116 protein-coding genes, 2 pseudogenes and 5 riboswitches (2 of these 123 cut by a window edge) are annotated in these 115343 nt (G+C 47.6%); of the genes and pseudogenes, 97 read left to right on the top strand and 21 right to left on the bottom strand.

The features are described from left to right. The 3 genes from M3202_RS06690 to M3202_RS06680 form a co-directional block, all read left to right on the top strand. Window positions 1-220 carry the 3' portion of a (2Fe-2S) ferredoxin domain-containing protein gene (locus M3202_RS06690; RefSeq protein WP_251222559.1) on the top strand. It extends 179 nt beyond the left edge of the window, so 220 of the gene's 399 nt are visible here — the last part of the coding sequence; its start codon lies off the left edge, out of view; it ends in the stop codon at window positions 218-220. Further along, window positions 217-783 (top strand): nitroreductase family protein, encoded by a 567-nt coding sequence (locus tag M3202_RS06685; protein WP_251222558.1) that lies wholly within the window; start codon window positions 217-219, stop codon window positions 781-783. Before M3202_RS06690 ends, M3202_RS06685 begins: the two co-directional genes overlap by 4 nt. A gap of 325 nt (window positions 784-1108) precedes the next feature. Continuing rightward, a riboswitch (cyclic di-GMP riboswitch) is annotated at window positions 1109-1193 on the top strand. A 10-nt stretch (window positions 1194-1203) separates the two neighbouring features. Further along, window positions 1204-2505, top strand: a complete 1302-nt coding sequence (locus M3202_RS06680; RefSeq protein WP_251222557.1) for a protoglobin domain-containing protein — start codon at window positions 1204-1206, stop codon at window positions 2503-2505. 101 nt (window positions 2506-2606) lie between these two features. Here the strand turns inward: M3202_RS06680 and M3202_RS06675 are convergent, their stop codons facing one another. Beyond that, on the bottom strand, window positions 2607-4742 hold the full coding sequence (locus M3202_RS06675; protein ID WP_251222556.1) for an ATP-dependent Clp protease ATP-binding subunit: 2136 nt from the start codon (window positions 4740-4742) through the stop codon (window positions 2607-2609). 249 nt (window positions 4743-4991) lie between these two features. On the opposite strand from M3202_RS06675, the gene M3202_RS06670 reads away from it, so the two are divergent. The 9 genes and pseudogenes from M3202_RS06670 to M3202_RS06630 all read left to right on the top strand — a co-directional run bounded on the left by M3202_RS06670 (window position 4992) and on the right by M3202_RS06630 (window position 13474). Continuing rightward, window positions 4992-5744: a sulfite exporter TauE/SafE family protein gene (locus tag M3202_RS06670; RefSeq protein ID WP_251222555.1), complete on the top strand. Its 753-nt coding sequence runs from the start codon at window positions 4992-4994 to the stop codon at window positions 5742-5744. A 234-nt stretch (window positions 5745-5978) separates the two neighbouring features. After that, a pseudogene (locus M3202_RS06665) lies at window positions 5979-6200 on the top strand (transposase); the annotation flags it as partial. Window positions 6201-6289: 89 nt separating this feature from the next. Beyond that, window positions 6290-6868, top strand: a complete 579-nt coding sequence (locus M3202_RS06660; RefSeq protein WP_251222554.1) for a hypothetical protein — start codon at window positions 6290-6292, stop codon at window positions 6866-6868. Between the two features lie 545 nt (window positions 6869-7413). Beyond that, a complete protein-coding gene (locus M3202_RS06655) occupies window positions 7414-8247 on the top strand; it encodes a helix-turn-helix domain-containing protein (RefSeq protein ID WP_251222553.1) in 834 nt (277 codons plus the stop codon). A gap of 141 nt (window positions 8248-8388) precedes the next feature. After that, window positions 8389-9429 (top strand): NAD(P)/FAD-dependent oxidoreductase, encoded by a 1041-nt coding sequence (locus M3202_RS06650; RefSeq protein ID WP_251222552.1) that lies wholly within the window; start codon window positions 8389-8391, stop codon window positions 9427-9429. A gap of 30 nt (window positions 9430-9459) precedes the next feature. After that, window positions 9460-10413, top strand: a complete 954-nt coding sequence (locus tag M3202_RS06645; RefSeq protein ID WP_251222551.1) for an ABC transporter substrate-binding protein — start codon at window positions 9460-9462, stop codon at window positions 10411-10413. Window positions 10414-10578: 165 nt separating this feature from the next. Then, window positions 10579-11580, top strand: coding sequence for a FecCD family ABC transporter permease (locus M3202_RS06640; RefSeq protein WP_251222550.1), 1002 nt, complete (start codon window positions 10579-10581; stop codon window positions 11578-11580). Next, the gene (locus M3202_RS06635; protein ID WP_251222549.1) at window positions 11577-12593 is read left to right on the top strand and encodes a FecCD family ABC transporter permease; all 1017 of its coding nucleotides are present in this window, start codon (window positions 11577-11579) and stop codon (window positions 12591-12593) included. Before M3202_RS06640 ends, M3202_RS06635 begins: the two co-directional genes overlap by 4 nt. 296 nt (window positions 12594-12889) lie before the next feature. Continuing rightward, window positions 12890-13474 carry a hypothetical protein gene (locus M3202_RS06630; protein WP_251222548.1) on the top strand — a complete coding sequence of 195 codons (585 nt, stop codon included), beginning with the start codon at window positions 12890-12892 and terminating at the stop codon, window positions 13472-13474. Window positions 13475-13605: 131 nt separating this feature from the next. Here the strand turns inward: M3202_RS06630 and M3202_RS06625 are convergent, their stop codons facing one another. Beyond that, complete coding sequence (locus tag M3202_RS06625) at window positions 13606-14364, bottom strand: SIMPL domain-containing protein (protein WP_251222547.1); 759 nt, start codon at window positions 14362-14364, stop codon at window positions 13606-13608. 349 nt (window positions 14365-14713) lie between these two features. Here M3202_RS06625 and M3202_RS06620 point away from each other — a divergent pair, with 349 nt between their 5' ends. The 4 genes from M3202_RS06620 (at window position 14714) to M3202_RS06605 (ending at window position 20344) form a co-directional block, all read left to right on the top strand. Further along, the gene (locus tag M3202_RS06620) at window positions 14714-16408 is read left to right on the top strand and encodes a putative sodium/potassium/calcium exchanger (protein WP_251222546.1); all 1695 of its coding nucleotides are present in this window, start codon (window positions 14714-14716) and stop codon (window positions 16406-16408) included. 378 nt (window positions 16409-16786) lie between these two features. Beyond that, window positions 16787-17488 carry a response regulator transcription factor gene (locus M3202_RS06615; RefSeq protein WP_349775604.1) on the top strand — a complete coding sequence of 234 codons (702 nt, stop codon included), beginning with the start codon at window positions 16787-16789 and terminating at the stop codon, window positions 17486-17488. 210 nt (window positions 17489-17698) lie between these two features. After that, window positions 17699-18655, top strand: coding sequence for a glycerophosphodiester phosphodiesterase family protein (locus M3202_RS06610; RefSeq protein WP_251222544.1), 957 nt, complete (start codon window positions 17699-17701; stop codon window positions 18653-18655). A 336-nt stretch (window positions 18656-18991) separates the two neighbouring features. Beyond that, window positions 18992-20344 (top strand): MFS transporter, encoded by a 1353-nt coding sequence (locus tag M3202_RS06605; protein WP_251222543.1) that lies wholly within the window; start codon window positions 18992-18994, stop codon window positions 20342-20344. A 105-nt stretch (window positions 20345-20449) separates the two neighbouring features. Here M3202_RS06605 and nfsA read toward each other — a convergent pair whose 3' ends face one another. After that, the gene (nfsA, locus tag M3202_RS06600) at window positions 20450-21187 is read right to left on the bottom strand and encodes an oxygen-insensitive NADPH nitroreductase (RefSeq protein ID WP_251222542.1); all 738 of its coding nucleotides are present in this window, start codon (window positions 21185-21187) and stop codon (window positions 20450-20452) included. A gap of 195 nt (window positions 21188-21382) precedes the next feature. Here nfsA and M3202_RS06595 point away from each other — a divergent pair, with 195 nt between their 5' ends. The 6 genes from M3202_RS06595 (at window position 21383) to M3202_RS06570 (ending at window position 30634) form a co-directional block, all read left to right on the top strand. Continuing rightward, window positions 21383-23080 (top strand): sigma-54 interaction domain-containing protein, encoded by a 1698-nt coding sequence (locus tag M3202_RS06595; protein ID WP_251222541.1) that lies wholly within the window; start codon window positions 21383-21385, stop codon window positions 23078-23080. Between the two features lie 209 nt (window positions 23081-23289). Continuing rightward, window positions 23290-25371, top strand: a complete 2082-nt coding sequence (locus tag M3202_RS06590) for a hydantoinase/oxoprolinase family protein (protein WP_251222540.1) — start codon at window positions 23290-23292, stop codon at window positions 25369-25371. Next, entirely contained in the window at window positions 25368-27134 is a 1767-nt protein-coding gene (locus M3202_RS06585) for a hydantoinase B/oxoprolinase family protein (RefSeq protein ID WP_251222539.1), read from the top strand. The genes M3202_RS06590 and M3202_RS06585 overlap by 4 nt, the downstream gene beginning before the upstream one ends. A 51-nt stretch (window positions 27135-27185) precedes the next feature. Then, the gene (locus M3202_RS06580) at window positions 27186-28436 is read left to right on the top strand and encodes a M20 family metallo-hydrolase (protein WP_251222538.1); all 1251 of its coding nucleotides are present in this window, start codon (window positions 27186-27188) and stop codon (window positions 28434-28436) included. A gap of 28 nt (window positions 28437-28464) precedes the next feature. Then, a complete protein-coding gene (locus tag M3202_RS06575; RefSeq protein ID WP_251222537.1) occupies window positions 28465-29895 on the top strand; it encodes a cytosine permease in 1431 nt (476 codons plus the stop codon). A 1-nt stretch (window position 29896) separates the two neighbouring features. Beyond that, entirely contained in the window at window positions 29897-30634 is a 738-nt protein-coding gene (locus M3202_RS06570; RefSeq protein WP_251222536.1) for an aspartate/glutamate racemase family protein, read from the top strand. Between the two features lie 55 nt (window positions 30635-30689). On the opposite strand, the gene M3202_RS06565 is transcribed toward M3202_RS06570, so the two are convergent. After that, complete coding sequence (locus tag M3202_RS06565) at window positions 30690-31793, bottom strand: response regulator (RefSeq protein WP_251222535.1); 1104 nt, start codon at window positions 31791-31793, stop codon at window positions 30690-30692. Window positions 31794-32188: 395 nt separating this feature from the next. Here M3202_RS06565 and minD point away from each other — a divergent pair, with 395 nt between their 5' ends. The 3 genes from minD (at window position 32189) to ybaK (ending at window position 34943) form a co-directional block, all read left to right on the top strand. Further along, window positions 32189-33031, top strand: a complete 843-nt coding sequence (gene minD / locus M3202_RS06560; RefSeq protein WP_251222534.1) for a septum site-determining protein MinD — start codon at window positions 32189-32191, stop codon at window positions 33029-33031. A gap of 204 nt (window positions 33032-33235) precedes the next feature. Continuing rightward, complete coding sequence (locus tag M3202_RS06555) at window positions 33236-34465, top strand: multidrug effflux MFS transporter (protein WP_251222533.1); 1230 nt, start codon at window positions 33236-33238, stop codon at window positions 34463-34465. A gap of 7 nt (window positions 34466-34472) precedes the next feature. Continuing rightward, on the top strand, window positions 34473-34943 hold the full coding sequence (gene ybaK, locus M3202_RS06550) for a Cys-tRNA(Pro) deacylase (RefSeq protein WP_251222532.1): 471 nt from the start codon (window positions 34473-34475) through the stop codon (window positions 34941-34943). Window positions 34944-35015: 72 nt separating this feature from the next. On the opposite strand, the gene M3202_RS06545 is transcribed toward ybaK, so the two are convergent. Then, window positions 35016-35897 (bottom strand): AraC family transcriptional regulator, encoded by an 882-nt coding sequence (locus M3202_RS06545; protein ID WP_251222531.1) that lies wholly within the window; start codon window positions 35895-35897, stop codon window positions 35016-35018. A gap of 234 nt (window positions 35898-36131) precedes the next feature. Here M3202_RS06545 and M3202_RS06540 point away from each other — a divergent pair, with 234 nt between their 5' ends. The 7 genes from M3202_RS06540 (at window position 36132) to M3202_RS06510 (ending at window position 43237) form a co-directional block, all read left to right on the top strand. After that, a complete protein-coding gene (locus M3202_RS06540) occupies window positions 36132-37136 on the top strand; it encodes a substrate-binding domain-containing protein (protein ID WP_251222530.1) in 1005 nt (334 codons plus the stop codon). A 69-nt stretch (window positions 37137-37205) separates the two neighbouring features. Then, complete coding sequence (locus tag M3202_RS06535; RefSeq protein ID WP_251222529.1) at window positions 37206-38735, top strand: sugar ABC transporter ATP-binding protein; 1530 nt, start codon at window positions 37206-37208, stop codon at window positions 38733-38735. 5 nt (window positions 38736-38740) lie between these two features. Beyond that, entirely contained in the window at window positions 38741-39772 is a 1032-nt protein-coding gene (locus tag M3202_RS06530; protein WP_251222528.1) for an ABC transporter permease, read from the top strand. Window positions 39773-39788: 16 nt separating this feature from the next. Then, window positions 39789-40784: a Gfo/Idh/MocA family protein gene (locus M3202_RS06525; protein WP_251222527.1), complete on the top strand. Its 996-nt coding sequence runs from the start codon at window positions 39789-39791 to the stop codon at window positions 40782-40784. Continuing rightward, window positions 40781-41830, top strand: a complete 1050-nt coding sequence (locus tag M3202_RS06520; protein ID WP_251222526.1) for a zinc-dependent alcohol dehydrogenase — start codon at window positions 40781-40783, stop codon at window positions 41828-41830. The genes M3202_RS06525 and M3202_RS06520 overlap by 4 nt, the downstream gene beginning before the upstream one ends. Window positions 41831-41856: 26 nt before the next feature. Next, window positions 41857-42729 (top strand): SMP-30/gluconolactonase/LRE family protein, encoded by an 873-nt coding sequence (locus M3202_RS06515; protein WP_251222525.1) that lies wholly within the window; start codon window positions 41857-41859, stop codon window positions 42727-42729. Window positions 42730-42826: 97 nt separating this feature from the next. Continuing rightward, the gene (locus M3202_RS06510; protein ID WP_251222524.1) at window positions 42827-43237 is read left to right on the top strand and encodes a gamma-glutamylcyclotransferase family protein; all 411 of its coding nucleotides are present in this window, start codon (window positions 42827-42829) and stop codon (window positions 43235-43237) included. Window positions 43238-43269: 32 nt separating this feature from the next. Here M3202_RS06510 and M3202_RS06505 read toward each other — a convergent pair whose 3' ends face one another. Continuing rightward, complete coding sequence (locus tag M3202_RS06505) at window positions 43270-44358, bottom strand: NAD(P)-dependent alcohol dehydrogenase (protein WP_251222523.1); 1089 nt, start codon at window positions 44356-44358, stop codon at window positions 43270-43272. 230 nt (window positions 44359-44588) lie between these two features. Here M3202_RS06505 and M3202_RS06500 point away from each other — a divergent pair, with 230 nt between their 5' ends. After that, window positions 44589-45530: an acetamidase/formamidase family protein gene (locus M3202_RS06500; protein WP_251222522.1), complete on the top strand. Its 942-nt coding sequence runs from the start codon at window positions 44589-44591 to the stop codon at window positions 45528-45530. A 122-nt stretch (window positions 45531-45652) separates the two neighbouring features. Here M3202_RS06500 and M3202_RS06495 read toward each other — a convergent pair whose 3' ends face one another. From M3202_RS06495 to M3202_RS06470, 6 genes and pseudogenes are all read right to left on the bottom strand, one after another. Further along, window positions 45653-46759 carry a metallophosphoesterase gene (locus tag M3202_RS06495; protein WP_251222521.1) on the bottom strand — a complete coding sequence of 369 codons (1107 nt, stop codon included), beginning with the start codon at window positions 46757-46759 and terminating at the stop codon, window positions 45653-45655. A 257-nt stretch (window positions 46760-47016) separates the two neighbouring features. Next, window positions 47017-47256, bottom strand: a complete 240-nt coding sequence (locus M3202_RS06490) for a hypothetical protein (protein ID WP_251222520.1) — start codon at window positions 47254-47256, stop codon at window positions 47017-47019. A gap of 217 nt (window positions 47257-47473) precedes the next feature. Next, window positions 47474-49003, bottom strand: a complete 1530-nt coding sequence (locus M3202_RS06485) for a flotillin family protein (protein ID WP_251222519.1) — start codon at window positions 49001-49003, stop codon at window positions 47474-47476. Window positions 49004-49187: 184 nt separating this feature from the next. Continuing rightward, window positions 49188-49736: a sulfate/molybdate ABC transporter ATP-binding protein gene (locus tag M3202_RS06480; protein WP_251222518.1), complete on the bottom strand. Its 549-nt coding sequence runs from the start codon at window positions 49734-49736 to the stop codon at window positions 49188-49190. Window positions 49737-49762: 26 nt separating this feature from the next. After that, window positions 49763-50173 (bottom strand): annotated as a pseudogene (locus M3202_RS06475) (substrate-binding domain-containing protein); the annotation flags it as partial. Between the two features lie 87 nt (window positions 50174-50260). Then, entirely contained in the window at window positions 50261-50428 is a 168-nt protein-coding gene (locus M3202_RS06470) for a YezD family protein (protein ID WP_251222517.1), read from the bottom strand. Between the two features lie 372 nt (window positions 50429-50800). Between M3202_RS06470 and M3202_RS06465 the strand changes: the two genes are divergently transcribed. The 4 genes from M3202_RS06465 (at window position 50801) to M3202_RS06450 (ending at window position 52521) form a co-directional block, all read left to right on the top strand. Further along, complete coding sequence (locus M3202_RS06465; protein WP_251222516.1) at window positions 50801-51076, top strand: DUF2325 domain-containing protein; 276 nt, start codon at window positions 50801-50803, stop codon at window positions 51074-51076. Between the two features lie 295 nt (window positions 51077-51371). Beyond that, a complete protein-coding gene (gene ssuE / locus M3202_RS06460) occupies window positions 51372-51932 on the top strand; it encodes an NADPH-dependent FMN reductase (protein WP_251222515.1) in 561 nt (186 codons plus the stop codon). Beyond that, window positions 51933-52148: a hypothetical protein gene (locus M3202_RS06455; protein WP_251222514.1), complete on the top strand. Its 216-nt coding sequence runs from the start codon at window positions 51933-51935 to the stop codon at window positions 52146-52148. A gap of 169 nt (window positions 52149-52317) precedes the next feature. Then, window positions 52318-52521 (top strand): hypothetical protein, encoded by a 204-nt coding sequence (locus M3202_RS06450; protein ID WP_251222513.1) that lies wholly within the window; start codon window positions 52318-52320, stop codon window positions 52519-52521. Window positions 52522-52608: 87 nt separating this feature from the next. Here M3202_RS06450 and M3202_RS06445 read toward each other — a convergent pair whose 3' ends face one another. Continuing rightward, window positions 52609-52749 (bottom strand): hypothetical protein, encoded by a 141-nt coding sequence (locus tag M3202_RS06445; protein WP_251222512.1) that lies wholly within the window; start codon window positions 52747-52749, stop codon window positions 52609-52611. A 134-nt stretch (window positions 52750-52883) separates the two neighbouring features. Here M3202_RS06445 and M3202_RS06440 point away from each other — a divergent pair, with 134 nt between their 5' ends. From M3202_RS06440 to M3202_RS06375, 14 genes are all read left to right on the top strand, one after another. Further along, a complete protein-coding gene (locus tag M3202_RS06440; protein ID WP_251222511.1) occupies window positions 52884-53879 on the top strand; it encodes an LLM class flavin-dependent oxidoreductase in 996 nt (331 codons plus the stop codon). 193 nt (window positions 53880-54072) lie between these two features. Further along, the gene (locus M3202_RS06435) at window positions 54073-54837 is read left to right on the top strand and encodes an SDR family NAD(P)-dependent oxidoreductase (protein ID WP_285890236.1); all 765 of its coding nucleotides are present in this window, start codon (window positions 54073-54075) and stop codon (window positions 54835-54837) included. Between the two features lie 298 nt (window positions 54838-55135). Continuing rightward, window positions 55136-56239: a mandelate racemase/muconate lactonizing enzyme family protein gene (locus tag M3202_RS06430; RefSeq protein WP_251222510.1), complete on the top strand. Its 1104-nt coding sequence runs from the start codon at window positions 55136-55138 to the stop codon at window positions 56237-56239. 177 nt (window positions 56240-56416) lie between these two features. Beyond that, a complete protein-coding gene (locus M3202_RS06425) occupies window positions 56417-57502 on the top strand; it encodes an FUSC family protein (protein WP_251222509.1) in 1086 nt (361 codons plus the stop codon). 79 nt (window positions 57503-57581) lie between these two features. Continuing rightward, window positions 57582-57687, top strand: a riboswitch (TPP riboswitch). Window positions 57688-57784: 97 nt separating this feature from the next. After that, window positions 57785-59056 carry an acetylornithine deacetylase gene (locus M3202_RS06420; protein WP_251222508.1) on the top strand — a complete coding sequence of 424 codons (1272 nt, stop codon included), beginning with the start codon at window positions 57785-57787 and terminating at the stop codon, window positions 59054-59056. Window positions 59057-59077: 21 nt separating this feature from the next. After that, on the top strand, window positions 59078-60118 hold the full coding sequence (locus tag M3202_RS06415; RefSeq protein ID WP_251222507.1) for an ABC transporter substrate-binding protein: 1041 nt from the start codon (window positions 59078-59080) through the stop codon (window positions 60116-60118). A gap of 214 nt (window positions 60119-60332) precedes the next feature. Continuing rightward, entirely contained in the window at window positions 60333-61436 is a 1104-nt protein-coding gene (locus M3202_RS06410; protein WP_251222506.1) for a PQQ-dependent sugar dehydrogenase, read from the top strand. Window positions 61437-61484: 48 nt separating this feature from the next. After that, on the top strand, window positions 61485-61673 hold the full coding sequence (locus M3202_RS06405; RefSeq protein WP_251222505.1) for an aldo/keto reductase: 189 nt from the start codon (window positions 61485-61487) through the stop codon (window positions 61671-61673). 177 nt (window positions 61674-61850) lie between these two features. Continuing rightward, entirely contained in the window at window positions 61851-62621 is a 771-nt protein-coding gene (locus M3202_RS06400; RefSeq protein WP_251222504.1) for a class I SAM-dependent methyltransferase, read from the top strand. 150 nt (window positions 62622-62771) lie between these two features. Continuing rightward, a complete protein-coding gene (locus M3202_RS06395; protein ID WP_251222503.1) occupies window positions 62772-63464 on the top strand; it encodes a DUF1538 domain-containing protein in 693 nt (230 codons plus the stop codon). Next, window positions 63461-64207, top strand: coding sequence for a DUF1538 domain-containing protein (locus M3202_RS06390; protein ID WP_251222502.1), 747 nt, complete (start codon window positions 63461-63463; stop codon window positions 64205-64207). Before M3202_RS06395 ends, M3202_RS06390 begins: the two co-directional genes overlap by 4 nt. After that, window positions 64161-64916, top strand: a complete 756-nt coding sequence (locus tag M3202_RS06385) for a P-II family nitrogen regulator (RefSeq protein ID WP_251222501.1) — start codon at window positions 64161-64163, stop codon at window positions 64914-64916. Before M3202_RS06390 ends, M3202_RS06385 begins: the two co-directional genes overlap by 47 nt. Before the next feature lie 55 nt (window positions 64917-64971). Beyond that, on the top strand, window positions 64972-65478 hold the full coding sequence (locus tag M3202_RS06380; protein WP_251222500.1) for an SMI1/KNR4 family protein: 507 nt from the start codon (window positions 64972-64974) through the stop codon (window positions 65476-65478). Next, the gene (locus tag M3202_RS06375) at window positions 65475-65627 is read left to right on the top strand and encodes a YycC family protein (RefSeq protein WP_251222499.1); all 153 of its coding nucleotides are present in this window, start codon (window positions 65475-65477) and stop codon (window positions 65625-65627) included. The genes M3202_RS06380 and M3202_RS06375 overlap by 4 nt, the downstream gene beginning before the upstream one ends. A 310-nt stretch (window positions 65628-65937) precedes the next feature. On the opposite strand, the gene M3202_RS06370 is transcribed toward M3202_RS06375, so the two are convergent. Together M3202_RS06370 and M3202_RS06365 are read right to left on the bottom strand one after the other, a co-directional pair. Continuing rightward, window positions 65938-66057, bottom strand: a complete 120-nt coding sequence (locus M3202_RS06370; protein WP_251222498.1) for a YjcZ family sporulation protein — start codon at window positions 66055-66057, stop codon at window positions 65938-65940. Between the two features lie 193 nt (window positions 66058-66250). Then, complete coding sequence (locus M3202_RS06365) at window positions 66251-66667, bottom strand: VOC family protein (protein WP_251222497.1); 417 nt, start codon at window positions 66665-66667, stop codon at window positions 66251-66253. Window positions 66668-67253: 586 nt separating this feature from the next. Beyond that, a riboswitch (FMN riboswitch) is annotated at window positions 67254-67409 on the top strand. Between the two features lie 228 nt (window positions 67410-67637). Here M3202_RS06365 and ribD point away from each other — a divergent pair. The 9 genes from ribD (at window position 67638) to M3202_RS06320 (ending at window position 75914) form a co-directional block, all read left to right on the top strand. Then, the gene (gene ribD, locus M3202_RS06360) at window positions 67638-68720 is read left to right on the top strand and encodes a bifunctional diaminohydroxyphosphoribosylaminopyrimidine deaminase/5-amino-6-(5-phosphoribosylamino)uracil reductase RibD (protein WP_251222496.1); all 1083 of its coding nucleotides are present in this window, start codon (window positions 67638-67640) and stop codon (window positions 68718-68720) included. After that, complete coding sequence (gene ribE, locus M3202_RS06355; RefSeq protein ID WP_251195949.1) at window positions 68721-69380, top strand: riboflavin synthase; 660 nt, start codon at window positions 68721-68723, stop codon at window positions 69378-69380. It abuts the gene before it with no gap. Between the two features lie 75 nt (window positions 69381-69455). Continuing rightward, a complete protein-coding gene (locus M3202_RS06350) occupies window positions 69456-70676 on the top strand; it encodes a bifunctional 3,4-dihydroxy-2-butanone-4-phosphate synthase/GTP cyclohydrolase II (protein ID WP_285874965.1) in 1221 nt (406 codons plus the stop codon). A gap of 57 nt (window positions 70677-70733) precedes the next feature. Next, on the top strand, window positions 70734-71204 hold the full coding sequence (gene ribH, locus M3202_RS06345; RefSeq protein ID WP_251222495.1) for a 6,7-dimethyl-8-ribityllumazine synthase: 471 nt from the start codon (window positions 70734-70736) through the stop codon (window positions 71202-71204). A 154-nt stretch (window positions 71205-71358) separates the two neighbouring features. Next, window positions 71359-71547 carry a hypothetical protein gene (locus tag M3202_RS06340; RefSeq protein WP_251222494.1) on the top strand — a complete coding sequence of 63 codons (189 nt, stop codon included), beginning with the start codon at window positions 71359-71361 and terminating at the stop codon, window positions 71545-71547. A gap of 22 nt (window positions 71548-71569) precedes the next feature. Further along, window positions 71570-72682, top strand: coding sequence for a GerAB/ArcD/ProY family transporter (locus M3202_RS06335; protein WP_251222493.1), 1113 nt, complete (start codon window positions 71570-71572; stop codon window positions 72680-72682). Further along, entirely contained in the window at window positions 72679-73875 is a 1197-nt protein-coding gene (locus M3202_RS06330) for a Ger(x)C family spore germination protein (RefSeq protein ID WP_251222492.1), read from the top strand. The genes M3202_RS06335 and M3202_RS06330 overlap by 4 nt, the downstream gene beginning before the upstream one ends. A 12-nt stretch (window positions 73876-73887) precedes the next feature. Further along, the gene (locus M3202_RS06325) at window positions 73888-75426 is read left to right on the top strand and encodes a spore germination protein (protein ID WP_251222491.1); all 1539 of its coding nucleotides are present in this window, start codon (window positions 73888-73890) and stop codon (window positions 75424-75426) included. Between the two features lie 125 nt (window positions 75427-75551). Beyond that, on the top strand, window positions 75552-75914 hold the full coding sequence (locus tag M3202_RS06320) for a GNAT family N-acetyltransferase (protein WP_251222490.1): 363 nt from the start codon (window positions 75552-75554) through the stop codon (window positions 75912-75914). 70 nt (window positions 75915-75984) lie between these two features. Here M3202_RS06320 and M3202_RS06315 read toward each other — a convergent pair whose 3' ends face one another. Further along, on the bottom strand, window positions 75985-76515 hold the full coding sequence (locus M3202_RS06315) for a DUF309 domain-containing protein (RefSeq protein ID WP_251222489.1): 531 nt from the start codon (window positions 76513-76515) through the stop codon (window positions 75985-75987). A gap of 190 nt (window positions 76516-76705) precedes the next feature. On the opposite strand from M3202_RS06315, the gene M3202_RS06310 reads away from it, so the two are divergent. The 3 genes from M3202_RS06310 to M3202_RS06300 all read left to right on the top strand — a co-directional run bounded on the left by M3202_RS06310 (window position 76706) and on the right by M3202_RS06300 (window position 79164). Beyond that, window positions 76706-77467, top strand: coding sequence for a segregation/condensation protein A (locus tag M3202_RS06310; RefSeq protein WP_251222488.1), 762 nt, complete (start codon window positions 76706-76708; stop codon window positions 77465-77467). After that, window positions 77464-78054 carry an SMC-Scp complex subunit ScpB gene (gene scpB, locus M3202_RS06305; protein ID WP_251222487.1) on the top strand — a complete coding sequence of 197 codons (591 nt, stop codon included), beginning with the start codon at window positions 77464-77466 and terminating at the stop codon, window positions 78052-78054. The genes M3202_RS06310 and scpB overlap by 4 nt, the downstream gene beginning before the upstream one ends. 216 nt (window positions 78055-78270) lie before the next feature. Further along, window positions 78271-79164 (top strand): superoxide dismutase, encoded by an 894-nt coding sequence (locus tag M3202_RS06300; protein WP_251222486.1) that lies wholly within the window; start codon window positions 78271-78273, stop codon window positions 79162-79164. 307 nt (window positions 79165-79471) lie between these two features. Here M3202_RS06300 and M3202_RS06295 read toward each other — a convergent pair whose 3' ends face one another. Together M3202_RS06295 and M3202_RS06290 are read right to left on the bottom strand one after the other, a co-directional pair. Then, window positions 79472-80152: a DUF421 domain-containing protein gene (locus M3202_RS06295; RefSeq protein ID WP_251195623.1), complete on the bottom strand. Its 681-nt coding sequence runs from the start codon at window positions 80150-80152 to the stop codon at window positions 79472-79474. A gap of 61 nt (window positions 80153-80213) precedes the next feature. Beyond that, the gene (locus M3202_RS06290; protein WP_251195624.1) at window positions 80214-80738 is read right to left on the bottom strand and encodes a hypothetical protein; all 525 of its coding nucleotides are present in this window, start codon (window positions 80736-80738) and stop codon (window positions 80214-80216) included. Window positions 80739-80881: 143 nt separating this feature from the next. Between M3202_RS06290 and M3202_RS06285 the strand changes: the two genes are divergently transcribed. The 7 genes from M3202_RS06285 to M3202_RS06255 all read left to right on the top strand — a co-directional run bounded on the left by M3202_RS06285 (window position 80882) and on the right by M3202_RS06255 (window position 84588). Next, window positions 80882-81085: a DUF1657 domain-containing protein gene (locus M3202_RS06285; RefSeq protein ID WP_251195625.1), complete on the top strand. Its 204-nt coding sequence runs from the start codon at window positions 80882-80884 to the stop codon at window positions 81083-81085. A 116-nt stretch (window positions 81086-81201) separates the two neighbouring features. After that, window positions 81202-81636: a hypothetical protein gene (locus M3202_RS06280; RefSeq protein ID WP_251195626.1), complete on the top strand. Its 435-nt coding sequence runs from the start codon at window positions 81202-81204 to the stop codon at window positions 81634-81636. 15 nt (window positions 81637-81651) lie between these two features. Beyond that, window positions 81652-82131: a stage V sporulation protein AC gene (gene spoVAC / locus M3202_RS06275; RefSeq protein ID WP_251195627.1), complete on the top strand. Its 480-nt coding sequence runs from the start codon at window positions 81652-81654 to the stop codon at window positions 82129-82131. 1 nt (window position 82132) lies between these two features. Continuing rightward, a complete protein-coding gene (gene spoVAD, locus M3202_RS06270; RefSeq protein ID WP_251222485.1) occupies window positions 82133-83149 on the top strand; it encodes a stage V sporulation protein AD in 1017 nt (338 codons plus the stop codon). Continuing rightward, a complete protein-coding gene (spoVAE, locus tag M3202_RS06265; RefSeq protein ID WP_251222484.1) occupies window positions 83146-83496 on the top strand; it encodes a stage V sporulation protein AE in 351 nt (116 codons plus the stop codon). The genes spoVAD and spoVAE overlap by 4 nt, the downstream gene beginning before the upstream one ends. Before the next feature lie 12 nt (window positions 83497-83508). Next, entirely contained in the window at window positions 83509-83715 is a 207-nt protein-coding gene (locus M3202_RS06260; RefSeq protein WP_251222483.1) for a DUF1657 domain-containing protein, read from the top strand. Window positions 83716-83730: 15 nt separating this feature from the next. Continuing rightward, complete coding sequence (locus M3202_RS06255; RefSeq protein ID WP_251222482.1) at window positions 83731-84588, top strand: DUF421 domain-containing protein; 858 nt, start codon at window positions 83731-83733, stop codon at window positions 84586-84588. Here the strand turns inward: M3202_RS06255 and M3202_RS06250 are convergent, their stop codons facing one another. Then, entirely contained in the window at window positions 84589-85308 is a 720-nt protein-coding gene (locus M3202_RS06250) for a DUF421 domain-containing protein (protein ID WP_251222481.1), read from the bottom strand. A gap of 308 nt (window positions 85309-85616) precedes the next feature. Between M3202_RS06250 and M3202_RS06245 the strand changes: the two genes are divergently transcribed. The 9 genes from M3202_RS06245 to M3202_RS06205 all read left to right on the top strand — a co-directional run bounded on the left by M3202_RS06245 (window position 85617) and on the right by M3202_RS06205 (window position 95124). Beyond that, window positions 85617-86765: a D-alanyl-D-alanine carboxypeptidase family protein gene (locus M3202_RS06245; RefSeq protein WP_285890270.1), complete on the top strand. Its 1149-nt coding sequence runs from the start codon at window positions 85617-85619 to the stop codon at window positions 86763-86765. After that, entirely contained in the window at window positions 86758-87351 is a 594-nt protein-coding gene (locus M3202_RS06240; protein ID WP_251222480.1) for a nucleoside recognition domain-containing protein, read from the top strand. Before M3202_RS06245 ends, M3202_RS06240 begins: the two co-directional genes overlap by 8 nt. Beyond that, the gene (locus M3202_RS06235) at window positions 87348-87884 is read left to right on the top strand and encodes a spore maturation protein (protein WP_251222479.1); all 537 of its coding nucleotides are present in this window, start codon (window positions 87348-87350) and stop codon (window positions 87882-87884) included. The genes M3202_RS06240 and M3202_RS06235 overlap by 4 nt, the downstream gene beginning before the upstream one ends. 289 nt (window positions 87885-88173) lie before the next feature. After that, the gene (locus tag M3202_RS06230; RefSeq protein ID WP_251222478.1) at window positions 88174-88902 is read left to right on the top strand and encodes a pseudouridine synthase; all 729 of its coding nucleotides are present in this window, start codon (window positions 88174-88176) and stop codon (window positions 88900-88902) included. Window positions 88903-89034: 132 nt separating this feature from the next. Beyond that, a complete protein-coding gene (gene resA / locus M3202_RS06225; protein WP_285890228.1) occupies window positions 89035-89562 on the top strand; it encodes a thiol-disulfide oxidoreductase ResA in 528 nt (175 codons plus the stop codon). A 14-nt stretch (window positions 89563-89576) separates the two neighbouring features. Then, window positions 89577-91217 (top strand): cytochrome c biogenesis protein ResB, encoded by a 1641-nt coding sequence (resB, locus tag M3202_RS06220; protein ID WP_251222477.1) that lies wholly within the window; start codon window positions 89577-89579, stop codon window positions 91215-91217. A 60-nt stretch (window positions 91218-91277) separates the two neighbouring features. After that, window positions 91278-92465 (top strand): c-type cytochrome biogenesis protein CcsB, encoded by a 1188-nt coding sequence (ccsB, locus tag M3202_RS06215; protein ID WP_251222476.1) that lies wholly within the window; start codon window positions 91278-91280, stop codon window positions 92463-92465. Between the two features lie 164 nt (window positions 92466-92629). Further along, window positions 92630-93346, top strand: a complete 717-nt coding sequence (locus M3202_RS06210) for a response regulator transcription factor (protein WP_251222475.1) — start codon at window positions 92630-92632, stop codon at window positions 93344-93346. Next, a complete protein-coding gene (locus M3202_RS06205; protein WP_251222474.1) occupies window positions 93346-95124 on the top strand; it encodes an ATP-binding protein in 1779 nt (592 codons plus the stop codon). The genes M3202_RS06210 and M3202_RS06205 overlap by 1 nt, the downstream gene beginning before the upstream one ends. Before the next feature lie 309 nt (window positions 95125-95433). On the opposite strand, the gene M3202_RS06200 is transcribed toward M3202_RS06205, so the two are convergent. Continuing rightward, window positions 95434-95607 (bottom strand): hypothetical protein, encoded by a 174-nt coding sequence (locus tag M3202_RS06200; protein ID WP_251222473.1) that lies wholly within the window; start codon window positions 95605-95607, stop codon window positions 95434-95436. Between the two features lie 16 nt (window positions 95608-95623). Beyond that, window positions 95624-97882 (bottom strand): 5-methyltetrahydropteroyltriglutamate--homocysteine S-methyltransferase, encoded by a 2259-nt coding sequence (gene metE / locus M3202_RS06195; RefSeq protein ID WP_251222472.1) that lies wholly within the window; start codon window positions 97880-97882, stop codon window positions 95624-95626. 125 nt (window positions 97883-98007) lie between these two features. Next, window positions 98008-98193: riboswitch (cobalamin riboswitch) on the bottom strand. Window positions 98194-98316: 123 nt separating this feature from the next. After that, window positions 98317-98505, top strand: a riboswitch (cobalamin riboswitch). Window positions 98506-98684: 179 nt separating this feature from the next. Here metE and M3202_RS06190 point away from each other — a divergent pair. The 18 genes from M3202_RS06190 to M3202_RS06105 all read left to right on the top strand — a co-directional run. Then, a complete protein-coding gene (locus M3202_RS06190; protein WP_251222635.1) occupies window positions 98685-99647 on the top strand; it encodes an ABC transporter substrate-binding protein in 963 nt (320 codons plus the stop codon). Continuing rightward, window positions 99610-100668, top strand: a complete 1059-nt coding sequence (locus tag M3202_RS06185; RefSeq protein WP_251222471.1) for a FecCD family ABC transporter permease — start codon at window positions 99610-99612, stop codon at window positions 100666-100668. The genes M3202_RS06190 and M3202_RS06185 overlap by 38 nt, the downstream gene beginning before the upstream one ends. An 18-nt stretch (window positions 100669-100686) precedes the next feature. Continuing rightward, window positions 100687-102162 carry a heme ABC transporter ATP-binding protein gene (locus tag M3202_RS06180; RefSeq protein ID WP_251222470.1) on the top strand — a complete coding sequence of 492 codons (1476 nt, stop codon included), beginning with the start codon at window positions 100687-100689 and terminating at the stop codon, window positions 102160-102162. Next, complete coding sequence (gene cbiB / locus M3202_RS06175) at window positions 102159-103115, top strand: adenosylcobinamide-phosphate synthase CbiB (protein WP_251222469.1); 957 nt, start codon at window positions 102159-102161, stop codon at window positions 103113-103115. Before M3202_RS06180 ends, cbiB begins: the two co-directional genes overlap by 4 nt. Further along, on the top strand, window positions 103102-104175 hold the full coding sequence (cobD, locus tag M3202_RS06170) for a threonine-phosphate decarboxylase CobD (protein ID WP_251222468.1): 1074 nt from the start codon (window positions 103102-103104) through the stop codon (window positions 104173-104175). The genes cbiB and cobD overlap by 14 nt, the downstream gene beginning before the upstream one ends. Continuing rightward, a complete protein-coding gene (locus tag M3202_RS06165; RefSeq protein WP_251222467.1) occupies window positions 104172-104747 on the top strand; it encodes a bifunctional adenosylcobinamide kinase/adenosylcobinamide-phosphate guanylyltransferase in 576 nt (191 codons plus the stop codon). Before cobD ends, M3202_RS06165 begins: the two co-directional genes overlap by 4 nt. After that, entirely contained in the window at window positions 104741-106261 is a 1521-nt protein-coding gene (locus M3202_RS06160; protein ID WP_251222466.1) for a cobyric acid synthase, read from the top strand. Before M3202_RS06165 ends, M3202_RS06160 begins: the two co-directional genes overlap by 7 nt. Further along, entirely contained in the window at window positions 106248-107039 is a 792-nt protein-coding gene (gene cobS / locus M3202_RS06155; protein WP_251222465.1) for an adenosylcobinamide-GDP ribazoletransferase, read from the top strand. Before M3202_RS06160 ends, cobS begins: the two co-directional genes overlap by 14 nt. Then, entirely contained in the window at window positions 106997-107629 is a 633-nt protein-coding gene (locus M3202_RS06150; RefSeq protein WP_251222464.1) for a histidine phosphatase family protein, read from the top strand. Before cobS ends, M3202_RS06150 begins: the two co-directional genes overlap by 43 nt. Further along, window positions 107626-108000, top strand: coding sequence for a bifunctional adenosylcobinamide kinase/adenosylcobinamide-phosphate guanylyltransferase (locus tag M3202_RS06145; protein ID WP_251222463.1), 375 nt, complete (start codon window positions 107626-107628; stop codon window positions 107998-108000). Before M3202_RS06150 ends, M3202_RS06145 begins: the two co-directional genes overlap by 4 nt. Before the next feature lie 10 nt (window positions 108001-108010). Beyond that, window positions 108011-108595: a cob(I)yrinic acid a,c-diamide adenosyltransferase gene (locus M3202_RS06140; protein WP_251222462.1), complete on the top strand. Its 585-nt coding sequence runs from the start codon at window positions 108011-108013 to the stop codon at window positions 108593-108595. 174 nt (window positions 108596-108769) lie between these two features. Further along, complete coding sequence (locus tag M3202_RS06135) at window positions 108770-109693, top strand: DMT family transporter (protein WP_251222461.1); 924 nt, start codon at window positions 108770-108772, stop codon at window positions 109691-109693. Between the two features lie 28 nt (window positions 109694-109721). After that, window positions 109722-110747 carry a LacI family DNA-binding transcriptional regulator gene (locus tag M3202_RS06130; protein WP_251222460.1) on the top strand — a complete coding sequence of 342 codons (1026 nt, stop codon included), beginning with the start codon at window positions 109722-109724 and terminating at the stop codon, window positions 110745-110747. 214 nt (window positions 110748-110961) lie between these two features. Beyond that, entirely contained in the window at window positions 110962-111633 is a 672-nt protein-coding gene (locus tag M3202_RS06125; protein ID WP_251222459.1) for a GntR family transcriptional regulator, read from the top strand. Between the two features lie 18 nt (window positions 111634-111651). Next, window positions 111652-112536 (top strand): acetaldehyde dehydrogenase (acetylating), encoded by an 885-nt coding sequence (locus tag M3202_RS06120; RefSeq protein WP_251222458.1) that lies wholly within the window; start codon window positions 111652-111654, stop codon window positions 112534-112536. Window positions 112537-112548: 12 nt separating this feature from the next. Further along, window positions 112549-113556: a 4-hydroxy-2-oxovalerate aldolase gene (gene dmpG, locus M3202_RS06115; RefSeq protein ID WP_251222457.1), complete on the top strand. Its 1008-nt coding sequence runs from the start codon at window positions 112549-112551 to the stop codon at window positions 113554-113556. Window positions 113557-113577: 21 nt separating this feature from the next. Further along, window positions 113578-114561 carry a C-terminal binding protein gene (locus M3202_RS06110; RefSeq protein WP_251222456.1) on the top strand — a complete coding sequence of 328 codons (984 nt, stop codon included), beginning with the start codon at window positions 113578-113580 and terminating at the stop codon, window positions 114559-114561. 253 nt (window positions 114562-114814) lie between these two features. Continuing rightward, window positions 114815-115343, top strand: partial view of a class I SAM-dependent methyltransferase gene (locus M3202_RS06105; RefSeq protein WP_251222455.1) — the 5' portion only. Its footprint extends 242 nt past the window's final position; only the first 529 of its 771 coding nucleotides appear in the window; the start codon lies at window positions 114815-114817; its stop codon lies off the right edge, out of view.

The following is a 115343-nucleotide window of genomic DNA, read 5'->3' as shown; positions in this document are numbered from 1 at the left end:
GTGTGTGCTGATCGTCTATCCGGAAGGAAGCTGGTACGCCGCATCTTCGGCGGAAGTCGGGCGCGCAATCATTCAGCGCCATCTTGACCCGTCGATTCGCCTGGAGGGTTCATTAATCTATCGTTTTGAAGAAGAAAAAATGACGCCCGCTTTTACGACGGAGCGCTTTAGAGGGATTGCCAAAGGGAAGGATAAAGAAAAAGGAGAGAAGCAAGCATGAATGGGTTTGAGCTGTTAAAAGCGCGCAAGGCGATTCGCAATTACGCGAACAGAGAAGTGGAACGAGAGAAAATCGAACAGCTGCTTGAAGCCGCGACCTGGGCGCCGAATGACCGGCTGCGCGAGCCATGGAGCTTTTACGTCATCCAGGGTGAAGCAAAGAAAAAATACGAACAGCTCGCTGACGGCTATTTGCAGGAGCGTTTTCCAACTAAGCTGACGCTAATTGAAAGCTCACTTAAAGTCGTCAAAACAACCCCGGTGATCATCATTGCCACTGCCGACATCACAGAAAACGAAGCGGATACGAAGGACAACGAATACGCGGTTTGCTGCGCGATTTTTTCGATGTGGCTCGCCGCCCGGGAGCTCGGCCTCGGCTTTGTCTGGCGCACACGCGGCGTCGGCCTCGTCCATGATCAGCGGATTCATGACTTCATCGGCGCGCCGGCGAACAAAAAGGTCGTTGGAACGATTTTCTTAGGCTACCCGGCAGAAGGCGAAACCGAAGCGGCGACGGAGAAGAAACGAACGCCGTATCAGGAAAAGACGGTGTGGCTGTAGGGAAAATGAAAAAGGGTGACAATCGGTCAACGAGCAGGTACTTCCTTAACTAAATTTATCTGGTTTATAAAAAAACAGGCATCATAAAGCTTCAAAACCTCCTCTGTAATCTGCTCTTCACGTAAGCCACCGAAGCCGAGTTGAAGAATTGGCGTTTTTTGCCCTCAACTCAAGCGACTTAAATTACGAAATGATCTAAACAGACAAGCAGAGCATTTTGTTTCCTTTCATCGCTATTTCAACCGTTTTCACAGTGCTAATCAGGATAAATCTGAATTTTACAAAATGAGTTATCTTCTTTTTTCTTTTCGTTTATACTTGAGACAAATAACTTGGGAGCAATGAAGATTCTTCTGGAAATGGGCGCTTTGGGAGAGTTGGAGTGAGTAGCGCAACCGGCCAAACGAAGGAGAGAGAAAAGTGAATTTGTTTGGAAGCAGGAAAAGAAACAACAAGCCAAAAAGGTGGCTCAATAATCATCAAGTTGATGTCCTTATTGAGATCGAAGATGAAAGCATGCAGGACAAGCTGGCGATGATTCAATTAACAGAGGAGGATTTAAAAGCGATAAAACAAGTAAAGCCGTTAATCGAGCAGCATAGCGGGAGGTTAGTAAAGACGTTTTACGAAAAAATGCTGCAAACAAATGAATTAAGAGAGATGATTGAGCAGCATACAGAGGTTGCCAAACTGGAAAAAACGTTGCAACTGCATTTGATAGAATTGTTTCATTGCCGAATCGATCAAGCCTTTCTTGAAAAGAGAGTACGAGTCGCTCAAATCCACTATCGGATCGGGTTACAGCCGGCCTGGTACATGGGCGCGTTCCAAAATTTACAGCAGGCGCTATTTTCTCTCATTAGCAAAGAAGTGGAGATCGAAACGGAGCGTTATACGATCATCTCAGCTATGAACAAGCTGCTAAGCTTTGAACAGCAAATCGTATTGGAAGCGTATGAGAAGGAGACGGTGGCCAAAATTCACGGGCGCTACGACGAAGGGAAAAAAGACTTGCGCAACAAAATTTTAATCGTCAGTGAAGGCCTGGTCGCTCTAGCTGAAGAAACACAGGCCGCAACCAAAGTGCTAACTACGAACCTGGCGGCGATTAATGACAAAACCGGTGAAAGCAATGCAACATTTATGACAGCTACATCAAAGAGCGTGGAGGGAGAGAATACACTCCGGGCGATGTTTGAAAAGATTCGTTCAATTGAAAAATACACGGAGGATATGAATAAAGCGATCGGCCAGCTTAGTTCCTCGACGACAGAAATTACGAATGTCATTACACTCGTGAAAGGAATTGCCGACCAAACCAATTTGCTGGCGCTAAATTCGGCAATCGAAGCGGCCCGTGCCGGCGAACATGGTAAAGGCTTCGCCGTTGTGGCCGACGAAGTGAGAAAACTGGCCGAGCAGACGAAAAATTCCATCGGACAAATTCAAACATTAATCGAGAACTCCAACCAATTGACTGGACTAGTAATTGATTCCTTGCAGCAAGTGGAAGGAGCTGTCTCGACAGGATTGAACGCATCCGAAAATATGCAGGAAATGTATCAGGACATCGTGCGCTCGATCGATCAAAGCGGCCGGACTCTTGGCAATGTGAAGGAGAAGATGGAAGAGCTGATGATGGCCGTCATGGAAATTGAAAAAGCAAGCTTTGAGGTCGCGACCTCAGCCGAGGATCTTAACGGGGCCGTGGCGGAGGCGTAAAGCGCTCCCCGGCAGCAAAAAAGGCAGACGCAATCGGAAAAATTCCTTTTGAGTCTGCCTCTACTTGTTTTGCCAAAAAGGAGAGAAACAGCTGCTACAGCTTACGTAGCAGCGGCTACATAAATCTCTCCATCTTTCACGGTTACATCAATAGCGTGAATCGTCTCTTCTTCGAGCACGAGGTCGGTGATTCTGTCTTCGAGCTGGTCCTGAATCGCGCGTCTCAGTGGACGTGCGCCGAACGCCTGGTGGTAGCCGAGCTCGACCAGCTTTTCCTTCGCTTCGGTTGAAACGGATAAGGAAATCTGCTGTTCAGCAAGGCTTTGCTGAAGTTCATTCAGCATCAGATCAACAATCTGGACAAGCTCTTCTTTGTTCAGATGATTGAATTCAATGATCGCGTCAAAGCGATTTAAGAATTCCGGCTTGAAGTAAGCGGAGAGCGAATCAAGCACGGAAGTTTGCTTGACGGCATCGGTCGCGCCGAAGCCGACGGTGATTTTTTTGTCCGTGATCCCGGCATTGCTTGTCATAATAATGACGGTATCCTTGAAGCTGACCGTGCGTCCCTGGCTGTCTGTCAGGCGGCCATCCTCCAAAATTTGCAAAAACATATGCTGGACATCGGGATGCGCCTTTTCAATTTCGTCGAGAAGAATGATGGAATACGGATTGCGGCGCACTTTCTCGGTTAATTGCCCGGCTTCTTCATGGCCGACATAGCCAGGAGGGGAGCCGATTAATTTCGAGACGGCGTGCTTTTCCATATACTCACTCATATCAAGCCGGACAAGCGCCTCCTTCGAGCCGAACAATTCTTCCGCCAATGACTTTGTCAGCTCTGTTTTCCCGACGCCGGTAGGTCCGACAAAAAGGAAGGAACCGATCGGCCGGTGCTTTGCTTTCAGCCCTGCCCGGGAACGGCGGATCGCCTTGGCGACTTTTTCGACAGCTTCCTTTTGCCCAATGACCTTTTTGCTGAGGTTTTCCGCTAAATGCTTAAGCTTTGCCGAGTCATCGGCCTGCAATTTTCCGACCGGAATACCGGTTTTCTTGGCGATGATCGCTTCAATATCCGCAACCTCAATCGTTGCTTTCACATCTTCTTTTGACTGAAGACGGGCTTCAAGCGCGGCCTCCTCGTCACGCAGCTTGGCGGCTGCTTCATAATTTTCGTCCTGAAGCGCTTTTTTCTTTTCATGCTCCAGTTCGGCCAACCGCTTTTCAATTTCATCGCTGCTTGTCACACCAGCTTCTAAATTTTTCTTTGAGCCTGCTTCATCCAGCAGGTCAATTGCTTTATCTGGCAAAAAGCGATCCTGAATGTAGCGGTCTGACAGATTGACGCAGGCTGCCAAGGCGTCATCCGTATACTGAACGTTATGATAAGCTTCGTATTTTTCCTTTAATCCTTGTAAAATCTCAATGGCTTGCTCTGTTGTCGGTTCGTCAACCTTAACGGGCTGGAAGCGGCGTTCCAGCGCGGCATCTTTTTCGATTGCGCGGTATTCTTTTAACGTTGTCGCTCCGACGACTTGCAGCTCACCGCGGGCGAGAGCCGGCTTGAGAATGTTTCCGGCATCCATTGAACCTTCCGCTGAGCCGGCGCCGACAAGTAAATGAATTTCATCGATAAATAAAATAATGTTTTTGCGGCTTTGCAGCTCAGCAATCAGCTGCTGCATCCGCTCTTCAAATTGACCGCGAATGCCCGTGTTGGCGACGAGCGAAGCGACATCAAGCAAATAAACCTCTTTGTTCTTAAGCTTGGATGGGACGGTCCCTTCATGAATGTTTAACGCCAAGCCTTCGATAATCGCTGTTTTTCCGACGCCTGGTTCGCCGATTAACACCGGGTTATTTTTGTTGCGGCGATTTAAAATTTCAATCACGCGCGCGACCTCATCATCGCGGCCGACTACCGGATCGAGCAGGCCGGCTTTTGCCGCTTGTGTCAGATTACGGCCATATTGATCCAAAAAGCCGCCACCGCCGCGTCCTCCTTGCTGAACAGCCGCAACTCCTTCATTTCCGGTTGGGTGCGCTCCGCCGAATTGCTTAAACAATTCATCAAACGACATTGGCGAAAACCCGCTTCCAAATCCGGAAGGAATCTTTGAGCCGGCTTGTAACGATTGATAGCATGTATGGCATAAAAGGAGCTGGTGAACATCTTGATTCAATTGAAATCTCACATTTACGGTTGCCTCATGTTGGTTGCAATGTTGACATTTCATCTGATAGACCCTCCTTGAATTAGTTTGACTTTGACTATCTTTGACTATATTATACTTTGACCTTTTTTGACTTTCAAGTGGGTTGCTCAAATTTTTACGAAATAAAGAGAAAACGAAAAAGAAAAGAGCAAATTCAGGCGAAAATCGACTGCTAGAGTCATGTTTTCGACATGTTTAGCGAGTCTCATGAATAATGTAGTGGTATACTGGTAGAGGTTGTGAAGAGGAGAGAAGGAGAGGGAGAGTTGTATGTTAGAGTTGAGCTGGTTTCAGATTGTCCTTGTCGGCATCTGTGCCATCTTTATTGGGATTGCCAAAACGGGCCTGCCGGCGTTAACGATTCTCGTTGTCGCGACAATGGCTTCGATTTTTCCGGCGCGCGATTCAATTGGAATCAGTCTGCCGATGTTGATTACCGCTGATTTGATTGCGGTCGCCTATTATCGTCATACGGTCCACTGGAAAACGTTGCTGCGAATGCTGCCTTGGGTTCTCGGAGGTCTGGCCGCCGGCTACGTGCTATTATTTTTTGTCACCGTAAGCAGACCGATTGAAATTATTTTAGGACTTATTATCATTAGTATGGTTAGTTTGCAAATATACCGGGCAAAAGCTGGGGCGAAATGGCTAACGAATATACCGCAGTCGAAGCTGTTTATCGGCGTAATGGGAACTTTGGCCGGTTTTACAACAATGATAGGAAACGCAGCCGGGCCCGTGATGGCTATTTTTTTATTGGCGCTCGCTTTGCCGAAGAACGTCTTTATCGGCACTGGCGCGTGGTTCTTTTTAGCGGTTAATTTGATTAAAGTGCCGCTGTACGTGAATCTCGATTTAATTACTGGAGAAACGTTTCTCTTTTATTTATGGTTTATTCCGATCATTCTGCTCGGTGCGTTGATCGGCATCAAAGTACTGCCCTATATCCCGCAGAAAAATTTCAACCTGATCATCATGGTTCTGGCAGGCATCGGCGGCATCCGGCTTTTGCTGCCGTGGTGACATTTAATACACTGAGAAAAATCCTGTTACAGCAGGATTTTTTGGTAGAAGGATTTGTCACGATCCAGAGCTTCGAACCCGCTCCCGGGATGGGGGCACGCTTTCCGCAGGAGGGCGTTGAACTAACCGGCCCAGCCGGTGGATTTCAACCTGCCCTCTCCTCCTGCAGGAGTCGGCCCTCCCATCCCGTCCGCTTTGCCTAAGGGGAAAAAAGGGGGTTGCTTGACCGTAAAGAGAGAGATCTATGTAAGACGGAAAGCAACGATTGCACGTGTCTTTGCAGAAACAAAAGCATGGGGTGCGTTTGACAAACCTGAAAGGGTTGGAAAAAAATTCGATGCAGGCGATGCTTGTTTTTGCTGCCATGGACCTAAAAAAATTATCGACTGGCACTGGAGAAACACATATCCTCCAGTGTCACTAACCCAAAAGAGACAAGTTTTGTCTACGGTCTGAAAAATCCTGTTCCAGCAGGATTTTTTTCTTTGAGAAAGAAGTAGAATTAACTCTATTTGCAGCAATAATTTAAGGAGAGGGGAGCTTATATGGAAAATACGTTGCTAATGAAAATAGAAGCCAGTTATACGTTGAATTTTTTAGTGTATATCCAAAATATCTTTCTAAATCGCCAACAAAATAAGGATGAATGGAAATTTCCCTACCTGCCATCAAGAGGTGAATTTCAAGAAGACTTTGAAATGCGGTATCGAGAGGTGTGGAGTGAAGTAGCAAGGCGGATTTCTGAAAATCCAATAAATGACCTGGAAATTTTCAGAGAGAAAAGCTTATTTTATCAGCGCTTGTTCGCTCAATGCGAGAGGACGTTAAAAGAATATGAGGATATTTATCACTCCTTTAACGTCTGGTGGCAAAGCCTGGCCGGGCAATTTGCTGTGGAAAGTTCAATTTCTGAACAGGGACAGACGATTTACACGCAGGTAGCAGAATGGCTACTGGAAAAAGGCATCACGCCGCAGAAGGAATTGACGATCAGTTTGCTTTATGACGATTGTTTACTGGCTGATTTCGATTTCTCCTCGTATTTCGCAGCAATTTCTATCCGCGATTTTCTTGTGGAAAAAGAATTAATCGATAAGCTGACGGGAACGTTTTTCACTAAATAGAGCAGGGGATTGGAGAGAAGGGAAACACCCAAACATCTCTGGGCGGGTCTACGTCTATTTCATCTACTATGTGAACGCTTAGTGCAGTCGTTCAGGTGAACACTTTCACTATGCTCAACTGGGCAGAAATAAGTTGTTTAATAATCCTTATGTCATCAACGGACAGGTTAGGGGGTAATCGTAGGCTAAATCCTGCGCAATAAACAAGCTAGACATTGAGTTAAGGTTTATATTTGAGTATAAGTTGTTTGAGATTAATCGAGGGAAACGTATCACAAGTAATGGTAAATCAAACGAAACGCAGGAAATTGTTAGTAAGAAAGAATAGCTAGAAAAGTTAATATGATTTACTAATGTTTGGACAGGGGAACCTGTCTTTCTTTTATTTAAAATCGATCAATACAAGAAGACACTATTAAATTCCTGTTTGTTTGTATAAAGTACCTGTATATTTGATAATAATTCTCATTATCATTTATAATAGTATACTAAACAGGATGTTAGTGAAACCAGCATTTAAATGAATAAAGGAAGGTGTGATAAAAATGGAGATTAGAACAGCGGAAATGTTATTGCAATACTTTTCAAAATATTATATGCGTATTGAAAGTATTATGAAAGTTGTTCATAAACCGAAAGTAAAGTCTAGAGGATGGAGGAATTCGGAGTATTCAGGATTTATCTTTCCGGTTCGAGGGGAAGCTATTTTTCACTTTAATGAAACAACTTATAATGTAAAGCCCGGTAGTATTATACACGCTGGTCCTTATATGAGAAATGACCGTGAAGTTGTAGGGGATGAGGATTGGGTGTATGTTCTTGTTCTTTATAAATCGTTAAAAATAAAAGACGATGCAGAAGATGATTTATCTACTAAACATTTTCAAATATCATCTATAGAACACATGCGTATAATTGATAATTTAAATAAGTTAGTTCATTATTGGCAAAGTCCCGCTTCTTATTATAGCCTTCGTATACAAGAAATTTGGTTTAATACGTTAAATTTAATGGTGTCTACTATGGAGAATTTCGGGCGAAGTGATAACAAACAAATACTTGAACGAATTTTAGATGATATTCATGAGAACTATGAAAAAGCGTTAAGTGTTTCGATTTTAGCAGAAAGGCATCAAATAAATGTAAACCAAATTGCATACTTATTTCAAAAATATTTATCGATGCCGCCTGGAGAGTACTTGAATCATTACCGTTTAAATAAGGCCAAAGAATTATTAAGTTCTAAGGATGTAAGGTACAAAGTAAAAGAAGTCGCTGAAATGGTTGGATTTACTGATCAATTATATTTTAGCCGACGTTTTAAAAAACATTTTGGTATATCTCCAAAAGCGTATGTGAATATCATTTTTCATGAATAATCCATAGATTTTCATGAAAATGATATTCAAAAAAGAAATAGTGCTGATACAATTATAATTGATAATCATTCTCACATTGCCTATCAAATACTAGGTGAGAGAGAGGATAATTAAAGATAATGGATAAGGATGTGCTAGTAAATGTTGAGTGAAAATTCCAAATTATATGATATTACAATTATTGGTGGAGGACCTGCAGGGTTATTTGCGTCATTTTATGCAGGTTTACGTGAGATGAAAACTAAGATTATAGAAGCTGATAATAGGCTTGGTGGTAAAGTTCATGTCTATCCTCAGAAAATGGTTTGGGATGTAGGGGGACAAACACCTTTGACTGGAAGGGAATTAATTAATCAATCTATTGAACAAGGACTTTCATTTAGCCCAACGGTAGTATTAGAACAAGTTGTAACGACTATAGAAAAGAAGAATGACGGTACCTTTCTAGTTATGACGACAAAAGGGGTTATTCATCATACTAAAACGGTTGTTATTGCAACTGGATCGGGAGGCATAATTAAGCCGATGAAGCTTGAAGTACCGAAAGCAACCAAATTTGAGGAGGAGAATCTATACTACGAAGTATTCGATGTTAACGACTTTAGGGGAAAGTCATTGCTAATATCTGGTGGTAGCCCAACATCGATTGACTGGGGAAACGATTTAGCGCCGATAGCAAAAGATATCACCCTCGTTTATCGCGGGGATGATTTGAAAGGTTTGGAAGCAACGAAAACCAAACTGATAAATAATGGTGTAAAAATTCTTTTTAACACGCAGATTCACGAGTTAATTGGTATAAATAAAATAAATGAAGTAGTACTTTATAATAACAAGAATCAAGAAATATTTAATGTGAAAGTTGATGCAGTGCTAGTAAACCATGGTTATCATAAAAACAACCCTCTCCTTAACAGTAAACCACTAGGGTTGGAATTAACGGAGCACCTATACATTAATGGTAATTCTGCAGGACACACGACTATACCAGGTATTTATGGTGCTGGTGATTGTGTCTTGTATGATGGCAAATTACAGTTGATAGCCGGTGCGTATCAGGATGCAGCAAACGCCGTTAATTCTGCAAAATTATATATTGAACCAGATGCTCATAAAGTTGCACAAGTATCATCACACAATAATATTCTAGATGAAAAGAATAAAAAGTATTTATATCGATGAACATTTAATGTAAGGCGGGGAGAAAAAACTATGAGAAGAAATTTATTAGTAATAGCATTAAGTGTATTATTTTTAACTTTTCTAGCGGCGTGTAATAGTGAAAGTGTATCTGATAAGGGAGACGCTAATGAAGTGGTAAGCAATGAGGAGCCGTCTGATTCTAATGAAACAAAAATTTTTACGACAGATAGCGGTGATAAGGTAGAGGTACCCATAGAGCCGAAAAGAATTGTAGTTCTTCATCCTGCATATGTCGGAGCATTAATTCAGTTTGGTCATGATCCTATAGGTGTATCTTATTATGTTGACCAAGATGAGGTACTAAATGAAGCTACAGAGGGAATCACTAGAATTGATCCAGAGGATGTAGAAGGCATTATTAATTTGGAGCCGGATTTAATTATTGCTACAGTTACAGACCCTAACTTAAATAAGTTCAAACAGGTTGCTCCTACTGTTACATTTGACAACATGATTAGTACATATAAAGATAATACAAGGTTACTAGGAGAGCTTGTCGGCGAAGAAGAACAGGCTCAAGCATGGTTAGATGCGTGGGAAGAAAAAATGGCAGAAGATGCTAAGAAGTATGCAGATTTAATTGAAGGGAAGACACTATCGATTTTTCAATCTACTTCTAAAGCGCTAGTCTCATTTAATACAGACTATGGGCGTGGTGGAGAAATCTTATATGATGGCTACGGCTTTGTACAACCCACGGAACTTGCTGAAATTACGAAGGATCAATTTAATGTTGAGCTATCCAATGAGGAGTTGCCAAAATATATTGGAGATTTCGTTGTTTTAGCCACTGTCGGAGCTGAAGAGGCACCCGTAACAGAAAGTAAAGTTTGGCAAAATGCGGATGCTGTCCAAGCCGGCAGAGTCATTAAATTGGATTTGGATGTAACACGTTATAATGATCCGATATCATTGGAATATCAACGAGAATTGATTAAAAAGCAGCTTGATGCAATGAAATAAAGAGCTGATAACCTTTTCATGAGAAATCTTTATGAAAAGGTTTTATCTAACAACTGATCAAGAAGGGGAAGTGATATGAATCGTCTGACGGGAAGTGGACTGACTATTGCATAGGGTAATAAAATCATCACTCGTATAAATTTATAAAGAAGTGAGTTAATAGGGATGAGACTTAAGGAAGAAGGTCACATAAACTTTATTTTTATTTTTTCTATCGCCTGCCTCTTGATGGTCGTTATTTTTATGTTGTCAATCGTACTTGGAAGCGCGGATGTAAATATCCAAACTGTTTTTAATGCTATTTTAAATTATGACTCTACAAACGTGGATCATAATATAATTGTGGACATACGTATTCCTAGAGTCATTGGGGCATTACTTGTAGGCACAGCACTTGCAGTTTCGGGAGCAGGAATTCAGAGTGTGACAAGAAATAGTCTGGCTGATCCAGGTTTGATTGGTTTAAATTCTGGTGCTGCACTTATGATTGCACTGACATATGCTTTCTCGCTTTCCGTTTCATTCGAGAAATTGATATTCACTAGTTTTTTAGGTGCAATGATTGGCGGAACAATGGTGATCATGATTGGTCGTTCTAAAAGGGGTGGCTTTAACTCCACCCGTTTAATTTTAGCGGGAGCTGCTATTAGTGCATTGCTCAGTGCATTAAGTCAGGCAGTGGCTCTCTTTTTTAGGTTGAATCAATCCATTACTTATTGGAGTTCTGGAGGAGTCTCTGCTACAACCTGGAAACAAATATATATAGGTTCTCCAATTGTTATTATTGTAGTCGTTCTGTTTATTCTAATAAGCAGGCATTTATCGATTTTAAATTTAGGAGAATCAGTGGCAAAAGGGCTTGGGCAAAATGTGAAGCTAATACAATTCGTCACCCTGCTTCTTAGTATGCTGCTGGCCGGAATTGCTGTAGCTATTGTAGGACAAATCGCTTTTGTAGGGTTAATGGTCCCTCATATTGCTAGGTTTTTAGTTGGAACGGATTATAAAAAAGTTATTCCTTTAACAGCAGTTATGGGTGGCAGTCTAGTTTTGGCTGCTGATACAGTTGCAAGACTGATGGGCGAATCACCTGTTAGTGCAATTATTTCCTTTATAGGTGTCCCTTATTTTCTATATTTAATTAAAAAAAGGGGACGAACGATATGATTGATCCACGGTTAAAAAGAAAACAGTTCATTGTATTAGGAATTTCATTAATACTTCTGTTTTTAGTAATTACTTGGAGCATCACTTCGGGTGAATATAAAATGGATATCAATACATATTTAAAAACAATCATTGGACAAGGCGAATTCATGGATAATTTAATTTTAATGAACTTTAGGATGCCAAGAATGATTATTACCCTTTTAGCTGGTATGGCTTTAAGCTTAAGTGGGGCAATCATTCAAAGCATTACAAAAAATCCTTTAGCTGAACCAGGAATTCTTGGAATAAATGCAGGTAGTGGATTTGCCATTGCTGTATTAATTATTCTTGGACAAGCCAATCCAAATACATTTGTTTATGTATTGCCGCTTGTAAGTGCAATAGGCGGTATAGTAACTGCATTATTAATTTTCCTGTTCAGTTATGATAAGGGAAACGGAATTAGTCCTATAAACATGGTTTTGATTGGTGTCGGATTATCTACTGCCTTAAGCGGCGGCTCGATTACAATCATGCGAAAGTTCAATGAAGATCAGGCAGAATTTATTGCCACTTGGCTTGCAGGTAATATTTGGGGAGATGAATGGCCATTTGTCATCGCTTTTTTGCCATGGATTTTAATCATTATTCCTCTTTTGTTTTTAAAATCAAATGTCTTAAATATTATGAATACCAATGATCAAACGGCAATAAGTCTCGGAGTCAAGCTTGATAAAGAAAGGGTTATTCTATTAATTGCAGCTGTAATCTTATCATCAGTTACAGTTGCAGTAGCTGGTTCTATAGGTTTTATAGGTTTAATGGGACCACACATAGCTAAATCACTTGTCGGACCACGTCATCAGCTATTTTTACCTATTGCATTAGTGATAGGTGCATTTTTACTTGTAATTGCTGATACAATTGGCCAAGTGATTCTGACAATAGGAACAATACCAGCTGGGATAGTTGTTGCCATTATCGGTGCCCCATACTTCCTATATTTGATGTATAAGACGAAAGAAGTATAAATTTTTACTGAGATCGTGAAGCGAAAGGTGATAAAATCGTTGGTGGGCAATTTTCAGTTATCTATGTTTAATATTAGCAGTTATTACTGTCCCGGCATTCTTATATGTTGTGGGAGCACCATAGCAATCAGTCCGAGTGTTTGCGCCTATGTAGCATTACTAACCATTTTACGGTCATCTTATTAGCAGGTAATGGCTTATACAAATAAAACCAAGTTAAATGAATATATTGGAATAACTGTATATCATGTACCGAAAAAATAGTATACTACGTATAAAAGAAGGGGGAGATAAGAATGAACAACATTATTTTGCACAGTATCATGATTTTCTTTTTAATGGGGTGTGGGTCTTCTAATCAATCTGCAGATAATACGTCTTTAAACATAGCTGATTTTTATGGAGAATATACGTTTGATGAAGTAGCATATATGCTCAAATCTTCTGATAGAAGTGAAAAAGAATATCAAAATGACGTAAAAGCAGTAACAGAAATGTTCACAGATGTAGAGTTTTCCATAGGAGAGAGTTATTTTTCTGAAACTTCAGGAACATTTGGAGAAAACCCAGCAGAAGGTTTTGAATTTATCACCATGAAGGACTACGATGATAAATATTATGATGAGGTAGGCGGGGAAAACCTTGAGAATTTTGAGGGCTTGAGTTCTCTATTTGATTATGATGAGATTAAAAAAGAATTAGATGTTGATGAGATCGAACATTATATTATGTATGTAGAAGATGGGGTTTTGTCCAATCCTGCGTTTTATATTACAAATAACGATATTTATGTTGCGATGGAAACGATATCCACCGGCGAAACAGAGGATAGTGTAAAGGGATATACCCATTATTTATTGAAGCTTAAAGAAAAAGAATAATGGTCTTCAATTGGATGACATCCTACATAAAAAGGCTGTGACGGCTCTACTCATTGCTTAGGGGCTGGGAAAAAGGTTGTTTTATACCTTTTCCCAGCCCCTCTTATCATTCTCATTCGATATCTCCGCTCTTATTGCAAACGGTAGACGACGTCCACGCTTTGGGTGATTTGCACTTCTCCGGCTTCAATGATAGTAGAAGCACTGCTTGAATCGGCAGACTCTTCACGTCCTCCTGAAAAGTCCTGCGTTGGGAAATGCACTTGAGCGGCGCGGTCGGAGATTTGCAGAACCTCGCCCCGGGCTTTGCCGACGCTTTCCGCCATTACATCTGCTTTTGCTCTTGTTTTCTCAATCGCTTGCTTCATCGCTTCATGCTCTGCTGCTTCCGGATTTTCCAGCGCAAATTGGGTATGCTCAATTTGGTTCGCTCCAGCAGCTGCGGCTGCATCAATCAGCTCGCCTAACGTTGCTATTTCACGATATTCGATTCGTAAAATATGCTGAGCACGGTAGCGTTCATTTGTCGTTTCACCGTTTGGTGAATATTGATGCTCCGGATAGACATTAAAACGGGCCGTTTGAATGTCTTCTTCCTGAATTCCATGTTCGCTTAACACGTTACGAACCGCCGTCATACGCTCGCCGACCTGCTTTTGCGCTTTTTCGGCAGAATCAGCAAGCGCCTGCGCCCCAAGATGAACATAGGCCATATCCGGCTCCACCTTCACTTCGCCGACGCTATTGACAACGATTGTTCCTGTTTGTCCATTGCTTAATTCTTCCGCAGTTGTTGCCTGGTCAGAGGAAAAGCTGAAAACAACGAGAGCGAGTGCTGCGGCGCCAACGATGAAGCCGCCAATTTGTAAGCCTTTTTTCTTTTGTATCAATGCATTTGCCTCCTTTATGAAGAAATGATGTTTATCATAAAACGTCCGAAGTGAAAAGAAAGTTACGTGTTGCTCATTTATTTTTTCCGGTCGGTCTCTTCCTCGGACAGGATTCCTGCTTATTATAGCATCAGCTCCTTTATGAAGGGCGGAAATTTCGTAATATTGCATCAATTTATTCTAAAAAAGATCAAAAACCTTTCTTGGAATGATCATAAATTGGTCATTTTTGTCGAGTAGTGTATGAACCAGGCAGTTAGAAAAACTGTCATCAGAAAAAAGGAGGTGTACCCTGACAGAGCTGCTTTGCCGAAAACAATAAATTGAATTGATCTGAGGAGGAATAGAAATGGTGAAAAAATCAAACCAAAAGGTGTCAAATAATCAGAGACCGAAAAAGGTATTCCCACTACTTGTGACAACAGCGATGCTAGCCGGAACATTTGCTGCGGCCGGTGCCCCGGTATCAGCGGACGAGCTTGAAGCAAAAGCGAAAAATCATGGACAATTCGTCTCGGAAGCAGCAGTTGAAATAGACGGTTCAAATGAAAAAGGTAAGCTGATTCGAGAAATGGCGAAAGAGAAAAAGCACCTTATTGATAAATTCCCAAAAAATGAAGAAGGACAAGCTGATGACGAAGACGGTCAAACAGATGACGAGTCAGAAGCGCCAATTGACGAAGATGGGCAGACAGAGGAAGAAGTAGAAGCGCCGGTTGATGAAGATGCGCAGACGGAAGAGGAAGTAGAAGCGCCGGTTGATGAAGATGGGCAAACAGAGGACGAAGCAGAAGCACCAATTGACGAAGATGAGCAGACAGAAGAGGAAGTAGAAGCGCCGGTTGATGAAGATGGGCAAACAGAGGACGAAGCAGAAGCACCAATTGACGAAGATACGCAAACGGAAGAGGAAGTAGAAGCACCGGTTGATGAAGATGGGCAGACAGAAGAGGAAGTAGAAGTACCGGTTGATGAAGATGCGCAGACAGAAGAGGAAGTAGAAGCGCCGGTTGATGAAGATGCGCAAACAGAGGACGAAGCAGAAGCGCCAGTTGATGAAGATGGGCAAACGGAAGAAGAAGTAGAAGCGCCAATCGATGAAGATGGGCAGACAGAAGAGGAAATAGAAGCGCCAATCGATGAAGATGGGCAGACAGAAGAAGAAGTAGAAGTACCGGTTGATGAAGATGCGCAGACAGAAGAAGAAGTAGAAGCGCCAGTTGATGAAGATGCGCAAACGGAAGAGGAAGTAGAAGCACCGGTTGATGAAGATGGGCAGACAGAAGAGGAAATAGAAGCGCCAATCGATGAAGATGGGCAGACAGAAGAAGAAGTAGAAGCGCCGGTTGATGAAGATGGGCAGACAGAAGAGGAAGTAGATCAGTTTGATACGCTTATTTATGATACTTATAGCTCCATCATAAATGGGTATGCAGACCTGATCCAATTCCAAGGGCTTTATATCCAGAACCTCTTTGCTGAGAACGGTTCAACAGAAGATGGAACCGGGGAAGCCCCTGAAGTTCCAGTAGAAGAAGTAACGGAGGATCCTGTTGAAGTTCCAACAGAAGAAGGAACTGAGGAAACCCCAGAAACGCCGGTAGAGGAAGGTAACGAAGAAACGCCAGAAGCGCCGGTAGAGGAAGGTAACGAAGAAACGCCAGAAGCGCCGGTAGAGGAAGGTAACGAAGAAACGCCAGAAGCGCCGGTAGAAGAAGGTAGCGAAGAAACCCCAGAAGCGCCGGTAGAAGAAGGTAGTGAAGAAACGCCAGAAGCGCCGGTAGAGGAAGGTAACGAGGAAACGCCAGAAGCGCCGGTAGAGGAAGGAACTGAGGAAACGCCAGAAACGCCGGTAGAAGAAGGTAACGAGGAAGCTTCAGAAACACCGGTAGAGGAAGGTAACGAGGAAGCGCCGGCAGATGACGAAGCTTCTGAGCAAGCAGAGGAAGAAGTGGAAGCGCCTGTTACGACGTTGGATAAATTGGTTCATTATTACCAAGAGCTAAAAACAGCGTATTCCAACTTTATCTCATTTCTAAAATAAAAGAGTAAGACAGCTTTTGCAGATAAGCCCCTGGTAGAGTCATCTCTATCGGGGGCTTTTCTAACTATTTTTTTAAGGATGGCAAGGAGGGGAATGACTTGTATTCTCTTTTTTTGACAAACTTACTGTATTCTTCTTATGAAATTACCCCCTTGAAGGAGTTTAGGCCCGCTACCTTTCTGCTTAAGCTGGCCAGCGTTGTTTTAGATGGGAACGAATCTTTTTTTGTGAAGGTTCAGCAGCCTGAAAAGCGGGAAACGAAAGATAGATTTGGCCTGTTTGCAGGAAGACCTATATCAATCGACTCTTGTCGTCGTTTTTTAAATTGTCTATCTTATAAAAGGCGAATAGAAAAATAGGTTTGCTTTTAAGGGAGTGATCGGTATGCTAAAGATTTTGGTAGCAGACGATGATTTGAACATTCGGAATATTATCCTTCATTATTTAGAAAAGCAGTGCATGAATGTCCTTCATGCCGATAATGGAAAAGCTGCGCTTGAATTAGTCATAAACGAGAAGCCTGATCTTGTTGTTTTGGATTTGCTGATGCCTGAAATGGACGGCTATGATGTTTGCCGGGAAATAAGACGGCGCTCAGAGACGCCGATTATTATGCTGACGGCAAGCGGCGATGAATTTGACCGTGTGCTCGGTTTGGAGCTCGGGGCGGATGACTATATGACAAAGCCGTTCAGTCCACGTGAACTGGTGGCCCGGATCAAAGCGATTTTACGCAGAGCGGAAGGAACGCAGCAGTGCTACCATCCACCGTCTCAACAAGCAGCAACGTATGATTATGGTCAGATCTTGATTGATATTAACCGGCGGGAAGTGGTCGTGAAAGGTCAAAAGATTGCTCTCCGTCCGAAGGAATTCGACCTGCTCGTCTATCTGGCGAAAAACCCGGGAAACGTCTATACGCGGGAAGTACTGCTTGAACAAGTATGGGGATATGATTTCCTTGGCGACATTCGCACGGTCGATACCCATATTAAAAAAATCAGAGCGAAATTAGAAAAGGTTAACTGCGAAGCAATACATACCGTCTGGGGAGTCGGCTATAAATTTGAAGCTCCATAGGCTGGTTGCTTTTATAAAAAAATCATGCTACCTTAAAGAGCGTGATTTACACTAACTATGGTTGATGGAAGGTGATGATTTCAGGCGCTGTACATCAGTGACTGTGGCTAACGATCTTTCTTGTGTCGCTGCACATAGAACTTTATCGTCAGGCTTTCCATGCTGCTTTGGACTTGTTTTAGACAAGTTCATTTGAAAAGAGGAGCACACATGAAAAAGATTTTGAAAAGAACGGCTGTTGTAATCGCTATTTTACTCGTATTTATGTTTTTCAATAACAGCTCGTTTTTTGTAAGTCCAACTTCATCGGAGCCGCTTTTGCTTGCTCATCGTGGCCTTAGTCAAACATTCCCGCTGGAGGGAGTCGGAAATGATACGTGCACGGCGGAGCGCATCTATGAGCCGGAGCATCCGTACCTTGAAAATACGATCCCTTCAATGGAAGCTGCTTTTGAATTAGGGGCGGATATCGTCGAACTTGATATTCAGCCGACATTGGACGGGGAGTTTGCCGTTTTTCACGATTGGACCGTTGATTGCCGAACGGACGGGTCGGGAGTGACAAGGGAAATGACGATGGAAGAGCTGGAGCAGCTTGATATCGGCTATGGCTATACGGCCGATGGCGGAGAAACCTTTCCTTTTCGCGGGCAGGAGCCTGGACAAATCCCGACATTGAAGGAAGTGCTGGACACGTTCCCGGAGCAGGCCCTTCTAATTCATATAAAAAGCAATGATCCGACAGAGGGAGACATGCTTGCTGATTATTTGCTGGCGAATGGAAGAGACCTCGACACGGTTACCGTGTACGGCGGAGATGAGCCGGTTGCCCGCTTGAAGGAGCTGCTTCCTGATGTGCGGGTGATGTCAAAAGAAACGATGAAAGCTTGTCTTGTTCCATATTTGGCTGTCGGCTGGACAGGTTACATGCCGGCTGCCTGCGAAAATACGCAGCTCCATCTTCCTGAGACGATTGCGAAATGGCTCTGGGGCTGGCCAACGAAATTTGTTAACCGGATGGATGCTGCCGACACAAGGGTGATACTCGTCGCCGGGGATGGTGGTTTTTCCGAAGGCTTTGACTCTAAAGAGGATGCAGAACGTATTCCGCCTGATTATCACGGTGGAATATGGACGAACCGGATAGACAAATTAGTCGCTGAATAAGAATGAGGAGCTGGGCATAAGGGTGTTTTTCTACCTTTTGCCGAGACGCTGGAGGATGACTCGACGTTCGGGTCATTCTCTTTGTTAAATGATTAAGAAAGGATAGAAGTTTCGGGTGGATTCGAGGAAGGACGGCGGCTTCGCACGTTACGCAGATGGCTGAAAAAAGCCCGATTTAAGCCATCCTTAAAAGATGGTAACGGCTCCGCACGCCGCTTCTAAGAAAAGCCGCTACGCGGTTTTCTTATGTGAATAAGTGGAAGGCTTTGCCAGTTTCGTCTTGTCAAGCCGGAGCGTCTTTTAGTAAAATTGGAGATAGTAAAATGAGGTGACTTTATGACGCACCAATCGACTCCGCTTAAAACGAAAGAAACGCTGCTTGTGACAGCCGTCGCTTTAGGTATTTTGCTTAATCCGCTTAACACAACGATGATTTCCGTTGCCCTGGTTCGTTTGCAGGAGGAGTTTCATCTAACATTTGCCGATGTGACATGGCTGATTTCAACGTATTATTTAGTCAGTGCGATCGGGCAGCCTCTGCTTGGCAAATGGAGTGACTTGTTCGGCTGTAAAAAAGTATTTATGATCGGCTTGCTGCTTGTGACGGTGTCCTCGGCTCTTGCCCCGTTGTCACCGAGCTTCGGCTGGCTGATCGGCTTTCGCATTATTCAGGCGTTTGGCAGCTCGGCGCTGTTTCCGGCCGGTATGGGAATCATCCGTAACCGAATTACGGCACATCAGGCGAAAGCGCTCGTGATTATTTCGATCTTTTCCAGCACTTCGGCAGCTTTCGGCCCTTCGCTCGGCGGGCTTTTGCTGCATTACGGGGATTGGCCCCTTATTTTTTTATGTAATTTCCCGTTTATTATCGCCTCCTTTTTGCTCGCCTGGCGTCTGTTCCCGAGCGATCCCAAACCATCACCCGGCGGCAAGGCGCGGATGGACTGGGGAGGGGTGGCGTTGTTTTCTGCGGCGATCTTCGTATGGCTGCTGTTCTTTCTTGAACTTGCTGAAGGCTTCAGCCCCTGGCTGCTTGTGCTTAGCGCGGCATTATCGCTCGTCCTCTACCGCTATGAACTGGACCGAAGCGAGCCGTTTATCAATGTCGGTTTTTTGAAAAAAAATATGAATGTAACGCTGATTTATGCCCAGTATATTTTGACCAATATGGCATTTTATTCGATTATGTTCGGCGTCCCGTCCTATTTGCAGCAGGCGCAGGGGATGGATCCGCAAAAGACGGGGCTGGTTATGCTGTCGATTGCCGGCTTCAGCGTATTGGTCACTCCGATTGTCGGCCGCTGGATTGAACGGAGCGGCTCAAGGCCGTCGCTGATCGTCGGCACGGCGTCCGTCGTGGCAGGAAGCATGCTGATGCTTATTATTCGCGATCAAACAAGTGTCGTCGTCATTTTTCTCGTCCTATGTGTACTTGGTATCGCCAACGGCTTCAATAATTTGGGCATGCAGACGGCGCTTTATGATTTTGTTTCGAAGGAGGAAACCGGCATCGCTTCCGGGCTTTTCATGACCTCGCGATTTATTGGCACGATTTTGTCTTCCAGTCTGCTGGCGGCGCTTTTCGGCCAGACGATCACGACCGGGAATATGCACAGTATGGCGTGGGTTTGCGCAGCACTGGGACTGGTGATGTTCGTCTTGACGCTGCGCCTGCCGCGGGCGGCATGAAATGAAACTAGATTCATAGTGAAGCTTTCGCTGCACCTAGAAACTCCCGTTGCTGTTATGCAGCCGGGAGTTTCTGTTTGCCGTGATATTTGGCCAAGCATTTTTTCATTTTAATCCGTAGCCTTGCTTTAAAATAAACTCCTTTAATTTAATTCCGCGCTGTCGGCTCATGTAGTCTGAGATTTGCTTTGTCCAGCCTGTTGTCTTTCTGCCATTCGTCCGTTTCGTGTAATAGGCAGCTGATCGTTTTTCGTATTCTAGCAATCCTGTGGGAATATGCTCAGTCTGGTAGGTTTCTTCATGAATGACGACGTTGGCCGGCAGTCGCGGTTTCTGTTCCGGGATTTCGGCAGGATAGCCGAGACACATGCCAAATAAAGGGAAGGTGTAAGGTGGCAGCTTTAACAGTGCCGCCACCTCATCAAAATTATTGCGGATTTCGCCAATCATCACCCCGCCGAGTCCATGGGATCTGGCGGCGATCAATATATTTTCCCCGACTAGGGCGGTGTCGACAGCGCCGACAACAAGGTCGTTCGTTTCTTCAATATTCAGTGGTAAATTGTTCATTACACCAGCTTGATAGAGACGGTAGTAGTCGACGCAAAGAACGAGAAAAACGGGACAGTTCGCTACATATTTTTGCCCGGCGCATACGTTGGACAACGCTTGCTTTTTACCCGGGTCTTTCACGGCGATGATACTATAAGCCTGGACATTGTGGCTTGACGGCGCCCATTGGCCGGAGCGGAGAATATCGTTGAGAACCGCTTCCGGTATGCTTTCATCCGTGTATCTTCTAATCGAGCGATGGCTTTGTAATAACTGTGTCACTTCATTCATCCGCCTTTTCCTCCTCTTCATTTTCTATCGCTTATTATAGAAGGAAGCATGGAGAACGTTGGTTGATTCTGTCAGATTTTCTTCCGTACTAATTTGAGGAAAAACAGTAGACGTGTTGTGAAATGATTGATCAGTTTGCTATGATGAAACCACTTTCGAGAGGTTGGAAAACTGTGGAGGGGAGAATGAGTGAATATGGATGAACTGGTAAAACAGCTTCCGATCGGCCTTGTCATAACCGGTGATCACGGCGCTATTATGTATCATAATGACCTGGCGTTCAGTATGGTAGCGGGCCAGCATGAAACCTTGATCGGATGCCCGATCTGTCAAGTGATCCCGGAAAGTAATATTATTAAGACGATCAAGAAGGCGCAGCCTTCGCTTTCCCTTGCAAACTCGAATAAAAAGAATCCAAAAATACTGTACGAGTATCCAGTTGAATGGGATGGGCAAAAAGCGGGCGCGACATTACTGTTTCACAGCAGCTTTGTTGAGCATATGGCTTATTTCGTTGACAAAATCAACGAGATGAAGCAGGAGCTTCAATTGATTATGAGTTTAGTTGGTGAATTAGTGACGATTACGGATGAGCAAGGAACCATTTTAAAGGTCAATGAAGCATGTGAGCGGATGATGGGCGTATCAAAAAAGGATTTCATCGGCAAACCAATGGATTTTCTTGAAAAAGAAAAGATTGTCAGCCATTCTTCAACGAAACAAGTGATCAAAGAAGGAAGAAAGGTCACGGTGACCCAAACGACGAAATCCGGAAGAAGGCTGCTCGTAACCGGTCATCCGATATTTAATGAAGAGGGAAAGCTGACGAAGGTGATCAATATTTCCAAGGACATTACCGAAACCGATCTGATTTCCAAGGAATTACAGGAAACAAAGAAATTGATTGACTATTATGAAAGTGAGCTCCACAAAAAAGAGACGAACGGGCAAAAGCCGCTTATCAAATCAAAGCAGCTAAAGGCTGTCTATGATTTGGCGGAGAGGATTCAGGATTTGGATTCAACTGTGCTGCTGCTCGGTGAAGCCGGCGTCGGAAAAAGGACGCTTGCGACGTACATTCATTCAACTTCAAAGGTAAGAAAAAATCATCCGTTTGTCGAAATCAATTGCGGGACGATTCCGGAAGCATTAATCGAAGCTGAATTATTTGGTCAGGTGGAAACGGGCGGGGAAGGAAAGCAAGTTGAAAGACAAGGCTGCATAAGAGAGGCGGATCAAGGGACGCTTTTTCTGAATGACATTGATGAATTGTCTCTTCCCGTGCAGGTGAAATTATTAAAAGTAATGGAGGAGAAAAAGGTGATTCCGGTAGGCGGTACCACCGCGGTAGATGTCGATGTCCGGATCATCGCGGCAACGGAAAGGGATTTGGAAGAAATGGTTCGGGCGCACCGATTTCGCAGAGAGCTGTACTATTTAGTAAACACTGTGCCGATCATCATTCCGCCATTACGTGAGCGTAAAGAGGAGCTGCCGTTTTTTATCCAGTCGTTTCTCGAGTATTATAATCGTAAATATCACTATGAAAAAAAGTTTGATAAAGAGGTGATCCAGGCTTTTTTGAAAAATGACTGGGCAGGAAACATTCGTGAATTGCAAAACGTGATTGAAACAGTGGTTGTCACCTCGGCTGATGATGAAATTACATTTGACCAGCTTCCTGACAAGATCAAAAACGCGACCTTAGCCAATGAGGATTTCTCCGGTCAAAAATTAAAAACAGCGGTCGAAGAATTTGAAAAGAATATCATTGCGAAAGCATTAAAAAAATCAAGGACACTTAAGGAAGCAAGTATCGTTTTGGGAATTGATGCTTCAACGTTAACGAGAAAAGTAAAGAAATTCAAGCTTGAAATTGCAGAACCGCAATGATAAATTGCGGTTCTGCAATTTTTTTGTAAGCAAGGATAGCAACAGAGATGTGGAGAGTTTTTATAAATGCCATCTTGCAAAAATGCAATCACCACAAATTTGGAAAAAGAATAGTGGCAAAAGATCTGACATAGTCTGAAGATTCATGAAATTTATTCAGTAAAATCATCATCAAGCAAAAAGAACATGAAAACAAGGAGTGTAGGCAGATGAAATTAGTCGGCGTCGATGTCGGAGGAACGTTCACAGATATTATGTACACAGATACAATCACGAAACTGACGTGGATCAACAAAGTTCCTACGACATTGGAGGATCCTTCAATCGGGGTCGTTCAAGGAATCATGGAGCTATGCGAGCGTGAAGGAATTGACGGAAATGAGATCGATCATGTGTTTCATGGCACGACGATTGCGACAAACGCCATTTTAGAAAATGATGGGGCGGTTACCGGGATGGTGACGACAAAAGGGTTTCGCGATATTACGCATATCGGCCGCCATCAGCGCCCACAAAATTATTCGATTATGCAGGAAATTCCGTGGCAGGACCGTCCCCTTGTGGCACGACGACATCGGAAAGTCGTCAGTGAACGACTCGTCTCGCCAAAGGGAGAGATTTTGACGCCGCTGAATGAAGAAGAAGTCCGGGCCGCCATCCAGGAGCTAAAGGCGGAAGGGGTAGAATCGATTGTTGTTTGCTTCTTATTCTCCTACATTAACCCGGTACATGAAGAGCGAGTGAAAGAAATCATAAAAGAGGAGTATCCGGAAGCATTTGTGACAACCTCGGCCGATGTATCGCCGCAGTTCCGTGAATTTGAACGCTTTACGACGGCATCAATTAACGGGTTTGTCGGGCCGAAGGTAAAAAAATATATCGACAATTTGAAAACAGGTCTAAAAAAAGCGGACTTGGAAGCAGACCTTCATATCATGTGCTCCAATGGCGGGGTCGGCACGGCGGAAACCGTAGCTGCCAAGCCGGTTAATACATTGCTTTCAGGTCCGGCCGCCGGAGTGCTTGGCGGAAGCTGGTCCGGTGAACTGTCCCAGAAGCAAAAGCTGATTACGTTTGATGTCGGCGGTACAAGTGCCGATATTGGCATCATAACCGAGCAGGGCTTTGATGAATCCTCGGCAAGAGATACGTGGATCGCCGGCTATCCGGTGATGGTGCCGATGATCGACATTCATACAATCGGCGCGGGCGGCGGCAGCATCGCTTACGTTGATCAGGGAGGAGCGTTTAAAGTCGGGCCGCGCAGCGCCGGCTCAAGACCGGGACCGGCCAGCTATGGACATGGCGGTGCGAAGCCGACAGTGACCGACGCTAATGTTGTCCTCGGCCGCCTCGATGAAAGCCATTTTCTTGGCGGCTCGATGAAGATTTACGCCCAGGAAGGTTTTCGCGTCATGGAAGAGCTCGCCTCACAGCTGAACTTGTCAGTCAATGAGACGGCTGAAGGCATCTTAACGATCGTCAACAACAACATGGCCAATGCGATTCGCGAGAAGACGATTCAAAAAGGACATGATCCGCGTGAATTTACGCTCGTCGCCTTTGGTGGGGCAGGACCTCTCCATGCAGTTGATGTCGCACGCATTCTCAATATCCCGGAAGTCATCATTCCCCCGCATCCGGGGATTACCTCGGCGACGGGGCTGCTGACGACTGATTTGAAATATGATTTGATCAAAACGGAATTCATGCGCAGTCCGGAACTGGATTTAGAAAAGCTGAACACGGATCTCGACTTATTAAGGAAGCAAATTATCGGGCAACTAAAAGCAGACGGCTTAAGCGCCAACGAAATCGAGCTTGCTTTTACAGCCGATTGCCGCTATGTCGGTCAAGGCTATGAATTACGCGTCGCCTTGCCGCAAGGTGACATAACGACGGACAACATTGAAGAAACATGGACTGCTTTTCATCAGCTTCACCAGGCGGAGTATGGTCACTTTTTTGAAGGAAGTCCGATTGAAATTGTCAATGTCCGCGTAACAGGCAAAGGGGCGATGCCGAAAATTCAACCGCCAAGCGTTTCAAGCGACTATCCAGTGGAAGAGGCGTTAATAAAAAAAGGAAAAACGGTTTTTCGCAAGGATGGCGAGTTAAAAGAAATCGAAACGAGCTTCTATCAGCGGGAAAAGCTGCCGGCTGGAGCAGTGATTGCCGGTCCGGCGATTATCTTCCAAAAAGACACGACAACGATTATGCCACCTGACTGTCAAGCGCTCGTCGAGGAAAATGGAAACATGATGATTACGTTAGGAGGAGGAGCAAAATGAGTGTACTAGAAAGCAAGGCGGCGATTGATCCGATTACCTCACAGGTGATTCAGGGAGCATTGGAAAACATCGCGATCGAGATGGGTCATAAGCTAGCGCGGATGTCCTATTCCAGTATTATTCGCGAATCCGAGGATTTTGGCTGCGCCCTCGTCGATATGAATATGCAGCAGCTTTGTGAATCAACCGAAAGTACACCATTGCAGTCCGGTCCGATCCCAGGTTATGTAAGGGGGATTAAAAAAATCTTTGCGGAAAGGGGACAGGAATTCGCCCCTGGGGATGTCATTATGCACAATTCCACTTATCATGGGGCCTCGCACGGTCCAGATATTGGAATTTGTATCCCGGTATTTTATGAAGGGCAGCTGATCGGCTTTTCAGTGACGACGGCTCACCATCTTGATATTGGTGCGTTAACGCCAGGGAGCTGCGGAATTGTCGATGCCGTTGATGCCTATGCGGAAGGCTTGCAATTTAAAGCAATCAAAGTCTATGAGAACGGTCAAAAAAATGAGCAGGTATGGAGCATGTTAAAGGATAATATCCGTGCTTCGGCAATGGTGGTCGGGGACATTGAGGCCCAAATTGCCGCCGCCCGGATCGGTGCGGAACGATACATTGACATTATTGAAAAGTATGGAATCGAGACTGTGCTTGCCGCGAGTGAAGATTTAATGAAGTATTCGGAAACGATGCTGCGAAACGCGATCGAAAATTTACCGGATGGCACCTATCAAGCAGAAGGCTTTTTAGACGGCTACCTCGACAGCGATGATCCGGCTGAGAAAAACTTGAAAATTGCCGTTGCGCTTACGGTAGAAGGAAGCAGCATCAAAATCGATTTAACGGGCACCTCCCCGCAAATTAACAAGCCGATCAATATGCCATTTGAGGGAACGGTTGACTGCGCAATTTATTTAACGCTGCGTTCGATACTCCTGGACTCGGAAACTTATGGACATATTCCGCAAAACGCCGGGCTGATTCGGCCGATTGAGATTTACGCCCCGAAAGGAACGTTATGTAATCCGATTTTCCCGGCGCCAACGATTGCCCGTTTTTGTCCGGGAAACCTCGTCGCCGACACGCTGATGAAAGCACTTGGTGAAGTCGTGCCGCATCAGGTCAGTGCTGGAGTCGGCAATTTACAGGTCGTTTCCTACAGCGGATTAAATGAAGAAAATTACTGGGTGTTCATGGACATCATGGAAGGCAGCTACGGCGGAAGAAACGGACAAAAAGGAATGGATGCTGTTGATACGTTGTACGCTAACACCCGAAATAACCCGATTGAGGACATTGAATCGCATTATCCGCTGCGCGTCAATCGCTATGAGCTGCGGGAGGAAGCATGCGCCGCCGGGAAAGATCGCGGCGGAATCGGCTCGATTAAAGAAGTGACTTTTTTAGAAGATGGCAGCTTGTCGATTGAAGCTGATGGTCATCATTTTGCACCGTGGGGGTTTCTTGGAGGGAAGGATGGCTATGTCGGCGGAGTGATTTTACATCCAAACACAGAACGCGAGCACCATTTACCTTCAAAAATTCCGAACACGCGTATGAAGCAGGGAGATACGATTCAGCTCATCGGGCCGAGCGGTGGAGGGTACGGGCATCCTTATGAACGCCAGCCGAAGCTTGTGCTTGAGGATGTCATCGACGAATACATCACGGTCGAAATGGCGGAAACACAATACGGCGTCGTAATTGAAAACGGACAAATTAATGAAGAGAAAACGAGAGCTTTACGTGGCGCATAAGTGTCTTACGAATAAAACAACAACGACATTAGAAACAGGAAAGGGCGTAGGATGAAACAATTATTCCGGGTTAATAGTCAGCGCATGATGAAACGGTTGGAACAACTAGCAGAGATTGGCAGAACAGCAGAAGGGGGGGTGACGCGCGAGGCGTTAACAATCGAAGATCATCAGGCACAAATGCAGGTGACGAAATGGATGGAAGAAGCGGGATTAACCGTTTATCACGATCATTTTGGTAATCTAATCGGCCGGAAAAACGGAAACAATCGACATGCACCGGCGGTAATGATCGGCTCGCATATTGATACCGTTCCGAATGGAGGGATGTTTGATGGCACCGTCGGGGTGATCGCCGGTATCGAAATCGCGCAAATTTTAAAGGAAGCGGCGGTCACGCATGATCACCCGCTGGAGGTCGTCGCTTTCCTTGACGAGGAAGGAACCCGATTTTCCGGTGGATTGTTCGGCAGCCGCGGGATGGTCGGAAAAGTCAGCCAGGAGGAATTATGGAAAACGGATGAAGCGGGGGTGAGCCGTCTTGAAGCGATGCGTTCCTTCACTCTGGAGCCGGAAAAATGCGGGGAAAGCGTTCGTGGCCCGGGTGAGGTGAAAGTCTATCTTGAAATGCACATTGAGCAAGGCCCGTTTTTGCAGGCGGTGAACGAGCCGGTAGGAATTGTCAGAGGGATTGCTGGTCCGGCCTGGTTTACAGTGAAATTACGTGGAGAAGCCGGGCATGCCGGTACGGTTCCGATGTCATTGCGGATTGATCCCGTCGCCGGCGCGGCGGAGCTGATCGCGAAAATTGAACAGATTTGTTCGCAGGAGGCGGAGGCGGCGACCGTCGGGACGGTTGGAAAGATTAGGGCATTTCCCGGCGGAGCGAATGTCATTGCCGAAGAAGTACAGTTCAGCCTTGATATTCGCGATACCGATTTGGAGAGAAGAACAGCGCGAATAGAGGAGGTTAAAGCAGCGGCGCACGCTATTGCAGAAAAGCGCGGCTTACAGCACGAGCTAATTTGCCATCTTGTTCAGCCGCCAGTTGAATGTGCCGGGCACGTGATAGCACGAATGCAGGAAGCGGCGAAGTCACTCGGATACGCGCCGCCGTTGATGATAAGCGGTGCCGGCCATGATGCGATGATGATGAAAGAGATCACAGATATGGGGATGATTTTTGTTCGCTGTCAGGATGGAATCAGCCACAACCCTAAGGAGTGGGCGGAGATTGAGGACATCTCCAAGGGAGCTTCGATCCTGCTGGAAACGACGTTGCAGTATCTTGCTTACCAATAAAATAAGCAGTATGGAGGGAGTTTATACGATGAGTCAGAAAAGAGAAGTAAGTTTACAGGGAAAAGATATTATGCCTACTTTAGACAAGGAAAGAAATATTTCGACTTTCGGCTTCTTCTTCTTATGGGTAGGGATTGCCGTACAGCTTGCGACTTTTACGACGGCAGCTCAGCTTTACCCCTCCTTATCTCCAGGTCAGATCGTAACCGCGGCGCTGTTGGGAAATTTAGTGGTTGCCGCGTTGCTCGTGCTGCTCGGTGACTTCGGGATTAAATACGGGATTCCGTACGCGGTTTATATTCGGGCATGCTTCGGTTACTTAGGAACACATATTCCGGCTACTGTTCGGGCGATTCCGGCTATATTCTGGTTTGGCTTCCAAACATGGATGGGGGCCTTTGCCTTAAATGAAATTACCATCATCCTTTTTGATTACTCCAATTTGACGCTGTTAATTATTTTATTTGGTGCGATCCAGATTATTAATACAGCAATGGGAATCGATGCAATTAAAAAGTTTGAAATTTTGGCGGCTCCAAGTATTTTAATAATCGGAATCTACTTGCAGTATTTAATTATGACCCAATTCGATATCACCTTCAGCTCGCTTTTCACCCTTGAAGGTGATGGAGGGCTTTCACTTGGATACGGCATCGTTGTCTTCATGGGAATGTACATCACGATGGCCCTTAACGCCTCAGATTTCACGAGATTTTTGAAAGTAAAAAACGCGGATAAGAAAGGCTCGTGGTTTAAAGCGAATAAAGGGAGTGCCGTGAGTCAAGTGTTAGGCTTATTAAGTTCGATGATTCTATTTACGATTATCGGCATGACCAGCGGCGTGGCGACAGGCAACTGGAATCCGATTGAGACGATGACCGCCGTTCTCGGAGAAGGCAGCCCGCTTGTACTTGTGCTTTGTCTCGCCTTTGTTATTTTGGCCCAGTGGTCGACGAATATCAGCGCGAATTTACTGCCGCCTGGTTACATTATTGTCAATTATTTTCCGAAGAAGATTACATTTGCAACGGGGGCGATCATTGCCGGCACGATCGGCTTAGTGATGCAGCCGTGGGCGTTCGCCGATGCCCTGCCGCAAATTTTGATCATCATCTCCGCTCTCTTATCACCAATTGCTGGCATAATGTTTTGCGATTATTACTTCCTGCGCAAGCGCCAGCTTAATATCGAGGAGCTGTATCAATCCGGAGGGCAATATGAATATTGGAATAATGTAAACCCGGCCGCGCTGATTTCTTATGTCCCGGCAGGTCTCTCTGTTTTCTTTTTTCCTGACTACGGATTCTTTACAGCGTTTCTTATTTCAAATGCCCTCTATTACCCGTTGATGAAATTTTGGATTGCGAAGAAATACTACCAGCCGGAAATTTTCGGGAAAATCGAAGTTCAGCATTCATTGGCGCAGCAGCAGCCTGTTGAAAAGAAGGAGGCAATATAACGTGAAAATAAAAGTCATCAATCCGAATACGACGTGGGAAATGACAAAGGGCATCGCCGACGCTGCTGAAAGTGTCAGGCGTCCGGATACGCAGATTATCGCCGTCAGCCCGGAAATCGGCCCAGCCTCAATTGAATCCTTTTATGATGAATATTTAAGTATTCCCGGTGTGCTTGAAGAGGTGAAAAAAGGAGAGGAGGAAGGAGTCGATGCTTATGTGATTGCCTGCTACGGAGACCCGGGCCTGCAGGCAGCGCGAGAAGTGACGGAAGCACCCGTAATCGGCATTGCGGAAGCTTCCTTGTATATGGCATCAATGCTCGCCGCCCGTTTTTCAATTGTAACTGTGCTGCCAAGAATTAAGACGATGCTTGAAGAGCTTGTTGACGGCTATGGCATGAGCAAGCGTGTGCTCAATATCCGGACGACACCGATGTGCGTCCTTGATTTCGAACGTGATCCAGAGAGAGGAATGGAACTCCTGCGACAGGAGGGACGCAAAGCTGTTGAAGAGGAGAATGCCGAGGCGATTCTACTCGGATGTGCGGGGATGGCTGAATTTGCCAATGAGTTAGAAGAGGAATTGCAGGTGCCGGTTATTGACGGTGTGGTCGCCGCAGTGAAGTTTGCCGAAGCGATCGTCGATCTGGGGAAAACGACGAGCAAATTAAAAACGTATAAAGCACCTGAAACAAAACAGTTTATCGGTATGCTCGCCCCATTTGGAAGCAAAGCGTAACCTTTGACTCAGAGGCTTACCACGAAAAGGGAATGTTTTCCCTTTTCAGGTAAGTCTAAACATTTTTGTTCTTAATCTCTCTGTATATTTTCTTTGAGTTTAAAGAAGGTTCCAGGCCAAATTCCTCCAATGTCGCTTCAAGGCGTGAATAGAGCTTCAACGCTTCTATCTTTTTATCCAATTGCCTGTAGACAGTCATTAATTGGTAGTATGTTTCTTCCATCGTCGGGTTGACTTCAATCATTTTCTGAAAGTAGACAGCAGCTTGATCAAGGCGTCCAGATTTCATGAATTGGGACGCTCTTGTTAAGAGACAGGTATGGACGCTCTGCTGCAGTTCTTCCCGTTTATGAAAGCTCCAATGATAGTCCTCTTGTTCCAAATAAGCGCCTTTGTATATGGAAAAAATCGTCTTATAGTTTTTTTCCGAATTTCCAGCAGGTTCCTGCTGTAGCTCCACTAGAGCTTGTTCAATAGTCTGAATGTCAGATTGATAGGCAGTCAGGGTAAACTGATACTGACTTCCGGTTCTTTTAATAACATGGTCGTATCCAATTTCGCGAAAAGCTTTGCGAAGCAAAGAAATACAAGTGTGAAAATTCACCTTTGCTTTCTCGTCAGGCAACTCGGGCCAAAGATCATCAAAAATTTTCAGCCTATCCACAGGGGCATGCTGGTGAAGCAAGTAAGCGAAAAGCTCCTTCACTTTATACGTTTTCCAGGCAAGCGGCTCTCCTTTATAATAGACTTCAAAAGATCCGCAGCAGGAAATGTAGAGCTCCGGGCTGTGTGTTTCGTCATGTTTGATCAACCGATTCATCGTTTTCAAAAGCCGTTCCTTGGTAATCGGCTTGACTAAATAATCGACGACGGTATCCAGTTCAAAGGCACCGACAGCATATTGAGTGAAAGCGGTGACAAAGACAATCTTTATTTTCTCATTTCGTTCACTGATTTTCTTGGCAAATTCAAATCCATTCACCTCTGGCATTTCAATATCCAGAAAAATGACATCAATTTTCGACAAGTCGTTGATCGTAAAGACTTGCATTGGGTCCTGGAAGCGCGCCGATACATATACTTGAGGAATTTCATTTAAATAATGTTCTACTAGTTTTATCGCGTGTATTTCATCGTCGATAATGATGACATTAAGCAATACGTTTGCCTCCTCTCCTTCTCCTTCTATTAGTAGATATCGTATCAAATTAATCTCAAAAACAAAATCAATCCATTCCAAATTCCTACTCATTCTGCGACATAATACTCTATTATACCTAGAAAAAGTCTATGCTTTGACAGAAAACAACATATTTCAGTTTTTTTTAAGTGAGGCTGTAGTATGATGAGCCTAATCGACACGAATTGAACGAATGGGGCATTTTTCGGGAAGGGAAGGGCGAAAATTGGCATTTTTCATCTGTCTGATTTTAATTACATTAACAGCAAGAATGGCGTTTTATTATAAAAGAAAACGGAAAATATATCAAAAAAAGCAGCAAATCAAGCAACGGCTGATTGATTCGCTCAGGACGAACGAAGGGGGAATTGTCTATGACAAAAGTAATTGCAATCACCTCAGGTAAAGGGGGAGTCGGCAAAACGACAGTGACGGCGAATGTTGGGGCGTCCCTGGCACTAATGGGGAAAAAGGTATGTGTCGTAGATGCAGATTTCGGTTTATGTAATTTGGACATTCCTCTCGGATTGACCAATCGCATTATTTTTGATTTGTTTGATTACTTCAATCACACCTCTCTTTCATTGAAAAGCGTGTTAGTAAAGGATAAATATATACCAAATTTTTATTTGCTTCCTGGGAATAAAAAAGGCTCGTTTGTTGAGCATGATCCTGTCTTACTTCACCAAGTAATCTCCGAGATTCGAGAAAGCGGACAATTTGATTACGTGTTGATTGATTCACCTTCCGGCATTGAAAAAGGGTTCGACACGGTCATTCAATCTTCAGATGAAGCGATTGTCGTCACGACTCCGGACTTAATCGCTTTGCGTGATGCTGACAGAGTAATCGGTATTCTTGAAGAAACCATTCGATTCTCTTCTTCCTTAGTGATCAATTGGTACAATGAAAAAGATGGAAGGCTGAGTATTGATGATGTCGTGCAAACGTTGGCGATTCCGTTACTTGGCACGATTTTGGAAGATGAAGCGATTATTACTTCAGTTCAACGGGGTAAAGTGATTACGCTGCAACCGGAGTTGGAAGCAGGAATGAGATTTCGCCAAATAGGCAGAAATATAATAAAGCAGGAAACGAAAGCGTACGAACCAACTAAAAGCATGAAGAAGCAGGCACATTTAATTCCGCTTCCTTTAAAGCTGATGAAGCACAAGCGTAGCAAAAACGACCATTTTGTTAGAGGCATGGCTCGTTAGAAGACGGTAGCGATTTCTCCGGCAAATAATACGCCGGAGTTTTTTTGTTGCACGTTTAAAAGAAAACGGAAGAAAGAACTGAAGGCGGACTCTATTTTTTGCGATACCGTAATCCACCGTCTTGCGCTTTCCGATCTCTTCTCTTGACCTCTCATTGGAAACCTGTTTACAATCAAAGGGTCATAAGAGAGGGGATTGTAAAGAATGGAAAAAGAAGCTGCTGCAAGCCGAATGAGCAGGGGAATGTTTATTGTGATGTTAGGGGCGTTATCAGCATTTGGTCCATTAACGATCGATATGTATTTGCCTGCCTTTCCGGCAATGGCTGAACATCTCCAAACGCCGGCCTCAACGATTCAACTTAGCTTAACGGCATGTTTGCTTGGGCTGGCGGTTGGCCAGATGGTTGTCGGACCGCTAAGCGATATTCATGGGCGCCGCAAACCATTGATCATCGCTTTAACTGTGTACGCTGTCGCTTCACTTTTATGTGCGTTTGCGCCGTCAATCTGGCTGCTCGTGCTGCTGCGCTTTGTGCAAGGTGCTGCCGGGGCGGCGGGAATGGTCATTTCCCGGGCGTGTGTCCGTGATCGCTATTCTGGTTCAGAGATGACGAAGATATTTTCGCTGCTTGTCCTCATTATGGGAGTCGCGCCGATTTTTGCGCCGGTTTTAGGCGGTTTTTTGCTGCAATATGTTTCGTGGCGCGGAATATTCGTCGCTCTTAGTGTTCTGGGGGCTGTGATGCTTCTTCTTATTACATGGCGTTTACCTGAAACGTTAGGTGAAGAGAGCCGTTCAACTGGCGGGATCGGCGAAACGCTGGCGGTATTTAAACGATTGCTGAAGGACCGCTTGTTTATGAGCTATGCTCTGATTGTCGGACTTGCGTCTGGCGGGATGTTTGCCTACATTTCAGGATCACCATTTGTACTGCAGGACCTTTTTCGGGTGTCACCGCAAATGTACAGCATCATTTTCGGGGTGAATGCACTCGGATTGATTATTGCTTCACAAGTAACGGGCCGCTTCGCCGACCGGGTTCCGGAGATTCGATTTCTATTCATCGGTCTATTGCTTCTAGTTAGCGGAGGGGTGATCCTCTCGGTTGTCGTGTTTATGGAGGCCGGCTTACTCGCGCTTTTAGTCGCGCTATTTCTCACGGTTTCCAGCATCGGCTTCATTAACCCGAGCGGAGTCTCTCTGGCGATGAAGAGCCAAGGGAGTCATGCCGGAAGTGCTTCAGCTTTACTCGGGCTTGTGCAATTCAGCATTGGCGGGGCGATGGCTCCGTTAGTTGGAATTGCCGGGGCTACGGCATTGCCGATGGGATTGATTATTTTGCTGTGCAGTGCGGCGGCCTTGTTCGTGTATCAATTTGGCTTGCGAAAGACGATCGCGGCAAAAACACTTCAAACAAAAAAGGTTATGTGAGGAATCGATGAAAAAAACAAATGCGATGAGACTGTTGGATAAAGAGCGGGTTGATTATCAAATGATCAGCTATGAAACGAATGACGGAAAAATCGACGGCGTCTCCGTTGCGGCCAAAATCGGCAAGGACGCAGAGACAGTTTACAAAACGCTCGTCGCACAGGGAGCGAAAAACGCTTATTATGTTTTTCTAATTCCGGTGGCGCAGGAGCTCGATTTGAAAAAGGCGGCAAAAGCCTGTCAGGAAAAAAAGGTGGAAATGCTTGCGGTCAAGGATTTACTTGGCGTTACCGGCTATGTCCGTGGCGGCTGTTCGCCGATTGCGATGAAAAAGCGTTTCCCGACTTTTATTGACAGCAGCGCACAGAGGCTGCCGTCCTTGATTGTCAGTGCCGGAAGGATCGGTCTCCAGCTTGAGCTGCAAACGAACGATTTACAGCAGCTGACCGGGGCGGCTTTTATCGAGCTGACGAAGTGAACTTGCAGATAGCCAAGCTTTGCCCGCAACTGTTCGATATTGCTTAGGACTTGTCCGTGGAAAGGTGAAAGATCAACCTTCCGCGGCAAGTCCTTTTATCGTTGTATTGTTACGTCTGAACTGTGTTGGCGTTTCCCTTGTCATCTCCTTGAACATCATCGTAAAGTAGTTCGGGTTATCATAGCCGACGAGTCTGGCAATCTCGTAAATGCGTAAATCGGTCGTGAGAAGCAGCCGCTTTGCTTCACCGATCCGGCAGCGAAGCAAATAATGCATCGGGGAATAGCCGATATCTTTTTTGAAAATATGACAGACATAGCTCGGACTGATAAAAAAATGATCGGCGATCTGTTGCAGCGTAATATTTTCCATATAATTTTCTTCAATATACGTTTTCATCCGCAAGCTTAACGATGGCGCGCGACCGGTGTGTACCGGCTCTTTTTGCACGGCTGTGATCCGCTGAATGATCGTCAAAATGATGAGTGTCAACTGCTGGCAGACGGCGGCAAAGCCGGGCTGCTTGTCCTGATTTTCCTGAAATATTTTCTTCATACATGCCTCGATATAAGGTGAGCATTCGTTTCTTTTCAAAACAGGCTCAACCGTTGCGGGGATGATATCTCCTTCTGCCAAACCGGAAATCGCCACGTTGCCAATTCCGAGAAAGTAGAGCTTGACCGGAGCGTCCGGCTTGGAAAATTCCTCATGGATCACGCCTTTGTTATAAATGAGAATGTCTCCTTTTTCCCCTTTATAGGTCTGATTGTTAATCTTAAATATTCCTTCTCCCCCGGCAATATAGATCACTTCACTTAGGTCATTATGTTTATGGCTCGGAAAATACCAGTTTGGCTGATTCTCTAACAGGCCGACGTAGCATAGACCGGGTGTTTTTTCAAACGAAAATTCGTCTCCGGCAGACCGGGTAGCATCGAAAGAAAGCTGAACCATGTTGATCCTCCTTTTCCTGCATGTTGTCCTGCTCTTATTCTATGAGGATTTTCACAGAAAATTAGTAAGAAAGCTGAGAAGATGACCAATATGTGCATGATATTGTACGACTATCCAAGCGATTGCCAGTATATAATACAATAACTTTCTTCAAATGGAAGAAAGAGACAAAGCAAGAAGAGTCAGATTGACAAGGGGTCAAAGAGAGTACGAGAGACAAAAGGAGGAAGAAAAATGAGAAAATGGCAATTATGTCTTGGGATGATGATCATTTTTTGCTGTGTACTGGCGGCGTGCTCACAGGATACAGGCTCAGAGGCAGTAGGCGGCACGGATAATGGCGAGGCTAATAATGAAAGCGATAACATTGTCATTGGTACATCTGTTCCTTCATTAGAATTTACCTTTTTTGTTGCTGCGCAAAAGTCATGGGAAGCGACAGCTGAAGAGTTAGGAGTAGAAGCGTTATTTTTCAACGCTGAGGATAATCAATCGAAACAAAATCAGGATATTGAAGACATGGTGACCAGAGGAGTCGATGCGCTCGTTATTATTCCGATCACGACAGAAGGCGTGATTCCGGCGATCCGCCATGCAAATGAGCAGGGCATTCCTGTTTTTACAGTCGACCGCTCGGTTGAGGGAGACAGCGTCGATATTGTCGCCCATATCGGCACGAACCATGTTGAAATGGGGGAAAGTGCGGCGAAGAAGTTTCTTGAAGGGCTCGAAGAAAAGCATCCGGACGCCGAAACGTGGAAGGTTGCTGAGCTGGAAGGAACGCCGGGCTCATCAGCGGCAATCGAACGGGGAAGAGGGATTCATAATGTGCTGGAAGCGGATGAACGGGTTGAAATCGTCACAAGCCTCACCGGCGAATTTTCCTCAACGGTGGCACTCGGGGTCGCGGAGGATATTTTAACGGCGAATTCCGAGCTCCATGGCTTCATTTCTCATAACGACATGATGATCGAAGGCGCACTCCAGGCGGCAAATGCGGCCGGTCGGGCGGAAGACCTTGTTCTGTTCGGGATGGATGGTCAGGTTTCGACGGTGGAAAAGATTATCACGGGCGAAATTTACGGAACGTCGCTGCAGCTGCCGAGCATGCTTGGTGACGGGATGAAGGCGGCGCTTGCTCATTTAAACGGGGAAGAAGTCGAGGAGAATGTGTGGGTGCCGACAGAGCTTATTTATCAAGAAAATGCGGAAGAAATGCTTGAAACGAAAGCGTGGTAACGGATAGCGGCGAGTGAAGCAAATGTCGCTCGCCGCTTTTTCAAAAGATAGAAACGCAAGGAGGGAAGGATGATGATGACTTCCGCTGAAATCCCGATTTTGACTGCGAAAAACATAGGCAAGCAGTTCGGCGGCATTCCGGTTTTGCGCGATATTTCGATCACATTCCGCAAAGGCGAAGTCCATACGCTGCTCGGGGCGAACGGAGCCGGGAAAAGCACCTTAATCAAAATTATCGACGGCATTCATACCGATTATGATGGAGAGCTTTATCTTCATGGCGAGCTGGTGAAGCCGGGTAATACCGAAGAGGCGAGAAAGCTTGGAATCGGTATGGTTCATCAGGAGCTGAGCCTCGTTCCGGAGCTGAGTGTGGCGGAAAATATTTATCTCGGACGTCTGCCGCGTAATAAAGCGGGCTTCGTTAATCGAAAGAAGCTGATTCGTGACAGCAGACAGATTTTAGCGGAGCTTGAAATGACGGTGTCTCCGCACCAGCTTGTTGGTCAGTTGAGTATTGCCGACCAGCAAATGATTGAAATTGCGAAAGTGCTGAGCCAGAATGCCGAGATGATTTTACTTGATGAGCCGACCTCGGCGCTCAGTGAAAGTGAGGTTCAGCGGCTGTTTGCGACGATTCGCAAGCTGAAACAGCAGGAGAAGGCGATCATTTTTATCACGCATAAATTCGAAGAGATCTTTGCGATTTCTGACCGGCTGACTGTGTTGCGTGACGGTGAGCTGATTGACACGATGAGCGTAAATGGAAAGAAGGACGAATTGGAAAAGGTTTTCATTTCCTTGATGACGGGGACGGATCAGGATGAGCTGACCGAGCTTTATCCGCCAAAGGCGGACTCGTTTGGCGAGGTGCTGCTTGAGGTCGAACATTTCAGCTCGGCCGGTCGCTTCGCGAATATTTCTTTGCAAATTAGAAGTGGTGAAATTGTCGGCCTGGCCGGTTTGAAGGGCGCAGGCAGGACGGAGCTGGCACGGGCGATTTTTGGCGCCGACCCAAAGGATGGCGGCCGGCTGCTGCTCGGCGGGAAGGAAATTGAAGTTAAAAGTCCGGCCCAGGCGATCAGGCACGGCATCGGACTGATCACAGAGGATCGCAAAAAGGAAGGCTTTGTTGGCACGCTCGGCGTCAAGGAAAACATTAACCTGACGACGGTGAAGGATACGGTCAGAAGAGGGCTGATCAGTGACAAGCTTGAGCGTCTAAAGGCGCGGACATATATTGAGATGCTCAATGTGAAAACCCCGTCTGAGGATGCGCTCATTCTTCATTTGAGCGGTGGCAATCAGCAAAAGGTCGTGCTGGCAAAGTGGCTAGCGGCAAAGGGACGCGTGCTGATCTTTGATGAGCCGACGAGGGGCGTAGACGTCAATGCCAAGTCGGAAATTTACCGGATCATGAAGGCGATGGCCGACCAAGGAGCGGCGATTTTGTTTATTTCTTCAGAATTTCCGGAGTTGATCGGTCTGTCCAATCGCTGTCTTGTGATGCACGAAGGACGAATTGTCAAGGAGCTTAGGGAAGGCGAGGTAACGAAAGAGAAAATTATGAGCAGTATTTTTGAAAATCAAGAGGAGTGATTCCGATGACGCAACAAAACAGTCCGCTCGAGCCGCAAACAGGGTCCGTGCTCGATGAAGAAAGTGGAAAAGCCCAATGGAAAGCTAAGCTGAGGAATGTCAACTACGCCGTCGTCGGGCCGATCGTCGGCTTGATTTTGGCGATTATCGTCTTTTCGATTTTATCGCCTCACTTTTTAACATACGGCAACATCATTAATATATTGCGTCAGGTTTCAATCATCGGTGTTATGGCGGTGGGCGTCACCTTCGTCATTATTTCGGCCGAGATCGATTTAAGTATTGCCCACATTATGACGTTATGTGGCCTGTTGGCCGGGGCGCTGGCAACGGGAGGGTATGACATCGGCTTTCAGCTTCCGGTCTGGCTCGCCTTTATTGTGACGATTCTCGCCGGCGCGGGGATTGGCGCGATTGCCGGTTTTTTCAACGCGAAGCTGATGGTTCCGTCTTTTATGGCGACATTGGCGATGATGTATATCGCCGAAGGGGCTTATTTATTCTTATCGGGGGCACAGCCGTTATACGGCATTCCCGACAGCCTGCAATGGTTCGGCTCAGGCACGTTGTTCGGCATTCCGGTGATCATCCTCGTCTTCGCGTTCGTCTTTATGATTAGCCACATCATTTTAAGCAAAACCGTATTTGGGCGAAATTTATACGCGATTGGCGGCAATAAGGAAGCGGCGAAAATGTCCGGCATTCATGTGGCGAAGCATAAGATCATTGTGCTGATGATCAGCGGCGGCTGCGCGGCTCTCGCCGGGATCATGATGCTCGGCCGTGTCGGCAGCGCGCAAGTCACCGCAGGTGTTGGACTGATGCTGCCGCCGATTGCCGCTGTCATTCTTGGGGGCACCGCGCTGTTTGGCGGGTCCGGCAGTATGTGGCGGACATTGGTCGGCGTGTTTCTGATGGGTGTACTCGTCAATGGGCTGAATTTGCTTGGAATCGGCTCGGACGGACAAAATCTGGCGATCGGACTCGTGCTGCTCATCGCCGTTGCGGCGAATGTGATGAGTTCGATCAAACGTTAAAAAAATGGAGGCTTGGATGACAATGAAAATTGGTTTTATCGGAGCAGGAGCGATCTCTGAAGTGCATTACCAGGCGTTGCAGCAAATTGAAGCAGCTGAGGTAGTCGGATTTTACGAACCGAACGGGCAATTGGCGGTAAAGCGCGCGCAGGAATGGGGAGCGGTCTCTTATCCAACTTTGACTGAATTGCTAGAGCAAAAGGAGATCGAGCTGATTTATGTGCTTTCGCCGGTCGAGCTCCATGTCGAACATGCGACAAGGGCGCTTGAGTCCGGAAAGCATGTTCTTGTCGAAAAGCCAGTTGCGATGAATGTTGCCGAGATCGAAAAATTGGAGCAAGCGGCAAAGAAAGCCGGCAAGGTGTGCTTTCCCGCTCATAATTATATTTATCATCCGGAAATCATTCGTTTCCGCCGACATATTGAAGAAGGAGTGTTCGGCCAAATTTGCAGCGTCTGGATGACGTTTAATCTCTTTCACAGCGAGGAGCTGGCGTCCCATTATCCAGGGGTCAACCGCCAGATCATGACCCATCATCTTTATACGACGCTCTATCTTCTCGGTCTGCCGAAAACGATTGGCTGTCATACGACGAAATTGCATTATGACGAGCTGGATCAGGAGGATCAGTCGATTATCATTCTTGGAATGGAAAACGGGGCGCAGGTTGTGCTCTTTTCCAGCTTTGCCTGCGATGACAAAACGACGAATCCATGGACGTATATGGTGAAAATTCTCGGCTCAAACGGTGGAGCGGTCCATAATTGGCAGGATGTCGTCTATGAGCGGTCGCTTGGAACATTGAATAAAGCGTACCCGCGCTACGAGGATTTATTCTATTTTGAGGCGAAGTATGTTATAGAGGAATGTATTGCTGCCGGGAAGCCGCCGCTTTCTACTCTGGCAGACGCGAAAGCGGTGCAGGAGCTGGTTGAGCTTGCCGAGCAGCATCAAGGAACGTCATTTGTTTCTTATCAGGTTACTCAAAAGGAGCGTGACGGCAGCAGATGAAAACGATGAAGGCAATGCAGCTGACCGGGGCGCGATCACTACGCTATCAGGAAGTTGAGCGGCCGGTCTGCAAAGAGAATGAGGTCATCGTCAAAGTGCATTGTGTCGGCGTCTGCGCGACGGATTTAGAGATTTACCAGGGCGAAATGATCTATTTTCTTAACGGCCAGGCGACATACCCGATTATTCCAGGTCATGAGTGGTCGGGTGAAGTGGTTGACATCGGCCGCGACGTTACACGGGTCAAGGTTGGCGACCGCGTTGTCGGGGAAACGACGATTTCCTGTGGAACGTGCCGCACATGCCTTGCTGGCAGCTATAATCTCTGTCCGAACCGGGTCGAGAATGGGGTGCTCGGAAAAGATGGTGCCTGCGCAGAATATATGGTTTACCCGGCACATGCGCTCCACGTGTTCGATCCGTCAATTTCCTATGAGCAAGCCTGCCTGCTTGAACCGGCGGCGGTTTCCTTGCGCGGTATCAAACGACTGGAGGTTACGCCTGAGGACAGCGTAGCGATCATCGGAGCAGGACCGGTCGGACTGTTGGCTGTTCAAGCAGCAAAAGCCTATGGTGCGAAACAGGTCGTCCTGATTGATATGAGAGAGACGCGACTCCGGCAAGGGCTTGAGCTTGGTTCTGATGAAATCATTGATCTCTCCCGCGATGATCTCATTGAACGGGCAGCCGCCCTTACCAATGGTGAAATGTTCAGTCGGATTATCGAAGCGAGCGGGAGTCCGGCAGCAGTCGAAAGCATGACGCAAATCGCCGCGGCCGGCAGCCGCATCGTCCTGCTCGGCTTATGCGGAGGGAAACGGGCGAAGATTGATCTCGATACGATTGTCACAAGTGATCTCGACATTTGCGGTTCCTTAGGAAGCCCAGGAGTTTGGCAGAGTGTCGTCGAATTACTTGAAACGAAGAAGCTGGACACTGCGGGTCTCGTGACGCACCGCTTTTCGCTGCATGAATTAGAACAGGCTTTTTCCTTAATGGAGCGCAAGGATCCGGAGATTATTAAAATTGTCATCCACGTTTGCTGAAAAAGAACTAAAGGAGGAAGAAAAAAATGAAAGCGACGCTACGAATTGATGCCAAATCACTGCTTGGAGAGGGCCCATGCTGGGACGGCAAATCTCAGCGTTTTTACTGGGTCGATATACTGGGGAAAACTGTTCATTGCTTTCAGCCGGAGACGGAGACAACTGAAGTGACTGAGGTTGGGGATCTTGTCGGAGCGGTCGTCGTCCGGGAACAGGGCGGCCTGCTCGTCGCCACTCAAACCGGTTTTTATACGCTTGATGAAGCGACCGGTGAAGCTGAGCTGATCAGCAATCCGGAACCTGAATTGGCTGACAACCGCTTCAATGATGGAAAATGTGATCCGGCGGGCCGTTTTTGGGCGGGGACGATGGACATTGATGAGCAGAAGCCGAGCGGCTCTCTCTATGTTCTTCATCCGGACCGGACAGTCGAGCAAAAGCTGAGCGATATTACGATTTCAAACGGGCTGGCCTGGTCAAGCGATCGTAAAACGATGTATTATATTGATTCTCCGACGAAGCAGGTCGTCGCTTTTGATTACGAGCTGGCAACAGGAGAAATCACGAACAAGCGCGTTGTTGTCACGATTCCGGAAGGTGAGGGGATTCCGGACGGGATGACAATCGATCAGGATGACATGCTTTGGGTGGCGCAATGGGGCGGCTATAAGGTGTCACGCTGGAACCCGCGAACAGGGGAGAGAATTGGTGAAGTTGCTGTCCCGGCGAAGCAAGTGACATCCTGCTGCTTTGGCGGTGAACAGCTTGACGAATTGTTTATTACGACGGCGAGAAGAGGGCTTAGTGAAGAAGAATTACAGCGCTTCCCGCATTCAGGTGGGGTCTTCCACATTAAACCGGGAGTGAAAGGAACGCCGTCTTATTCATTTAAAGGATAGGACGAATAAAGAGGAGAGGCAGTTTGCGAGCTGTCTGTCCTTTTGTCCATTTTACTATTTTCCTCGCAGCAGAAACGAATGAGGTGGGAACAGAACAATGGTAACTGATTTACTTTTTGTTTATGGAACATTACGCTCTGGAGGGGAAAATGATCATTATTTGGAGCGGGCCGTCTGTGTCGAGCGGAGCTGCTGGACAGCCGGTGAGCTCCATGATACGGGCGATGGCTACCCAGCACTGAAGCGGCATCCGAAGAAACGCGTAGTCGGTGAGCTGTATGTCGTGGATGCGAAGATATTAGCAAAAATTGATGAGCTTGAGGATTATGTCGTAAATGGCGACAATAATTTATACGAGCGGATTCGCCAAACGGTATTTGGTAAACGCCAGCATCAGGCCTACGTCTATATAGCGGGAAAACCATTACAGAATCTCGATGCTGAAATAAGCAGTGGCGATTGGTTCACTTTTTCCGGGCAGGATAGCGGTAAGGAAGAGGGGGCATAAGGAGGTCGTCCCGCCTTGATGCCCCGCATCGATTAGCTGATTTTTAAAATCGGCTTGATTGTTTTTCCTGTTTTTGAATCCTCAAATGCCTGGTTAATTTGATCAAATTCATAAAACTGGACGAGCTTGTCGAAAGGAAATAATCCTTTTTTATAATACTCAACCAATTCAGGGATAAACAATTGTGGCACCGCGTCTCCTTCGATGACGCCCATAATCGTTTTTCCTTCCGCCATAATATCGTTGTGAACGTCAAATTCGATCGCTGGCGTCACGCCGACAATCGCCACCGCTCCTAGCGGACGAAGCGCGTGAACAGATTGTTTTACCACAGGAGGAACACCCGTCGTCTCGATCGCGTAGTGAGTTCCACTTCCGGTAATGGCTTTAATTTCTTTTACGACATCGCTTTTTTGGCCATTTAAGACATGGGTGGCACCGAGTTCCTTAGCCAGTTCAAGGCGGTTATCGTGAATATCGACGGCAATGATGTGCTTGCAGCCGGCGATTTTAGCGGCCATTACAGCACTTAAGCCGACCGCTCCAGCCCCATAAATGGCGATGGAAGAACCAAAAGCGGGCTTAAGCTTATTCAGGACCGTTCCGCTACCCGTTTGAATCCCGCATCCTAATGGTCCAAGCAGAGCAAGATCAACGTCTTTGTCAACCTTGACGACATTCCGCTGGTTCGCCACGGCGTAAGTACCGAAGGAAGATTGTCCGAAGAAAGTCGACACAGGCTGGTCATGCTGATGAAGACGGTGAGTACCGTCACTCATTTCACCGCCAAAATTCAAATCGTTAAAATTCTCACATGTGGAGGAATGACCGCTCAAGCAGTTTTCACAGCTTCCGCAATACGCATAGGAAAGAACAACATGATCCCCTGGTGCTATATTCTGGACGCCTTCACCGACCTTCTCGACGATCCCGGCTCCTTCGTGCCCGAACACGGCTGGAAACGGTGAAAGCCCTATATCGCGAGCGACCGCATCAGTGTGGCAAACACCAGAGGCCACAATTTTGATTAGTACTTCATCAAGGCGAGGTTCGTGCAGCTCCACCTCTTCAATTTTAAAATCCTGTCCTTGCTCATGAGTTACAGCAGCTTTGATTTTCATTTTTTCGCACTCCCTAAGTTGAAATTGAGCAAAAATAGCCAGTGTTTTTGGCCTAGTCTCATCACAAAATATAGCAAATTTTGTTTGCATTGACTAGAAAATTGCTTGGCTCCTTAGCAGTAGTATGCGTGGGAAGGAGGGGCGCATACGCAGAAAGGAAAGAGTGGTTTTTCTTTGAAATATTCGCTCAATTTGCTATAGTGAATGTAATCAAGCAAAGGAGGTTTCATATGGCTAAAACGCACTTCTTTCCAAACGATGTTGTTCATTTTACTTGGGACAAGCAGCATCAGCCTGTTTTAACGATTGACAGCGGGGACACGGTCATATTTGAAACACGGGAAGTAACCGATAATCAATTTTCGCTTGAATCGACGACTGAGGCGATTGCCAGTCTTGACTGGAATCGTGTATACCCGCTTGCCGGCCCTGTCTACATCAATGAAGCAGAGCCTGGTGATACGCTGGCGATTGAGATTCTTGATTTAAAGCCGAAGGGCTGGGGCTGGACAGCTGTTTTACCGGGACTTGGACTTCTACCGGACGATTTTCCCGATGCTTATTTACGCACATTTGATTTAGCGGATGGCGCGTACATTCATTTCAGAGAAGATATTAAAGTGCCGATTGAACCGTTTCTCGGGACGATGGGCGTCTGTCCAAAAGACGCAGACGGAAGTCCGGTTATGCCGCCCGGAACGTTTGGCGGCAATATGGATACAAGACAGCTGACGATCGGGACCACGTTGTATTTGCCGATTCAGGAAAAAGGCGCGCTGTTCAGCTGCGGAGACGGGCATGCGGCGCAGGGGGATGGGGAGGTTTGTGTATCGGCGCTGGAATGCCCGATGTATTCAAGCCTGAAATTCACCGTGCTAAAAGGGAAGTCGATTCCTTCCCCGCAATTTCAGACGAACGGCCCGCTCACCCCTAAAGTGAATGACAAAGGCTTTTATGGCACAACAGGTGTCGGCCCTGATCTAATGACAGCCGCTCAGGACGCGATTCGTTCAATGGTCGATTATCTGGCAGAAACGTACAAGCTTCCGAAAGTGGACGCCTACCTTTTATCAAGCCTTTGCGTCGACCTGAAAATCTCGGAAATTGTCGATGCAGGTCAATATGTCGTCAGTGCACTATTACCATTAGCCATTTTTACCGAACCTTCTTGAGATAAAAAAAGCTGCCTCAGCGTGGAGGCGGCTTTTTTGGTGGTGAAGGAGGACGTTTTAACAAATAGCGCGGCTACTTCACTTTCTTGAGTACTGCTTCATTCCATCGACTTTTTTTGTGATTACTCAAACGTCAAATCAATTTGCACGATTTCCGAACGGCTGCCGATTCGAAGGGGCGGCCCCCAAAAGCCGAAGCCGGATGAGACAATCGTCTGGAGGGTATTTCTCCGGTGGTATCCCCAATCAATCTCAAAGAGCCTTTTTGTAAACAGGTGGTTCGGGGCAAGCTGGCCGCGATGGGTATGACCGGAAAGCAGTAGGTCGACACCTGCTTTTTCGGCTTTTTCCAATTCATATGGCTGATGGTCGAGCATTAGCACAGGCTTTGCCTTGTCGAGTGATTGGGCCAGCTCCGCTACAGAAGCCCGCGTGTGATCGGTTCGATCTTTGCGGCCAATCAGGTAAAAGCTGCCGTCAACCTCCACTGTTTCATCGAGCAGGACGGTTACGCCGCTTTCTGCCATTTCTTCGATAAACTCCGGGATTTTTTTACCGTAGTATTCATGATTGCCTAATACGGCATAAACGCCGAGAGGGGCTTTGAGCCGGCTCATTTCCTCGCCCATTTTTTTCTTTTTGAAAACATCGGGATCGTCATCAACGATGTCGCCCGGTAATAAAATAAGGTCTGGTTTGATCTTATTAATGAAAGCGGCGAGCCGCCGGGCGTGAGCTTTTCCTGATAATGTTCCAAAATGCATATCAGAAGCGACCGCGATCCGAAGGTTTTTGTGATTGTCCGCTTTTTTGGCGATGTGTAGCTGATAGGGGCGGATCACAGGGCTGTATGCCTGAAAGGAGCCATAGACGATAATCGTGGCCACGGCTATAATGACAATCAACCCAATCCAAAAGAGCAGCATCTGTTGATCAACCGGAAACAAGGAAAGAATCGCATAAGCGAGATTGGCCAGAGGGATGAGCAAAAGCGCATATTGAAAAATACCAAGCCAGTACGCGCCGATGATTCTAAAAAGAGAAAGCGAGCTTATCCGGCTAATAAAATAAGAGTATGCGGCGAGGGTGACGGCCGCTGTGTAAACGAGACCGTTTTCAAGCTGAAAAACGGATTGCAGCCAAATCCAGCCGTTCCAGCCGATATAAATGACTAAGCCACTATAGACAAGTAAAAACAATAATAGCGATACAAGCGCCCTTCGTTTCATTCAATCTCCGTCTCCATTCCTGTCTTTATCTTTCTATTCGACATCGTATCATGAATAATAGTGAAATTCTATTTCTATCACCTGAACAATGTTTTGCCAGATAGCTAGACAGGGCTGAATTAAATAAGAAAATCGAAAGGACGTTTTATGAAGATGAAATTGAAGAAGCAGCGTCGGGTGAATTCGGTTGAAGAAACGGATGGCAGAAGAAAAAAACGAAGAGGCTTTGAGAGTCGGGCATGTTACTTTGAAAAAAATTAATTCGTTGCTATCATTCGTTTCAGTAAGCGGATATCCATTTCATGGTCATTTACTTTTTGGGAAAGATCGTTCAAGGTTCTATCTTGGTTAAGATGAAGGGTAACTTGGGTCGTAATGGCATCGAGCTTATTATTTAATTGATGAATATCGTCTTTGGTAGCCATATTTTGTTCTAGCTTTTGCACCCGCTCGTTTAAGGTTTGTAGTTCTTTTAAAATTAACTCCATGCTTTCCATAGTAGTGCTCCTCTCTATTCTTTTTGTTCTATTATAGCATGTGAGGGGGAGGGTGTTAATACGGGGGTATGTAGTGAAAAAACGGGTTGCTTCAGGAAGCGAAGAAAGGTTCATAAGTGAAGAGACGCTTCCGGGCAGCACTAAGTGAGCAGGGAAACTGCTTCCCTGCTCACGTTTGCTATGATGGGCAGACTAGATTCCGCTTTTTTCAGGCGGCTTACTTCTCCTCTTGCTGTTCGTCCTCTTCACTTGTTTCCTGGAGAGGAGATGGTTCCGGATTTTGTTCAGGCTCCGCCTGTTCTGCTGTTGAAGCGGTTTCCTGCATTTGGCCAAAGTGATTGGCTTTGCCTCGTGAAACATAGCTTTCCAGCATCGCTTTTAAATCCATCCCGGTACTTTCCTTCAGGCTTTCCTGGAGGCCGAGCATCGTTCTCGTGACATTGTTTGTAATTTTCGAAGCTCCGCCCGCTGAATCGGCGCCTCCCATATCAATCACTTTCATTTGCTCGATTTTGGAAAGCGGCTGGGCAATTTCGTGGGCGTATTTCGGAAGCATATTGATAAACATTTCAAGAACAGCGGCTTCTCCGTATTTCTCCATCGCCTCAGCCATTTGCCGTTTCGCTTCTGCCTCAGCCGTTCCCCGTTCGCGGATGACGGAAGCTTCGGCAAGTCCTTTTTCGCGTTCAACGGCTGCTTTTGCTTCCCCGTCAATCCGGTATTTCTCTGCCTCTGCTTCCGAGCGAGCTTTAATATCATAAGCATCGGCGTCAGCCTGGGCTTTTCGGCGCTTTTGCTCCTCCAGTTCAAGCTCAACCTGGCGTTGGCGCTCAATATATTGGATTTTCATTTCTTCTTCCTTCACCTGTTGGGCGAGACGTGCTTTCTCGAGCTCGTAGGCCTGTTCTGATTTGGCGCGGGCCCGTTCCGTTTCTTCTTTGATCTGCGCTTCTTTAATATCTTTTTCCTTGCGCGATTCGGCAATTGCACTTAAGCGGATATTTTCTTCATCCTGCGCTTCCTGATCATTTCGCGCACGATACATTCTCGTTTCCTTCTCAGCGTCGGATTCTGCCATTTCCGCTTTTTTGCGAATTTCGGCGATACGTGGACGCCCGAGATTATCTAAATAGCCATTTTCCTCGTCGGCATCCCGTAAATCATCCAAACCGAATGACGTAATTTTGAAGCCCATATTATCCAATTCTTTTTGAGCGATATCTTGGACCTGGTGATTAAAGGATTCGCGGTCATTATTGATTTCCTCGACAGTCAGCTTTGATAAAATCGCCCGCAGGTTGGTGCCGAGTACTTTGGATACTTCTTCTTCAATTTCTGACTGCTTTTTACCAAGAAATTGTTCGGCATAGTTGGCAATTCCAATTAAGGAATCGGAAATTTTGACTGAGGTGACGGCGTCAGCGATTACCGGAACCCCCTGAACTGTGTACACTTTTGGCGTTGTCAATTTAATTTGAAAGGAATTAAGATCGACGGGAGTGCATGTTTGAAAGAACTTGAGGCGAACGCCGCCCCCGCGAATAATTTTTAAGCTTCTTCCGTTTTCATCATTGAAAATCCGCTGATCGTCTTCGGGATTTCCTAAATTAGGACCGGTAATAATTAAGGCTTCATTCGAGCTTGCCGTCCGGTATCTTCTTTTAAAAATAAAGAAGCCGATCGCGCTGCCAATTAATAGTAAGAAAAATAAAACCCCAAGTACGATAAACCAAATAATCGATGTCATCTTTTCACGCTCCTATGTAGTGGTGTAGCAAGATTATTTTCTTGCTCACCTATTTATACGGGCGAAAGGGAAGAATGTTTCAAAATATAGATATTTTTAGAGGATTTCGTCTAAAAGTGGAGAAAAAAGGGACCGGGATCAAAGGTTGTTTTTTTACCTTTTACCCAGTCTCATGGAGTGGGGATCAAATTGAAAATTCCTCAGGGAGGAAAACCGTGACATGGTTGGGGGAGACATAAACCTGTTCGTTTAACGTCAGGCGAAGCTCTTCAAACCGCTCTTTCGATAATTCAATTTGCAGCAGCTCCGTATTGTTTTTCCATTTTAATTCGATGAATACGAGCGGTCCGACGGCGTGAATATGATGGACGGTGGCAGGAATCGCGTGCCCGCTTTTTTCGCGCGTAATGTCCATATGATGCGGGCGGGCGTAAGCAACGGCTTCTGTGTCATCGCTGCCGGAGTATGCCGGGGCGGCAATTTGATGCTTGTCGAGATGAATGACCCCTTGCTGGAGCCGTCCTTTAAATACATTGACATTTCCTAAAAAATCATAAACGAAAGGACTTCTCGGCTGCTCATAAACTTCCTCCGGCGTACCGACTTGCTCGATTTTCCCTTGGTGCATCACGACGATCCGGTCGGCTACATCGAGTGCTTCCTCCTGATCATGGGTGACGAAAACACTCGTGATCGGAAACTCATTATGAAGGTTTCGCAGCCATCTGCGCAAATCCTTTCTTACTTTGGCGTCCAATGCGACGTATAAGGTGTCGAGTTATCCGGTAAGCGTTGCTGCCAATCTGCCGGAATCAGCTGCCGTGTTTCATGAAGCATGTCGATGTCATAGGCGAGCGCCAGCGTGGCGACATCGGCTTCAAGCCCGTCAACAATCGACCTGGCCTGACTGCCGGAGCCTCCGTGAGATTGCTGGAAGGTGACGGTTTCTCCGGTCTCTTCTTCCCAAAAAGAGGCAAATTCTTTGTTGAAATCCTGATACAGTTCACGCGTCGGGTCATAGGAAACATTCAGCAATTCAATCGGGCCTCCGCGTTCGGAAGGCTCCTCTGCCTGATCAGTAGTAGATGTGTTTCCACCGCAGGCGCTTAATACAAACAGGACGACCGCCGCCGCTGTGATGTGCTTGACGGCTGTTCTTTTTTTCGTCATTCTTCTCACTCCTTCTATTGGCAATAAAAAAAACTTCCCATCTCACCTTACGTGGTGAATGAGAAGTCTTCGGTTGTCCGATAGACTTCAATATTTCTTTGGTTGACTGCTTTTCTTTTGCGGGAAGCGGACTTTTTCGGTAGCATCAATTTGCGTTAATTGACCATCGTGGATCGTAAGCAGAACGGAACCAAATTTAATTCTTTCCAGGGCATTTTTGATTTTTTCCAACTTTTCAGCTTCAAGATAGCTCATGCCGAATACCTCCCTTATTGGAATGGAATGGGTGGACGTTTAACTTTCCTATTGGAAAGACGCAATACCAGTCTGTTTGACGATCTCCTCCTTTTCCTTGATCTTGTTTTCGGTCGACCGATCAACAAGATCATGTTACTTTTTAGATTAATAGTATAGTATGACGATAAGATTTATATGTCAACTTAGTTTTTGTAAAAAACCAATTAAACACACTTGAAAACTTATATTTATGATGGTAAAATATGAATAAGCAATTGAAAACATGTAGTCCGACTAGACCTCTAGAGGCTCTTATCTTCTGAAAAGGAAGGTGAGGGCCTTTCTTTACTTTATGGCCATCATGAAAATTTGAAGGAGGGGGGAATTGATATGTCTTCTATCCTTATCGTCGGCGGAGACCGTTTAGGGGTGATTCCAGAAAAACTAAGGGCGTTCGGATATACAAAGGTCAATCATATTTCCGGCAGGAAAACGAAAATGGTCAAAAAGCAAATTCCATATGAGACAAACTCCATCTTGATTCTAACCGATTATGTAAATCACAATATGCTGTATTCAATAAAGAAGCAGGCCGCAAATCAAAAGATTCCTGTTTATTTTGCAAAACGTTCCTGGGCTTATATTGAACAGTCATTAAAAGCGTGAAACGGTTGGCAAACGTCAAAACGGCACATGCGAAGATATTTGGCATGAGTGGCAGCATTTCTGTAACATGAAGTTATAATTACGATTAAACAACTAATTTTAGTTTGAGAAAGGGAAGAAAGGATTTTGACCGGAACGGGTAAACTTTAGTCAGGAATACCGATTAGTCGTTCAGGAAGGATCGCTGGACTGGTTCCTGCTTTTATTGGTAAGATCACAGACGAAGATAAAAGATTGTCCGACTGAAGAGGCAATCGATTCAGCTTATTCATTCGAAGTAAAGGAGTGTTACATCATGACAAAGGTTCTGTTGATTTCAGGAAGCCCGACGAGTCAATCAAGATTAAACGGGGTACTTCAATATGCCGGCGACTATTTGCAGTCGGAGGATTTCGAGGTAGAGGTACTGTCTGTTATTGATTTGCCGCCGGAGGACTTAATTTTTGCCAAGTTCCAAAGCGAGGCGATTTTAGCAGCAAATAAAAAGGTAGAGGAAGCAGACGTCATTATTGTTTCCAGTCAGGTTTATAAGGCGTCCTTTACAGGTGTACTGAAAACCTATCTCGATTTGCTGCCGCAAAAAGCTTTCGAAAACAAAATTGTTTTCCCTCTTGTGCTCGGTGGATCAGTCGCCCATTTGCTGACAATCGAATACAGCTTTAAGCCGGTTTTAACCGTGCTTGGCGCTGATGTGGTTCTTTCTGGGGCCTATCTTGTTGACAGTGGGATCAGCTGGGGGCAAGCCGGTAAAGTGGAGTTTGATCAGGCGACGGAAGATCGTCTTGTCCGGGCACTTGACCGTCTCAAACACGAGATTCAACTGCGGCTGGCTGGCGGAAAAGCACTGGAGGGATAAATGAAAAAAAAAGCGGTCGTTGCCGGGAGGAGGTTGGAAGGGAAGCATCTTGACCGACTACAGACGATTATGAAAGAAGCTTTTAAATCAGCGCTCAAAATCGACGAATTAGTCATGAAGCCGGCTTTTGTCGAGGAAGAGAAAAGCAGCGCTTTAAAAGAAGCTTCGATTATGGTTGTCATGATTTCAGAGCCGGAAGAGACGTATCGGAGGTGAAGGGGCTGGGGCAAAAGGTTGTTTTTTCACTTTTTCCCAGCCCCTAAGCAATGAGCGGAACCGCCACGATCTTTTAAAGCCCGTTGTGAGTGGGTTCAACGGGCTTGTGGCGAGTGTAGCCATTGCTACTCCATGTTAACTAGTTCTTTCCTTTTCATTGGAAGGAAAGGTGGTTATCCCGCTTGTCATCGGCGGAAGCCTTGCCCAGTTTATTGTGATCGAGCACAGTCTAAGACCGTTATTTTATTCTCTTGGTGTGAAGCATGTGTATGAAGGACTTTATCTGGTCAAAAAGGAGCTCGATCATCCAGGACTTGATAAGCGCTTTTCAACGTATTTACTGATCGATGCAAACAGCTTTTCAAAGGAGTAGTCGCCAGTAAAAAGGTTTGTGCGCAAAGGAAAAAAGGACGTTGCCCACAAACCTAAAGTCTGGCTTGTCCATAAAAGGCTTTTGCCGTTATTTCGTTCTCGTCTTTTCGCGATAAGACTGGGCCAGTACTAGTTTGGCTTCATTGTAGGTCAAGCCGGAACGGGCATTGAGGCGTTTCACTTCCTCGATGTCTGTACCGGCTATCGTTGTTTTTCTGCGCTTTTCCATTGTATACCCTCCTTTTTTCACTAGTATGGCAGGAAGAGCAGAGAATATCCGCTTACATATGGTCATAACAGACGCAGTCAGTAGCATTACGGGCAGGCGAGTGGTATGCTGTTCTTGAAAAGGAGTGGACGAACGTGAAAGTCAGTATTCTTGATCAAGCACCAATGAGGGCGGGGGAAACGGCGAAGGAAGCGTTAGACGATGCGATTAGATTAGCGCAGCATGGTGAAGCGCTTGGCTATACGCGCTATTGGATCGCCGAACACCATGATTTTCCTGGGCTAGCGTGTCCCGCGCCCGAAATCATGTTGAGCGCGATCGGCGCCCATACACGCCGCATTCGTCTTGGCGCCGGCGCGATTCTGCTGCCGCATTACCGACCATATAAAGTGGCTGAAACATTTCATTTGCTTGCGACCTTATACCCTGATCGGATTGATCTCGGCATTGGAAGAGCGCCAGGAGGGGCAGCGGAGGCCGCTATTGCTTTGTCCGGAAATTATTTAGAGCAGGTGCGCAAGCTGCCGGATAAGCTGGAAGAGCTGCTTCATTTTTTGCGGAAAACATTCCCGGACGATCATCTTTACAGAAATCTCGACGCTGCCCCTGTCCCGGCGGTTCCGCCCCAGCTTTGGCTGCTTGGAACGAGTGAAAAAAGCGCTTGTCTCGCGGCAGAAATGGGGATGAGCTATGCGTTTGGCCATTTCATGAGCGATAAGGACGGCAGGGCCTTGCTGGCAACGTACCGCAAGGAGCAAAACCGAATCAATCAGCGGGCGGAAGCACATACGCTGGTGGCGGTCGCTGTTGTCTGTGCCGAAACGACCGCCGCGGCAGAGGAGATGGCCGAAAGCCAGCTGTTGTGGCGCCTTTTGCAGGAAAAAGGCAGGAGTGAAGCCATTCCCTCGCCTTCACAGGTCAGCTGCTACCCCTATTCTGCAGAGGACAGGGCAAGAATAGCGCAGATGAAAGAAAAAATGATTATTGGCAATCCACTTGAGGTAAGAGACAGGCTGTATGGACTGACGGAGCTTTACGAAACTGAGGAAGTGATGATCAATACGATTACTTACAGGCTCGAGGATCGGCTGAAGTCCTATCAGCTAATTGCCGAAGCGTTAAAAATATAGTGGGTGACGTGCCAAAAGGAAGCGGGACCTTTTGGCACGTCTGAAGAAATGCGAAAATTGCCACATCTTCATTGACGAACGACGAGGATGAATTTATAATTAGGAATCATTTCCAATCTATTTTTCGCAAAAATGATAGCGCTTTCTTAGGTTGGGAGTGAGGGAGGTTCATACATAAAAGGAGCTGAAAAAAATGATCACAATTAATCTTGAAAATCAGGTTGCGCTTGTTACGGGAGCAGGGACGGGAATTGGCAAAGCGATTGCCCTGCGTTTAGCGGAAGCGGGAGCAAAGGTTATCGTCAACTATAACAGCAGTAAGGAAGCGGCGGAGGCGGTTGTCGCTGACATCAACGGAAAAGGAGGCACGGCGACCGCCTATCAATGCGATGTAACGGATGAAGCACAGGTAAAGGAGATGATTGCAAAGATTGGCGCTGAATGTGGCGGGATTGATATTTTGATCAATAATGCCGGGTCGCTGATTGAACGCTGTCCGGTAGCCGAGATGTCAACGGAGCTGTGGGAGCGGATCATCAATGTTAATGTGAAGAGCGTTTTCCTTGTCACAAAATACGTGATTCCGCTAATGAAAGAGAAACAGTACGGGCGTATTGTCAATGTATCTTCCGTTGCCGCTCGCAATGGCGGTGGAGGCGGTGCTGTAATGTATGCGACGGCGAAGGGCGCTGTCAGTACATTTACAAAAGGGCTGGCGAAGGAGCTGTGCGATGATGGCATTTTAGTAAACGGCATCGCGCCTGGTGTCATTACAACACCATTCCATGACCGCTTTACAAGTGCCGAAGCGCGTGAGAATTTCAGAAAAGTGATCCCGCTTGGCAGAGAAGGAGACCCGTTGGAGGTCGCCGATGCCGCGCTTTATCTTGTGTCACCATTAAGCTCTTATGTGCTGGGAGAGATGGTTGAAGTGAACGGCGGACAATTAATGGATTAAATCAAATGCTTTTCGTTCAAGCCTGTGATAAAAGGGGGAAATCAACCTTTTTGTCACAGGCTTTTTACACTTTTAAACTGTCAATTAAGTGTGGAATCTCGTTCGTCTTATTAATAAAAATGACCGAATAACGGCATCCGGTTCCGGAGGGGACGCTTTCTCCATAGCATCATAGTAACGGGCACTCGACAAAAAGATGCAAGAAACAGAAGGGTGATTTATGAAAGCGTAATCAAAATGAAATTGACGCTGGAAAACCGTCCATATACAATGAAAGAAAAGAATCGAGGGGATAGCGGTGACATACTTCACGAAAATTGTCGATGTGATCACAGAATATTATCAAGTGCCATTAGCGGAGCCGCTTGGCGATGCGACGCACGGAATTCATACTCATTTCGAGCTTCCGGTCGTCAAAATTAAGCTTGAGGACGGATACGAAGGTGTCGGTTATACATATACAGGTGGCGTTGGCGGACGGGCGATCTGCGCGATGATTGAGCATGATTTACGTCCATTTCTTATCGGTCGGGACGCAAGCTGTGTCGAGAAAATATGGGAAGAAATGAACTGGCATATTCATTACGTCGGCCGGGGCGGAATTGCCTCATTCGCGATTTCCGCAGTTGATATCGCGCTGTGGGACATCCGGGCAAAGCGGGCAGGCATGCCGCTCTATAAGCTGTTGGGGGGACATTCCGACAGCACCAATTGCTACGCCGGGGCGATCGACCTGAATTTCACAAAGGAGCGGCTGTTAGAAAATATAAAAAGCTACTTAAGCCAGGGCTTTACGGCGGTGAAAATAAAATTGGGGCAACCGACATTGGCCGAGGACATCGACAGGGTGGCGGCTGTCCGGGAATTAATCGGACCGAACATTGATTTTATGGTTGATGCGAATATGAAATGGTCCGTTGAGAAAGCGATAAAAGCGACAAAAGAGCTTGCTAAGTATAACCTGCTCTGGCTGGAAGAACCAACGATTCCGGATGATTATGAAGGCTATAAACGAATTTCCCGCGAAGGAGAGCTCGCCATCGCCGCCGGTGAAAATCTTCATACCGTTTATGAGTTTCAGAATATGATCGCGAGAGGGAAGATTGATTTTCCGCAGCCGGATGCGTCGAATATTGGCGGAATTACAGGCTGGTTGAAGGTGGCCAATCTCGCCTATGCTCATAATTTGCCCGTCTGTACCCATGGGATGCAGGAGCTGCATGTCAGCTTAATGGCAGCGATTCCGCACGCTTCCTATATGGAGGTCCACAGCTTCCCGATTGACCAGTATACAACAAGGCCACTCGTGATGAAGGACGGTCGGGCCGTTGCACCTGACATCGCTGGAACAGGGGTGGAATTTAACTGGGAGCTTTTAAAGGATTACCGCCGAACTTTTTAATTGCATCGCTGAAACGTTGAAACGCTCGGCTTGCTTTCACAGCTTGGAAGATTCAGCTTCAATTTGGGCTTATTTGAAGCAAGAGCCTGCTTGCAAATAGTTTGAATTGATTTACAATAGAAACGGAGTCTCTGACTGACTCAATTGTGATGTCATCAAGAAAGACAGTGATCAGTTATGAAGCAACTAAGACGATTTAAGTTTATTGGTGGAAGGTTGATCAAAACCGGAATCGCGGTGTTTGCCGCCGCGAGCCTGTGCCAGCTTTTCGGACTGTCGGCTGTTTTTGCCGTCATCATTGCGATTGTCACCATTGAGCCGACGGTGTCGGCTTCGATAAAAAAAGGAATCGTTCGGCTTCCGGCAGCTCTGATCGGGGCGAGCCTGGCGATGACCTTTGTCTATTTTTTCGGCTATAGCCCGGTTACCTATACGTTGGCAACGGTCAGCACGATTTTTGTTTGCCATAAATTAAGGCTGCAGGCCGGTACGTTGATTGCGACTGTAACAGCGATCGCAATGATTCCGATTACTCAGGATCATTACTTGCTTGCCTTTTTTGAGCGGGCGGGGACGACGACGATTGGGTTGACGGTGTCGACGCTCGTTAATTTTCTCATTCTGCCGGCGAATTATATTACAGAAATTAAAGTACGCAATGACAAACTGTTTGATGAAACAGCTAAGCTTTTCGAGCTGCGCTGTAAAGAAGTGATTGACAAGCAGCGAAGTTCATCAAAAGACAGTCAGAAGATGCACCGTCAGCTAACAAGCCAATTGGGCAAATCATTTCAGCTATGCCAGTATCAACGCGAAGAATGGAAATTTCATCGTTATAAAACAGGGGAGCTGCGAATTTTTTTTCATGAATATCGCAAGCTGGAACATCTCCAGCAAATTCAGTTTCATCTGGCAAATGTCCTCTCCCTTCCGCTTGGCAATCTGGCTTTTTCGCCGGAGAAAAAGCAGCTTTTGCTGCAGACGATCGACTCAACCGCCGCTATTTTGCGGACGAAGAATCACTATATTCCTGCAGAGCATTATGAGCTGATCGAGCAGCTTGATCAGCATTTTTGGTATTCAAAACATGAAGCGGCCGTCCCTTTGGCAAAGGCTTTTCATCATCATTTTTCTGCGGAGACGATTTTGCTGTATGTGATTCTCTCGATTCATGATGTCTTGGAAGAGCTGGAGCGGATGGCGCGCAAAGCAGAGAAACGAAACAGAGAAGAGCTACAGGCGTTTTCAGCTGAGGACAGCTAGCCGAGCTGTTGGAATTTTCTGATTGCCTTTTTTATTGCGGTGTGGTACAACTACTTGTAGACAAAATAATTATATTGATCATCACTACTAGGGGTGCTTTTGTTAAAAGCTGAGAGAGACGGCTGTCTTAACCCTTATAACCTGATCTAGTTCGTACTAGCGGAGGGAAGAAGTGTGGAACGAGTTCTTTGGACAGAATTGATCTGTTTGTGATAGACGTGAACCACTTCTCTTGTCAGGGGTGGTTTTTTGTTTTGTCTAAATAAGAGAGGAGGGAATGATGTGACGACGATCGCTGAATTGCTTTCGAAAGTAGAGGAGCGGCGGGAGGAACTGATTGAGCTGGCCAAAACGCTCATTTCCTTTGAAACGCCTGCACCACCGGCGCGGAATACGAAAGAGGCGCAGGCTTTTGTTGCCCGTTTTTTGGAAGAACACGGCTTTTCGATTGAGATGTGGGACGTCTATCCAGGCGATCCAAATGTCATCGGCATTCGAAAAGGAACAGAAGCGGAGGCGCATAAGAGCTTAATTGTGAACGGTCATATTGATGTCGCCGAAATCAGCCCGGATGAAAAATGGGAGCTTGATCCGTTCAGGCCATTTGTACGCAACGGACGGTTATATGGCCGGGGTGCGGCAGATATGAAGGGCGGTCTGGCCGGGGCGTTGTTTGCCGTCTCGTTGCTTGATCAGGCTGGAATCGCCTTGCCGGGCGACTTGATTTTTCAGTCGGTGATCGGTGAAGAGGTTGGCGAGGCCGGGACACTGGAATGCTGTAAGCGAGGCAGCACGGCGGATTTTGCGGTTGTTGTCGACACGAGCGACCTCCATATTCAAGGGCAGGGCGGCGTGATTACCGGATGGATTACGGTGAAAAGTGAAAAGACCTACCATGATGCGACGCGACGGCAAATGATTCATGCCGGCGGCCAGGTTGTTGCCGCGAGTGCAATTGAGAAGATGATGAAGCTCATTAGCGGTTTACAGGAGCTGGAGCGCCATTGGGCGATTACGAAAAGCTATCCCGGCTTCGCGCCAGGCGCAAATACGATTAATCCGGCTGTGATCGAAGGGGGCCGGCATGCCGCTTTTATTGCCGATGAATGCCGGCTCTGGATTACGGTGCATTTCTATCCAGATGAAACGCATGAAGAGGTGGCGCGTGAGATTGAAGAGCATCTGGTAAAGGTCGCAAGCGGCGATGTCTGGCTGCGCGACAATCCGCCGACTTTTTCGTGGGGCGGCAGCTCAATGATCGAAGATCGTGGCGAAATTTTCCCTTCGCTTGAAATTGATCCGGCTGACCCGGGCGTCCGGTTGCTCGCGGCGTCGCATCAAACGGTTATTGGCCGTGAAGCGGAAATCGATGTCAGCCCGACAGTGACCGATGGCGGCTGGCTTGGTGAGGCGGGAATTCCGACTGTTATTTATGGGCCGGGAGATTTGATGAATGCGCACGCTGTTAACGAAAGCGTCGCGGTGGAGCAGCTCGTCGACTACACGAAGGTTTTATTGCAATTTATCTATCAATGGACGCACGAGAAGAAGTAGACAAGGAGTGGAGAGAAAACGATGAAAAAATGGATCATAGCGAGTTTGATGACAGCAAGTATGATGTTGCTGGCAGCGTGCGGAGGAGAGGAGCAGGCGCCAACTGAAGAGGCGGCAGAAGGGCAAAGTCCGGAAGCCGGGCAGGAAGCTGAGCTGGCCAAAATTGATATTATGCTTGACTGGTACCCGAATGCGGTGCACAGCTTCCTCTATGTCGCCCAGGATCAGGGATTCTTTGAGGAGGAAGGACTTGATGTGGAGATTCATTTTCCAACGAACCCGACCGATCCGATCAATTTAGCCGCTGCCGGGCAAATGACGCTTGGCATCACCTACCAGCCGGATGTTGTTGTCGCCCGCGCAACGCAGGACGTTCCGGTCAAGGCTGTGGCGGCGATTGTCCGCTCGCCGCTTAACCATGCTGTCTTTTTGGAGGATAGCAGCATTCAATCACCGAAGGATTTAGAAGGAAAGCAGGTTGGCTATCCGGGCATTCCGTTGAATGAGTCGATTTTAAAAACAATTGTCCAGCACGATGGTGGAAATCCTGATGATGTGCAAATGATTGATGTCGGATTTGAATTAGGGTCATCGATTGTAAGCGGCCAGGTGGATGCCGTGCTTGGGGCGTACATCAATCATGAAGTGCCGGTGCTGCGGCATAATGGCTATGAAACCCGCTATTTTAATCCGGTCGACTACGGAGTGCCAAGCTATTATGAGCTTGTCGTCGTCACGAACGATCAGACTTGGCAGGAGCGTGAGGCGGATATTGCTGCTTTCTGGCGCGCCGCAACAAAAGGGTATCAATATATGACCGAGCAGCCGGAGGAAGCGTTAGCGATTCTCTTCGCAGAACAGGATGAAGCGAATTTTCCTTTAATTGAGGAAGTCGAGCAGGAAAGCCTCGACATTCTTTTACCGAAAATGGCCTCTGACTCAGGCTTCGGCAGCCAGGACGAAGCCGCATGGCAGGAAACGATTGACTGGATGCTCGATTATGAGTTGATTGAACAGGCTCCAGAGCTTGCTGATATCTATGTAAATCTGGCAGAAGAGTGATGCCGGGAGTTTAACGGACCATGGACAAGCGCCGGGGCTGTTTCAAAAGGGAGATGAACCTTTTAGGAACAGCCTTTCGGGCGCTTTTTTTCTAAGAGGGCAATCCGATGTTGCTTACGGAGAGGGAACAGTCCGGTGCCTTGTTGCGATAAACCCGTAAAAGACGTTTAACAAGCCTGTTGGCGGTGAATAAGCGTTAATGGAGGTGTTTTGGATGAAATATTTGTTAATAATGGTGCTGATTGCCGTAAGCGTGGCGTGTTCAAGCACCGGACCTGAGGAAAGTGGCAGCGAACCGATGCAAGAGGACGCGGCTGAAGCAAATGGCGGGGAGACTGAGCAGGTAGAAGAGGGTGAGCCGGTTGAAGTGATCGCCGAGCAGCTGGAGGTGCCGTGGGCGATTGCAAAATCAGGAGAGACGATCTTTGTAACCGAGCGTAATGGAAGCATTGTTACGATTGAAGAGGGACAAGAAGAAAGAGCGGATGTCGTGCTTGAGCATGAAGTGCTGGCAGAAGGAGAAGGTGGTCTGCTTGGCTTTGTGCTGTCGCCGGATTATGCCGAGGATGGCCGTGCTTTTGTTTATCATACGTATGAGGAAGATAATGAAATCTTGAATCGAATTGCGGTCATCAGCCAGTCAGAGGATGGACAGTGGATAGAGGAAGAAGAGCTGCTTGCCGGGATTCCAGGCGGAACTATTCACAATGGCGGTCGGCTGGCGCTTGGACCGGATGAAAAGCTGTACGCGACAACAGGGGATGCCGGGATAGAGGAGCTGGCGCAGGAACGCGAGGCGATGGCGGGAACGATTCTCCGACTTGAGCTTGATGGAACGGTTCCTGAAGACAATCCTTGGGAAGATTCCTACGTCTATTCCTATGGTCATCGCAATCCGCAAGGGCTGGCCTGGGATGGAGCCGGGACGCTTTACAGCAGCGAGCACGGCTCAAACGCGCATGATGAAATCAACCTGATCGAACCGGGCGCCAATTACGGCTGGCCGATCGTCAGAGGTGATGAGACGGAAGAAGGCTTGAGCGCTCCTCTAATTCATTCCGGCGAAGACACATGGGCTCCTTCGGGAGTGGCTATTGCCGGAGATGTCCTGTATGTAGCCGGACTCCGCGGGGAAGGAATTTACGCGCTCAACCTGGAGACGGCCGAGTTTACGACATGGCTTGAAGGCTATGGGAGAATTCGTGATCTCTTTGTTGACGGGCAGTCGCTCTATTTTATGACGAATAATCGTGATGGAAGAGGCAACCCGCAAGATGCTGATGATTATGTCATGAAGGTCGACCTTGAGCAGCTATAGAGAGAAAATAGATGCACTAGTAAGAAAAATCAACTATGCTAGAAAGGAATGTACTGGAAGGAAAAGGCGAGAGCGGTTTGCGATGTAGCGGAAGAGGTCGATAAAACGCCGGTCCAGGTTGCGCTCAACTGCCGGTTGCAAAAGGAAGCGATCACATCACCTATTTTCGGGGCGACAAGCCATGAACAGGTTGAAGAAAATATCGGCAGTATCGGCTGGCGGCTCACCCATGAATAGTGGCAGAAGCTCGATGAAGTCAGCCGGGTGCCGAGTGAGTATTCGCAGCGTTTTCTTGAAAAAAATCGCGCGGTAAACAGGGGAATCTCGCCGGTCTTCATCCCGTTCTTACTGTTTTTCAGGTTATTTACATATATATGATAGCAAACGGCTTGTTACGAAGAAAGGGTGGTAACGATGAGTGAAGAAGCAAAAAGACTGGTGAAGCAACAATTCAGCCGAAATGCGAATGAATATGTAAAAAGCCAGTCACACGCCCAAAGCAGTGATCTTGAGCAGCTGCTCGATTGGCTCAAGCCAGACGGCACGGCGATCGCATTGGATATTGCAACAGGTGGCGGTCATGTGGCGAAAAAGCTGGCGACGACAGTGAAGCAGGTTGTCGCCACTGATTTGACAGAGGCGATGCTCGCCAATACGAGGCAGCATTTACAGGAGATTGGGAATATTTTCTACGTGTTGGCCGATGCCGAAGCGTTGCCGTTTTTGGAACGGAGCTTTGACATTGTTACATGCCGCATCGCTCCGCACCATTTCCCGGATCCGGAAGCCTTTGTGAGAGAGGCGGCTCGCGTGCTGAAGCCGGGCGGTCGCTTTCTGCTTATTGACAATGTTGTCCCGGAAGATGACCAATTGGCAACCTTCATGAACACATTCGAAAAAAAACGGGACAATAGCCATGTCCGCTGCTTGTCTGTCAAGGAATGGGGCAGCTTGATTGACAGCGCGCAGCTCGCTGTTACGCGCAAAGAGCTGAAGAAGAAAACGTATGACTATCCTGTTTGGGTGAAAAGAACGACGGAAAACATAGAGCAGGTAAAAGAAGTCACTCGCTATATTGAAACTGCTGATCCCGCGTGCAAGTCCTATTATCAAGTGAAGCAGGAAGGCGGAAACATTCACGCGGTGACGATTGATGAAATGATGCTTATGGCCGAAAAACAATGATAAGACTGCTAGGCAGAAGAGGTGTTTCAGAAGCTCAGGCTTTCGGGCGCCTCTTCTTTTTGTCATGGTTTGAATATGAATTTGTTTCAAACAGGCTGCCCAATGGGAATGAAGAGAGAAAAGGCTAAAAAGGCCGGGAGGGGGAAAACGATGCAAGATATAAAGGATACGTTTAAAGAAGTGGTGTTGGCGATAATTCCGATAACCGCCGTGATCATTCTGCTGCAGTTTACGTTAATCGGTCTGCCGCTGGATGTCTTTCTTCAGTTTCTAGTCGGCGTTGTCCTTGTCAGCACTGGTTTGTTTTTGTTTTTAATCGGCGTACATATCGGTCTGCTGCCGATTGGCGAGATGATTGGCTCAACTTTGCCAAAAACAAATAAAGTGTGGCTGATTGTCCTAGTCGGTTTTATTCTCGGCTTCGTTGTTACGGTAGCCGAGCCGGATGTCCGGGTGCTCTCCAGTCAGATTGAGGATGTGTCCAGCGGTAATATTTCGCAAATGGTCCTAATCTATGCTGTTGCGCTCGGCGTGGCGATTTTTGTCGCTCTGGCGATGCTGCGGATCATTTTCGGGATTGAGCTAAAGTGGCTCCTGTTTGGCGGATATGCGGCGGTTTTTATACTGTCTGCATTTACTGCGAGCGATTTTGTTCCTATTTCCTTTGATGCAGGTGGGGTGACAACAGGGCCGATGACCGTCCCGTTTATTTTAGCACTCGGGGTAGGTGTTGCCTCGGTATTACGTGGGAAAAGTTCTTCGAGCGATAGCTTTGGACTCGTGGCGCTGGCCTCGATTGGACCGATATTGGCTGTTCTTGTGTTAGGGGTGATTTATGGATGAGCGTCACCATTTTCGAAGGGTTTCATGAGGTGCTGCTTGAGGTGACATTTGCGTTATTGCCGCTGTTAATCTTTTTTGTTGTGTTTCAGGTATTTTTTCTGAAGCTGGAAAAAAAGCGGATCTTGCATATTTTAATCGGGATGATGCTTTCCTTTCTCGGATTGTCGCTCTTTCTGCAGGGTGTGCATGTCGGCTTTTTTCCGGCGGGAGAGGTAATGGGAGAGAAGCTTGGTGAGCTTCCCTTTAACTGGGTGCTTATTCCCATCGGCTTTGTCCTTGGTTTTGTCGCGACTTTTGCAGAGCCTGCGGTTCGGATTATGAACGAGCAGGTAGAACAGGTTTCAGGCGGTTACATTTCAGAGAAAGTGATGCTTTATACATTGTCAATTGGCGTTGGTGTATCGATTGCTTTAGCGATGCTGCGCATTCTTCTCGGTTTTTCATTATGGTATTACCTCATTCCAGGTTATGGGCTTGTGCTGATTCTGATGCTGCTCGTATCAAAAACGTTTATTGCAATCGCCTTTGATTCAGGCGGCGTCGCTACCGGTCCGATGACGGTCACTTTTATTTTGGCGATTGCCGTCGGGGTCGCTTCCGTCATTGAAGGCAGAGATCCGTTAATGGACGGCTTCGGTATGATCGCGCTGGTCGCATTAGCGCCTATTTTGTCAGTGCTGTTATTAGGAATACTTTATGAACGGAAAGGCAGGGATAAAGATGAAGCCGAGTCAGGCTCATAAATTATTATTAACAATCGTCAAAAAAAGTGAGGCGAAGCTCGTTGTACGTGCTGCTAAAGAGGCGGGCGCACGAGGAGCGACCGTTTTATTAGCGAAGGGAAGTGGCATTCATGAGAAAAAAAGCTTTCTCGGGATTCCGCTAAGTTATGAAAAAGAAGTCGTCTTAACGATTGCTCCAGGCCAGGTGATGAAGAAAATTGCTAACTCTGTGACGGAGAAAGTCCAATTGAATCAGTCCGGAAAAGGAATTGGCATGGTCATCAATTTGGAAAACGTATTGGGTATTGTCACTCTTGCGCCGGGGAGTAAGGTTGAGAAACGAGACGAGGAGGAGCAAATAATGTCAGATCCAGCAAAAAAATTTGACCTGATAGTGACAATTGTAAACCGCGGCGATGCCAGCAAAGTGGTTGACGCCTCGCTGGCAGCCGGGGCCGAAGGAGCGACGGTGCTGTCCGGACGGGGCTCCGGCATTCACGAGAAGGCAAAGCTGTTCAACATTCAAATTGAGCCAGAAAAGGAAATTGTGCTGACATTAATTCACCATCAGCTAACGAAGCACGTTGCTGAAGCAATTGAAACGGGGGTTGAACTCAATCAATCCGGCAAAGGGATCGCCTTCATTCTCGATGTGGAACGGGTGATTGGCATCAATCATCTCATTGAGGAGATCCGGCAAGAAGAGCAGACAAATCGGGAGAAAGAATAGCGCAGTTCTTGCCTTTTCCGCTATACTAAAGGAAGAGTAAGAAAGGAGCGTTTAGATGAGCTTAGATTTTTATCAGGGGGGGTCGTTTTGGAAGGTCCCATCTGAATATAAACCGGGCGTTCCATTGACGGATCAGCGGATCACCGAGGTTGAACAGCTCCTTGGAGTATCCCTGCCAAAAGCCTACCTCCGCTATATGCTTGAGCAAAATGGCGGCGAGCTGGCTTATCGCTATGTATTGTTTGAGGATGGGGAGGCAGCGATTATTCCATATTTGTACGAAATGGACACAGCGAGCGGAGTCGGGATGTCGCCGCTATTCCTCGAACAATTCGGGCTGCCGGCAGGACTCGTCCTGCTAACGGGAGATTTTGATTCCTGGCTCGCGCTCGATTACCGGCAACAAACAGAGCCGGAAGTGATTTATCTTACAAATGAGGGAGATCTCGTCTCAGCTCAATGGAAGGAATACCGGCTTGCCCCGAATTTTGAGGAGTTCACCGCCAAGCTGTTTCGGCGCTCGCCATTAAAAGAGGAAAAGAAAGGAGGGACAGCCGAATGAGACCATTGCAAATTTCAGCAGAAACGGCGCAAAAGCTGGCAAAATCTTTACATGTTCCACTTGAGCAGATTATGCACATGCCCCAGCACATTTTACTGGCCAAGCTGGCCGAGCTGGAGAAGGAGAAAGATAAAGAGCAGCAGGATTAACATACTATAGATGATAAGAGCCTGGACACCTTGAGATATAAAGGTTCAGGCTTTTTTGTTTGTTCCTGTAAGTGAGTTTGGTATGGACTTTGGTAGGAAAAGGGAGTAAAACTAAAGAAAATAAAGACTTCATGGGATATTTGTTAGTTGAAAGATACTTTTCCAGTTTGTTTATTCCCTGATTTTAATCTCCTTTTAATCGTTACTCCTGGAGAAATGAATAACAAACGTTAGTCGAATATAGTGTGAAACTGTACAAGAAAAGAAGAAAAGCACAAGAGCTTTAACAACTCTCGTGCTAACAATGATTTTAGTAATCGCGCTTCATGAAGTTTGCACCAACAATAATCAATAAAATAAACAGGACAACGATTAACACAAAATTGTTATCTTTTTTGTGCCCATAATCTTGGTACCCATATTCGCTCATGAAATTTTCACCACCTTATTTTCAAGGTCAGTATACATTATGCTGATTCATGTAAATATGGCTGGACGAACTATACTTGACAAAAACACATTTTTTATTACACAACACGGCCACGTTCATTACAGAGTGATAATGCGCAACAAGAAAAGTTGCTCCAACATTCGCAGCAACTTTAATCTCTCTCTATATAGTATTAGCTTTCAGTATAAATTTGAAAGGTAATACCGAATTTGTCTGTTACATCACCAAAAGCTGGGCTAAATTCAGTTTCTTCAAACGGCATATTGACCTGACCATCTTGTTGTAAGGCATCAAAAATTCGTTTTGATTTATCCACGTCGTTTGTTGTAATGCAAATTGTCATTTGTTTACCAACCGGCACAGGGGAATTGCTAGGAGCGTCAGAAATCATGAGTTCAGTTTCTCCAACTTTCAACTTTGCGTGTGCCACATAATTTTTCAGATCATCAGTGAACGTATTGGGCATTTCTGGCATTTCTCCGTAAGTAATAAATTCGAGGATTTCAGCATCAAATGACTTTTCGTAAAAATGAACAGCCTCTCTGGCGTTTCCTTTCATAGTTAAATAAGGGGTAAGTTTTAAGGTCATTGATTATTCCTCCTTAGGTTTTGATTAAGTACTATTTCTAGTAAATCAAATAAAATGCTTTTGGATTTCTTCTCGATTGCTATTTTTGAGAACCTGTTTGGAATGTTAATCAATTAATGTGCATTTCGATCAAAAAGCGACAGGAGATATTTTAATGGAATTCAATATTCAAAAGCGAAATAGATTTAATACAAGAAAAAATGTGGGAGATTAATTTTGCGGGAAACTATTAAAGATGATGCTGGTAGCGAGTGGATCACTATTGGGGACCATGTATCGTTCATCTCTGCCTTTCTTTCTGATTTTACAAGTTCAAATGATGAAGTCAAAACCTAGTTGATTGTAGCGGAAATCAACGGTTCCTTCCTCATCCATATTATATAAAAAGCCTGTCGACAGACTGAAGCAAGGAGTATAATCCTTGCTTTTTTATTTTTCAAGTGATAATATAACTTCAATCAACGGCTACATGCCGGAAGGTTTTTTAATAGGTTTTCGGTAGGTTTTTATCAGCATGGGAAAGTTGATTTTAAAGGGTTTGTTTTAGGTGAATTAAGAAAATTTACGAAACCAAACAATCTTATATTTTATCCTTCGGGGCCGGGTGAAAATCCCGACCGGCGGTGATGAGGCGCAGAAGCTGCCTCTTAGTCCGTGACCCGTATCTGTGAGAATTTCGGATGCGGTGGACCTGGTGAAACTCCGGGACCGACAGTGAAAGTCTGGATGGGAGAAGGAACGAACGTGTGCTGCCACAGGCAGGCCGTGTAAGCTTTTTTAAAATAAGAGCTTATGATCACGGGAGAAGTGTGTCTTTTTTTAGCTGCTGCACATGACATGACGGCAATTTATGACAATTGTACGTTTATTTCGTTATCTCAAAACCGCCCTGAAATCGATCAAGGGCGGTTTTTTTGTTGTACATAATAAGCCCTAGATGAACCGAAGATGAGTGGAGGCGGTAGAAAGGATGAACGATTACGAGTATATGAAGCTGGCGCTGAAGCTGGCTGAAAGCACCGCGGGCCAGACGGCGCCGAATCCAGTCGTCGGCTCAGTCGTCGTTAAAGACGGAGCGATCGTCGGCTTCGGGGCTCACTTAAAGGCAGGCGAGGCGCATGCCGAAGTGCACGCCTTAACGATGGCCGGGGAAAAGGCTAAGGGAGCGACGATTTATGTCACGCTTGAGCCGTGCAGTCATTATGGGAAAACACCTCCTTGTGCGGACCTTATTGTGAAAAGCGGCATAAAACGGGCTGTGATTGCCACCGGGGACCCTAATCCGGAAGTAGCCGGACGAGGGCTAGAAAAATTACGGAAGGCGGGCATTGCGGTAGAATTTGGCGTTTGTCAGAAGGAGGCCGATGAACTTAATCGGGTGTTCTTTCATTTTATGAAGCATCGGCGGCCTTATGTCACGCTGAAATCAGCGACGACGCTTGATGGGAAAACAGCGACCGTAGCCGGGAAAAGCAAATGGATCACGAGTGCCGAGGCGCGTGCAGACGCCCATTACTACCGTCATACGCATGATGCGATTTTAGTCGGTGTGAACACCGTGTTGGCTGACGATCCTTCCTTGACGGCAAGGCTGGAAAACGGCGGGAAAAATCCGATCCGGATCGTGCTTGACCGCCGGCTGCGGACGCCGCTTGAAGCGAAAATTGTTCAGGATCAGCTCGCGCCGACCTGGCTGATTACGACGGAGGAAGCCTCGGCGCAGAAGGAAGCGGAGCTTCATCAATTAGGTGTAAAGGTAATGCGGTTGAAGGAATTGACGATTCGGGATCTTCTGACGCTTCTCGGGCGCGAAGGGGTGACCTCCCTTTTTGTGGAGGGAGGGGCTGAGGTCAATGGCAGCTTTCTCGTCGAGAAGGCGATTGATCAGATGATCATCTACTTGGCGCCAAAAGTGTTTGGCGGCTCAGCGGCTCCGTCGGCGATCGGCGGAGAGGGCATTGCGGAAGTAGCCGATGCGCCTGAATTGAACATTGTCGAGGTCACGACAGTTGGCCCCGATATAAAAATAAGAGCTGTGAAGGAAGGTGAGTAAATGTTTACTGGAATCATTGAAGAAATCGGCACGATAGAAGACGTGCGGCAAAGCGGTGATGCGATGGTGATGAAGCTGGCGGCAAAGCGGATTTTAGCCGATGTTAAGCTTGGCGATAGCATCGCGGTAAACGGCGTCTGCCTCACGGTAACCTCCTTCACCGCGGGAAGCTTCACCGTCGACATCATGCCGGAGACGGTGCGGGCGACGAGCCTGCAAGGATTAGGAAGAGGGGCAAAGGTCAATCTCGAACGGGCGATGAGTGCCGGCGGGCGCTTTGGCGGCCATTTTGTTTCAGGGCATGTCGATGGAATCGGAACGATTATCGCCAAGAAGCCGGAGCATAATGCTGTTTATTATCAAATTGCCGTATCGCCGGAGCTGCGCCATTATATGGTTGAAAAAGGATCAGTTGCTGTGGATGGCACAAGCCTGACAATTTTTTCTGTCGATGATCACAGCTTTACGATCTCGATTATTCCACATACTTTAACAGAAACGATTATTGGCGCAAAAACGGTTGGAGACAAAGTGAATATTGAATGTGATATGGTCGGCAAGTATATTGAGCAATTTATCCGCAAGCGTTTTGATGCCTCGGCGGAACGGTCGACTGAGTCGTTAAGCGGAGCTTTTTTAGAAAAGCATGGCTTTAAATAAGAGATATAAGGAGTAAAACAGACAGGAACGACAGCTCCTTTTAAACAAAAAGAAGGGATAGGGTGGTGAACCGATATGAGTGAAAGTAAAAAAGAAGCAAGCATGTTTGATCCGATTGAAGAGGCGATTTATGAATTAATGCAAGGTCATATCGTCATCGTTTGTGATGATGAGGATCGTGAAAATGAGGGTGACTTTTTGGCGATTGCCGAAAAAGCGACCCCTGAGGTCATTAACTTCATGGTGACACATGGCCGGGGCCTCGTTTGCGCTCCGATTACGGAGGAACGGGCCAGGGAGCTTGATCTTGTGCCAATGGTTGATCATAATACGGACCCTCATGGGACGGCGTTTACCGTCAGCATCGATCACCATACATCGACGACGGGAATTTCCGCTCACGAACGCGCAGACACGATCCGTGCGTTAGTTGATGAAGAAACGAAGAAGGGGCATTTTAAACGGCCTGGGCATATTTTTCCGCTGATCGCCAAAAATGGCGGTGTGCTGCGGAGAGCGGGACATACCGAGGCGGCTGTGGATTTGGCGCGTTTATCCGGGGCGAAGCCGGCCGGAGTCATTTGTGAAGTGATGAATGCTGACGGGACGATGGCGCGCGTACCGGAGCTGCGCAAGATTGCCGACGAACACGACTTGAAAATGATTACGATCAAGGATTTGATTCGCTACCGTCACCGCAAGGATACGCTTGTGAAAAAAGAGGTTGAGATTAATTTGCCGACCGATTTCGGCGAGTTCCGCGTGATCGGCTTCACCGATGTCGTCGATCAGAAAGAAAGCATCGCTCTTGTCAAAGGACAGATTCTTGAAGGGGAGCCGACGCTCGTTCGCGTTCACTCGGAATGCCTGACTGGCGATGTCTTTGGCTCACATCGCTGTGATTGTGGCCCGCAATTGCATGCCGCTTTGACGCAAATTGAAAAAGCCGGAAACGGCGTGTTGCTCTACATGCGCCAGGAAGGCAGAGGAATTGGGCTGATGAATAAGCTTCGCGCTTATAAGCTGCAGGAGGAAGGCTATGATACCGTTGAAGCGAATGAGAAGCTCGGCTTTGCCGCTGACTTGCGTGATTACGGGATCGGGGCGCAAATTTTAAGAGAGCTTGGTGTGACCAAAATGCGACTGCTAACGAACAATCCGCGTAAAATCACCGGATTGAGCGGGTACGGGCTGGAGGTCGTTGACCGGGTTCCGTTGCAGCTTCCTTCAACGAAGGACAATGAAAAATATTTAAGAACAAAAGTAGAAAAACTGGGCCATATGCTCCACCTTTAATGAGCAGTTACGGCAGCAGATAGAAAAAATGATTGAGATAATCAAGGAGGAACTTACATGGGACAAGTGTTTGAAGGACAATTAGTAGCAACAGGGTTAAAGGTGGGAATCGTTGTCGGACGGTTCAATGAATTTATTACGAGTAAGCTGTTAGGCGGAGCAGAGGATGCGTTAAAACGTCACGGGGTTGATGAAAAGGATATTGACATCGCTTGGGTGCCGGGCGCGTTTGAAATTCCGTTCGCGGCGAAAAAACTGCTTGATACAGGAAAGTATGATGCAGTCATTACGTTGGGCACGGTGATCCGCGGGGCGACACCGCATTTCGATTACGTGTGTAATGAAGTGGCAAAGGGCGTCGGCTCATTAGCGCTTTCCAGCGGCAAGCCTGTCATTTTCGGTGTGTTAACGACCGATACCATTGAGCAGGCGGTGGAGCGCGCCGGCACGAAGGCGGGTAATAAAGGCTGGGACGCGGCGACAGCGGCGATTGAGATGGCAAATTTAAGCCGAAGCATTGAACAGTAAAGAGAGTACGCAGAGAGGCTGGACCAAAAGGTTGTTTTTTGCACCTTTTGGTCCAGCCTCTCTTTTTTTTGTCGCTTTTCTAAACGATAAATAAAATTTTTGAAAGACGTGAAAGCTAAGGAAAAGAAAGGAATGAAACCATGGGGGGAAGAAGATGTCCCAACTTTTGCATGAAGTGCTAGGCTTTATGCCGAATTTTTCAGTAATGATCGTTGCCGTTATCTCATTTTTTCTTATCTGGATCGTCCAGCATCTGACCGACTGGTTTGAGAGAGTCACGAGTCTTCCTTGGATGAAGAAGGAGAATGAGCATATACGGGATAAGCTCAAAAAACAAGAGTAGCTCATAAAAAGGAGTTCGTACTATGAGTAATACGACATCATATAAAATAGTTCCGGTTGAAATAAGCATGACGCTGATTGGCATTATTGTCGGAATCGGAATTTTAACGTTGCCGAGAAGTCTTGCCGCGGCAGGCGGGTCGGTCGTCGCTCTGTTGTCGATTTTGATCGGCAGCCTGCTTACGATTCTCTTCATCGTCATTTACACAAAGCTACAACGCAGTTTTCCCGGTGAAACGTTGCTTGAAGCACTTACTCATACAAAGGCGGGCTCCTGGCTGGCGAAGGTTCTCGGATTAGCCTTTGCCTGCTATTTTCTTCTGCTGTTGGCGTATGAAACAAGAATTCTTTCGATTGTCGTCAGAATCTATTTGCTGATTGACACACCGGCCGAAGTCGTCGCCGCTGTTATTCTTTTGACGACAACATATGCGGTCACAAAAGGACTTCAAGGGATTATCCATTTAAATTTGATGTTCGTCCCGATTACCGTTTTCTTTTTAATTGCGATGATGGTTGTCGTGCTGCCGGAATTTGAATTTGAACAATTGCTTCCTTTGACGATGGGAGACAGTAACTCAATCTTTCAGGGAGTGAAGGAAACGACCCTTTCCCTGCTCGGGGTAGAGATTGTTTTTTTCTTTTTGGCGGCGATGAAAAAGGAAGATTTAAAAGCAGGACCGATGGTTGCCAGTATTGTGATTATTTTTATTTTATATTTAGGAATCACGTTAATCAGCTTTGCGATCTTTAGTGTGGAAACGACCGAGGTGCTGACATTTCCGACCGTAGAGCTGGTAAAAGAAATTGAAATACCCGGCGGCGTGTTTGAACGGGTGGAAGCGCTGATGATCACGATTTGGATGATGAGTATTTTTAATACAATGTCAGTTGCCCACTTTCTGACAACGAAGATTATTCGCGAAACGCTGGATATTAAGAAGCATTCGCGAATACTGCCAAGCTGGATTACGTTAGCAACGCTTATCATTGCCTTCGCCCCGCGGTCGATCTCAGAGGCTTTTCTGTTCGGGACAATCGTCGGCTATGGCGGAATTGGTTTAATTGTTATTGGGCTCATCTGTGCGACATGGATTGCGATAAGGAAGAAAAAGCAACAAGGAGGAGCAAGATGAAGCGCGCTATCTCAACTATCTTGATTCTTTTCATTCTAACAGGCTGCTGGGACAGCAGGGATATTGAAGAGCTTGGCTTTGTCTTAGGAATTGCCTTTGATCCCGTCAAAGAAGAGGAAAGGCATGAAGACCATATAGAGGAGGAGCTCGGCGAGGCCATTGGCGACAGTGAGGCTCATGAGCGTTTTTTCCGAAAAACGTATCAGATTGCTGTCCCACAGGATTCGCAGAGCGGAGAAGACATTCAATCTCATTTTAATTTAACGTCGATCGGCTTAACAAATTTTAAAGTGGCGCGCAATTTGGCAACAAGAAGCAGCCGGGCGTTAAACAGTGAGCATTTAAAGGTGCTGATTATTAACGAAGAGCTTGTCAGAAACGGGATGCTTGAGCATCTCGCCGATTTCTATTTGCGCGACCATGAAATGAGAAGAAGGGTGCTTGTCTTAATATCGAAAGGAGAGGCAAAAGCCAATTTTGATGTTAAAGTTCCATTGGAAAAAATGCCGGCGCTTTATATCCGAGAAGTACTGGAAAATTATGAAAAGACATTACAGATGCCGAAATATGTCGAGATGGGTGATGTAACGAGCTTTATCATTAATCAGTACAGCTATATCATCCCGCGGATTGTCAGTGGAAAAACCGATATAAAAGTCGCAGGGGCAGCGGTCTTTGACGGTCAGGAAAATAAAATGGTCGGCTGGCTCGGTGAAGCGGAAACAGAAGGATATAACTGGGTCGTTGGAGATGCCGAAAATGGCGTGCTTGAGGTGAACTATGAGGATAAGGGAGTCTTTGTCTATGAATCGTTTTCGGCAAAAACATCCTTAGATTTTGAACGGAGAGGCGAGCAAAATGTGTTTACCATTGATGTGAAAACGGAAGGATCCTTTGCTGAAAAGTGGATTGAAGGGATCGATGTAGCCGATATTGAGACGAATATAAAGCTGCAGCAGGCAGTCGAGGAGAAAATCAAGGCGGAAATCAACCAAATCGTCGAGAAAATGCAGAATGAATACAGCCTGGATATCTTTCGCTTTGGCATGAAGATTAATCGGAAGGATCCTAAATATTGGGAAGAAATCAAGGACAGATGGGACGGAGAGGATGGCTTGTTTAAAGACGCAATTGTCCATACAAATGTATCTGTAAAAGTTCGCAATTATATGACGGAGGAAAAATTAAAGTAAGGAGGGGATCTGTTGTTTAACAAAGTGTACAAGCGGCTGCGGGCGGCACAGGCTGAAGCCAACACTCAACCGGCGAATCAGTTAAAGCTGTCGTCAGAGATAAGTGAACTCTCCAAAACAATCGAGGAACTTTTTGAAGGTAGTGATGATTTTATTGTCCGTCCTCTTCTGATCGGCAAGAAGAGAAAGGCCGCTTTGTATTATGTGGAAGGATTAGTGGACTCCAAAAAAGTGGAGCAGGTCAGCCGGACTTTAATGGCGATGAAGGAAGAAGAGCTGCTGGAACTTGAGGATAAAGAAACCGACTTCGTAGCTCTTCTGCAGGAGCAGTATTTAGCACTTGAAGGCAGTCACACCTTCCAAAGCTTTGATGAAGCGATTCCTCAGCTGCTTGCCGGGGAAAGCCTGCTGATCATTGACGGCTTGCCGAGCTTAATCATCATTGCCAGTAAGAAAGCAAAAGGCCGCTCTGTTGAGGAACCGCAAAGTGAGGTGGTCATTCGCGGGCCGCGCGACGGGTTTACGGAAAACATTCAAACGAATATTGTTCTGATCCGCCAAAGAGTTCGCGATGTCAGCTTCAAAGTGCAAACGACATCACTTGGTCTCCGTTCCAAGCGGAAGGTCGCGATTCTTTATTTGAAAGATCTTGTCACACAGAATGTCATCGATGAAGTGACGTACCGGATTGCCAGTATCGAAACGGATGACATCGCGGAAACCGGAGTGCTGGAGCAGTTTATCGAGGATAATGTGCTTTCTCCCTTCCCGCAAATTTCCCATACCGAGAGACCGGATAAAACAGCGGCTCATCTGCTTAATGGCCAGGTTGTCATTTTAGTTGACGGGACTCCTTTTTCTCTCGTTGCGCCGATTACGTTTCATCAGCTGTTTAAATCGCCTGAGGATTATTATGATCGTTGGCTGATTGGGAGCTTGATCCGTTTTCTTCGCTATGTAGCCGCCTTTTTTACCGTTTTTTTGCCGTCGATTTATATCGCGATCGTCTCGTTTCATCAAGGGATGGTGCCGACGACATTGGCGCTCTCAATAGCCGGATCAAGGGAAGGGGTGCCCTTTCCGATCTTTGCCGAGGCGATGCTGATGGAAGCCACGTTTGAATTGCTGCGGGAAGCCGGGAACCGCCTGCCGCGGCCGATTGGGCAAACGGTTGGGATTGTTGGCGGGATTATTATCGGCGATGCCGCCGTCCGTGCCGGGATCGTCAGTCCGATCATGGTGATTGTCGTCGCTTTGACCGCGATCTCCTCCTTTACGTTTCCTTCCTACAATGTCGCGATCACCTTCCGGATTTTAAGGTTTGCCGTGATGATTGCTGCGGCGCTGTTCGGCTTGTATGGAATTGTCATTAGCTATATTTTAATCAATATCCACCTCGTAGGCTTAAGAAGCTTTGGAAGCTATTATCTTTCGCCTTATGCGCCATTCAACTCGAAAGACTGGCTCGACCTGGTCATTCGCGCACCGGTATCGCTATTGAAAATGAGAACGAAGGAGCCGAAAACGAAGGAAAGACAGACGCAGCCGTAAAGAGCAAGCAGCTGTTACGAAAAAAAGAACCATTTTTTTCTCTTATTTAGTTCCCAATTTGTTTGTGGTAGAATAAGCAGAAAGTATAGGGGAATGACGAGATTAAAAAAAATGAGAGGGTTCGTATGCTAGTACCTTACAATACAGCGAATCGGAAAATCGCGATGGGTTTGCTCTCTTTTATGCGGAAGGAAAAGGACGTCAAAAGACTGCTGAAGACGATGGAACAGTATGAGAAGGATCCTGACTGGAAGCTTTACTTGTGGAAGGAAGATGATTTTATCGGTGTGATCGGTGTGTCGATCGAAGGAAGCGAAGCGAAGGTCCGGCACATTTGCGTCAATCCTTCGTTTCGTGAAGAGGGGATAGGCACAAAAATGCTGGCGGCCTTAAAGAAGCTGCTGCCATGTGAAGTAAAACCGACAAAGTATACAAAAACGTTTGTTTCAGCTTGTGAAGAAAAGGAAGCTGAAACCCGCAAAAGCTGATAAGCTGTGGCATTCTGCCATCTGTTTTTATGAGCGTTGTCTGCGGGGCTGCCAGAAAAAGGATCAACCTTTAAGGCAGTCCTTTTTCTTGTCGTCTGATCACCCACTGGCGCTCCCGTTCAGCAATGACCTCTTTACGGTCGCGAAGAAGATGCTTATGAATAATAAACTCTTCGGTAGCCGGATCGTCTGTCCTCCAGCTGAGGCCGAGCTCCTTGCAGCGCTGATCGCATGCTTTTTGCAAGTCAGGTGAAAGTGAGAGCGTCATGTCTTGAAAAACAGGCGGAGTGTGAGTAAGGAATTGAAGCTGCTTGTTTAGCTGATCGTGCAAATCTGCCGGGTTAAGCCCGAGCTTCCGAAATGGATCGGGCTGAGCGGCGATTTTGGCAGCTGCTTTTTGATACATTCGCTCAGCACCCGCTATGTTGCTGCGGCGGTGGTGGTAGAGCCCGACGGCAAGCTGAATGAGGGCAACCCAGTAGTGATGGCGCTGCTCACGCGGCTGTTCTTTCCAATACTCCTCAAGCAGTTCATGACATTCAAAATAATCGCGCCTGACATGGAATTCAATTAAGTAATCAAGATATGGTGTCGGATACATTGTTCAAAAACTCCCCATTTTAAGACTCCTCTATTGTTGAAGCTACTGAAAAAGTACGATTTTCACTTTTTCAGCAGCCTTCTATGTGTTCCAGTTTATCATAGATCATGAGACGAAGGCATGTTCCCCGCTACAGAGAAGTATGTTATAATCTGCTCTAGCATATAAACTAGAAGCCTATGGTGGTCAAATGAATCCATATAGTGTAAAACTTGAAACATTCGAAGGTCCGCTCGATCTTCTTCTTCACCTTATTAATCAAGCAGAAGTGGATATTTATGATATTCCTGTTGCGGCGATTACCGACCAATATTTAGAGTATATTCATGCGATGCAGGAATTAGAGCTTGATGTTGCCAGCGAATATCTCGTGATGGCGGCAACGCTGCTGATGATTAAGAGCAAAATGCTTCTGCCAAAGCACGAAGAAGAACTGTTTGAGGATGAATGGGCGGAGGAGGAGGAAGATCCGCGGGAAGAGCTGATGTTTCGTTTAATTGAATACCGTAAATATAAAGAGGTTGCGGCGGAGCTAAAGGAAAAGGAGCAGTACCGTTCTTTAATCCATACGAAGCCGCCTGAAGATCTTGATCCCTTTATATCAGATGAAGAAAAACGGGAGATTGCGATCAAAGGAGTTACGCTTTTTGATATGCTGAGCGCCTATCAAAAGCTGATCAAGCGCAAGCAATTGCAGGCACCAAGAACGTCAACGGTAAAAAGCCAGGAATATTCGATTGAAGAGCGCATTCAGGAAGTGATGGAAAGACTCGGCCGCTTTCATGGTCAATGCCGTTTTGATCAGCTATTCACAAGAATGGAGCGTCCCCATATCGTCGTCACGTTTTTGGCGATTCTTGAGCTGATGAAAACAAAATCAATCAGATGCGAACAAAGCGATAATTTTCAGGACATCATGATCTACAGCATAGAAGGGGGCGAGCAGGGATGAAGCTAGAAGAAATACAATCGATTATGGAAGGCCTTCTCTTTGTTGTCGGCGATGAGGGGTTATCGATTGAGCAGCTTGCAAATATTATGGAATTGGAGCCGGAAACAGTCAAAGAGGCCCTTTTCGCCTTGCAAATGAAGTATGAAGAACAGCAGCGCGGCATGCAAATTGTTGAGGTCGCCGGGGGCTACCGCTTTACAACGAAGCCGGAGCATGCCAGATACATAAAAAAAATGGCCGCATCTCCGCTTCATTCAGCACTTTCCCAGGCTGCGCTTGAAACGTTGGCGATTATTGCCTACCGTCAGCCGTTGACGAGAATGGAAATTGAAGATGTCCGCGGAGTCAAATCGGAAAAGGCGATTCAAACGCTCACCTCGAAGCTGCTTATTAAAGAAGTTGGACGAGCACCGGGAGCCGGCCGGCCGATTTTATATGGAACGACTGCTTTTTTTCTCGATCATTTTGGCTTAAATGGGCTGGAGGACCTGCCACCGCTGCCTGAAGATGTCGAGGAGCAGGAAATTGCCGAGGAAGCCGATCTTTTCTTTAAAAAGTTCGAAGAAGAATTGGAAACAGGAGAATAACTCAGACCGTAGACAAAATCCTCCAATGATAAACCTGAGCCTTCTTGGGCTACGCCCTGTGGGGTATACTAATACCAAAAAAGCCTTTCGACTGAATCGCTTTTGCAAGACTTTGTCGACAGGCTGAATAATTTTTCTGTTTTCATTGGAGACAAACAACAACCCATGATGCGTGTCATATACTAAACAATCATTGACATGCGGGGAGTGATCGGTGTGAGTACCTCACAGGATATGTATGAATGGGCATTAGAAATGAAATCGCTGTGGAATCGCTATGGAAGCACGATTGAAGCGCAGGTCCCTTACCAAACGATTAAGCCGTTTATGAGTTCCTTGCTGGAGCTTTTGCATCAATGCGAAAATTCGGAAGAGTATCGGTATGGGCAAAGCGAGGAGCTTGAAGAGCTTGCTGAACAGGTGTTGGGTAATTGGAACAATCTTATCGCTTTCCGTCAGGATGGAGGGGAGGTCAGCCGCTCACCGGTACCGATTGGCGGGCATACACTTCCTCCTTTGCCTTATGCTTACAATGCGCTTGAGCCTTACATTGCTGAAGAAATTATGAGACTGCATCATGATAAGCATCACCAGAGCTACGTCGACGGCTTGAATAAAGCTGAGCGGGAAATGCAGAAGGCGCGCAGGCGCAATGATTACGAGCTGATTAAGCATTGGGAGCGCGAAGCGGCCTTTCATGGCGCGGGGCATTACTTACACACGATCTTTTGGGAGATTATGAGTCCGAACGGTGGCGGAGAGCCTGGTGGTGAATTGGCCGCGCAAATCCGTCACGACTTTGGCAGCTTCAGGAAGATGAAGGAGCATTTCTCCGCCGCGGCGAATGAAGTCGAAGGCGGCGGATGGGCTTTTCTTGTTTGGTCCCCACGTGCCCAGCGGCTCGAAATTCTCCAAGCGGAAAAGCATCAAAATTTGAGCCAGCAGGATATGATTCCGCTGCTCGTCCTTGACGTGTGGGAGCATGCTTACTATCTCCAGTATAAAAACGAGCGCCAGCCGTATATTGAAAACTGGTGGAACGTCGTAAACTGGCCGGCTGTCGAGGCGCGCTACCGGAAAGCGCAGGAACTAAGATGGGAACCTTTTTAAAAAAACGGGCATGGAAGCGAGCAAGACTGCAATCGCTTCCATGCTCGTTTTTCTGTTAAAGAGACCTACTAAAAGGAAAAGGCAGCCGCTCCGTTCTGCCCAAATGGATCAGGAAGAACCCCGCTTCCTGATCCATTTAAAACCCATGTGCAGACTCCGCACGCTGCTTCAAGGATGCTGGCCAAGCTCCGCTCGCTACGCGCGCAGAGAGGAAAAACCTCGTTCCTCTCTGCGCTTTAAAAGAATGGTAGCGGCTCCGCATTAGCTTCAGAGACCTACCAAAAGGAAAACCACCTTTTGGTAGGTCTCAATAAGTTTGGATTTCGAAGCCGTCTCCTTCGAGCCATTCGGCGAAGAGGACGGATGAGGGGCCTGGTATTCCTCGCTGTTGCAGCTCCTGGATGAGCCATTCTGGTTCTTTTTTAAGTACTGTCAGGCTTTCCTCGACAATTTCCCCGTCTAAGATCAGGAAAATCGGCAGGTGAACTGATTTTGCCGGTATTCCTAAATCTTCGTTTACCGGCGTATCGAATTTCTTTTTTCGCATCACATTGACAGAGCCGTTCGTTTCGAGGATGCCAAATTGTACTTCGCGAACGGAAAAAACCCCTTTTTCCCGTAGAAGATGATGGAGCTGGTTTAAATCAAGCTTGTTTTTTTTCAGTTCGTTATATTGAATTTTTCCATTGCTGATGATCAGGGAGGGACTGCCTTCCAAAATACTTCGTGACGCTCGGAACTTTTGCGTCAGCATCTCGATGAAATAAATTAATGCCCCCCATACCGCAATCGCATAAAGGACATACTGGAGTCCGATATCTTTATCATAGATCGCATTACCGACAAGCTCTCCAAGCACTAAGGCCGAGATAAAATCAAATGGCGTTAACTGGGTGATTTGATTCTTGCCAAGGATTTTCGTCATAATGAGCAAGGCAAAAAATCCGACGAATAGCTCTGCCGTTAAGGAGAGAAAATTGGTGTTCACACTATATGGCTCCTTTTGTGAAGTTGGTTTACTTAGAATAGTGTGCACAGCTTAACGGATTTTATGTAGCCTTCTCCAGTTGAATAAGCCACTTGTCAAACTGTTTTACCAGCTCCTTTGAGGCGAGGTGAAGCCGGCCAAGCTCCGTATCAGCGAGCTCAGCTTTGCCGCGAAAGACTGTTTTGACCGCTCCGTTCTGATCAAGCCAGTGGGCTTCAAGGTAGTGCCTGTAGGCTGACCAGTACCGCTGGATGACGAGGGCAGCCTCGGCGGAAAACAGCTCAGCGAGGTTGGCTTCAGACAAGCCGTGACTTGTCGGCGTATCACTGATTAAATGGGCGTGAATATCAAACTGCTGTTTCGCGACAGCTTCCCGTAAGCGGTAGCAGAGCAGAAGGAGGTGGGCGCGCCGTTCTTCTTTCAGGGCAGTTTCGGCATCTGTTGCCGCCGTGCGCTCCGCTTCCTTCAGGCTGTCTGTCAGCGTGAGAATGGCTGCTTTTAGTTTTTTTTGCTGAACATAAATCAGCAGGCTGATCACAGTCAGCAAGAGAGTACAAAAAAGCAGGATGCTGTAAGCGAGGGTCATCGGTTTTTCCTCCGTGCTTGTTTTTTCTTAAGTGTACCACAAAGGCAATTTACAAAAATTGTATCTCATAAATTGATCCAATATTTCAATCCTAAAGAGGAAGGTAATCATCTTCAACTGAGTGAACGAAGGGGGGAAAGAAAATGACAGTTGCAGCTAAAATGAAACAAACTGTGGCCGGGTTGAAAAGTGCGCAAGCCAGTTTGGAAACCTTCGCGCTGGAAACAGAAAATCAGCAGGCGAAGCAGCTCTTCCAGCAGATGGCTACGCAAACGCAATCGATTGTTGATGGGCTTGAACCTCGTCTGCAGGAGATTGAACAAGAGGAGCCTCAATACAAGCAATAACGTCATAGCGAGTGGTTGTCTGCGCCTGGATACAGAAACCGGGCGCAGCTCGACTCCCGCTGGCGGGCCAGCGTATGGAGGCTGATCTTACATATAGAACAAAAGGAGAGATGTGTATGAAGCATGTCCGAAATGGACTCGTTCTCTGTCTGTTGCTTGCCGGCTGCCAGTCTGTCGCCAATCCCCCTGATATTCAGCCTCTTTCCTTGGAAGACCAGGCTGTGATTGAGCAGCAGCAGGCCGATGAGGCTAAGCGAATTCTTTTGTCGATGGAAGAAATCGTCGAAGTAAAAGGGGTAAACGATGGAGAAGATAATATTTATCTTGCCCCGGAAGTAAAGCATTTCGACCGCTTTCGGCTAAAGGAAATTCGAAAGCAGAGTCATGATAGAGTGAAGAAGCGCTATCCAGAAGCAAATGTCCATGTTTCCACCGACAAAAAAATCTTTTTGGAGCTTGGCAGACTGGAGCAGGAATTAAAGGAGAAAAAGATAAGCGAAAAGCGGCTTACAGACGAGCTGACAAAACTGGAAGATAAGATGAAGGGGTAGGAAAGGAGGAAAACGATGTCTTCAAGTAAAAAGAAAAATGTCACACCGGCTCAGGATTCTTATCAACAGCTCGCGCAAAAGCATGAGATCAAACGTCCTGTTGTGAAAAACTGCATCCGGGCTTTCTTCGTAGGCGGGTTGATTTGCTTGTTTGGCCAGGGGCTTCAAGTGATGTATTATACGTTTTTCGATTTTACCGAGCGGACGGCCGGTAACCCGACAGTGGCGACGTTAATTTTTATCGCTGTCCTGCTGACCGGGTTCGGTGTATATGATCGCTTTGCTCAATTTTCAGGTGCCGGCACGGCCGTCCCTGTTACCGGCTTTGCCAATTCGATCGCGTCGGCGGCGATTGAGCACCGGACGGAAGGGTATGTGCTTGGCGTCGGCGGCAATATGTTTAAGCTTGCCGGTTCAGTCATCGTCTATGGAACGGTGGCAGCTTTTATTATCGGTCTGATCAAAACAATTCTCACCCAATGGGGAGGACTGTAAGATGCTGACAGGACATCAAACATGGCAATTTGAGCAGAAGCCGGTCATCACCTCGACGGGAACGGTTGGCGGACCATTTGAAGCGAACGGTCAGCTGGCACAGGATTTCGATTTGCTGCATGACGACTTGTGGCTCGGCCAGGATTCGTACGAAAAAGCGCAAAAGGTTTTGCTCGAAGAAGCGATTACGCGCTCGCTTGAAAAAGCGCAACTGCAAAATGGCGATATTCAATTTATGTTTGCCGGCGATTTAATCAATCAAATCACCCCGTCAAGCTTTGCCGGCCGCACACTCGCGATCCCTTATTTCGGCTTGTTCGGGGCTTGCTCCACCTCAATGGAAGGGCTGGCGTTAGCGGCTTTTATCGTCAATGGCGGGGGAGCGCATCATATTGTGGCAGCTGCTTCAAGCCATAATGCGGCGACGGAAAAGCAATTCCGTTATCCAACAGAATATGGCGGGCAAAAGCCGCCGACTGCCCAATGGACCGTAACGGCGGCAGGGGCGGCAGTTGTAGCGAAACAAGGAAACGGCCCGCAGATCACGTCGGCAACAATCGGCAAGGTGATCGATATGGGCTTGTCTGATCCCTTTAATATGGGAGGGGCGATGGCACCGGCTGCGGTCGATACAATTATTGCTCATTTTCGTGACCGCGGCCTGCCTGCAGATTATTACGATCTCGTCGCGACCGGCGATCTCGGCCGGATCGGGCGCTCAATCGCCTTGGAGATGCTGGAACTGAAAGGACTTCCGTTAAAGAGCGATGTCTTTCAAGACTGCGGGCTGATGATTTATCGGGACGGCCAGCCGGTTCAGGCCGGGGCAAGCGGTGCAGGGTGCTCTGCTGCCGTTACCTATGGTCATTTACTAAACCGAATGAAGCGGGGCGAAATAAAACGAATGTTGATCGTTGCTACTGGAGCATTGCTGTCGCCCCTTTCCTATCAACAGCAGGAAACGATTCCCTGCATTGCCCATGCGGTATCGATAGAGGCTGGAGGTGAGCAAGGATGATATTCGTGACCGCATTTATTGTCGGAGGATTGATTTGCGTCGTTGGGCAAATTCTGATGGATGTCATGAAGCTGACTCCGGCTCATACGATGAGCACGCTCGTCGTCGCCGGTGCTTTACTGGACGGTTTCGGCTTGTACGAACCGTTGATTGATTTTGCCGGAGCGGGAGCGACCGTGCCGATTACCAGCTTTGGTAATTCGCTCGTTCACGGGGCGATGGCTGAGGCGGAGCAAACAGGTTTGATCGGGATTATTACCGGTATTTTTGAAGTGACGAGTGCCGGGATTTCGGCGGCGATTATTTTCGGCTTTTTGGCATCGCTCGTCTTTAAACCGAAAGGATAGGAGGGAGAAAGGATGACAGTCGGAAGCCAGCTTCACGGCACGCTAGCATCATTGCGCTCCATCGAAGCGACATTATCAACATTGGCACAAAAAACAGAGGAACAAGAGGCGAGAGAAGCGTTTCATCAAGGAGCGCTAAAAACAAGAACGGTTATTCACGAGCTAGCGAAACGAGTGCATCAGGTGGAAAACGAAGAACCGCAGTACCAGCAAACATAAGAAAGGAGGAGTACGATGCCTGGATGGATTGAAGTCGCATTGCGAAGCATGATTGGACTGATTCTGTTGGTTGGCATATCACGACTGTTCGTCCGCAAGCCGCTTGGGGAGGCATCTCCATTGGAATTCGGGATGGTGGCGACGATCGCGATTGTGCTCGCACTTGGGTCAGTCCAGCTTGCCATTCCCCCTGCTTTTCTTTTCATCGCTCTGCTTATTTGGGCCGGAGGTGCGCTGCTCATCGGCCTGCTCAGTATGAAAAGCAAAGCGTTTCGTTCGATCATCTATGGAAAAGGGATTCCGTTAATGAAGGATGGAAAAATCCTCGAGGATAATATGAAGAAGCAGCATATTTCCGCGGACGAACTGTTAAGAAAGCTGCGCAGCAAGCAGGTTTTTCAGGTCGCCGATGTTGAATTTGCCGTACTCGAAGGAAACGGTGAATTAAATGTATTGGTGAAGAAAGACAAACAGCCGTTGACGGCAAAAGAGGTTAACAAGCAGGTCGCTCCGATCAAGGAGCCGGAAACGGTGATTATCGACGGAAAAATTTTGGATGAACCGTTAGCGACAAGAGGATTTAGCCGTGAATGGCTCGAACTGGAGTTGGAGAAAATGAACGCGATCGTCGAAAACGTCTTCCTGGCGCAAATTGACGAATACGGCCAAGTAACCATCGACTTATTTGATGATGTCATTCAAGTACCGAAGCCAAGCGAACTGCCGTTGCTTGAAGCCGGTCTGAAAAAGGTTCAGGCTGATCTTTCGCTATATGCGCTCGATACTGATAACAGCCAGGCGAAACAAATTTATTCATGGTGCGCGCAGCAGATGGATGAGGTTCATCAACGGGTTTCTCCTTTTGTAAAATAATTAATGCTGGATACGTTCGATTCGTTCGTCTCGCTCCGTATAGGCAAGATGCAGCTCTTTCGCTTGATTCATCGTGCAAAGAAAAACGGACTCGAGGCGAAACACGCCTTTCTTTTGCAGCTCCTGGCGTAGTTCTTCCTCGGTGATCTGGAGATCTTTTAGCACCTCCCCTTGCATGATGCCTTCAATAATTACCGGATAAGAGATCCTGTTTTTGGTCGTTTGCAACCCTAGATCATCCATCGTCGGACTTGTCCGTTCAGGCCGTTGCTTAACACTGATTTGCCCATTGGCTTCAATAATAGCAATATCAACATCTTCGATCGCGAAGATGTTCTTTTGTCTGAGCATTTGTAAAACATTGTCAATTGAATAGCGGATCGATTCAAGGTTTCCAAATATGATTTTGCCGTCCTTGATCACAACGGTCGGTTCAAAGGTGATCCACTTTCCGAATTTCCGTTTTTTGATCACAAGCCGGGCGACAATCTTTTGGAAAAATCCGATCGCGACAATTGCAAAAGCAGTATGAAGATGGCTGACGGTCGGATCAGCAATATCAGCTCCGGTAACGGAAGCAAGCGTAATAATAATCAGAAAATCAAAAATAGGAACCTCGCCGATTGAACGCTTTCCCATCAAAAGCGTAGTCGCTAAAAGCAAAGGAAGAATGGTTACGATTCTTCCGGAGATGAGAGCTAATTCCGTCAGCAGCGTCATCCTGATCTGCCTCCTTTCCGGTTTCGGACAATTGGTGTTTGGATTGTTATTCTTTCCCATTTTCATAAATTTACACCTCTTTGTCATAACACGGGTTGTCTCGCATAGACTTGGCTAATAAAGGGGTTGTCTCATAAATCGTACGAAGGAGCAATAAGGCAGCACGCTGCTCGCCTGTAAACGAGTAAACGAAAGCAGTGGCTTCCAGTGCTTCGCGGTCGTCCGGCAGAGGAAATCGCGCCTGGGCGACCTTTTTAAACAGGAACGTTCAGGTGCTGATGACATTGATAGATAGGACGGGGATGGGAATGGTGAAAAAATGGCTGCTGATTGTGTTATCGCTTATGATCATCATCACAGCAAGTCCAATAAACGGATCGGCTGAGACAAGGAATTTCTCGGTATCCGCCGAAGCGGCGATGTTAATGGAAGCAGAGTCGGGCCGGGTGCTATATGCGAAAAATGAGCATAGTCCGATGCGCATTGCCAGTATTACAAAGATTATGACCGCTTTACTGGCCATCGAATCCGGAAAAATGGATGAAATGGTCAAGGTTTCGACCAGGGCAGAGGGAACGGAGGGGTCTTCGATTTATTTGCAGGCAGGGGAGCAGATTAAACTCGAGGATCTCGTCTACGGGCTGATGCTGCGCAGCGGAAATGATGCGGCTGTGGCGATTGCCGAGCACGTCGCCGGCAGTCTTGAAGGCTTTGTGTATTTAATGAATGAGAAGGCAAGTCAATTAGGGATGACGAATACGAGCTTTCAAAATCCGCATGGGCTCGACGATCATGAGGATCACTATTCCACCGCCTATGATATGGCAGTTTTAACGCAGTACGCGATGGGAAACGAGCAGTATCGCACGATTTCGGGTACGAAGTCGTACCGTTCTGAAGGGGAAACGACACGGTTCTGGCGCAACAAAAACCGGCTGCTGACAGAGCTGTATTCGCGGTCGACCGGTGGAAAGACAGGTTTCACGAAGCGAGCAAGGCGGACGCTCGTTTCGACGGCAGAAAAGGATGGAATGGATTTGATCGCTGTCACGCTCGATGCGCCGAGCGATTGGCATGATCATATGAATCTGTTTAATTGGGCTTTTGACACCTATACGATCCAAACGTTAGTTGAGGAAGGGATTCAAACGAAAATTAAGGATGAATTTTATAAAGACCGGCTACTCGCGCCATATACATTTTCCTATCCGCTATCCGAAGAGGAGGAAGAACTAGTCAAAAAAGAAATCGTCGTCTATCGACCGCCGGCGAAGGAGCGTCAGGAGCAGTTCGTTCCGCCGGAGCCTGTCGGGAAAGTTGAATTGACGCTTGGAGAGGAACGAATCGGGCAGGTGCCGCTTTTCTATGACTCCCCGCCTGTCGAAGAGAAGAAAGGATTTTGGCGGAGTTTTTTCGAGCTGTTCTCGCTCATCATTGGGGTGAGAGCGAGTGATTAACAAAATATGGGTAGCTATGCTCGTCATCGGCATCGGCTTTGCCGCGGTCAATGGCAGAATGGCCGAAGTGAATGAGGCGATCTTTGCCGGCGCTAAAGATGCGGTGACGATTTGTTTAGGGCTAATCAGCATTCTTGTTTTTTGGCTCGGGTTAATGAAAATCGCCCAGGTCGCCGGGTTGCTCCGGACCCTCAGCCGGATCATGAGCCCGATTGCCAGCCGGCTTTTTCCGGAAGTGCCACGCGATCATCCGGCAATGGGCTATATTTTATCAAATATGACGGCGAATTTATTCGGCCTCGGCAATGCCGCGACGCCGATGGGAATTAAAGCGATGGAGCAGCTGAAGCTGTTGAACCAAAACCGGACAGAAGCAAGCCGCTCGATGATTACCTTACTGGCGATCAATACAGCAAGCATTACGCTCATTCCGACGACGGTCATTTCGATCCGAATGAGCTATGGCTCGGTCTCGCCGACTGAAATCGTCGGGACGACATTGCTGGCGACAACTTGCTCAACGATCGGAGCGATTCTGATTGATCGCTATTTTTACCATCGACGGATGAGGAGGCGGGCAAAATGAGCGGATCAATCACGACGATCTCCATCTGGTTCATTCCTGTGCTGATTGCGTTTATTTTAATGTATGCGACCTATAAGGAAGTGCCGACTTATGAAACGTTTGTGGAAGGCGCGAAAGAAGGCTTCGATTTGGCGATTTCGATCATTCCGTATCTCGTTGGCATGCTTGTCGCGATTTCCGTCTTCCGCGCTTCCGGGGCGATGGATGCGTTAATTGAAGCGGTCAAGCCTTTCCTGCAGGCTGTCGGTGTTCCGCCGGAAATAGTCCCGCTGGCGATGATCCGCCCGATTTCAGGGACAGGGGCTTTAGGAATGACGACTGATTTGATCGCCACCTATGGACCTGACTCCTTTATTGGCCGCCTCGCTTCCACGATGCAGGGCAGTACCGATACGACCCTTTATGTGCTGACTGTATATTTCGGCGCAGTCGGGATCAAAAAGATGGGAGATGCGCTGAAGGTTGGTCTCCTGGCCGATATTGTCGGCGTCGTCGCCTCCATTTTAATCGTCTCCTATGTATTTGCTTACTAGAGGCTGGATCAAAAAAAACACTACTATGAATGAAAACTAACGGAATCTCGTTCCTCTTGATAGCTTCTCCAAGGAGGGAGTCTAAGCTGGGCAGAGCCATCCTTGAACTTTGGCGATACGCTAGTTACCTTTTGTCCAGCCTTTACGCAACGTGCGGAGCCATTACAACCGGAATAAAATTTTTGGAGCCTTGGACAAACGGTGACAACAGCCTTTTGTCCAGGGCTCCTGTTCTTCGCTTGAGAATTCATGTTCGGAAGAGTATGATGGAACATGAGGTGAAAAAGAAATGGAACGGTTACAGAAGATCATTGCTCAGGCCGGCATTGCGTCACGCCGCAAAGCAGAACAACTGATTATGGAAGGAAAAGTAAAGGTAAATGGAGAGGTCGTGCGTGAGCTTGGTGTGAAAGCATCAGCGAATAAAGATCAAATTGAAGTCGAAGGCATCCCGATCGACCGGGAGGAGCCTGTTTATTTTTTGTTATATAAGCCAAGTGGTGTCATTTCAAGCGTAAAGGATGAGAAGGGGAGGAAAGTCGTAACTGATTTTCTGGAGGTCGAGCAACGGGTTTTTCCGGTAGGCCGCCTCGATTATGATACGTCCGGTCTTTTGCTTTTAACAAATGACGGGGAGTTTGCCAATTACCTTATGCATCCGAAATTTAAGATTGATAAGGTTTATGTGGCAAAAGTAAAGGGAATTCCATCGCGGGAGGCGTTGAAACGGCTGCAGCAGGGAATCCGGCTCGATGATGGGAAAACGGCTCCGGCTAAGGTTAAAATGATGTCGATTGATAAAAAGAAGCAGACAGCGATTGTCCGGATCACGATTCATGAAGGGCGTAATCGTCTGGTCCGCCGGATGTTTGAGGCGATTGGTCATCCGGTGATGAAGCTGAAGCGCGAGGAGTACGGCTTTCTTAATCTGCGCGGGATGAACCCGGGCGATGTGAGGCCGCTGAAGCCGATTGAGGTCAAGCATCTGCGCGAACTAGCTGTCACGAAACCGTCATAAAGGAAAATCCATTGCGAACATTTTCAACGTTATAATGGAATTAATCTAATCTGCATATCACCGTATAAGCCCACTTTGCATTCCGGGCGGGAAGCGGTTAAAGAGAATAGAGGCAGTAAGGAGGTTTGAGGATTGAAACGGAAAAGACTTGTGATGCGTACAAGCATTCTGGCCATTATTGCCATCGCCCTTGCTTATACGTTTTATTCGAATTTCTTTGCCGATCGCAGTGTCGCCAAAGCGGGCGAAGGCTCTGTTAATTTTGTGCTAACCGATTTGAATGGGGAACGGATTGAGCTCGAAGATTGGAAAGGAAAAGGTGTGTTTTTGAACTTCTGGGGTACATACTGTCCTCCTTGTGTGAAGGAAATGCCCGTGATGGAGGAGCTGTATAATGAGTATCGCGCGCAAGGCGTCGAGATTCTTGCCGTCAACGCTGCCGAACCGGAGCTGACAGTGCAGCGCTTCGTTGACCGCTATTCGCTCACATTTCCGATCGTAATTGATAAAGGCCGCAATGTGATTGATGCGTACGGGATTTCTCCATTACCAACAACGGTATTGATTGATGAGCATGGCACGATCGTGCATGTCCATCAAGGAGGAATGACGGAAGAAATGGTCAGAGAATTTATGGAGAGAATTAAACCGGCAACATAATTGAGGTGTGTAGAGTGAACAAAATAAAATGTGAATGTGGGCACGACAACCCTCATGGCACGCTCGTCTGTGAGTCCTGTGGCAAGCCGCTGCAGGAGGGCGAGGATCAAAAGACCCTGCTGAACATGCGCTATGAAGGGGTGGCCCGCCGCTCACAAACGTACACGACAACATTTATCGATAAGATATGGATGTTTTTTTCGTCTGTTAAGGTAGGGATCTGGATTATTGTCCTCCTGCTCGTAGCTTCCGCACTCGGAACGATTTATCCGCAGGAGATGTACATTCCGCCTACAGTCAATCCGGCCGAACACTATGCCGCTGAATATGGCATTACCGGGCAACTCTATTATCAGCTCGGCTTTCACAATTTATACGGCTCATGGTGGTATATGCTGCTTTTGGCGGCGCTCGGAATTTCGATTTTGATTGCCAGCCTTGACCGCTTTGTCCCGCTCTACCGGGCATTGAAAACACAGCGTGTGACAAGGCATCAAAGCTTTATGAAACGCCAGCGCGTTTTCGGGACGTCGAAGGTCGAAGATCCGGACGCGGCTTTTACGCAAGTGAAAGAAAAGCTGAAGGATAAGAAATACCGCGTGTCAGAGGAAAACGGCAACCTGGTAGCGGAAAAAAACCGTTTTGCCCGCTGGGGTCCCTACGTCAACCATATTGGTCTTATTATTTTTCTTATTGGCTGTATGCTCCGCTATTTTCCCGGGATGTATATTGACGATAATATGTGGATTCGCGAAGGTGACACGGTTGTCGTCCCGGGAACAGAAGGACGTTACCATGTGAAAAATGAACAGTTTATCATTGAGCTTTATGATGAAGATGATGAGATGTACTCAGAGGCGATCCAGCGTAACGGCGGCCCTGTTGTTAAAACGTATCAAACAGATGCGATTCTTTATGAGCAGGAGGATACCGGCGTTGTCGGGGAAGGCGAGCTTGTGCAGGTGGACGAGCATTATATCCGCGTGAATGAACCGCTGAGCTTTGATGATTTTTCATTGTATCAAGTCAGCTACCGGCTTAATGAATTAAGTACGATGAGCTTTACCCTTGAGAACAAGGAAACGGGGGAAACGTTCGGGCGGATGGATATTAACCTGCTCGATCCGGAGCCGGAATATGATCTTGGTGACGGGTATCGCGTCGTCGTAGGCCAATATTTTCCTGACTTCCATCTCGATGCGAACAATGAGCCGGCGACCCAATCAAGTGTACCGAACAATCCGGTGTTCATTTTTACGATGTACACACCTGATACACCTGAAGGGGAAACGAGCCTGGTCGGTATTAGACAGAATCTGGAGCCTCTCGGGGAAAACGAATATAAAATGACATTTGTTGATGTCGAGACGAAGCATGTAACGGGACTGACCGTCAGAAAGGATAAAACATTACCGTTCTTAATTGTCGGTGGGGCTATTTTCATGTTCGGCCTCGTCCAAGGCTCTTACTGGGCCCACCGCCGGATTTGGCTGCAACGGATTAATGGTGAAATCTGGATTGCCGGTCACACGAATAAAAACTATTTAGGATTGCGGAAGGATATTGACTATGTCATCGCCGACAGCGGGATCGCAACACCGGTAGATCAGCTGGAAGAGGCGGAAAATTCATCGCAAAACAGTAAACATGAATAAGGAATGAAAAAAAGGAAGCGTGGAAGAAACGTTTCACACTTCCTTTTAGGAGGGTTTCAAATGGCAGAATTGAGTGGGAATTTACTACAAATTGCCTTTTTCTTATATTTAGGCGCCACGATTACGTTTTCTGTTTCCGTAACCGGCCGAAAGTGGCGCAATCGTCAAGGTGAGATGAGTGGAAACAAATGGGGAGTGATCGGCTATATTTTTGCGATTCTCGGTTCCCTGTTTTCGATTGGCTATTTTCTGACACGCTGGTCAGTAGCGGGACACGCGCCGGTCAGTAATATGTACGAGTATATGACATTCTTTGGAATTGCGATCGGAATTGCCTTTGTCATTTTGTTTGCGATTTACCGCTCGAATTATTTAGGGATGTTTACGATGCCGATTGTGATGCTCATTATTGCGTATGCTTCGATGTTCCCTGGAGAAATTTCTCCACTGATTCCGGCATTGCAAAGTAATTGGCTGACGATTCATGTTATCACCGTCGCCTTGGGACAGGGCATTCTTACAATCGGGATGGCCGCCGGGCTGATTTACTTAATCCGGTCGATTGATTTTACGAAAACAAGTAAGCAGACGATCGCGATGGAGATCACGCTCTATGCGATGCTCAGTCTTGTCGGCTATATTTTGATCGGTTCGATCTTTAATGCAGCAGGGTACGAGGCATCCTTCAGCTATATTAACGAAAATGCCGAGGAAGCGACGATGGTCTATCCGATGCCGGCTTTTGTCGGTCCGAATGAAGGGACGCTACTGACGGAAGGTGCTTTGTCACCGGCCATTAACGCCCCGGCGATTATTCGGGCGAACGATTTGAACACGGTCATCTGGTCGATGCTGACCGGCTTGGTTTTATATTTCCTGCTTCGGTTGATTTTCCGCAAAAAGGTGGGGGCGATCCTACAGCCGTTGTTAAGACGCGTCAGCCTGCAGGCTGTTGACGAGATCAGCTATCGGGCCATTGCGATTGGCTTCCCGGTATTTACATTAGGCGGGCTCGTGTTTGCGATGATTTGGGCGCAATATGCGTGGACGAGATTCTGGGGCTGGGATCCTAAGGAAGTATGGGCGTTAATTACGTTCTTGTTCTATGCGGCTTATTTGCACTTGCGCTTATCAAAAGGCTGGCATGGAGAGCGTTCGGCTTGGTTGTGTGTGATCGGCTTCGGGATTATTATGTTCAATCTCGTTTTTGTCAACCTTGTCATTGCCGGCTTACACTCGTATGCATAATAGGTGAAGGAATAAAGTGAAGATGGGGATGTCTTAAAGGGGGTGTGGTTTCCCTTTTTGAGACATCCCCTAAGCAGCTTTCATTTTACCGGCTTTTGTTACGCTTTTTTCGCCGGGAGGACAATGGTACACTACTGTTAAACATAGCGAGGAGGAAAAGGTCAATGGAAAAAGAAGCACGGATTTTAGTTGTCGATGACGAAGATCGCATTAGACGCTTATTAAAAATGTATTTAGAAAGAGAAAATTATGAAATCGAAGAAGCCGAGAATGGCGAACAAGCGTTAGAGATGGCGTTAAATGAGGAATATGATTTGATTTTGCTCGATATTATGATGCCGGGCAAGGACGGGATCGAAGTCTGTCAGGAGCTGAGAAAGTCCAAGGCAACACCGGTCATGATGCTGACGGCAAAAGGCGAGGAAACGAACCGCGTACAAGGATTTGAAGTGGGGACAGACGATTATATCGTCAAACCGTTCAGTCCGCGCGAAGTCGTGCTGCGGGTCAAGGCGTTACTCCGCCGTTCTTCTTCGACAAAGTTCTTGCAAACGGATACGCAGACGAAGGATGTCCTCGTTTTTCAACATTTAACGATTGACAATGATGCGCACCGCGTCACCGTTTCCGGTGAAGAAATCAATTTGACCCCGAAGGAGTATGAGCTGCTTCATTATCTTGCTCAATCTCCGGATAAAGTGTTTTCGCGTGAGCAGCTGCTAAAGGATGTCTGGAATTATGATTTCTTCGGTGATTTACGAACGGTTGACACGCATATTAAGCGATTGCGGGAAAAGCTTAACAAAATTTCTCCTGAAGCCGCGGCTTTAATTTCGACGGTCTGGGGCATCGGCTATAAATTTGAGGCTGTGAAGGAGTAATGCTCTGGCGCAGTGTAGTTGGAAAGCTATGGCTGACGATTTTGTTTCTTGTTTCGGTCGTCCTGACGATTCTGATGGTTCTGCTGCTGCAATCGTTTGAGCAGTTTAATGTAAGTGAGGCAGAATCGCAGCTCGTCAACCATGCGAATATGATTGCTTCGATGTATGAAAGCTATGAATCAAAGGAAGATGCGTTGCAAAATATCTCGCAGTACGGCGCTGCTTTTCAATCCGATATTATCATTTTCGTTGAAGGAGAAAACGTATGGAGCAGTGATCAATTGCAGCGGGAGGCGCTTGACATCCTGTTTACCGATCAGGCGCTGTCCCAAGTATTTTCCGGGGAGAAAGTCGTCACGACAGAGGGCGATTTTCCTTTTTTAAGCGAAGGGGAAGAGAGCCATTCGGAAATCATGATTGTCGGTGTGCCGCTTCAGCCAACGGAGCTGGAAGACAGTGCGGTTTTTCTCTATCAGTCGCTGTCGGCGATTGAAGAGACATCCAATGAAACGAAGCAGATCATTTATTTTTCGGCCGGAATTGCCATTATTCTTACCACGATCTTTGCTTTCTTCTTGTCATCGCGGATTACCGCGCCGCTTCGGAAAATGAGACAGGTCGCACTTGAGGTCGCCGAAGGGAAATTCAAAACGAAGGTTCCGATTTTAACTCATGATGAAATTGGCCAGCTGGCGATTGCCTTTAACCGGATGGGGCGTGAATTGAACAATAATATTCACGCGTTAAATCAGGAAAAAGAACAGCTTTCGCGCATTTTGGTCAGCATGGCGGATGGCGTTATCACCTTAAATAAAAAAGGGGACGTCGTGCTGACAAATCCGCCTGCCGACCGTTTTATCCAATCCTGGTATTATGAACAGGGAATGGTGAATGAACAGGATAAGGCGCTGCCCGAAGCGTTGCAATCATTATTCCAGCGCGTCGTGGCGCTGGAGAAGGAACAGTTTATTGAGTATGAGATGCAAGGGCGGAGCTGGACGATCTTGATGACGCCGCTCTATGATGATCATGATATTCGCGGGGCGGTCGCCGTCTTTCGCGACATGACAGAGGAGCGCCGTCATGATAAGCTGCGTAAAGATTTTATTGCCAATGTCTCTCATGAGCTGCGCACGCCGATTTCAATGCTGCAAGGCTACAGTGAAGCGATCATTGACGATATCGCCGGTTCCGATGAGGAAAAGAAAGAAATTGCGAAAATAATTTATGAGGAATCGCTGCGGATGGGCCGGCTTGTCAATGAGCTGCTTGACTTGGCGCGGATGGAAGCGGGACATGTCGAGCTGAAGATTGAGCCGACCGAGGTGCAGCCGTTTGTCGAACGGATCGTCCGCAAGTTCCAGGGACTGGCCCGGGAGCAGGATGTTGTGCTGGAGTTGGAAACGGCCGATGTGACGACGATTATGTGCGATCCTGACCGGATTGAACAGGTGCTGACCAATCTGCTTCATAATGCGATCCGCCACACAGAAAAAGGCGGTAACGTCACCTTGATTGTCCGTCAGTTTGCGGAGGGATTAAAGGTCGATGTCCAAGACAATGGTTCAGGCATCCCGGAGGCCGATCTTCCTTACGTGTTTGAACGTTTCTATAAGGCGGATAAAGCAAGAACGAGAGGGCGGAGCGGCACAGGACTTGGTCTGGCGATCGCTAAAAACATTATCGAGGCCCATCAAGGCCAGATTTCGGTTCACAGCAAGGTGAATGAAGGGACGACATTCTCTTTCTTTATTCCGACGAAGGAGCAGAATGAATAAAGTGAAAGTAGGGGTGTGGCAAAGGAGAAAATAATCCTTTTGCCGCACCCTCTTTGTTCAGGCGCGCAACGCGCGAAGCCGTTATTCTTCTTCGAGTTACGAAAAAGGAAGGTTTTAATGGCCTCCTTATGGGAGAAGCTGCTGAAAAAGTACGATTTATACTTTTTTAGCAGCTCTTTCGTAATGAGCGTAGCCGTTGCCTGATTTGAAAAGCCTTGCTACGAGTGGGTTTCTCGAAGCAAGGCGCGCAACGCGCGGAGCCATTACTCTTCTTCGAGTTACGAAAAAGGAAGTTTTTCAGTGGCCTCCTTATGGGATGAGGTTTTCATAAATGGTGAGCCAGCGCTTTTTCGTAATGTCGTCTGTGAGAGAAAGATAGTGAAACAATGTCGACAAGCTTTTTCCATCCATGTTTTTCATGAAGGCCAGCATCAGCTGTTCATCATTTGTATGCTGCAGGAAGTGGACAAGTTCGTACCTCACTTCAATCAACTCCTTCTCATCTAGTCGAAAGCATTTTGGCACGGGCTGCTTTTGCGGCCTTCACCATGTTTGTCAGAGCGGCGACCGTTTCGGCTTCTGTGCGCGTTTTTAAGCCGCAGTCAGGATTGACCCAGAACAGCGATGGTGGGAGAACGGTGAGGGCGCGCTCAATCAGCGCCAGCATTTCGCCTACTTCGGGTATTTGCGGGCTGTGAATATCGTAGACGCCAAGGCCGATTCCTTTGTCATACACGTTATGTTCAAAAGCAGAAATTAATTCCGCATGGCTGCGCGATGTCTCAATCGAGATCACGTCAGCATCAAGCGCGTCGATCGCCTCGATGATGTCGGCGAAATCGCTGTAGCACATATGGGTATGAATTTGTGTCGTGTCGGCAATCGCCGATGTGCTTCGGCGGAACGCTTCGACCGCCCAGTGCAAGTAGTCATTCCGCTTCGCTTTTTTGAGCGGAAGCCCTTCGCGCAATGCCGGTTCATCGACCTGAATCATCGTAATACCGGCCTGCTCCAATGCCTGGACCTCTTGCAGCAGCGCCGCGGCAATTTGAAAAGCGACCTCCTGCTTCGGGATGTCATTTCGAACAAATGACCAGTTCAAAATCGTCACCGGACCTGTCAGCATTCCTTTCACCGGAGCAGAGGTGAGCGACTGCGCATAGACGGTTTCCTCGACAGTCATTGGTCCCATGTACGCGACATTGCCATAAATGATCGGCGGCTTGACGCAGCGTGATCCGTACGATTGCACCCAGCCGTTTTTAGAAAACGTAAATCCGGCAAGCTTCTCCCCGAAAAATTCAACCATATCATTGCGCTCGAACTCACCGTGAACGAATACGTCGAGGCCGATCTCTTCTTGAATCGCAATCCATTTTTGGATTTCGGCCTGAATCCGGGCCTGATAGTCGGCAGTTGAACATTCATTCTTTCGCCATTGGGCTCGGATGTTGCGAATTTCCTTTGTCTGCGGGAAACTGCCAATCGTCGTTGTCGGCAGCAGTGGCAGCTGCCATTTCTGTTGCTGCAGCTCATATCTCGTTTGAAAGGAGCTTGTTCGTTTCGCGCGGACGGCATCGGGCTCCTGCTTTTTACGCCAATCAGAGCGAATGAGCTCGTCGTAGCTTTGCTGGTGAGCTGCGAGTTTTTCCTTGCTCGCTGCCCCGCTGATAACGTCCTTTAACAAGGTCAGCTCGTCAAGCTTTTCATCGCAAAAGGCGAGGGAGGCCTTAATCGTTGGGTCAAGCTCTGTTTCTTGGCGGACGCTGACCGGGACGTGCAGCAAGCTTGACGAAGGCTGGATCATCTGGCGTTCGAATGGGATGATGTCGCTCAGCTGTTTGAGCAGGTCCACGCTTTTTTCGAGGTCGCTGCGCCAAATGTTGCGGCCGTCAATTACACCGGCGGCAAGAATTTTGTCCGCCGGAAAGCCGTACGCCTGAATCGCGGCTAAATTGGCTTCGAGGCCGTCGACGAAATCAAGGCCGAATCCGGCGACCGGAAGCGCGATCAGCTCTTGATAATGAGTGACAGCTTCAAAATACGATTGCAAAATGAGAGCAAGCTCCGGCACATGTTGCGTGATTTCCTTATAAGTCGCAGTAAAGAGCGCCATCTCTTCTTTTGTAATGTCGAGGACGAGAGCCGGCTCATCGATTTGAACGATTGTCGCCCCGGCTGCGGCCAGCTCCTGCAGCATTTGCTGATAAACAGGGATAAAGCGCTGCAGGAGAGAGGCGAACTGTTCCGGCTGATAGCCCTTAGCCAATGTGACAAACGTGAATGGGCCGAGAATGACCGGCTTCGTATGAAGGCCGAGCTCGCGCTTCGCCTCTAAAAAGTCACGAAGCGGCTTGTTATCAACGAGCTTTGGGGCGCACTGTTCCAATTCCGGTACGATGTAATGGTAGTTCGTATCAAACCATTTCGTCATTTCGCAAGCTTGTGCTCCTTTTTCGCCTCTCGCCATCGCAAAGTAAGTCGACAGCGGCACGGGTCCGCCGTCATAGGCGAATCTTTCTGGGACGAGGCCAAACATCGCCGCTGTATCGAGCACATGATCATAATAAGAAAAGTCGCCTGTCGGCACGAGGTCAATTCCTTTCTCGCTTTGCGCCTGTAAATGCTCGAGACGTCGGGTTTTCATTTGCGCATGAAATTCTTTTTTTGTAATTGTGTTCGCCCAGAAGGCTTCGAGCGTACGCTTCCATTCGCGGCTTTTTCCGATCCGCGGGTATCCTAAATTACTTGTTTTCATCAATCAAACCTCCTACATTCATCGTTCATACAAACAAAAAAGGATATTATTACCAGGTAAAAGGTAATAATATCCACAATTCAGTCGTTATATCGTGAACACCTCCCTATCTCCCGTAGGTAAAAACAGTGCTGTTAAAGCTGGCAGGTCTCCTGGCTCTAGTATCATCATCATCGTGGTCTTCCCGGCCGTTGGCCAGTGACGTGATCACGATAACTCCTCTATTACAGTGGCGGGACCGCTCCGGATTCAACACCGGATTCCCTTTTAAACTTCGATAAAATCAAAGTACCAGCTTCCAACATATGAAATTGGTACTCACTTTACCGCAGAACTGTACGAATTGTCAATCTTTAATTTGTGGTTTAAAAAGAGAATCGAAAAAAACTGCGAGCCTGTCCATTTTCATGTATAATGGAATTACTTATCTGAAATTGAATAGCAATCGTAAAGGTCGTCCAGGCCAGCCTGGATGATAATAGGGAAGTTGGTGAAAGTCCAACACGGTCCCGCCACTGTAAATGCTAGATTTCTTTAGAAGCCCACTGTCTGAAGCTGTAGATGGGAAGGGGAAGAAATTGTCATGCATAAGTCAGGAGACCTGCCTTTACGAATGTGTGAAACCTTCGAGGAAAAGGGGAAGCAATAATGATCTGGTTTATCATTCAAATGAAAAGCCTGGTCGCGTTATTGACTGTCCCGGCACTCCTCTTTATAGAGGAGTGTTTTTCTATGATAAGGGAAGAGAAAAAAGGAGTGGAAGAGTGTGAACAGAACGAAATGGATCGCTGTCACGATCGTAATGCTGCTGTGGACTGTTGTCCTGGCGGCGTGTGGCGGACAGCCCGAGGAACAGCCGGTCGAACCGGTGGAAACAGAAACGGAACAGACTGCCGAGGGGGAGCAGGAAAGCGAATCCGGCTATCCTAAAACCATTATAGATGCGTTAGAAAATGAAGTGGTGCTCGAAGAACAGCCAGAGCGCATCGTTTCCCTTGTGCCGAGCATTACGGAAACGATTTTTGCCTTAGGAAAAGGGGAAACGGTCGTCGGACGGACAGAGTGGGACAATTATCCAGAGGAAGTGTTGGAGGTTGAGAGCGTCGGTGATATGAATTTTGACGTGGAAAAGGTGATCGCGCTTGGGCCTGATCTTGTGCTTTCCCACGCTTCAAATGCCCACAGCTCCGAAGAAGGACTGAATCAGCTTCGCAACGCGGGTATTCCCGTTGTCGTTGTTTATGATGCAGCTTCGATTGACATGGTCTATGAAACGATCCGGATGATTGGCGAGGCAGTTGACGCCGGAGAAGAAGCCGAAACAGTAATCGCTGATATGCAGGCCAAGTTTGCCGAAGTGGAAGAAAAAGCGAGTGCAATCGCCGAAGAAGAGCGGCGCAAAGTCTGGGTCGAAGTGTCGCCCGCGCCTGAGTTGTACACGACTGGCAAAGGAACCTTTCTTGATGAGATGTTAACGGTCGTCAATGCGATCAATGCCGCCGGGGAGCAAGAGGGCTGGATTCCGTATACGGAAGAAGAAGCGGTCGCTTTCCAGCCTGATGTCATCGTCACGACGTACGGCTATTATGTCGACAATGCCGCCGAGCAGATTAAAGAGCGCCCGGCCTGGCAGGATGTTCCTGCGGTTGTCAATGATCGCATCTATGATTTAGTTTCAGATGAGGTGACACGTTCAGGTCCGCGTCTGGCAGAAGGAGTCGAGGGTCTTGCGAAAGCAGTTTATCCAGAGGTATTTGGCGAATAATCTTGTTATAGCTTATGCTTCTGTCGTGCTCTTTTGTATCGGAGCACTTATCGTCAGCATCAGTTGGGGAAGCGTCCGGCTTCCCTTTCTCACTGTTGTCCAAATCATTTTACAGGAAGTGTTTTCTCTACAGGTGGAGCAGACGATTGATCCGATGTTTATCAATATCGTGATGGAAATCCGTTTTCCGCGCGCTTTGCTGGCCATGCTCGTTGGCGCCAGTCTCGCCCTCGCCGGCTCGGCCTTTCAAGGCTTTTTGAAGAATCCGCTCGCTGACCCTTATACGCTCGGCGTATCGTCAGGATCAGCGGTCGGTGCGGTCGCTGTGCTGTTTTTTTCCTTTTCGCTTCCGTTAATCGGCCGTTTTACGTTGCCGTTGGTTAGCGTGCTGGCCGGCTTTGCGACGCTGTTTCTCGTCATGCTGTTCGCGAGGCTTGTTCAGCGTTCGATGGCGACGGAAACGATTATTTTGGCCGGGATTATTTTCAGTTCGTTTTTAGGTGCGTTTATTTCCTTGATGATCGCTTTGACCGGCGAGGAGCTGCGTCATATTATCAGCTGGCTGATGGGCAGCGTGGCGATGAGAGGCTGGAGCTATATTTGGCTGATGCTGCCATTTTTTCTAACCGGCTTTTTGTTGCTGTTTTTCTGCCGCAAGGAATTGAATGCGCTCGCCTTCGGAGAGGAAACGGCGCGGCAGCTCGGTGTGAATATTGCCGTCAGAAGAGTGATCATACTCCTTGGGGCGACGACGCTGACGGGTGGAGCAGTCGCTGTTTCTGGCACGATCGGCTTTGTCGGGTTAGTGATCCCCCATTTGACACGCTTGCTTTGGGGACCTGATCATCGCCACTTATTGCCACTGTCAATGTTTGTCGGCGCGGGCTTTCTCGCGCTGACCGATCTGGTCGCGCGGACGATTATCGCGCCAACGGAACTGCCGATCGGTGTCATTACCGCGATTGTCGGCGCCCCGGTATTTGCTGCTATTTTGCTGAGACAGCGCAGATTACAAGCGTGAATAGAAAGGAAGACGACGATGATTACTTGTGAGGATCTCACTGTACAATATGGGACGAAGGATGTCGTCCGCTCGCTTACGTTTACGGTGAACAAAGGTGAAGTATTCGGCATTATCGGGCCGAACGGAAGTGGAAAAACGAGCCTGCTGAAAGCGATCAATGGCGGTTTGCCTGCAGCTGACGGACGGATTGAGATCGATGGCAAACCACTGGCGGCTTACAGCTCAAAGGAACTGGCAAAAAAGATGGCCGTTTTGCCGCAGCAGGCGGAAACCGCTTTTTCGTATTCTGTTTCCGAGGTCGTCGCTTTAGGGCGCTATCCGTATCAAAAAGGCTGGTTGCAACGGACGACGAAGCAGGATGAAGAGGTGATCAGGGCTGCAATGAAGCAAACGGATACGTGGAGGTTCCGCGACACGCCGCTTCAGCAGTTGAGCGGCGGCGAACGGCAGCGGGTGCTGTTGGCACGGGCTCTCGCGCAGGAACCGGATATACTTCTGCTTGATGAGCCGACCAACCATCTTGACCTTTCCCATCAAATGCAGCTGCTCGACGCCTTGCATGAGTGGACGGAAACACGTCAATTAACCGTCGTCACAGTGCTCCATGATTTGAATATGGCCAGCCTTTACTGCGATCGGATATTGCTTTTGGAAGAGGGGGAAATGGTCGCGCTCGATTCACCGCATAAAGTGTTGAAAGAAGACCAGCTGGCGAACGTCTATCAAACAACGCTCATGCGCAAGGAACATCCCTCTGTCCCGCGGCCGTTAATTACGCTTATTCCCGACAATGGGGAGCAGGCGCCTTCTTCCGCGCTTGATGCTCTTACGATAGAACATACAGACAAGTGGATCAAAATGACGAGCGTGACGAAATGGAAAACATTGTCGTCCGCTGTACTTGGCGCCGGCTTCCGCTGGCATCATACATTTGTGAACCGCCATGTTGACAAAGATTATCACGCTGTTGATCCGGAGGAGGAGTACCGCGCATTTTTGACGGAGCATGGCTTAGATGACGAGGATACACTGGCGATGATGACCGCGGCGCGCTTAGAGGATGCCTCGATTCTCCGCTCGGAGAAGCAAAGGCCTGCGCTGCTTGTGATGATCAGTGCCGGTACGTCCAATGCGGTCGATGCTTCACGCGCCCATCGTCTTCCTGATTACGCAAAAACGGTCGGAACGATCAATATATGGGTATTTATCGATGGCGAACTTCCGGAGGCCGCCTATGTTCAGGCGCTGATGACCGCAACCGAGGCGAAAGCGAAGGCGCTGCATGATGAGGAGATCCGTGACGGGAGCAGCGGCACGATCGCGACTGGCACCTCAACCGACAGCGTAATGATTGCTTCCTCGCAGGCCGGAGAAATGTTTCCGTACGCCGGCACGATCACTCCGTTAGGAAAAGAGCTCGCCCGGCTCGTTTATGAAGGGATGCGGCAGACACTCCAGCGCTACAAGCGCCGCCTCGGTGACAGACGATGACGTTCCATCTGTTAGCGCTTGTGCTGGCGGTGCTGATTGATCGCCTCGTCGGCGACCCGCGGCAGCTGCCTCATCCGGTTGTCGGCTTCGGAAAGCTGATTTCAATCGGAGAGCGCCGGCTGAACCGCGGCAAGGCGCGAAAGCAAAAAGGCTTGCTGATGCTCGTCGCTGTCCTGTCAGTTGTTGTTTTCGTATCCGCTCTGCTCGTCTGGAGCGCGTATTGGCTTCATCCGGTCGCCGGACTTCTTGTGGAGGCGTGGCTCATTTCAACGACGATTGCCGAAAAGGGGCTAAAGCAGGCGGCGGATGAGGTGCGGAAGCCGCTCGAGGCTCATCATTTGGAGGAAGCCCGTCTTCGGCTTTCCTATATTGTCGGCCGCGATACAGATAAATTGGATGAAGCCGAGATCACCCGGGCGACGGTCGAAACGGTAGCGGAAAATACAAGCGATGGGATTACCGCTCCGCTCTTTTTCGCCTGGATAGGCGGAGCGCCGCTTGCGCTGCTGTACCGCGCGGTCAACACATGTGATTCGATGGTCGGCTATCAAAATGAACGGTACCGCGATTTCGGCTGGGCTTCGGCCAAATTTGACGATCTGCTCAATTGGCTGCCAAGCCGGCTGACGGCGCTCGTGATGATTATCGCCAACCGGCCACAGCTGCAGCGCTCGACGCGGCAATGCTGGGCGGTTGTCCGGCGCGATGCGCGCAAGCATCCGAGTCCGAACAGCGGCTGGGGCGAGGCGGCGGTCGCCGCGCTACTCGGCATTCAGCTCGGCGGAACAAATACATATCAGGGCCTCGTTTCAAACCGGGCCAAAATCGGAGACGCGCTCGTGCGGCTCCGTGTTGTCCATATTGAAGGGGCAACGCAAATTATGAGCAGAACCGTGACTTTGTTTACGCTGCTTCTGCTCGGATGCGGAGGTGTGATCATTGTCCTTACCTAATCATGGAGCAAATCCAAAGCAGTTTGCTGAAGCGCTTGCCATCAAACTGCCGGAACAAGCCGAAGACTTCAGTGTCAATACGAACCCATATGGGCCGCCCGAATCTGTTCTCTCCTTGCTCGCTTCCGGGCTCGGGGAAACAGCTTCTGCTTACCCCGATCCGCGCGGGACAGCTTTAACACATGCTGTCGCCGTGGCAAATGATCTTCAGCCGGAAAATGTGCTGCTTGGCAATGGGGCGGCGGAGCTGATCTTTCTGCTTGCTGCTCATTTTCGCGGCAAACGGGTCGGGATCATTGAGCCGGCTTTCTCGGAATACCGTGACGCGTGCGAAGCATATGAGTGCGAGGTTGAATCGATCGTGTTGCCGGCGCCGTGGGAGCTGCGGCTTGAGCTGATTCGTCCGCTGCTGCCGGTCGTCGATCTGCTCTTTTTATGCAGTCCGAATAACCCGACAGGAATCAGCTACAGCCGTCACGCGATCGTTGAACTGCTTCAAGCCGCTGAGGATCACGATGTTTATCTCGTCGTTGATCAGGCGTTTTACGATTTTTGTCTGGAAGACGTCCAATTGCAACATTTGCTTGCCGATCATCCGCGGCTTATTTTGCTGCGCTCATTGACAAAAATGTATGCGATTGCCGGTCTGCGGCTTGGCTACCTTTTAGCTCAGCCGGAGCTGTTGCAGGCGATCGCGAGGCGTCAGCCGCCATGGAGCGTCAACGGATTTGCGCAAATTGCCGGAATGCAGGCCTTGCAGGAGCAAAGCTTCGTAAAGCAAACAGTAGCGATGATCGCAGAGGAGCGTGAGCGGGTCAGCGCGGAGCTGGAACGGTTATCCTTCGTCGTTTCTCCTTCAACCGTCAATTTCTATTTACTGTCCGAACGAAAAAAGCAGGACATGAAGCCGCTGCTGCTTTTTCTCGCCGAAAAAGGCGTCATCGCCCGCCATACGTATAATTTTAACGGGCTGGACGGACGTTATATCCGCCTCGCCGTCAAGCAGCCTGAGGCAAATGACCGACTTATTGCGGTGCTCAAGGAGTGGAGAGAGCGGTGATTTGTTTTATGACAGGTGGAGTAAGAAGCGGAAAAAGCCGTTATGCTGAACAGCGCGCGATCGAGCTGGCACAGAAGAAGGACTGCCGGCTTCACTATTTGGCGACAAGCGCTGTCTATGACGGAGAAATGGAACAGCGCGTAAACTTCCACCAGCAGCAGCGGCAGGCGAGCGGCCAAAATTGGCACGTATGGGAGCAAGAGCGCAATGTCGATACGCTGCTCGCCCAGATCGATAAACAGGATGTCGTTCTGCTGGATTGTGTGACCACATTGGTCAGCAATGAATTATTTTACGGCTGGGAACGGGGAGAAGAGCGCTGGCGTGACGCAGACTATCAGCGGAAGGTCGTCGCCAAGCTGACTGCGCTGTTCACCCAGCTGGCGGCTGATTATCAGGCAGTGATCGTCTCGAATGAAGTCACGTCAGATCTCCCGGTGGCTGATGAAGGTACTTTCGTGTATCAGCGGATACTCGGACAGCTTCACTGTGAGCTTGTCGCTCTCGCCGATGAGGCGATTGAGCTTGAATGCGGCGTACCGTGCTGGAAGAAAGGAGGAAGGGTATGCTAGGTGTCATGATTCAAGGCACATCCTCTGATGTCGGAAAAAGCTTTATTTGCACGGCGCTTTGCCGGGCGTTCGCCCGCCGCGGCCTGAGCGTCGCTCCATTCAAATCACAAAACATGTCAAACAACTCCTATGTGACGAAGGAAGGGGCTGAAATCGGCCGCGCCCAGGGCATTCAGGCCGAAGCGGCGGGAGTGGAAGCGAGCGTCATGATGAATCCGATTTTGCTCAAGCCGAGAAACGATCATACATCGGAGGTCATTCGCTTCGGCCGTGTTCATCAGACACTTTCCGGCAAGGATTACCGCCAGCAGTTTTACGAGCTTGGCTTGGAAACGATCCGCGAGGCGCTGGCAACGCTTGAAGCCGAGTATGATGCGATCGTTATTGAAGGAGCGGGCAGTCCGGTTGAGATGAATCTTAATGACCGTGAACTCGTTAATATGAAGGTGGCAGAGCTAGCTGATGTGCCGGTGATCCTTGTCGCCGATATTGACAGAGGCGGCATTTTCGCCAGTATCGCCGGGACGCTCCAGCTGCTGAGCGAGCAGGAGAGAAGCCGTGTCCTCGGCGTGATCGTCAATAAATTCCGCGGCGATCCGGATCTGTTTGTCAGTGGGCGAAAGTGGATTGAAGAAAACCTCGGCGTCGAAGTGCTTGCCGTCCTGCCGTATCTCGACAATCATCGAATCGAAGCCGAGGATTCGCTCTCGCGTCAAACACGCTATCGTCAGCCGGCAAAGCAGGGTGACCAGCTTGAGATTGTGATGATTGACTTGCCGTATTTGTCGAATGACACGGATCTGGAACCTTTTCTTCATGAGCCGGATGTGTCACTGCGTCTCGTCGGGATGCACGATCAGCTTGGCTCTCCCGACGCGGTGCTGCTGCCGGGGACGAAAAGTACGATTCGTGATCTGGAGGCGATGACGGCAACCGGGCTGAGCGAGCAGCTGAAGGCTTATGTCCGCCAAGGAGGAACAGTCATTGGCATTTGCGGCGGCTACCAGATGCTCGGCCGGACGATCATCGACGAAGCCGGCACCGATACGGGAACGGCCGGGCTGGAAATAGAAGGGCTTGGCATTTTACCGGTTGAAACGGTTTTTGCCCAGGAGAAATGGACGAGTCAGTCTGTCGGCCGGCTCGTTGCGGTGGAATTTACAGCGCTGGCTCCGCTAACCGGCTTTGAAATTCACCTCGGCCACTCGCGGCGGCTGACGGAAAGCGCCCTTCCCTTTTTAACGGTCGGGGAGCGCGAGGACGGGATATTCGCCGAGGGAGGCCGGTTAATCGGCAGTTATTTTCATCATTTGTTTTACAATGATCAGTGGCGGACGTGGTGGTTGAACCGCTTGCGGAAAATCCGCTCTTTGCCGGAGCAGCCGGTCCGAAGCCTGCAAAATGAGCGGCAAAAGGGCTATGAGCAGGCCGCAGATTGGCTTGAAGCAGAGCTTGATGTGAGGCAGCTGCTTAAGAAAATCGAGGCATGGAGGAAAAGCGATGCGGCATATTAACATTTTGTTCGACGGCATCGTCCTGGCGATTCAGTTTTTAACAATTCTCCCGCTTAAAAAAAATGTGGAATGGGATGAACGGAGGGCTTCTGCTTCGGTGGCTGCTTATCCGCTCGTCGGGCTGATTCTCGGTGCTTGCCTCGCGCTTCAGGGCTATTTGCTGCTGCAGTATTCGCCGATGTCTCCCTTGATCATTGCCCTCTATGTGCTTAGCTTTTCACTGCTTTTTTCCGGAGGCCTGCATGTTGATGGCTGGGCCGATTTTTGCGACGCCGTTTTTTCGCGGAGAGAGCGGGCGCGGAAGCTGGAGATTATGAAGGACCCCCGCCTCGGCACGTTTGGGGCGCTTGGCGTCCTCTTCCTTCTCGGCTGGCGCTTTGCCTTCATCTGGGAACTCGTGCAAGCGGGAAGCGGACCGTTTCTGTTTGGGCTTTTTCTCATTCCTGTCATCATGAGGCTGCTGCTTGGCTGGCAGCTGCTGCTCGGGCAGTTTGCCCGGCAGGAAGGAATGGCAGCTGCTTTGCGTCCAGCGCAAAACCGGACGGTGATGATCACCTATATTGTGTGGTCGCTGCTGACGGTGGCGCTTATCGTGATCATCTATCCGCCTTTTCTGATTCTGTTCGGCGGAGCGGCTCTCTTTTTGGCGATTTGGCTGAAGTGGGTCAGGCAGCAAATTGGCGGGATTACAGGGGATACGGTCGGCGCTGGCGGCGAAGGAGGGGAGACATTATTATGGGCGATGCTTTGGCTGTTAGCCTTATTCGGCATGGCTTGACACGTTATAACGAAGAGAGCCGTTACCTAGGTTCAACCGACCTTCCTTTATCAGCGCAGGGAAGACAACAGCTGACGGCTTTGGCCGCGCTTCCCCTTGGCGAAAGCGATTTGCTTGTCACGAGCGATCTCCTCAGATGCCAGGAAACGGCGCAGCTTCTTTATCCCGGTCGACGCTTCCGCACTTTTTCGGCCCTGCGCGAGCTAGACTTCGGCTTATGGGAAGGAAAAACATACGAGCAGCTGAAAGAGGATCGTCTTTACCGCCGGTGGCTCGATGATCCGACCGGGGTTTCTCCGCCAGAGGGAGAAGGCTTGCGCGATTTTCAACGGCGGACGAAGCAGGCCTTTGGTGAGCTGCTGTCTCTCGCGGAGGACGAGGGAGCGGACAAGGTGGTCGTCATTACTCACGGCGGAGTCATTCGCCAGTGGCTGACGGAGTATGCGCCGCTCAAACGGAACTTTTTTGAATGGCATGTACCGATTGGCTGTCGTCTCACCTTAAGCGGAAAAAAATCAGATGTAAGGAGGGGGCTGCGATTCATTTCATTACTGGAGGAGCCTTTCACGGAAAGAATAAATGGGCGATGAAGCACGCTTCCGGAGCCGGTCCTGCTGAGATTCAATGGTATAATGGCTATGAACGGTGCCCGCATCCAAGCCGGAATCAAACCGGCACGGTGATTATTTTCGGGCTGGAAGCAATCGTGCGGGCCTTTTTAACGGAGGGGGAAGCGGAAGCGCGTGAACGATTTCATTTATGGCTTGAGAGCTGGCTTTGCTGGGAGCAATCTGGCGGTCTTCTTTATTTGATTGGTTCAGATGTTGGCAAGGGCGTTGTCCCGCTTGAAAAAGAAGCACGTCTGTTTCGTGATCATGTCGGTGTCTGTTTTCAGGAAGTAGCAAGGAAGGCAAAGCGCGTCGATCTGATTTGGTATGGGTTGGCGACACAATTAAAATAGGAGGCTGGATATGAGACTTTATACAAGAACAGGGGATGAAGGGCAAACAAGTGTCATTGGTGGAAGAATGGCGAAAGACGATACGCGCGTCATCGCTTACGGAACGACGGATGAGGTCAATTCCTTTGTCGGTATGGCGGTAGCTCAGCTTGATGAGGAGGTCTTTCCTGATATGAAAGCGGAGCTTGTCAAAATCCAACATGAGCTGTTTGATTGCGGCGGCGATTTGGCGATGCTCAAGCAAAGGGAAGATCGGCCCTATAAAGCAAAGCAGGAAATGATCGACTTCCTTGAGGAACGGATCGATGCTTATATCCAGGAAGCGCCGGAGCTGGAGCGATTTATTTTGCCGGGGGGCTCTGAGGCGGCCGCGACGATTCATGTCTGCCGGACAGTCACAAGGCGCGCTGAGCGCTATGTGACGAGACTCCACCGCGAATCGGATGTCGTCAATCCAATCGTGCTAAAATATCTCAACCGTCTGTCCGACTATTTTTTTGCGATTGCCCGCGTGATTAATTATCGCCTTAACGTGAAAGACGTCGAGTATGAACGGAGCGCGATCGTCTTTCGCAGCGGCAAACGGAAAGAATAGCATCCGCGATCAGAATAGAAAAACGAAGCAGCGTGTTATCCGGCTGCTTCGTTTTTCGTATGGCGAAGTGTTTGACAATTATTACCTCATGGTTTATAGTTTAGTAGATCGATCTACTACATTATGAAAAGCCCTGTGCGGTTTTCTTATATCAACTTAGAAGGAGGCATTCTTTTGTTTTCTTTTCAAAAGCATACATACTTATATGCTACAATAATAACAATCCTGATGGGCCATAACATGCTTTTAGTCAAGTCACTCCTATATACGGTTGAGCCGCTTGTGCTGACATTTGTGCGGATGACGCTGACGGCCTTGGCTCTTTTAGCCATTTGCTATTTCGTTTATGGTGTCGTCAAACCGACAATGGAGCAGTGGAAGCTTTTGACGCTGATCGGTTTTTTTGGCGTGTTCGTCCATCAAATTACGCTGGCGATCGGGCTGGAAACATCGCATGCGACGAACGGCGCGCTCATTTTAGGATTAAACCCGATCGCGACGACATTGCTTGGTGCTTTATTATTGAAGGAAACTTTATTTCGCCGCCACTATATCGGCGTAATCCTGAGCTTTATCGGAATTTGCTTTATCGTGTTCCGCGGCTTTTCCTCATTCAGCTTCTCAAGCGGCGATATCCTGCTGTTTTTCTCGATGCTGGCGCAGGCACTGAGCTTTGTCTATACGCGGAAGCTTTCAGGACAAATGGAAATTATCCCGGTAACGGCCTACAGTTATTTAGTAGGGGCGGGCATGCTTCTCGTTTTGCCATTTGTTCAGGATATGACGAGCATTTTCACCTTTTCGGCGTTTATCTGGGTTAAAATCCTGCTCGCTTCAGTCGTGTTAACGGCATTCGGCTTTATTGGCTTCAATCTCTGTATTCAGCGCCTTGGAGCCGGCGGGGCGTCGATCTTTTTAAATGTGATTACGGTCACGGCTTTAATTGGCGCGGTCATCTACTTAGGGGAAGAGCTGCTGATCCAGCATATTTTCGGCTTTTTATTTATTAGTGTAGGGATTTGGGTCGCCACCCATCATAAGGACCCGGCTGTAAAAACAGACCTGCAAAACCGCTCCCATTCGGTTTCTTCGTCATAGGAGCGAGAAAAGGAGGAATTTCTGACAAGTGAATTCCAAGAAAAAGCGGCGTGTGACGCTGCAGGATGTCGCCAAGGCGGCGGGAGTGTCACGGGCAACCGCTTCTTTAATCGTCCGTGGCAGCCCGAAAATTTCTGCCGCAACGCGCGAAAAAGTGTTGGGAAAAATGAATGAATTAGGCTATGTCTATGATCGGGTCGCCGCCAATCTGCGATCGAAACAGTCGACGACCGTCGGTTTATTGATTACCGAAATTGCGAACCCTTTTTTTTCCGAGCTGCTTGACGGGATTACAGCTGAGCTTGAAAAGGAAGGGTACACGATTATTTTAGGGACAACCTCGGACTCTTACGACAAGCAGGAGCGGCTGCTGGCGACGATGCTGGAAAACCGCGTTGCCGGTATTTTGTGGACGCCTGTGTCCGCCAGTACCGCGGAGACAACGAAACAGCTGATCCACAGCCAGCTTCCCGTCGTTCAAGTCGGCCGGGAAATAACCGGCTCGACGTTTGATTACGTCGGGATTGATAACCGGGCCGGGGCGGAGCTGGTGATTTCCTATCTTGTAAAGGAAGGACATCGCCGGATTGCCTACCTGGGAGGCCCATCAGCGGCTTCACCGTGGCGCGAACGGATTTCAAGCTATAAGCAGGCATTGCTTCAGGCCGGATTGGACGTCGATCCTTCGCTCATTGTCGAAAGTGTCGCGACGAGAGAAGGCGGAAGGATGGCGATGGCTGAAATTTTGACAAGGGAAAGCAGACCGACGGCAGCGTTTTGCTTTAATGATATTGTCGCGATCGGGGCGATGCAGGAATTGAAGGGAAGGGGATTGACCCCGGGCGTGGATATGGCAATCGTCGGCTTTGACAACGTCGAGGAGGCGTCGATTTTTACGCCGCGCCTGACGACGGTTTCCTCTTTTCCCCGAATGATCGGAACCGAAGCCGCCAAGCTGTTGCATCAGCGAATTGATGATTTTGCCAGGCCTGCCGAACGGATTATACTGGAGCCGGAACTCCACATTCGTGAATCGAGTCAGGTCAGACTTTAATCAATGAGACTATGAAAAGCTTGAGACACTGGACTTTAACAGATCGTGGCGGTTCCGCTCCTTGCTTAAGGGCTGGGCAAAAGGTAAAAAAACAACCTTTTGTTTCAGCCCTTCCTTTTCTTTTCTTGACAATGATAGTAAGCTTATACTATATTACTAGTGAAAACATTAAACTGTTAACATTCTGATGATTCCGAATAGAGAGGTAATAATAATGGAGCTGTTCACAGAAGAAGTGCAACGAAAATTAATATGGCAACAAGTGCTTGAGAAATTACGCAAGCGAATCATTTTAGGAGAAATGAAAAAAGGCGAGCATTTGAAGGAAGTCGTCCTGTCAAAGGAGCTTGGCGTCAGCCGCGGCCCGGTGCGGGAAGCAATCGTCCAGCTGGAGAAAGAGGGTCTGGTCCATACGTGCAAAAATGGGCGGACGAAAGTGAACGGCTTTTCCAATGAGGACGTCAACAATCTTTATTATGCACGGAGTGTAGTAGAAACGGCGGCGATAGAGCAAATTCAAATGCCGGTTGACGAGCAGTACTTGACCGAAATGAGAGAATTGCTAGATGCGATGGAAGATGAAGATTTGTCGAACCGCAATGTCAACTTTCTTGATTTGCAATTTCATTATTCCTTAATCCGGTTATCAGAAAACAAAACATTGATTCAAATGTGGCTCAGCACGAATGGAGTCATTAAAGCGATTATGGAAATCACGAATGAACATACCCGCCAGCAACGGGCAACGAGCTTAACGCAGCACGAAGAAATTTTAAAAGCGCTTCAATCAGGCGATCGACAACAGGTAAAGCATACGTTGGAGACGCATTTACATTACGCGAGGAAGGTTTTGAAAAACTTTTTCGAAACAATTCATATATCTTAAAAGTACAGGAGGAACGTTATGGAAGAGAAAAGAAAGGTCCCATGCGGTATTATCGGCTCGGGGAATATTGGCACAGACTTATTGGAAAAGCTCAAACGGAGTAAGGTGTTGGAGCCGACGGTGATGATCGGCATTGATCCACAGTCAGACGGTTTACAGCGGGCAAAGCAAAAAGGGCTCACGACGATCGACAATGGCATTGAAGGCTTTAAGGCGCAGCCTGATTTGGCCGACATTCTTTTCGATGCAACAAGCGCCAAAGCCCATATTCAAAATAACAAAGTACTACAGGAGCTTGGCAAAACAGTCATCGACTTAACGCCGGCTGCCATCGGTCCTTATGTCGTTCCGGTTATTAACATCGATGATCACATTCAGGAGTCGAATGTCAACATGGTCACATGCGGTGGACAATCCACTGTTCCAATTGTAAGCGCTTTAAATAAGGTGGCTGATGTCGCCTATGCAGAAATTGTGTCAACGATTTCCAGTAAAAGCGCCGGGCCCGGCACACGGCAAAACATTGATGAATTCACGCAAACAACTGCGAAGGCTCTAGAAGAAGTCGGAGGAGCCGATAAGGGGAAAGTGATTATCATTTTGAACCCGGCAGAGCCGCCAATCATGATGCGCAATACGATTCACGTCATGATTAAAAAATATAACGAGGAGATTTACGAGCAAATTAGAACGACAGTGACAAACATGGTCGAGCAAGTGCAGCAATACGTTCCAGGATACACATTAAGCGCTGAGCCTTATTTTAACGAAGATCGAGTGACCATCTTCCTGCAAGTTACCGGTCTCGGTGATTATTTACCTGAATATGCAGGCAACCTTGATATTATGACGTCAGCCGCCGTAAGAGTCGGAGAAGAATTTGGACAGCGAAACGATCGCTAGGAGGGGAAAAGGATGGGAACAGAAAAGATTACAATTAATGATGTAACGCTGCGCGATGGAATGCACGCCATTTCGCATCAATATACAAAGGAGCAAATTGCCGAATTAACGAGAGTCATCGATGAATCAGGTGCTGACATTATCGAAGCGACGCATGGCGATGGTCTTGGGGGCAGCTCGATTCAATACGGTTTCTCAAAGGAAACGGAAGAGACGATTATCCGGACGGCGGTCGAAAATGCGAAGTCGGCTAAAATCGGCGTCCTGCTTATCCCGGGCATCGGCACAATTGAGCATTTGCAGCGCGCCCATGAATACGGAGCAAGCGTCGTCCGGATTGCGACTCATTGTACAGAAGCCGACATTTCGGAGCAGCATATTAAATATGCGCGCGACTTAGGAATGGATGTCGTCGGCTTTCTGATGATGGCTCATATGATTCCGGCAGAGCAGTTGGCCGAGCAGGGCAAAAAGATGGAGTCGTATGGGGCGGGCACGGTTTATTGCACAGATTCCGCCGGAGCACTGTTGATGGATGATACTCGCCGGCGCATTGCCGCGCTGAAGGAGCAGCTTACCGTCGAAATCGGCTTTCATGCCCATAACAATCTGTCGCTCGCCGTCGCGAATTCCATCGTCGCCATTGAAGAGGGAGCGAACCGGATCGACACAAGCCTTGCCGGAATGGGAGCGGGAGCTGGAAATACGGCGACGGAGGAACTGGTTGCCGTCATGAACAAGGCGAACATCCGCCACAACATCGATTTATATAAAGCGATGGATGCGGCTGAGCATGTGATGAAGCCGATGATGAAGCGTCCGATCTCGATTGACAGATTGAGCTTAACGATGGGCTATGCCGGCGTGTACAGCTCATTCCTGCTGTTTGCGTTCCGGACAGCCGAAGAATACGGGATTGATGCCCGTGATATTTTGATGGAAGTCGGCCGGCAAAAAGCGGTCGGAGGCCAGGAAGATATGATTCTATCCATTGCACAGAAGTTGGCAAGTGCAAAATAAACGTGGAGAGGGGCAGCAATGATGCTCGTTGTGTTAGCGGATGGCAAGTCACTAGAAGGAGATCACTATCAGATTGAAGAGGAGTTCTTTCGCGAGCGCGGAGTTGAATTCAGAGTAGAAGATTGTGCAACAGAAGAAGAGGTGATAGCAGCGTGTCAGGATGCCGATGCGGTACTTAGCGTCTACGCTCCGATGACGGAAAAGGTGATTGCTGCTTTGCCGAACTGTAAAGCGTTGGTGCGCTATGGTATCGGCTTTGACAATATTGACGTAGAGGCTGCTTCGAAGAGAGGAATCGCTGCTTGCAACATTCCTGACTATTGCATTCCTGAAGTCGCTACCCATACGATGGCGATGCTGCTACAATTTGAACGGAAAATCGGTTTGCTCGATGCTTCCGTGCGCGAAGGACAATGGAATCCGAATGCCGGCTTTTACTCACGCCGCCTGTCTTCACTGACGCTCGGCCTGGTCGGCTTTGGAAATATCGCTCAGGAAGTAGCGAAGTATGCCGCGTCGTTTGAGATGAAGATCATCACGTATGATCCGTTTATTTCCGATGAGGTAGTGGACAGATACGGGGTGAAAAAGGTCACTCTCGAGCAATTATTTACCGATGCAGATTATATCTCGGCTCATGTTCCGTTGAATGAGCACACGCATCATCTGATTAATGAGGAAGCGTTTAATAAAATGAAGAACTCCACTGTCCTGCTTAACACCGCGCGCGGGCCGATTATTGATCAAACAGCGTTAGTGAAAGCGTTAAAGGAGAAAACGATCAGAGGAGCTTGTCTCGATGTTCTCGAGCATGAGCCGCTTCAGCTCGATGATGAAATTCTGAAGCTTGAGCATGTCGTCATCACCCCGCATGCGGCTTTCAATAGTGAAGAAGCAAAACAGCGCCTTCATTTACGAGTAGCAGAAACCGCTTACGCCATCCTCCAAGGTGAGCATCCAAGCAACATCCTTAACCGGCAGGCAGTCGTCAGCGCAAAAGGGTGAAGTGTCCCTTTTGCGCTGACGACGAAGCAGCGAGAGAAGTGCGCGCAAGGGTGTAAAAGTCAGAAGGAAAGCGGGTTTCTTTCCTTCTGACTGAGCGCGGACGGAGCCGCTGCAAAGTAAGCTCCTGTGAAAAGGAATGCGCTTGAGAAAAACCTGTTATGAAATCATAGCAGGCTTTTTTCTTCCTAAAAAACATATAATTCTGAATTTAACATTGATATAATGAAACAGAACAGCAGAGGAGGTTGGAGACATGGCGATGGCCAAGGCGGACAAGTGGAATGCGAATCTTTATGACAATAAGCATGCGTTTGTCTCACAATATGGAGAAACATTGATTGGACTGCTTGCCCCGGCGGAGGGGGAGAAGATTCTTGACTTGGGCTGTGGAACGGGAGATTTAACAAATCAGCTTAGCGAACGAGGCGCGATCGTAACAGGGGTCGATCAATCGACCAATATGATTGATCAGGCGGAGCAGAAATATCCCCATTTACAATTTGATGTGATGGACGGGGCCGAGCTGACATACCGGGAGCAATTCGATGCCGTGTTTTCGAATGCAGCCCTACACTGGATGAAGAAGCCTGAACCGGTGCTTGCGGGAATTTATCGGGCGTTAAAGCCAGGTGGGCGCTTCGTCGCGGAATTTGGAGGCCAGGATAATGTCGCGATGGTGACAAATGAATTGCGGAACGAATTTGAAAAACGGGGCATGACCGATTTTTCTAGTCGTTATCCGTGGTATTTTCCAAGTATCGGGGATTATACGGGAAAAATGG

Source organism: Halalkalibacter oceani (assembly GCF_023715605.1).
In the GTDB taxonomy this organism is placed as follows: Bacteria; Bacillota; Bacilli; order Bacillales; family Bacillaceae_D; genus Halalkalibacter; species Halalkalibacter oceani.
Note: the sequence above shows the minus strand (reverse complement) of the source record. Positions and strands in the feature narration are given on the sequence as shown.

Bases quoted from the DNA above. Each gene is read 5' to 3' on its own strand.
- M3202_RS06685 (WP_251222558.1), top strand. From the start codon at position 217: ATGAATGGGTTTGAGCTGTTAAAAGCGCGCAAGGCGATTCGCAATTAC.
- M3202_RS06675 (WP_251222556.1), bottom strand. From the start codon at position 4,742: ATGAAATGTCAACATTGCAACCAACATGAGGCAACCGTAAATGTGAGA.
- M3202_RS06670 (WP_251222555.1), top strand. From the start codon at position 4,992: ATGTTAGAGTTGAGCTGGTTTCAGATTGTCCTTGTCGGCATCTGTGCC.
- M3202_RS06660 (WP_251222554.1), top strand. From the start codon at position 6,290: ATGGAAAATACGTTGCTAATGAAAATAGAAGCCAGTTATACGTTGAAT.
- M3202_RS06655 (WP_251222553.1), top strand. From the start codon at position 7,414: ATGGAGATTAGAACAGCGGAAATGTTATTGCAATACTTTTCAAAATAT.
- M3202_RS06650 (WP_251222552.1), top strand. From the start codon at position 8,389: ATGTTGAGTGAAAATTCCAAATTATATGATATTACAATTATTGGTGGA.
- M3202_RS06645 (WP_251222551.1), top strand. From the start codon at position 9,460: ATGAGAAGAAATTTATTAGTAATAGCATTAAGTGTATTATTTTTAACT.
- M3202_RS06640 (WP_251222550.1), top strand. From the start codon at position 10,579: ATGAGACTTAAGGAAGAAGGTCACATAAACTTTATTTTTATTTTTTCT.
- M3202_RS06635 (WP_251222549.1), top strand. From the start codon at position 11,577: ATGATTGATCCACGGTTAAAAAGAAAACAGTTCATTGTATTAGGAATT.
- M3202_RS06630 (WP_251222548.1), top strand. From the start codon at position 12,890: ATGAACAACATTATTTTGCACAGTATCATGATTTTCTTTTTAATGGGG.
- M3202_RS06620 (WP_251222546.1), top strand. From the start codon at position 14,714: ATGGTGAAAAAATCAAACCAAAAGGTGTCAAATAATCAGAGACCGAAA.
- M3202_RS06610 (WP_251222544.1), top strand. From the start codon at position 17,699: ATGAAAAAGATTTTGAAAAGAACGGCTGTTGTAATCGCTATTTTACTC.
- M3202_RS06605 (WP_251222543.1), top strand. From the start codon at position 18,992: ATGACGCACCAATCGACTCCGCTTAAAACGAAAGAAACGCTGCTTGTG.
- nfsA (WP_251222542.1), bottom strand. From the start codon at position 21,187: ATGAATGAAGTGACACAGTTATTACAAAGCCATCGCTCGATTAGAAGA.
- M3202_RS06595 (WP_251222541.1), top strand. From the start codon at position 21,383: ATGGATGAACTGGTAAAACAGCTTCCGATCGGCCTTGTCATAACCGGT.
- M3202_RS06590 (WP_251222540.1), top strand. From the start codon at position 23,290: ATGAAATTAGTCGGCGTCGATGTCGGAGGAACGTTCACAGATATTATG.
- M3202_RS06585 (WP_251222539.1), top strand. From the start codon at position 25,368: ATGAGTGTACTAGAAAGCAAGGCGGCGATTGATCCGATTACCTCACAG.
- M3202_RS06580 (WP_251222538.1), top strand. From the start codon at position 27,186: ATGAAACAATTATTCCGGGTTAATAGTCAGCGCATGATGAAACGGTTG.
- M3202_RS06575 (WP_251222537.1), top strand. From the start codon at position 28,465: ATGAGTCAGAAAAGAGAAGTAAGTTTACAGGGAAAAGATATTATGCCT.
- minD (WP_251222534.1), top strand. From the start codon at position 32,189: ATGACAAAAGTAATTGCAATCACCTCAGGTAAAGGGGGAGTCGGCAAA.
- M3202_RS06555 (WP_251222533.1), top strand. From the start codon at position 33,236: ATGGAAAAAGAAGCTGCTGCAAGCCGAATGAGCAGGGGAATGTTTATT.
- ybaK (WP_251222532.1), top strand. From the start codon at position 34,473: ATGAAAAAAACAAATGCGATGAGACTGTTGGATAAAGAGCGGGTTGAT.
- M3202_RS06545 (WP_251222531.1), bottom strand. From the start codon at position 35,897: ATGGTTCAGCTTTCTTTCGATGCTACCCGGTCTGCCGGAGACGAATTT.
- M3202_RS06540 (WP_251222530.1), top strand. From the start codon at position 36,132: ATGAGAAAATGGCAATTATGTCTTGGGATGATGATCATTTTTTGCTGT.
- M3202_RS06535 (WP_251222529.1), top strand. From the start codon at position 37,206: ATGATGATGACTTCCGCTGAAATCCCGATTTTGACTGCGAAAAACATA.
- M3202_RS06530 (WP_251222528.1), top strand. From the start codon at position 38,741: ATGACGCAACAAAACAGTCCGCTCGAGCCGCAAACAGGGTCCGTGCTC.
- M3202_RS06525 (WP_251222527.1), top strand. From the start codon at position 39,789: ATGACAATGAAAATTGGTTTTATCGGAGCAGGAGCGATCTCTGAAGTG.
- M3202_RS06520 (WP_251222526.1), top strand. From the start codon at position 40,781: ATGAAAACGATGAAGGCAATGCAGCTGACCGGGGCGCGATCACTACGC.
- M3202_RS06515 (WP_251222525.1), top strand. From the start codon at position 41,857: ATGAAAGCGACGCTACGAATTGATGCCAAATCACTGCTTGGAGAGGGC.
- M3202_RS06510 (WP_251222524.1), top strand. From the start codon at position 42,827: ATGGTAACTGATTTACTTTTTGTTTATGGAACATTACGCTCTGGAGGG.
- M3202_RS06505 (WP_251222523.1), bottom strand. From the start codon at position 44,358: ATGAAAATCAAAGCTGCTGTAACTCATGAGCAAGGACAGGATTTTAAA.
- M3202_RS06500 (WP_251222522.1), top strand. From the start codon at position 44,589: ATGGCTAAAACGCACTTCTTTCCAAACGATGTTGTTCATTTTACTTGG.
- M3202_RS06495 (WP_251222521.1), bottom strand. From the start codon at position 46,759: ATGAAACGAAGGGCGCTTGTATCGCTATTATTGTTTTTACTTGTCTAT.
- M3202_RS06490 (WP_251222520.1), bottom strand. From the start codon at position 47,256: ATGGAAAGCATGGAGTTAATTTTAAAAGAACTACAAACCTTAAACGAG.
- M3202_RS06485 (WP_251222519.1), bottom strand. From the start codon at position 49,003: ATGACATCGATTATTTGGTTTATCGTACTTGGGGTTTTATTTTTCTTA.
- M3202_RS06470 (WP_251222517.1), bottom strand. From the start codon at position 50,428: ATGAGCTATCTTGAAGCTGAAAAGTTGGAAAAAATCAAAAATGCCCTG.
- M3202_RS06465 (WP_251222516.1), top strand. From the start codon at position 50,801: ATGTCTTCTATCCTTATCGTCGGCGGAGACCGTTTAGGGGTGATTCCA.
- ssuE (WP_251222515.1), top strand. From the start codon at position 51,372: ATGACAAAGGTTCTGTTGATTTCAGGAAGCCCGACGAGTCAATCAAGA.
- M3202_RS06455 (WP_251222514.1), top strand. From the start codon at position 51,933: ATGAAAAAAAAAGCGGTCGTTGCCGGGAGGAGGTTGGAAGGGAAGCAT.
- M3202_RS06445 (WP_251222512.1), bottom strand. From the start codon at position 52,749: ATGGAAAAGCGCAGAAAAACAACGATAGCCGGTACAGACATCGAGGAA.
- M3202_RS06435 (WP_285890236.1), top strand. From the start codon at position 54,073: ATGATCACAATTAATCTTGAAAATCAGGTTGCGCTTGTTACGGGAGCA.
- M3202_RS06425 (WP_251222509.1), top strand. From the start codon at position 56,417: ATGAAGCAACTAAGACGATTTAAGTTTATTGGTGGAAGGTTGATCAAA.
- M3202_RS06415 (WP_251222507.1), top strand. From the start codon at position 59,078: ATGAAAAAATGGATCATAGCGAGTTTGATGACAGCAAGTATGATGTTG.
- M3202_RS06410 (WP_251222506.1), top strand. From the start codon at position 60,333: ATGAAATATTTGTTAATAATGGTGCTGATTGCCGTAAGCGTGGCGTGT.
- M3202_RS06405 (WP_251222505.1), top strand. From the start codon at position 61,485: ATGTACTGGAAGGAAAAGGCGAGAGCGGTTTGCGATGTAGCGGAAGAG.
- M3202_RS06400 (WP_251222504.1), top strand. From the start codon at position 61,851: ATGAGTGAAGAAGCAAAAAGACTGGTGAAGCAACAATTCAGCCGAAAT.
- M3202_RS06395 (WP_251222503.1), top strand. From the start codon at position 62,772: ATGCAAGATATAAAGGATACGTTTAAAGAAGTGGTGTTGGCGATAATT.
- M3202_RS06390 (WP_251222502.1), top strand. From the start codon at position 63,461: ATGAGCGTCACCATTTTCGAAGGGTTTCATGAGGTGCTGCTTGAGGTG.
- M3202_RS06385 (WP_251222501.1), top strand. From the start codon at position 64,161: ATGAACGGAAAGGCAGGGATAAAGATGAAGCCGAGTCAGGCTCATAAA.
- M3202_RS06380 (WP_251222500.1), top strand. From the start codon at position 64,972: ATGAGCTTAGATTTTTATCAGGGGGGGTCGTTTTGGAAGGTCCCATCT.
- M3202_RS06375 (WP_251222499.1), top strand. From the start codon at position 65,475: ATGAGACCATTGCAAATTTCAGCAGAAACGGCGCAAAAGCTGGCAAAA.
- M3202_RS06370 (WP_251222498.1), bottom strand. From the start codon at position 66,057: ATGAGCGAATATGGGTACCAAGATTATGGGCACAAAAAAGATAACAAT.
- M3202_RS06365 (WP_251222497.1), bottom strand. From the start codon at position 66,667: ATGACCTTAAAACTTACCCCTTATTTAACTATGAAAGGAAACGCCAGA.
- ribD (WP_251222496.1), top strand. From the start codon at position 67,638: ATGAACGATTACGAGTATATGAAGCTGGCGCTGAAGCTGGCTGAAAGC.
- ribE (WP_251195949.1), top strand. From the start codon at position 68,721: ATGTTTACTGGAATCATTGAAGAAATCGGCACGATAGAAGACGTGCGG.
- M3202_RS06350 (WP_285874965.1), top strand. From the start codon at position 69,456: ATGAGTGAAAGTAAAAAAGAAGCAAGCATGTTTGATCCGATTGAAGAG.
- ribH (WP_251222495.1), top strand. From the start codon at position 70,734: ATGGGACAAGTGTTTGAAGGACAATTAGTAGCAACAGGGTTAAAGGTG.
- M3202_RS06340 (WP_251222494.1), top strand. From the start codon at position 71,359: ATGTCCCAACTTTTGCATGAAGTGCTAGGCTTTATGCCGAATTTTTCA.
- M3202_RS06335 (WP_251222493.1), top strand. From the start codon at position 71,570: ATGAGTAATACGACATCATATAAAATAGTTCCGGTTGAAATAAGCATG.
- M3202_RS06330 (WP_251222492.1), top strand. From the start codon at position 72,679: ATGAAGCGCGCTATCTCAACTATCTTGATTCTTTTCATTCTAACAGGC.
- M3202_RS06320 (WP_251222490.1), top strand. From the start codon at position 75,552: ATGCTAGTACCTTACAATACAGCGAATCGGAAAATCGCGATGGGTTTG.
- M3202_RS06315 (WP_251222489.1), bottom strand. From the start codon at position 76,515: ATGTATCCGACACCATATCTTGATTACTTAATTGAATTCCATGTCAGG.
- M3202_RS06310 (WP_251222488.1), top strand. From the start codon at position 76,706: ATGAATCCATATAGTGTAAAACTTGAAACATTCGAAGGTCCGCTCGAT.
- scpB (WP_251222487.1), top strand. From the start codon at position 77,464: ATGAAGCTAGAAGAAATACAATCGATTATGGAAGGCCTTCTCTTTGTT.
- M3202_RS06290 (WP_251195624.1), bottom strand. From the start codon at position 80,738: ATGACCCTCGCTTACAGCATCCTGCTTTTTTGTACTCTCTTGCTGACT.
- M3202_RS06285 (WP_251195625.1), top strand. From the start codon at position 80,882: ATGACAGTTGCAGCTAAAATGAAACAAACTGTGGCCGGGTTGAAAAGT.
- M3202_RS06280 (WP_251195626.1), top strand. From the start codon at position 81,202: ATGAAGCATGTCCGAAATGGACTCGTTCTCTGTCTGTTGCTTGCCGGC.
- spoVAC (WP_251195627.1), top strand. From the start codon at position 81,652: ATGTCTTCAAGTAAAAAGAAAAATGTCACACCGGCTCAGGATTCTTAT.
- spoVAD (WP_251222485.1), top strand. From the start codon at position 82,133: ATGCTGACAGGACATCAAACATGGCAATTTGAGCAGAAGCCGGTCATC.
- spoVAE (WP_251222484.1), top strand. From the start codon at position 83,146: ATGATATTCGTGACCGCATTTATTGTCGGAGGATTGATTTGCGTCGTT.
- M3202_RS06260 (WP_251222483.1), top strand. From the start codon at position 83,509: ATGACAGTCGGAAGCCAGCTTCACGGCACGCTAGCATCATTGCGCTCC.
- M3202_RS06255 (WP_251222482.1), top strand. From the start codon at position 83,731: ATGCCTGGATGGATTGAAGTCGCATTGCGAAGCATGATTGGACTGATT.
- M3202_RS06250 (WP_251222481.1), bottom strand. From the start codon at position 85,308: ATGACGCTGCTGACGGAATTAGCTCTCATCTCCGGAAGAATCGTAACC.
- M3202_RS06245 (WP_285890270.1), top strand. From the start codon at position 85,617: ATGGTGAAAAAATGGCTGCTGATTGTGTTATCGCTTATGATCATCATC.
- M3202_RS06235 (WP_251222479.1), top strand. From the start codon at position 87,348: ATGAGCGGATCAATCACGACGATCTCCATCTGGTTCATTCCTGTGCTG.
- M3202_RS06230 (WP_251222478.1), top strand. From the start codon at position 88,174: ATGGAACGGTTACAGAAGATCATTGCTCAGGCCGGCATTGCGTCACGC.
- ccsB (WP_251222476.1), top strand. From the start codon at position 91,278: ATGGCAGAATTGAGTGGGAATTTACTACAAATTGCCTTTTTCTTATAT.
- M3202_RS06210 (WP_251222475.1), top strand. From the start codon at position 92,630: ATGGAAAAAGAAGCACGGATTTTAGTTGTCGATGACGAAGATCGCATT.
- M3202_RS06205 (WP_251222474.1), top strand. From the start codon at position 93,346: ATGCTCTGGCGCAGTGTAGTTGGAAAGCTATGGCTGACGATTTTGTTT.
- metE (WP_251222472.1), bottom strand. From the start codon at position 97,882: ATGAAAACAAGTAATTTAGGATACCCGCGGATCGGAAAAAGCCGCGAA.
- M3202_RS06190 (WP_251222635.1), top strand. From the start codon at position 98,685: ATGCTGCTGTGGACTGTTGTCCTGGCGGCGTGTGGCGGACAGCCCGAG.
- M3202_RS06180 (WP_251222470.1), top strand. From the start codon at position 100,687: ATGATTACTTGTGAGGATCTCACTGTACAATATGGGACGAAGGATGTC.
- cbiB (WP_251222469.1), top strand. From the start codon at position 102,159: ATGACGTTCCATCTGTTAGCGCTTGTGCTGGCGGTGCTGATTGATCGC.
- M3202_RS06160 (WP_251222466.1), top strand. From the start codon at position 104,741: ATGCTAGGTGTCATGATTCAAGGCACATCCTCTGATGTCGGAAAAAGC.
- cobS (WP_251222465.1), top strand. From the start codon at position 106,248: ATGCGGCATATTAACATTTTGTTCGACGGCATCGTCCTGGCGATTCAG.
- M3202_RS06150 (WP_251222464.1), top strand. From the start codon at position 106,997: ATGGGCGATGCTTTGGCTGTTAGCCTTATTCGGCATGGCTTGACACGT.
- M3202_RS06145 (WP_251222463.1), top strand. From the start codon at position 107,626: ATGAAGCACGCTTCCGGAGCCGGTCCTGCTGAGATTCAATGGTATAAT.
- M3202_RS06140 (WP_251222462.1), top strand. From the start codon at position 108,011: ATGAGACTTTATACAAGAACAGGGGATGAAGGGCAAACAAGTGTCATT.
- M3202_RS06125 (WP_251222459.1), top strand. From the start codon at position 110,962: ATGGAGCTGTTCACAGAAGAAGTGCAACGAAAATTAATATGGCAACAA.
- M3202_RS06120 (WP_251222458.1), top strand. From the start codon at position 111,652: ATGGAAGAGAAAAGAAAGGTCCCATGCGGTATTATCGGCTCGGGGAAT.
- dmpG (WP_251222457.1), top strand. From the start codon at position 112,549: ATGGGAACAGAAAAGATTACAATTAATGATGTAACGCTGCGCGATGGA.
- M3202_RS06110 (WP_251222456.1), top strand. From the start codon at position 113,578: ATGCTCGTTGTGTTAGCGGATGGCAAGTCACTAGAAGGAGATCACTAT.